Annotated in this window: 105 protein-coding genes and 1 tRNA gene (1 of these 106 cut by a window edge); 53 read left to right on the top strand and 53 right to left on the bottom strand. The window is 65.2% G+C overall.

The features are described 5' to 3' along the window. Positions 1-189, top strand: partial view of an acyl-CoA carboxylase subunit epsilon gene (locus ACSU1L_RS12600; RefSeq protein ID WP_438255130.1) — the 3' portion only. 30 nt of this gene lie to the left of the window's left edge; 189 of the gene's 219 nt are visible here — the last part of the coding sequence; the start codon falls outside the window, past its left edge; its stop codon occupies positions 187-189. Between the two features lie 91 nt (positions 190-280). Here the strand turns inward: ACSU1L_RS12600 and ACSU1L_RS12595 are convergent, their stop codons facing one another. The 6 genes from ACSU1L_RS12595 to ACSU1L_RS12570 form a co-directional block, all read right to left on the bottom strand. Then, entirely contained in the window at positions 281-3283 is a 3003-nt protein-coding gene (locus ACSU1L_RS12595; RefSeq protein WP_439256021.1) for an alpha-mannosidase, read from the bottom strand. Between the two features lie 96 nt (positions 3284-3379). Continuing rightward, entirely contained in the window at positions 3380-4579 is a 1200-nt protein-coding gene (locus tag ACSU1L_RS12590; RefSeq protein WP_439256020.1) for an ROK family transcriptional regulator, read from the bottom strand. A gap of 337 nt (positions 4580-4916) precedes the next feature. Then, positions 4917-5921, bottom strand: coding sequence for a hypothetical protein (locus tag ACSU1L_RS12585; RefSeq protein ID WP_438255127.1), 1005 nt, complete (start codon positions 5919-5921; stop codon positions 4917-4919). Next, a complete protein-coding gene (locus ACSU1L_RS12580) occupies positions 5918-7147 on the bottom strand; it encodes an ATP-binding protein (RefSeq protein WP_439256018.1) in 1230 nt (409 codons plus the stop codon). Before ACSU1L_RS12580 ends, ACSU1L_RS12585 begins: the two co-directional genes overlap by 4 nt. Next, positions 7137-7799, bottom strand: a complete 663-nt coding sequence (locus ACSU1L_RS12575; protein ID WP_439256017.1) for a response regulator — start codon at positions 7797-7799, stop codon at positions 7137-7139. Before ACSU1L_RS12575 ends, ACSU1L_RS12580 begins: the two co-directional genes overlap by 11 nt. A 28-nt stretch (positions 7800-7827) precedes the next feature. Continuing rightward, positions 7828-9042, bottom strand: a complete 1215-nt coding sequence (locus ACSU1L_RS12570) for a class I SAM-dependent RNA methyltransferase (protein WP_439256016.1) — start codon at positions 9040-9042, stop codon at positions 7828-7830. A gap of 23 nt (positions 9043-9065) precedes the next feature. Between ACSU1L_RS12570 and ACSU1L_RS12565 the strand changes: the two genes are divergently transcribed. Then, a complete protein-coding gene (locus ACSU1L_RS12565) occupies positions 9066-9707 on the top strand; it encodes a Maf family protein (protein WP_439256080.1) in 642 nt (213 codons plus the stop codon). 78 nt (positions 9708-9785) lie between these two features. Further along, the gene (locus ACSU1L_RS12560) at positions 9786-11552 is read left to right on the top strand and encodes an acetyl/propionyl/methylcrotonyl-CoA carboxylase subunit alpha (protein WP_439256015.1); all 1767 of its coding nucleotides are present in this window, start codon (positions 9786-9788) and stop codon (positions 11550-11552) included. Between the two features lie 80 nt (positions 11553-11632). Here ACSU1L_RS12560 and ACSU1L_RS12555 read toward each other — a convergent pair whose 3' ends face one another. Beyond that, complete coding sequence (locus ACSU1L_RS12555) at positions 11633-13072, bottom strand: NAD(P)H-quinone dehydrogenase (RefSeq protein WP_438255122.1); 1440 nt, start codon at positions 13070-13072, stop codon at positions 11633-11635. A 58-nt stretch (positions 13073-13130) separates the two neighbouring features. Between ACSU1L_RS12555 and ACSU1L_RS12550 the strand changes: the two genes are divergently transcribed. The 3 genes from ACSU1L_RS12550 to ACSU1L_RS12540 all read left to right on the top strand — a co-directional run bounded on the left by ACSU1L_RS12550 (position 13131) and on the right by ACSU1L_RS12540 (position 16010). Further along, positions 13131-13964 (top strand): purine-nucleoside phosphorylase, encoded by an 834-nt coding sequence (locus tag ACSU1L_RS12550; protein WP_439256014.1) that lies wholly within the window; start codon positions 13131-13133, stop codon positions 13962-13964. After that, positions 13961-15658 (top strand): phospho-sugar mutase, encoded by a 1698-nt coding sequence (locus tag ACSU1L_RS12545; RefSeq protein WP_439256013.1) that lies wholly within the window; start codon positions 13961-13963, stop codon positions 15656-15658. The genes ACSU1L_RS12550 and ACSU1L_RS12545 overlap by 4 nt, the downstream gene beginning before the upstream one ends. A gap of 88 nt (positions 15659-15746) precedes the next feature. Continuing rightward, on the top strand, positions 15747-16010 hold the full coding sequence (locus tag ACSU1L_RS12540) for an HPr family phosphocarrier protein (RefSeq protein ID WP_438255118.1): 264 nt from the start codon (positions 15747-15749) through the stop codon (positions 16008-16010). Positions 16011-16026: 16 nt separating this feature from the next. Here the strand turns inward: ACSU1L_RS12540 and ACSU1L_RS12535 are convergent, their stop codons facing one another. Then, positions 16027-17949, bottom strand: a complete 1923-nt coding sequence (locus tag ACSU1L_RS12535) for a BglG family transcription antiterminator (RefSeq protein WP_438255117.1) — start codon at positions 17947-17949, stop codon at positions 16027-16029. Positions 17950-18100: 151 nt separating this feature from the next. Between ACSU1L_RS12535 and ACSU1L_RS12530 the strand changes: the two genes are divergently transcribed. The 10 genes from ACSU1L_RS12530 (at position 18101) to ACSU1L_RS12485 (ending at position 27664) form a co-directional block, all read left to right on the top strand. Then, positions 18101-18418: a PTS sugar transporter subunit IIB gene (locus tag ACSU1L_RS12530; protein ID WP_438255115.1), complete on the top strand. Its 318-nt coding sequence runs from the start codon at positions 18101-18103 to the stop codon at positions 18416-18418. Next, entirely contained in the window at positions 18415-18699 is a 285-nt protein-coding gene (locus tag ACSU1L_RS12525) for an HPr family phosphocarrier protein (RefSeq protein ID WP_438255114.1), read from the top strand. Before ACSU1L_RS12530 ends, ACSU1L_RS12525 begins: the two co-directional genes overlap by 4 nt. Beyond that, a complete protein-coding gene (gene ptsP / locus ACSU1L_RS12520) occupies positions 18696-20381 on the top strand; it encodes a phosphoenolpyruvate--protein phosphotransferase (protein WP_438255113.1) in 1686 nt (561 codons plus the stop codon). The genes ACSU1L_RS12525 and ptsP overlap by 4 nt, the downstream gene beginning before the upstream one ends. Next, positions 20378-21940: a PTS mannitol transporter subunit IICB gene (locus ACSU1L_RS12515; protein ID WP_438255112.1), complete on the top strand. Its 1563-nt coding sequence runs from the start codon at positions 20378-20380 to the stop codon at positions 21938-21940. The genes ptsP and ACSU1L_RS12515 overlap by 4 nt, the downstream gene beginning before the upstream one ends. A gap of 61 nt (positions 21941-22001) precedes the next feature. Next, a complete protein-coding gene (locus ACSU1L_RS12510; RefSeq protein ID WP_438255111.1) occupies positions 22002-22436 on the top strand; it encodes a PTS sugar transporter subunit IIA in 435 nt (144 codons plus the stop codon). Between the two features lie 14 nt (positions 22437-22450). Further along, a complete protein-coding gene (locus ACSU1L_RS12505; protein ID WP_439256079.1) occupies positions 22451-23608 on the top strand; it encodes a mannitol-1-phosphate 5-dehydrogenase in 1158 nt (385 codons plus the stop codon). 76 nt (positions 23609-23684) lie between these two features. Further along, positions 23685-24974: a flavin-containing monooxygenase gene (locus ACSU1L_RS12500; protein ID WP_439256012.1), complete on the top strand. Its 1290-nt coding sequence runs from the start codon at positions 23685-23687 to the stop codon at positions 24972-24974. Further along, a complete protein-coding gene (locus ACSU1L_RS12495) occupies positions 24971-25921 on the top strand; it encodes a bile acid:sodium symporter family protein (RefSeq protein WP_439256011.1) in 951 nt (316 codons plus the stop codon). Before ACSU1L_RS12500 ends, ACSU1L_RS12495 begins: the two co-directional genes overlap by 4 nt. Then, a complete protein-coding gene (locus ACSU1L_RS12490; RefSeq protein WP_439256010.1) occupies positions 25918-26889 on the top strand; it encodes an SDR family oxidoreductase in 972 nt (323 codons plus the stop codon). Before ACSU1L_RS12495 ends, ACSU1L_RS12490 begins: the two co-directional genes overlap by 4 nt. 40 nt (positions 26890-26929) lie before the next feature. After that, positions 26930-27664: an alpha/beta hydrolase gene (locus ACSU1L_RS12485; protein ID WP_439256009.1), complete on the top strand. Its 735-nt coding sequence runs from the start codon at positions 26930-26932 to the stop codon at positions 27662-27664. Here ACSU1L_RS12485 and ACSU1L_RS12480 read toward each other — a convergent pair whose 3' ends face one another. The 9 genes from ACSU1L_RS12480 to ACSU1L_RS12440 form a co-directional block, all read right to left on the bottom strand. Continuing rightward, positions 27665-28819: a polysaccharide deacetylase family protein gene (locus tag ACSU1L_RS12480; RefSeq protein WP_438255104.1), complete on the bottom strand. Its 1155-nt coding sequence runs from the start codon at positions 28817-28819 to the stop codon at positions 27665-27667. A gap of 24 nt (positions 28820-28843) precedes the next feature. Continuing rightward, the gene (locus tag ACSU1L_RS12475) at positions 28844-29962 is read right to left on the bottom strand and encodes an adenosine deaminase (protein ID WP_439256008.1); all 1119 of its coding nucleotides are present in this window, start codon (positions 29960-29962) and stop codon (positions 28844-28846) included. Between the two features lie 72 nt (positions 29963-30034). Beyond that, a complete protein-coding gene (locus ACSU1L_RS12470) occupies positions 30035-31330 on the bottom strand; it encodes a thymidine phosphorylase (protein ID WP_439256007.1) in 1296 nt (431 codons plus the stop codon). Next, positions 31327-31725 carry a cytidine deaminase gene (locus tag ACSU1L_RS12465; protein ID WP_438255100.1) on the bottom strand — a complete coding sequence of 133 codons (399 nt, stop codon included), beginning with the start codon at positions 31723-31725 and terminating at the stop codon, positions 31327-31329. Before ACSU1L_RS12465 ends, ACSU1L_RS12470 begins: the two co-directional genes overlap by 4 nt. A gap of 7 nt (positions 31726-31732) precedes the next feature. Further along, positions 31733-33013, bottom strand: coding sequence for an ABC transporter permease (locus ACSU1L_RS12460; protein WP_439256006.1), 1281 nt, complete (start codon positions 33011-33013; stop codon positions 31733-31735). Then, positions 33010-34290: an ABC transporter permease gene (locus ACSU1L_RS12455; RefSeq protein WP_439256005.1), complete on the bottom strand. Its 1281-nt coding sequence runs from the start codon at positions 34288-34290 to the stop codon at positions 33010-33012. The genes ACSU1L_RS12460 and ACSU1L_RS12455 overlap by 4 nt, the downstream gene beginning before the upstream one ends. Continuing rightward, on the bottom strand, positions 34287-35831 hold the full coding sequence (locus ACSU1L_RS12450; RefSeq protein WP_438255096.1) for an ABC transporter ATP-binding protein: 1545 nt from the start codon (positions 35829-35831) through the stop codon (positions 34287-34289). The genes ACSU1L_RS12455 and ACSU1L_RS12450 overlap by 4 nt, the downstream gene beginning before the upstream one ends. Positions 35832-35941: 110 nt before the next feature. Beyond that, positions 35942-37039, bottom strand: a complete 1098-nt coding sequence (locus ACSU1L_RS12445; RefSeq protein ID WP_439256004.1) for a BMP family lipoprotein — start codon at positions 37037-37039, stop codon at positions 35942-35944. A 127-nt stretch (positions 37040-37166) separates the two neighbouring features. Further along, positions 37167-38282 (bottom strand): mannose-1-phosphate guanylyltransferase, encoded by a 1116-nt coding sequence (locus ACSU1L_RS12440; protein ID WP_439256003.1) that lies wholly within the window; start codon positions 38280-38282, stop codon positions 37167-37169. A 166-nt stretch (positions 38283-38448) separates the two neighbouring features. On the opposite strand from ACSU1L_RS12440, the gene sdhC reads away from it, so the two are divergent. From sdhC to ACSU1L_RS12400, 8 genes are read left to right on the top strand one after another with little or no spacing between them, the layout of a single operon-like run. Beyond that, positions 38449-38883, top strand: coding sequence for a succinate dehydrogenase, cytochrome b556 subunit (gene sdhC / locus ACSU1L_RS12435; RefSeq protein WP_438255091.1), 435 nt, complete (start codon positions 38449-38451; stop codon positions 38881-38883). Then, positions 38883-39338, top strand: coding sequence for a succinate dehydrogenase hydrophobic membrane anchor subunit (locus ACSU1L_RS12430; RefSeq protein ID WP_438255090.1), 456 nt, complete (start codon positions 38883-38885; stop codon positions 39336-39338). Before sdhC ends, ACSU1L_RS12430 begins: the two co-directional genes overlap by 1 nt. A gap of 22 nt (positions 39339-39360) precedes the next feature. Continuing rightward, positions 39361-41166 carry a succinate dehydrogenase flavoprotein subunit gene (sdhA, locus tag ACSU1L_RS12425; RefSeq protein WP_438255089.1) on the top strand — a complete coding sequence of 602 codons (1806 nt, stop codon included), beginning with the start codon at positions 39361-39363 and terminating at the stop codon, positions 41164-41166. A gap of 2 nt (positions 41167-41168) precedes the next feature. Continuing rightward, positions 41169-41930 carry a succinate dehydrogenase iron-sulfur subunit gene (locus tag ACSU1L_RS12420; RefSeq protein WP_438255088.1) on the top strand — a complete coding sequence of 254 codons (762 nt, stop codon included), beginning with the start codon at positions 41169-41171 and terminating at the stop codon, positions 41928-41930. Positions 41931-41979: 49 nt separating this feature from the next. Then, positions 41980-43137: a YihY/virulence factor BrkB family protein gene (locus tag ACSU1L_RS12415; protein ID WP_439256002.1), complete on the top strand. Its 1158-nt coding sequence runs from the start codon at positions 41980-41982 to the stop codon at positions 43135-43137. A 9-nt stretch (positions 43138-43146) separates the two neighbouring features. Beyond that, positions 43147-43986: an exodeoxyribonuclease III gene (locus ACSU1L_RS12410; protein WP_438255085.1), complete on the top strand. Its 840-nt coding sequence runs from the start codon at positions 43147-43149 to the stop codon at positions 43984-43986. A gap of 31 nt (positions 43987-44017) precedes the next feature. Then, entirely contained in the window at positions 44018-45022 is a 1005-nt protein-coding gene (gene trpS, locus ACSU1L_RS12405) for a tryptophan--tRNA ligase (protein WP_439256001.1), read from the top strand. Positions 45023-45056: 34 nt separating this feature from the next. Continuing rightward, entirely contained in the window at positions 45057-45656 is a 600-nt protein-coding gene (locus tag ACSU1L_RS12400; RefSeq protein WP_438255082.1) for a hypothetical protein, read from the top strand. A gap of 8 nt (positions 45657-45664) precedes the next feature. Here ACSU1L_RS12400 and pth read toward each other — a convergent pair whose 3' ends face one another. Both pth and ACSU1L_RS12390 read right to left on the bottom strand, forming a co-directional pair. Then, on the bottom strand, positions 45665-46246 hold the full coding sequence (gene pth / locus ACSU1L_RS12395) for an aminoacyl-tRNA hydrolase (protein WP_438255081.1): 582 nt from the start codon (positions 46244-46246) through the stop codon (positions 45665-45667). 84 nt (positions 46247-46330) lie between these two features. Continuing rightward, on the bottom strand, positions 46331-46936 hold the full coding sequence (locus ACSU1L_RS12390; RefSeq protein ID WP_438255080.1) for a 50S ribosomal protein L25/general stress protein Ctc: 606 nt from the start codon (positions 46934-46936) through the stop codon (positions 46331-46333). A gap of 224 nt (positions 46937-47160) precedes the next feature. Between ACSU1L_RS12390 and ACSU1L_RS12385 the strand changes: the two genes are divergently transcribed. After that, complete coding sequence (locus tag ACSU1L_RS12385) at positions 47161-47286, top strand: hypothetical protein (RefSeq protein ID WP_438255079.1); 126 nt, start codon at positions 47161-47163, stop codon at positions 47284-47286. 112 nt (positions 47287-47398) lie between these two features. After that, positions 47399-48850: an NADP-dependent phosphogluconate dehydrogenase gene (gndA, locus tag ACSU1L_RS12380; protein ID WP_439256000.1), complete on the top strand. Its 1452-nt coding sequence runs from the start codon at positions 47399-47401 to the stop codon at positions 48848-48850. Positions 48851-48927: 77 nt separating this feature from the next. Here gndA and manD read toward each other — a convergent pair whose 3' ends face one another. The 7 genes from manD to ACSU1L_RS12345 all read right to left on the bottom strand — a co-directional run bounded on the left by manD (position 48928) and on the right by ACSU1L_RS12345 (position 55732). Then, on the bottom strand, positions 48928-50166 hold the full coding sequence (gene manD / locus ACSU1L_RS12375) for a D-mannonate dehydratase ManD (RefSeq protein WP_439255999.1): 1239 nt from the start codon (positions 50164-50166) through the stop codon (positions 48928-48930). Further along, on the bottom strand, positions 50163-50834 hold the full coding sequence (locus tag ACSU1L_RS12370) for a bifunctional 4-hydroxy-2-oxoglutarate aldolase/2-dehydro-3-deoxy-phosphogluconate aldolase (protein WP_439255998.1): 672 nt from the start codon (positions 50832-50834) through the stop codon (positions 50163-50165). The genes manD and ACSU1L_RS12370 overlap by 4 nt, the downstream gene beginning before the upstream one ends. A 21-nt stretch (positions 50835-50855) precedes the next feature. After that, positions 50856-52007 carry a galactonate dehydratase gene (gene dgoD / locus ACSU1L_RS12365; RefSeq protein ID WP_438255074.1) on the bottom strand — a complete coding sequence of 384 codons (1152 nt, stop codon included), beginning with the start codon at positions 52005-52007 and terminating at the stop codon, positions 50856-50858. After that, on the bottom strand, positions 52004-52531 hold the full coding sequence (locus ACSU1L_RS12360) for a gluconokinase (RefSeq protein WP_438255073.1): 528 nt from the start codon (positions 52529-52531) through the stop codon (positions 52004-52006). The genes dgoD and ACSU1L_RS12360 overlap by 4 nt, the downstream gene beginning before the upstream one ends. A gap of 2 nt (positions 52532-52533) precedes the next feature. Continuing rightward, entirely contained in the window at positions 52534-53418 is an 885-nt protein-coding gene (locus tag ACSU1L_RS12355) for a carbohydrate ABC transporter permease (RefSeq protein ID WP_438255072.1), read from the bottom strand. After that, complete coding sequence (locus ACSU1L_RS12350; RefSeq protein WP_438255070.1) at positions 53415-54341, bottom strand: carbohydrate ABC transporter permease; 927 nt, start codon at positions 54339-54341, stop codon at positions 53415-53417. The genes ACSU1L_RS12355 and ACSU1L_RS12350 overlap by 4 nt, the downstream gene beginning before the upstream one ends. Positions 54342-54415: 74 nt before the next feature. Beyond that, entirely contained in the window at positions 54416-55732 is a 1317-nt protein-coding gene (locus tag ACSU1L_RS12345; RefSeq protein WP_438255069.1) for an ABC transporter substrate-binding protein, read from the bottom strand. A gap of 137 nt (positions 55733-55869) precedes the next feature. Here ACSU1L_RS12345 and ACSU1L_RS12340 point away from each other — a divergent pair, with 137 nt between their 5' ends. From ACSU1L_RS12340 to ACSU1L_RS12330, 3 genes are read left to right on the top strand one after another with little or no spacing between them, the layout of a single operon-like run. Beyond that, positions 55870-56628, top strand: coding sequence for a FadR/GntR family transcriptional regulator (locus ACSU1L_RS12340; RefSeq protein WP_438255067.1), 759 nt, complete (start codon positions 55870-55872; stop codon positions 56626-56628). A 44-nt stretch (positions 56629-56672) separates the two neighbouring features. Next, positions 56673-57401 (top strand): response regulator transcription factor, encoded by a 729-nt coding sequence (locus ACSU1L_RS12335; protein WP_438255065.1) that lies wholly within the window; start codon positions 56673-56675, stop codon positions 57399-57401. Beyond that, on the top strand, positions 57398-58903 hold the full coding sequence (locus tag ACSU1L_RS12330; RefSeq protein ID WP_439255996.1) for a sensor histidine kinase: 1506 nt from the start codon (positions 57398-57400) through the stop codon (positions 58901-58903). Before ACSU1L_RS12335 ends, ACSU1L_RS12330 begins: the two co-directional genes overlap by 4 nt. A gap of 176 nt (positions 58904-59079) precedes the next feature. Here the strand turns inward: ACSU1L_RS12330 and ACSU1L_RS12325 are convergent, their stop codons facing one another. From ACSU1L_RS12325 to ACSU1L_RS12305, 5 genes are all read right to left on the bottom strand, one after another. Further along, entirely contained in the window at positions 59080-59907 is an 828-nt protein-coding gene (locus ACSU1L_RS12325) for a DUF559 domain-containing protein (protein ID WP_439255995.1), read from the bottom strand. Between the two features lie 246 nt (positions 59908-60153). Next, positions 60154-61725, bottom strand: coding sequence for a flavodoxin reductase (locus ACSU1L_RS12320; RefSeq protein WP_439255994.1), 1572 nt, complete (start codon positions 61723-61725; stop codon positions 60154-60156). A 31-nt stretch (positions 61726-61756) separates the two neighbouring features. Next, the gene (locus ACSU1L_RS12315; RefSeq protein ID WP_439255993.1) at positions 61757-62791 is read right to left on the bottom strand and encodes a ribose-phosphate diphosphokinase; all 1035 of its coding nucleotides are present in this window, start codon (positions 62789-62791) and stop codon (positions 61757-61759) included. Positions 62792-62799: 8 nt separating this feature from the next. Continuing rightward, complete coding sequence (gene glmU / locus ACSU1L_RS12310; RefSeq protein ID WP_439255992.1) at positions 62800-64230, bottom strand: bifunctional UDP-N-acetylglucosamine diphosphorylase/glucosamine-1-phosphate N-acetyltransferase GlmU; 1431 nt, start codon at positions 64228-64230, stop codon at positions 62800-62802. Position 64231: 1 nt separating this feature from the next. After that, positions 64232-64303, bottom strand: a tRNA-Gln gene (locus ACSU1L_RS12305). Between the two features lie 79 nt (positions 64304-64382). On the opposite strand from ACSU1L_RS12305, the gene ACSU1L_RS12300 reads away from it, so the two are divergent. Together ACSU1L_RS12300 and ACSU1L_RS12295 are read left to right on the top strand one after the other, a co-directional pair. After that, on the top strand, positions 64383-64877 hold the full coding sequence (locus tag ACSU1L_RS12300; RefSeq protein ID WP_438255056.1) for a MarR family winged helix-turn-helix transcriptional regulator: 495 nt from the start codon (positions 64383-64385) through the stop codon (positions 64875-64877). Between the two features lie 19 nt (positions 64878-64896). Further along, positions 64897-65856, top strand: coding sequence for a pseudouridine synthase (locus ACSU1L_RS12295; RefSeq protein WP_439256078.1), 960 nt, complete (start codon positions 64897-64899; stop codon positions 65854-65856). Here the strand turns inward: ACSU1L_RS12295 and ACSU1L_RS12290 are convergent. From ACSU1L_RS12290 to ACSU1L_RS12235, 12 genes are all read right to left on the bottom strand, one after another. Continuing rightward, on the bottom strand, positions 65849-67657 hold the full coding sequence (locus ACSU1L_RS12290; protein ID WP_438255054.1) for an ABC-F family ATP-binding cassette domain-containing protein: 1809 nt from the start codon (positions 67655-67657) through the stop codon (positions 65849-65851). The two genes, ACSU1L_RS12295 and ACSU1L_RS12290, sit on opposite strands and share 8 nt — an antisense overlap. An 85-nt stretch (positions 67658-67742) precedes the next feature. Beyond that, positions 67743-68867: a substrate-binding domain-containing protein gene (locus ACSU1L_RS12285; RefSeq protein WP_438255046.1), complete on the bottom strand. Its 1125-nt coding sequence runs from the start codon at positions 68865-68867 to the stop codon at positions 67743-67745. Between the two features lie 39 nt (positions 68868-68906). Then, positions 68907-70262 (bottom strand): multiple monosaccharide ABC transporter permease, encoded by a 1356-nt coding sequence (gene mmsB / locus ACSU1L_RS12280; protein ID WP_438255044.1) that lies wholly within the window; start codon positions 70260-70262, stop codon positions 68907-68909. After that, positions 70259-71809, bottom strand: coding sequence for a multiple monosaccharide ABC transporter ATP-binding protein (gene mmsA / locus ACSU1L_RS12275; RefSeq protein WP_438255233.1), 1551 nt, complete (start codon positions 71807-71809; stop codon positions 70259-70261). Before mmsA ends, mmsB begins: the two co-directional genes overlap by 4 nt. A 141-nt stretch (positions 71810-71950) precedes the next feature. After that, entirely contained in the window at positions 71951-72964 is a 1014-nt protein-coding gene (locus tag ACSU1L_RS12270) for a LacI family DNA-binding transcriptional regulator (RefSeq protein WP_438255042.1), read from the bottom strand. Positions 72965-73107: 143 nt separating this feature from the next. Beyond that, complete coding sequence (locus ACSU1L_RS12265) at positions 73108-74043, bottom strand: 4-(cytidine 5'-diphospho)-2-C-methyl-D-erythritol kinase (protein ID WP_438255041.1); 936 nt, start codon at positions 74041-74043, stop codon at positions 73108-73110. A gap of 7 nt (positions 74044-74050) precedes the next feature. Then, positions 74051-75118 (bottom strand): L-glyceraldehyde 3-phosphate reductase, encoded by a 1068-nt coding sequence (gene mgrA, locus ACSU1L_RS12260; RefSeq protein WP_438255039.1) that lies wholly within the window; start codon positions 75116-75118, stop codon positions 74051-74053. A 9-nt stretch (positions 75119-75127) separates the two neighbouring features. Beyond that, positions 75128-75976, bottom strand: coding sequence for a 16S rRNA (adenine(1518)-N(6)/adenine(1519)-N(6))-dimethyltransferase RsmA (rsmA, locus tag ACSU1L_RS12255; RefSeq protein ID WP_439255991.1), 849 nt, complete (start codon positions 75974-75976; stop codon positions 75128-75130). 142 nt (positions 75977-76118) lie between these two features. Continuing rightward, positions 76119-77015 carry a TatD family hydrolase gene (locus ACSU1L_RS12250; RefSeq protein ID WP_439255990.1) on the bottom strand — a complete coding sequence of 299 codons (897 nt, stop codon included), beginning with the start codon at positions 77013-77015 and terminating at the stop codon, positions 76119-76121. 21 nt (positions 77016-77036) lie between these two features. After that, positions 77037-78629: a methionine--tRNA ligase gene (metG, locus tag ACSU1L_RS12245; protein ID WP_439255989.1), complete on the bottom strand. Its 1593-nt coding sequence runs from the start codon at positions 78627-78629 to the stop codon at positions 77037-77039. A gap of 32 nt (positions 78630-78661) precedes the next feature. Next, positions 78662-79306, bottom strand: a complete 645-nt coding sequence (locus tag ACSU1L_RS12240) for a response regulator (RefSeq protein WP_439255988.1) — start codon at positions 79304-79306, stop codon at positions 78662-78664. Further along, on the bottom strand, positions 79299-80501 hold the full coding sequence (locus ACSU1L_RS12235) for a sensor histidine kinase (RefSeq protein ID WP_439255987.1): 1203 nt from the start codon (positions 80499-80501) through the stop codon (positions 79299-79301). Before ACSU1L_RS12235 ends, ACSU1L_RS12240 begins: the two co-directional genes overlap by 8 nt. A gap of 107 nt (positions 80502-80608) precedes the next feature. Here ACSU1L_RS12235 and ACSU1L_RS12230 point away from each other — a divergent pair, with 107 nt between their 5' ends. Continuing rightward, complete coding sequence (locus tag ACSU1L_RS12230) at positions 80609-81190, top strand: hypothetical protein (RefSeq protein WP_439255986.1); 582 nt, start codon at positions 80609-80611, stop codon at positions 81188-81190. Here ACSU1L_RS12230 and rsmI read toward each other — a convergent pair. Then, positions 81182-82003, bottom strand: a complete 822-nt coding sequence (gene rsmI, locus ACSU1L_RS12225) for a 16S rRNA (cytidine(1402)-2'-O)-methyltransferase (protein WP_439255985.1) — start codon at positions 82001-82003, stop codon at positions 81182-81184. The two genes, ACSU1L_RS12230 and rsmI, sit on opposite strands and share 9 nt — an antisense overlap. Before the next feature lie 36 nt (positions 82004-82039). On the opposite strand from rsmI, the gene ACSU1L_RS12220 reads away from it, so the two are divergent. Continuing rightward, positions 82040-83593, top strand: coding sequence for a dolichyl-phosphate-mannose--protein mannosyltransferase (locus tag ACSU1L_RS12220; protein ID WP_438255027.1), 1554 nt, complete (start codon positions 82040-82042; stop codon positions 83591-83593). Between the two features lie 43 nt (positions 83594-83636). On the opposite strand, the gene ACSU1L_RS12215 is transcribed toward ACSU1L_RS12220, so the two are convergent. Beyond that, positions 83637-85112 carry a DUF222 domain-containing protein gene (locus ACSU1L_RS12215; RefSeq protein ID WP_439255984.1) on the bottom strand — a complete coding sequence of 492 codons (1476 nt, stop codon included), beginning with the start codon at positions 85110-85112 and terminating at the stop codon, positions 83637-83639. A gap of 99 nt (positions 85113-85211) precedes the next feature. Between ACSU1L_RS12215 and ACSU1L_RS12210 the strand changes: the two genes are divergently transcribed. After that, positions 85212-85805, top strand: coding sequence for an HAD family hydrolase (locus ACSU1L_RS12210; RefSeq protein WP_439255983.1), 594 nt, complete (start codon positions 85212-85214; stop codon positions 85803-85805). Positions 85806-85847: 42 nt separating this feature from the next. On the opposite strand, the gene ACSU1L_RS12205 is transcribed toward ACSU1L_RS12210, so the two are convergent. Continuing rightward, the gene (locus ACSU1L_RS12205) at positions 85848-86813 is read right to left on the bottom strand and encodes a zinc-binding dehydrogenase (protein WP_438255023.1); all 966 of its coding nucleotides are present in this window, start codon (positions 86811-86813) and stop codon (positions 85848-85850) included. A gap of 81 nt (positions 86814-86894) precedes the next feature. Here ACSU1L_RS12205 and ACSU1L_RS12200 point away from each other — a divergent pair, with 81 nt between their 5' ends. After that, on the top strand, positions 86895-87848 hold the full coding sequence (locus ACSU1L_RS12200; RefSeq protein ID WP_438255022.1) for a LacI family DNA-binding transcriptional regulator: 954 nt from the start codon (positions 86895-86897) through the stop codon (positions 87846-87848). A 10-nt stretch (positions 87849-87858) separates the two neighbouring features. Here the strand turns inward: ACSU1L_RS12200 and ACSU1L_RS12195 are convergent, their stop codons facing one another. From ACSU1L_RS12195 to ACSU1L_RS12175, 5 genes are all read right to left on the bottom strand, one after another. Continuing rightward, the gene (locus ACSU1L_RS12195; RefSeq protein ID WP_439255982.1) at positions 87859-89658 is read right to left on the bottom strand and encodes a thioredoxin domain-containing protein; all 1800 of its coding nucleotides are present in this window, start codon (positions 89656-89658) and stop codon (positions 87859-87861) included. 37 nt (positions 89659-89695) lie between these two features. Further along, entirely contained in the window at positions 89696-90265 is a 570-nt protein-coding gene (gene msuE, locus ACSU1L_RS12190) for an FMN reductase (RefSeq protein ID WP_439255981.1), read from the bottom strand. A 76-nt stretch (positions 90266-90341) separates the two neighbouring features. After that, positions 90342-91178, bottom strand: coding sequence for an aldo/keto reductase (locus ACSU1L_RS12185; protein ID WP_439255980.1), 837 nt, complete (start codon positions 91176-91178; stop codon positions 90342-90344). A gap of 58 nt (positions 91179-91236) precedes the next feature. Further along, positions 91237-91530 (bottom strand): transcriptional regulator, encoded by a 294-nt coding sequence (locus ACSU1L_RS12180; protein ID WP_439255979.1) that lies wholly within the window; start codon positions 91528-91530, stop codon positions 91237-91239. Next, the gene (locus tag ACSU1L_RS12175) at positions 91527-92189 is read right to left on the bottom strand and encodes a hypothetical protein (protein WP_439255978.1); all 663 of its coding nucleotides are present in this window, start codon (positions 92187-92189) and stop codon (positions 91527-91529) included. Before ACSU1L_RS12175 ends, ACSU1L_RS12180 begins: the two co-directional genes overlap by 4 nt. A 114-nt stretch (positions 92190-92303) precedes the next feature. Between ACSU1L_RS12175 and hrpA the strand changes: the two genes are divergently transcribed. The 18 genes from hrpA (at position 92304) to ACSU1L_RS12085 (ending at position 113269) form a co-directional block, all read left to right on the top strand. Further along, the gene (hrpA, locus tag ACSU1L_RS12170; RefSeq protein WP_439255977.1) at positions 92304-96347 is read left to right on the top strand and encodes an ATP-dependent RNA helicase HrpA; all 4044 of its coding nucleotides are present in this window, start codon (positions 92304-92306) and stop codon (positions 96345-96347) included. 30 nt (positions 96348-96377) lie between these two features. Further along, positions 96378-97205, top strand: coding sequence for an alpha/beta fold hydrolase (locus ACSU1L_RS12165; RefSeq protein WP_439255976.1), 828 nt, complete (start codon positions 96378-96380; stop codon positions 97203-97205). Positions 97206-97345: 140 nt separating this feature from the next. Further along, a complete protein-coding gene (locus tag ACSU1L_RS12160; protein WP_439255975.1) occupies positions 97346-98323 on the top strand; it encodes a methionine ABC transporter ATP-binding protein in 978 nt (325 codons plus the stop codon). Further along, on the top strand, positions 98320-99063 hold the full coding sequence (locus ACSU1L_RS12155) for a methionine ABC transporter permease (RefSeq protein WP_438255006.1): 744 nt from the start codon (positions 98320-98322) through the stop codon (positions 99061-99063). Before ACSU1L_RS12160 ends, ACSU1L_RS12155 begins: the two co-directional genes overlap by 4 nt. A gap of 34 nt (positions 99064-99097) precedes the next feature. After that, complete coding sequence (locus ACSU1L_RS12150; protein ID WP_439255974.1) at positions 99098-99925, top strand: MetQ/NlpA family ABC transporter substrate-binding protein; 828 nt, start codon at positions 99098-99100, stop codon at positions 99923-99925. A gap of 71 nt (positions 99926-99996) precedes the next feature. After that, complete coding sequence (locus ACSU1L_RS12145) at positions 99997-100941, top strand: quinone oxidoreductase family protein (protein WP_438255002.1); 945 nt, start codon at positions 99997-99999, stop codon at positions 100939-100941. An 82-nt stretch (positions 100942-101023) separates the two neighbouring features. Further along, positions 101024-101287, top strand: coding sequence for a hypothetical protein (locus ACSU1L_RS12140; RefSeq protein ID WP_438255001.1), 264 nt, complete (start codon positions 101024-101026; stop codon positions 101285-101287). A gap of 332 nt (positions 101288-101619) precedes the next feature. After that, a complete protein-coding gene (locus ACSU1L_RS12135; RefSeq protein ID WP_439255973.1) occupies positions 101620-103011 on the top strand; it encodes an LLM class flavin-dependent oxidoreductase in 1392 nt (463 codons plus the stop codon). Positions 103012-103064: 53 nt separating this feature from the next. Beyond that, entirely contained in the window at positions 103065-104606 is a 1542-nt protein-coding gene (locus tag ACSU1L_RS12130) for an ABC transporter substrate-binding protein (protein WP_439255972.1), read from the top strand. A gap of 18 nt (positions 104607-104624) precedes the next feature. Then, positions 104625-105584 carry an ABC transporter permease gene (locus tag ACSU1L_RS12125; protein ID WP_439255971.1) on the top strand — a complete coding sequence of 320 codons (960 nt, stop codon included), beginning with the start codon at positions 104625-104627 and terminating at the stop codon, positions 105582-105584. Then, positions 105581-106441, top strand: coding sequence for an ABC transporter permease (locus ACSU1L_RS12120; RefSeq protein ID WP_439255970.1), 861 nt, complete (start codon positions 105581-105583; stop codon positions 106439-106441). The genes ACSU1L_RS12125 and ACSU1L_RS12120 overlap by 4 nt, the downstream gene beginning before the upstream one ends. Further along, positions 106438-107250 (top strand): ABC transporter ATP-binding protein, encoded by an 813-nt coding sequence (locus ACSU1L_RS12115; RefSeq protein WP_439255969.1) that lies wholly within the window; start codon positions 106438-106440, stop codon positions 107248-107250. The genes ACSU1L_RS12120 and ACSU1L_RS12115 overlap by 4 nt, the downstream gene beginning before the upstream one ends. Then, on the top strand, positions 107243-108079 hold the full coding sequence (locus ACSU1L_RS12110; RefSeq protein WP_439255968.1) for an ABC transporter ATP-binding protein: 837 nt from the start codon (positions 107243-107245) through the stop codon (positions 108077-108079). The genes ACSU1L_RS12115 and ACSU1L_RS12110 overlap by 8 nt, the downstream gene beginning before the upstream one ends. Before the next feature lie 64 nt (positions 108080-108143). Further along, positions 108144-108863: an alpha/beta hydrolase gene (locus ACSU1L_RS12105; RefSeq protein WP_439255967.1), complete on the top strand. Its 720-nt coding sequence runs from the start codon at positions 108144-108146 to the stop codon at positions 108861-108863. Further along, positions 108860-110152 carry an O-acetylhomoserine aminocarboxypropyltransferase/cysteine synthase family protein gene (locus ACSU1L_RS12100; protein WP_439255966.1) on the top strand — a complete coding sequence of 431 codons (1293 nt, stop codon included), beginning with the start codon at positions 108860-108862 and terminating at the stop codon, positions 110150-110152. Before ACSU1L_RS12105 ends, ACSU1L_RS12100 begins: the two co-directional genes overlap by 4 nt. Positions 110153-110165: 13 nt before the next feature. Continuing rightward, positions 110166-111224 carry an LLM class flavin-dependent oxidoreductase gene (locus ACSU1L_RS12095; RefSeq protein WP_439255965.1) on the top strand — a complete coding sequence of 353 codons (1059 nt, stop codon included), beginning with the start codon at positions 110166-110168 and terminating at the stop codon, positions 111222-111224. Positions 111225-111228: 4 nt separating this feature from the next. Then, a complete protein-coding gene (locus ACSU1L_RS12090; RefSeq protein ID WP_439255964.1) occupies positions 111229-112230 on the top strand; it encodes a Gfo/Idh/MocA family protein in 1002 nt (333 codons plus the stop codon). Further along, the gene (locus ACSU1L_RS12085; protein WP_439255963.1) at positions 112223-113269 is read left to right on the top strand and encodes an NYN domain-containing protein; all 1047 of its coding nucleotides are present in this window, start codon (positions 112223-112225) and stop codon (positions 113267-113269) included. Before ACSU1L_RS12090 ends, ACSU1L_RS12085 begins: the two co-directional genes overlap by 8 nt. Before the next feature lie 55 nt (positions 113270-113324). Here ACSU1L_RS12085 and ctlX read toward each other — a convergent pair whose 3' ends face one another. Together ctlX and ACSU1L_RS12075 are read right to left on the bottom strand one after the other, a co-directional pair. Beyond that, positions 113325-114224, bottom strand: a complete 900-nt coding sequence (gene ctlX, locus ACSU1L_RS12080) for a citrulline utilization hydrolase CtlX (RefSeq protein WP_439255962.1) — start codon at positions 114222-114224, stop codon at positions 113325-113327. 31 nt (positions 114225-114255) lie between these two features. Next, positions 114256-115284: an ornithine cyclodeaminase gene (locus ACSU1L_RS12075; protein ID WP_439255961.1), complete on the bottom strand. Its 1029-nt coding sequence runs from the start codon at positions 115282-115284 to the stop codon at positions 114256-114258. Positions 115285-115343 lie beyond the last annotated feature (59 nt).

Genomic DNA, 115343 nt, shown 5'->3' with positions numbered 1-115343 from the left:
CGAATCATCCGCGGCAACGCGAATGAGGAAGAACTCGCCGCCCTCATGGCGGTCGTCACTGACGCGTATGAGCGCGAAGCAGCGGATGCCGTCGCCGAAGAGCCGAGCGTGTCCGCATGGCAACGAACCCAACGCCCGCTGCGCAAGCCGCTGCGGCGTGACATCCCGTGGGGACGATTCTCGGGCTGATTCCGCCCTTCGACAGGCTCAGGGATCGGTGCCAGGCTCAGGAATCGGCGACAAGCTCAGGCTGATTCCGACGCACCTGGAGCTGGCCGGTTCAGCCGACGAGGCGTGGCGCGGCGAAACGCAGCGTGACGAGCTGGAACGGGCGCAGCGTGAGATCGTCGCCATCAAGCGCCACAGCATCCACTTCGCGCTCCAGCAGATCCGTCTCGCACACCCGGTCGAACTCGAACGACGTCGACAACTTGGCCGATGCACGACCGCCGTGCGCCTCGTAGAGTCGAACGATCACATCTCCGCTGCGATCCTCGGCGAGCTTCACCGCTTCCACCACCACCGCATCCGACGACACTGAAACCAGCGGGGCGAAGCCATCCGCCCCGACGAGCGTGCGCGTCGGCAGATTCAGCCGATACCCCTCGTGCACGGCATCCGCAATTGAAGAATCCGGGCGAATACTGACCCGGAAGGTGTGCTCACCTTGATCGGCGTCCGGATCGGGATACATCGCCGCCCGAACGAGCGAGAGTCGCACATTCGTCATCGTGCCACCTCCGGCACGAGGCGCGCGGGTGATGTCGTGACCGTACGTCGCGTCGTTCGCGATTGCAACGCCAAAACCTGACTCGCCGACATGCACCCACCGGTGCGCGACCGTTTCAAAGCGCGCCATGTCCCATGAGGTGTTCGCATGCGTCGGACGCCGCACGTGCCCGAACTGGATCTCCGAGCTGGAGTGATCGGCATGCACATCCAGCGGAAAAGTCAGCTTGAGCAGCTTCTGCCGCTCGTGCCAGTCCACCGTCGTCTCAATATCAAGCGCCTGCGCGTCTGCGGCCAGGGTCAGGGTCTGCGTGATTCGCGTGGCCCCCCGGCCGCGAACCACGCAGACGACTGCCGCAGTGGGATGCGCGCTGTGCTCGATCGAGACCACATCGGTCAGGTCGATGACATGACGGCGATAGTGCTCATCGATGTCCCAGGCATCCCATTGCGTTGGCGTGTCACGGTGCAGTTGCAGGAGGTTGCCCTTCTCCCCCGGTGCGATCGCGTCACGTCCGGTCGCACGGACGATGAGCGAACCGAGCAGCCCCTCCCCGTCGATGTAAACCGTCAGGTGTTCATTCGACAGCTCGAATCCGCCATCTCTGCGCACGACTGTCGCGGGCTTTGCCTCACGCCGCTCGGCGGCGGCGATCCCCATCGCGGACGCGCCGTCCTGCGCGTAGGGCCCGGCGTTCACAATCAACGCGGTCTCACCCTGACCGACGACTTTCTCCAGCGCCGTCGCGATAATCCGCTCTGTCGCCGCCAGCACTTCGGCGTAACGGCGCTCGGCCTCCCGATGCACCCACCCGATCGATGTGCCCGGCAGAATGTCGTGAAACTGCTGCAGCAGCACGGTCTCCCAGATCCCATCCAGCTCGTCATAGGGATACGTCCCGCCGCGCAATGCCGCCGCCGTCGCCCACAGCTCCGCCTCGCGCAGCGCATGTTCGCTGCGCCGATTGCCACGCTTCGTGCGCGCTTGCGAGGTGTAGGTGCCGCGGTGGAATTCGAGGTACATCTCCCCCGACCACACCGGCGGATTCGGATACTCCGCCTCCGCCGCGGTGAAGAACTCCGCGGGACTGGACAGCGTAACCGTCGGCGATCCCTCCAGATCACGCAGGCGCGTCGCCGCGGCCAGCATCTCACGGTTGGGGCCGCCACCGCCGTCGCCGTATCCGAACGGCACGAGCGACGTGTTCGCCATGCCCTTCTCGGCATATTGACGCTCGGCCCTGGCAAGCTCCGCCGCTGTCAGCTGCGCGCTGTAAGTGTCGACGGGCGGGAAGTGCGTGAAGATACGTGATCCATCGATGCCCTCCCAGAAGAAAGTGTGGTGCGGCATCGTGTTCGTTTCGTTCCACGACATCTTCTGCGTCAGCATCCACCGCGAACCCGCCGCGCGCGCGATCTGCGGCAGCGCCGCCGAGTAACCGAAGGAATCGGGTAACCAGACATCCAACGGCTCGACACCGAACTCCTCGATGAAGAATCGCTTGCCGCGCACGAATTGACGCGCCAGCGCCTCGCCACCCGGGAGATTCGTGTCGGACTCGACCCACATTCCGCCGGTCGGCACGAAACGGCCGGATGCCACCGCCTCGCGCACCCGCGAGAACAGCTCCGGCTGATACCGCTTCAGCCAGGCGTACTGCTGCGCCGACGAAGCGGCGAACACGAAGTCCGTCTCCCGTTGCAACGACAGCACGTTCGAGAAGGTCCGCGCGATCTTCCGCTGCGTCTCGCGCACCGGCCACAGCCAGGCCGAGTCGATATGCGCGTGCCCGACCGCATGTACGCGATGCGCAGAAGCGGATGCCGGTGATGAGAGCACGCCGACGAGCTCTGCCCGTGCATCCGCAGCCGAACCCGAGACATCGTCGGGGTCAGCGGCGTCGACCATTCGCTCCAGCGCGCGCAGGATCTCAGCGCGCCGCGGCGATCCCGTGGGCAGCTCAGCCATCAGCTGCACCAGCACACGCGCATCCTGCAACAGCTCCCACACGACGATGTCGCGCACGGCGATGTCTGCGCAGGCGAAGGTGTACAGCGGGTCGGTGCCGGCCGTCTCCAACTCTCCCAGCGGCGTCGGGAGGAAGTCGCGGAAGCCGTCGGCGACATCCGGGTTGGCTGCCGCCTCGAGATACAGCTCGAAGGACTCCCCCGGAGCCGCGTCCAGCGGTACGTGGGCGTTGCGCGGCTCCACCGCCTTGACGATCGTGCCGTCCAGCCGGTAGACAGTGCCCTCTGCTTGAAATCCGGGCTCGGCCGCGTTGAAGCCGAGGTCGAAGAGCAACTCGGCACCGGGTGCCTCCGGTACCGTTCCTGTCACTCGTAGCCACGTCGTCCCCCACGGACGGCCCCAGCGCATCCCTACGACGAACGGTTCAAAGACCTGACCTACAGCATCAGCGAACGGTACCGGCTCCCCCGGCACATCCCAGCTCGCTAAAGTCAGCGGCACCCGATCCAGGTACACATTCGGTAACAGACGCTCTTTGATGAAACGACGTACACGAGCTTCGATCAACACGGATGTGTCATGCATTCGGCAGCGAACTCCAAAGCGAAGGGATACCTAATAGTAAATCGATTAGATTTACTCCTGTCAAGAGCTTCGCAATACTCTGTCGTGCAGCTCGGCTCAGTGATCGAGAAAAAGAGCGGATGCCCGAGGCGACAGCACCTCGTCAAGCACCACACACCCTGCCCCCACCGCCGCCACATCGTCGCCGACGACAGTGCCGAACACCGGGAGATCACGGACCGCGCTCGTGGCGCTCTGCCGTTCCAGCAGCTTCGGCAACTCGTTCAGGTACTGCGCCTCAACGCGCGCCCAGAAAGGTCCGCCCAGCACGACGCGATCGACATCCAGCATGTTCGTCAGGCTCGAGATGAGCACCGACAGGTGCCCGACTGCTTCAAGGAGCACGGCCATGGCATCGGCATCCTTCGCCGCTGCGCGCGCACACAACTCCGTGAATCGGTCATCGACAAAGCCCGCATCGCTGCTGAAACGATCATCGGCGAAGACACCGGCCCGCTCGGCACGTTCGACGATCGCCTGCGGGGTGCAGACGACCTCGACGCATCCTCGCCTGCCGCATCCGCACTCCGGACCATCGGCATCGACCATGAGGTGGCCGACCTCGCCGACGTTGCGGGATGCACCGTGAACGACCTCGCCGTCCAGCACGAGTCCGGTGCCGATGCCGGTGCCCAGATATACGAACAGGAACGAGGCGTCAGCGGGACCTGCCCCGGTCCACAGCTCGGCAACCGACGCTGCGGTGGTGTCCTTCTCCAGAGTGACGCGGAATCCCGTCGCCTCGGCCAGGGCATCCCGCAGCGGCACTCGATGCCAGTCTCGAAGCTTCGGCGGGTCGATGACTGTGCCTCGAGCGGCATCCAGCGGTCCCGGCGTTGCAACGCCGATCCCGGAGATCCGCTCCCTCTCCACCCCGGAGCGCTTGATGAGGTCGTCGACCGATGCCGCCATCGTCTTGATGATCTGGCGCGGATCATTGGTCGGAGTGCGCCGCGTACTGCGCTGGATCACTGCGCCGGCAAGGTCCAGCAGCACGAACGTCATGACGGCCGGATCCAGATGCACACCGATCGACATCCGACTCGATGCGTTCAAACGCAACGTCGTGCGCGGCTTGCCCGGCCCCGCGATGACGCGACCGGCCTCTTCGATCAGGCCGTCATCCAGCAGCCGTCGGGTGATGTTCGTCACCGTCTGCGCGGAGAGCCCCGTCGCATCCGCCAGTTCGGTCCGGCTCAACCCCTCGACGGATCGACGGATCACCTCCAAGATCACGGACTGATTGAAGTCGCCCATCTTGGGAAGGTTCGTTCCACGGCGCCGCACACTCACCGCTCCATCATGACGCATGACCCGGAATTCTTGTCCCCCAAAATACCTACAGACAATTTGCTTGCGCTTCGACAGACTTGATTCAACGCTTCGCGTTCGGTCGGTCTCTCTGCCCCAGGGTAGGCAGACGCGGATCGACCATCCGCGGTCAGTTTTCGGGTAACTGCACCGCACACGGCGAGGGGCAGGCTGAACAGCCGCCCCTCGCCCATCTTTTTGCCTCAGCCGCGCTGCAGCCCAGCCACGCTGCAGCCCAGCCACGCTGCAGCCCAGCCACGCTGCAGCTCAGTCCAACAGCAGCTCAGTCGCGCTCGCGAGGAATCTCATGCCAAAGCCCGACGGTGTCCTCGTCGGAGGAATCGCCGGCACCCGATCGCCCCACCACGGTGACTGCGGTGCGCGCATCCTGCGCGGCACGAATGATCACGCGTCCGGCGTCGGCGCGCGAAATTACCTCCGCCAGTTCATCGCGGATCTCGGCGCGACGCAGCTCATCGAGTTCGTTCAGCCCGCCCTCATCGAACACGGTCACTGCCGAACCCCGAAGTCGAGCCTGTTGAATCGCGGTACGAACGGCGTCGTTGAGCAGACTCGCACCGCGAAGCTCGTCGCGCAGACGCCCCTCGGCAAGGCGGGCCGCAAGCTGTTCCTCCGGGGTGAGTCGGCCGTGCGAAGCCACCGTGCGCGCCAGGACCGGACCCGCTGTCGCCAGTGCGTACTGCACCCGAACGCGACGCTCCCGCTGGCGCACCAGCTGAGTTGCATGCCAGGCCGACACCGCCTGCTGAATATCTGCCAGGCGTTCGGTGTCACGCACCGCACGGTCCCAGAACAGCACCAGAAGCTGCGCGACCAGCGTCCACATGATCGAGCCGACCAGACCCAACTCCAGCGCGACGACGAATCCGAGATGCACTGCGGACGCCACCGTCAGCACCAGCAGTACCAGCCAGCCGGCAATCGGACGCCGCCGGACGATGCACACCACGGCCAACAGCCCCAGCGCACCGATGTACCAGGTTGCGAAGGGTTCGGTGCGATGCGTCGGCTGCAGCGAAGCACTCACCATCGTCGGAATCACGCTGCTGGCGACCACGGCGACCACGCCCCACCACAGCGGCATCCGGATCCCGCCCGAGGTCTCCATCAGCACGGTGGCCAGCATCACGATCAGGTAGAGCAGAATCGCTGCGACCATGACCAGCGGGGCCGTCGGCTGCACGATCCACCACACGGCACGAGCAGCGAAATAGACGGCGAATCCGACCGCGAGCGCGGTGGCGATGCTGCGCACAGAGCGGTTCATGGGCGCTCCCATCCGAGCGTGACGGTGGTTCCCACCGAGCTTGAGACGATGGTCGCGGTGCCGGCGACACCCGCCATTCGCGCGATGATGGACCCTCGAATGCCGAGGCGATCCTCGCCAATGTCATCCACATCGAAACCAGGCCCCGTGTCGGACACCGTCACCGAGAGCCCCCGCGCTCCGTAACCATTGACGATCAGATGCAGCCCGCGCCCCCGCGCGTGATCGACGGAGTTTCCGATGGCCTGACGTGCAGCCAGCACGACCGCTCGTGCGACCCGCCCCGGAATGGGACCGGCCGTCCCCTGCTCTTCGACGATCGCGTCGGCGCCGCGCTCGGACAGGGCCCGGCGCAGCTCGACGACGACCTGCGCGGTTCCGACCGGTTCGTCACTGCCTTCCTGGGCGACGCCGGCATCCGTGTTCGCGAGCCTCGTCAGCGCTTCTCTGGCCATCGAGACGGCGAGATCCCGACCCCGATCGGTGGCAGCGCGTTCGGCGGCGATGAGCGCGGCCAGCACGCTGTCGTGCATGAGCGCGGCGATCGCGACCCGCTCTTCTTCTGCCGCGGCAGCGGCCGCCGCCGCAGCGTATGAGGCCACGGCGCGGCCACGAGCATCATCGACGCCGGCTGCGACCGAGCGGAACATCCACCCGAGCGACAGTATGACGATGCCGAGGATGATCGTGAACGATACGTCGAACGCGGTCATCGTCCAGAACCGGCTCGTGAATTCGCCCTCGACCAGCCGCACATAGCCGTAGACCAGTGGCACCCCGAACGCCCAGACCAGCTGCAGCTTCATCGGAAAGGCGAGCATCGCCGCAGCGACCCCGACGTTGACCAGGAAGAAGATCCACGGCTGTCCGTCGCCGGCGCCAGCATCGATCACCAATGGCCACGCGGCAAGTGCGATCACGTAGACGATCGCAAACACCCCGGCCGAGACTCTGACCGCACGCCCCAGCACGCAGGCGGTGAGCATCGCGATCAGCGGCACGTAGACGATCGCGACGAGCGTCGTGTACCCGGGCGTCGCCCCCCGCGAAATACCCGCAGCGGCGGCAACCAGCGCTTGAACGCCGAGCAGAGCCGAACCGATCGCGACGACCGTGGCCAGGATGCGCTCCATCCGCTTACCGGTGAAACGCTCGAACTCCGTCTCGGCCGTGCCCGGTGAAGGGATGCGGCTCCACGCATCGCTGAGGGCGGTGTCAGCCGACACCCGTGAGCCCCTCGCCGGTGACGATGCCGTCTTCCATCGCGCGATGCAGCAGATCGATCTTGGTCCGCGCGGGGCGCCCGACCTCGACGTACTTCACACGCACCCGGTTGATGTTCTCCTTCGCCGTGGAGTATGCGACCCCGAGCCGCTCGGCGACGACCTTCAGCGGCAACCCGGTGGCGTACAGCCGGAGCACCTCGCGCTCACGGGCGGCCAGCTGCGCATCCGCGAACTCGCGGTCGCCCTCAACAGCGCTCGCCCACTCGACGTTATTCAGTGCGTCACCTCGGGCGACCGTGCTGATCGCGTCGAGGACGTCGTCCAGCGACGAAGATTTGCTCACGACACCGGCGGCACCGGCGGCCAGCGCCTCGCGCACGGCGGCCGGCCGATCGGCCACGCTGTGGATCACGACACTCGCCCCGTCCGAGACCAGCGCGGTCACGTTCTCGGTAACCGTCGTGCCATCACCGAGAGTCAGATCGAGCACGACGACATCGGCCGATGCCGCGCGCGCGGACTTTCGCCATTCGAGATACGACCCGACCGTGCTGCCGGAGAAGACCACGGATTGCGCCCCGCCCCGCTCGCACGCAAGCTCGAGTCCGAGGCGGACGGACTCGTGATCATCGATGAGTGCGACCCTGCTCATGAGTCCAGCCTATCGATCTGCTGAGTATTCATCGGGTGAGCAGTGCGACGACCTCGAAATGATGCGAGTGCGGGAACAGATCGAAGGCCTCCAGAGAACCGGTCTGCCAGCCGAGTGTACGGAAGGTGCCGAGATCACGAGCGAGCGCGACCGGATCGCAGGCGACATAGACGATCGCTTCGGGACTCAGCGCATGGATGCCCTCGACAACGGCGCGACCGGCACCGGCGCGCGGCGGATCGAGCACCACGGTGCCGATCTGGGCTCCGCCTGCCGCACCGGCGAGGTATTGGTCGACCCGTGCCGTGACGGCGCTGACGCCGAAGTCTTCGAGATTTCGGGCAGCATGCTGGGTTGCCCGGCTGCTGGATTCCACGGTGACGATCTCCGTCGCGCCGAGATCGGCGAGCGAGGCGGAGAACAGACCGACACCGCCATACAGGTCAAGATGCGCCGAGCCGGCTTCAACGCGTCCGGTGAGGGCGCGCTTCACGGCGGAATCCAACGTGGCTGCCGCTGCCGGATGCACCTGCCAGAAGCCATCGGCATCCACCTGGAATGTGCGCTCGCCGACCTTCTCCCGAATGACGGGAGCGACCGGCCGCTTGCCCTTCTGCGGGCGGCGAAGCACGTGCACGCTGCCATCGGCCGATTCGACGAGATCGATGCGCCCAGGCTTGGCGTTCTTGATCGACAGCGCTTCGGCGCGCACACGGCGCCGCGCCAGGGGGTAGGAGGAGACCGGAATGACCCGGTGACTGCGAGCGGCGTACGGACCGACCACACCGTCATCGTCGACGTGCAGCGAAATGCGCGTACGCCAGCCGGTGCCGTCGCCATCGTCTACCGGCGTTACGGCCGGTGCCTCAAGGCCGGGGCCGGCGAACTTGTCCAGCGCCTCCTGCAGCACCTGGCGCTTCAGCGTGCGCTGGTGATCGAGATTAATATGGCCGAGATCGGCGCCGCCGGCGCGGTCGGCAGGGTCACGAGTCATGTCGGCCTCAGCCCACACGTGCGAACGTCGGTGCGGCGACGCGTCCAGCACCTCGACGGTCTCGCCGCGCCAGAACTTCCGCGTGTCGGCCGCCGATCCACCCGCCGGGTCAGTGATGCGCACGCGCACCCGCTCTCCCGGAATCGCATCGGAGACGAATACCACTCGACCCTCGTGACGGGCTATGAAAGTGCCACCGTGCGCAATGCCGGTGATATCGAGGTCGAGGTCGCGTGCAGAAGAGGGCATCCTACGAGGATACGGTGGTGAACATGCAGGTTTGCCTCGCTTCGACCTCCCCCGCCCGCCTCATGCTGCTGCGCCAGGCAGGCATCGAGCCGATCACCCGCTCTCCGAAGACGGACGAGGATGCCGTGGCCGCCGCTGCGGCGGCCGAACGCGGGCGCGATCTGGCGCCGGACGAGCTCGTGCTGCTGCTGGCTCGAGCGAAGGCTGCTGATGTTGCACACCGGCTCGCAGCCCAGGACGCTTCCTTCGACGGCCTGGTGATCGGCGGCGACTCGATGTTCGCCCTGGACGGGCGGGTCTACGGCAAGCCTTACACCGCGCAGGAGGCGACCCTGCGGTGGAAGCTGATGCGCGGCAGCACCGGCGTGCTGCACTCCGGACATTCGGTATTCCGGGTTCGGCCGGGCGCTGAGCCGCAGGAGGCGACCGCTGTCGCCGAGGCCGCCGTATCGTTCGCGGCCGACATCACTGACGAGGAGATCGCGGCATACGTCGCCACCGGAGAGCCGCTGCACGTCGCAGGCGCCTTCACCGTCGACAGCCTCGGCGGGGCGTTCATCACCCGTGTCGATGGCGACCCATCGACGGTCGTCGGAATGTCGCTATCGACGATCCGTCGGTTGTGCGCAGAACTCGGCATCACGTGGACGGATCTGTGGTCGTAGACATCGCGCTACGTTTTCGACAATTTCTTGTGGGGGGTCGTCAAAAGTATCGGGCGTGATCTCGCTAGGCTGACATTCATGCCCGCTATCGCCAAGGTCCTCATCGCTAACCGCGGCGAGATTGCCGTACGCATCATCCGCGCCGCTCGTGATTCCGGGATCTCCTCGGTAGCCATCTACGCAGACCAGGACCGAGACGCGATGCACTCGCGTCTGGCGGACGAGGCTTACGCCCTCGACGGGGAGACGAGCGCAGACACGTACCTGCAGGTCGACAAGATCCTCTCGATCGCCCGCCGTGCGGGAGCGGATGCTGTGCACCCGGGCTACGGGTTCCTCGCTGAGAACGCCGACTTCGCCCGCGCCGTCATCGGCGCCGGCATGATCTGGATCGGCCCGTCACCGGAAGCCATCGAGTCGCTCGGCGACAAGGTGACCGCACGTCACGTCGCCGAGAGGGTGGGCGCTCCCCTGGCCCCCGGAACCCCTGGCCCGGTCGAAACCGCAGACGAGGTCATCGCCTTCGCGAAAGAGTTCGGACTGCCGATCGCGATCAAAGCCGCTTATGGCGGAGGCGGACGCGGACTCAAGGTTGCCCGTGAACTGGACGAGATCGCCGAGCTGTTCGAGTCCGCGACCCGCGAGGCCGTTGCCGCGTTCGGACGCGGCGAATGTTTCGTGGAGAAGTATCTCGACAAGCCCCGCCACGTCGAGACCCAGTGCCTGGCGGATGCCGCGGGAAACGTCGTCGTCATCTCCACGCGCGATTGCTCACTGCAGCGCCGTCACCAGAAGCTGGTCGAAGAAGCACCCGCTCCCTTCCTCACCGATGAGCAGAACGAGCTGCTGTACTCGGCATCCAAGGCGATCCTCAAAGAGGTCGGCTACGTCGGCGCCGGCACCTGCGAGTTCCTCATCGGCGCTGATGGCACGGTGTCGTTCCTCGAGGTGAACACCCGCCTGCAGGTCGAGCACCCGGTCTCCGAAGAGGTCACCGGCATCGACCTGGTGCGCGAGCAGTTCCGCATCGCCGCTGGCGGCACAATCGACTACGACGATCCGACGCCGGTGGGCCACTCCTTCGAGTTCCGCATCAACGGCGAAGACCCCGGCCGCGGCTTCCTGCCGCAGCCGGGCCCGATCCACGTCTTCAAGACGTTCGGTGGCCCGGGCATCCGTCTGGACTCGGGCGTTACTGCGGGCGACGCTGTATCGGGCGCCTTCGACTCCCTGCTGGCGAAGATCATCGTCACCGGACGCACCCGCGATGAAGCGCTTGAGCGTGCGCGTCGTGCGCTCGATGAGTTCGAGGTCTCCGGACTCCCCACCGTGCTGCCGTTTCACCGCAAGGTCGTCCGTGACCCAGCATTCACCGCAGAAGGCGGCTCGTTCGGCATCTACACCCGCTGGATCGAAACCGAGTTCGACAATGACATCCCGGCCTGGGACGGCGAGCTGGAAGCCCCAGCCGCAGCCCCGGCACGCCACACGGTCGTCGTCGAGGTCGCCGGAAAGCGGCTCGAGGTCAGCCTGCCCGAGCGCGTCACCGTCGCCGCCGGAACCGCAGGGCGCCCCGCTGCTGTGCCGCCGTCGCGCCGCAGCCACGCCACGTCTGTCTCAGCCGGGGCATCCGGAAACGCGGTCAAGTCGCCCATGCAGGCCACCATCGTGAAGATCGCCGTTGAAGAGGGCCAGGAGGTCGTCAAGGGCGACCTGGTCGTCGTGCTCGAAGCGATGAAGATGGAGCAGCCGCTGCAGGCGCACAAGGACGGCGTCATCGCCAACATCAATGCGACCGCCGGCGCCACAGTCTCGGCCGGGCACCAGCTGCTCACAATCGACTGACCCCGAGTCGAGCGCCTCGCCTCGCCTCGCCTCGCCTCGCCTCGAGGCGATCGTCTCACCTCGAGGCGAGCGAAACGCGCCTAGCTGATATTGACGAGGTGCATCGCGCGCGAAGCATCCGTGATGCTCGAGGACAGCGACGGGTACGCGGCGAAAACGCGCGAAACCTGATCGACCGTCAAACGACGCTCCACAGCCACTGCGATCGGGTAGATCAGCTCCGAGGCCTTCGGCGCCACGATCACTCCGCCGATGACGGTGCCCGAGCCCTTGCGCGCGATGATCTTGACGAAGCCGTCCTTGATCCCCATCATCTTCGCGCGCGGGTTGGCAGCCAGCGGCAGCTTGTAGACGAGGCCGTCGGCCGCGCCATTCTCGACATCCTTCTCGCCGTACCCGACCGTTGCGATCTCGGGGGCGGTGAAGATGTTCGAGGTGACCTTGATCTTGTCGAGCGGGATGACGATGTCACCGAGCGCATGGAACACCGCGGTGCGCCCCTGCATCGATGCGACAGATGCCAGCGGCATGAAGTTCGTGCAGTCGCCGACCGCGTAGACGTTCGGCACCGAAGCGCGCGCGACCCGGTTCACCCGGACATGCCCAGACTCGGTGAGCTCGATGCCGGACTCCTCCAGGCCGATGCCTGCGGTGTTCGGCACCGACCCGACGGCCATCAGACAGTGACTGCCCTCAACCGTGCGTCCGTCGGAAAGCGTGACGAGCACGCCGTTCTCGGTGCGCTCGACGCTGTCGGCCCGCGACTTGGAGAGCACCGTCATGCCACCGCGTTTGAAGACCTTCTCAAGCACGTGCGCGGCATCCGGGTCTTCGCCGGGGAGAACCTGATCACGGCTCGAAACGAGGGTGACCTGTGCACCGAGGTTCATATATGCCGAGGCGAACTCCGCACCGGTGACACCCGAACCGACCACGATCAGATGCTCCGGGAGCGCCTTCATGTCGTACAGCTGCGTCCAGGTGAGGATGCGCTCACCGTCGGGCTTGGCGCTATCGAGCTCACGCGGCGATGCACCAACGGAGACGATGATGGTGTCGGCCTCGACACGATCGAAGTCCGTGCCGCCGGGCCCCGTCGACACGGTGATCGCGTTCGGCCCCTCGAGACGGCCGTGGCCGGAGAGGATCCGCACCCCGGATTCAAGCAGCGTGTTGCGCATGTCTTCGGACTGCTGTCCGGCGAGCGCCAACAGACGCTTGTTGACGGCGGCGAGGTTGATCGCGATCTCGGGCTTCAACGGCTTGCCGTTCCCGCCCTTGGCATAGAACTGCACTCCGAGGTCGCTGGCCTCCGCGATCGCCACGGCGGCATCCGCGGTGGCGATGAGGCTCTTCGAAGGCACCACGTCGGTGAGGACGGCAGATCCGCCCACTCCCACGCGTTCGATGAGGGTGACCTCGGCGCCGAGTTGGGCAGCAGCGAGTGCCGCTTCATAACCGCCGGGGCCGCCGCCGAGAACGGCAACGCGCTGAGTGCGCTCGAAAGGAGTGGAAGACATACCCTCTATTCTTCCCCACTCCTCCCCCTCTTGCCGTCACCTTGCTTAGAGTGGATCCATGACCGACATTCACGACAATCCTCTCGACGCTCCGAACGCTGATCCGTTCGAGGTCGCAGCCCGCGCCGCCGCTGACATCGCACGGCTGAGCGGCATCGAGAAGCACGACATCGCCCTCACCCTCGGCAGCGGTTGGGGAAAAGCCGCCGAGCTCATCGGCGAGACCGTCGCCACCATCGCCGCCACCGACGTCGCCGGCTTCTCGAAGCCTGCTTTGGAGGGCCACGTCGGCACTCTGCGCAGCATCCGCACCCCGAACGGCAAGCACGTTCTCGTGATCGGCGCACGCACCCACTACTACGAGGGCCACGGCGTTCGCCGCGTCGTCCACAGCGTCCGCACCGCTGCGGCCGCGGGGGCCAAGATCATGGTGCTCACCAACGGCGCCGGCGGCATCCGTGAGACGTGGAAGCCGGGCCAGCCCGTTCTCATCAGCGACCACATCAACCTCACCGCCGATTCGCCACTCGAGGGTGCGAACTTCGTCGACCTCACCGACCTGTATTCGTCGCGTCTTCGCGAGATCGCGCACACGGTCGACTCTTCGCTCGATGAAGGCGTCTACACGCAGTTCCGCGGACCCCACTACGAAACTCCGGCCGAGGTGCAGATGGCGAAGGCCATCGGCGGCGACATCGTCGGCATGTCGACGGCGCTGGAGGCGATCGCCGCTCGCGAAGCAGGCATGGAGGTGCTCGGCTTCTCGCTGATCACGAACCTCGCCGCCGGCATCCAGAAGACACCGCTGAGCCACACCGAAGTGATCGAGGCCGGCAAGGAAGCGGAACCGGTGATCTCGGATCTGCTGGCACGTGTGGTGGCGGCGCTGTGAGCGAGTACACCGAGACCGCCGAGCACATCACCGAACGACTGTCCCAGGCGCGCGCCTGGTTGCGCCAGGACCCGGATGCGGAAACCCGCGACGAGCTGGCCGGAATCATCACCCGGGCCGCTGCCGGAGACGTCACGGCCGTCGCCGATCTCGACGACCGTTTCGGAACCCGCCTCGCCTTCGGCACCGCCGGCTTGCGCGGTGCCCTGGGCGCCGGCAGCAACCGGATGAACCGCGTGCTGATCGCGCAGGCTGCCAGCGGCTTCGCCTCGTATCTGCTCGCACGCGCAGGCGGCAGCACCCCCACCGTCGTGATCGGTTATGACGGTCGCCGCAACTCGCGCCGGTTCGCGCTGGATTCTGCTGAACTGTTCGCCGGCGCCGGGCTGCGCACGATTCTGCTGCCGCGTCTGCTACCCACCCCCGTGCTCGCCTTCGCGGTGCGGCACCTCGGTGCCGATGCCGGTGTCATGGTGACGGCCAGCCACAACCCGCCGGCCGACAACGGATACAAGGTGTACCTCGGCGGCGCGGACGACGGAGCACAGATCGTGTCGCCCGCTGACGCTGAGATCGCAGCTCACATCCAACGCGTGGCGGACGCCGGAAGCATCACGACGTTGCCGCGCTCGGCCACGTACGAGGTCGCCGGTGAAGATCTGGTTCAGGCGTACATCACCGACACTGCCGCCGTCGCCCCGGCGCCGGCAGCCGCACAGGAGCTGACCTGGGTGTACACCGCGATGCACGGTGTTGGTTGGGAGACGTTCTCGAAGATCATCCGCGAGGCCGGCTATTCGCACCCGAAGACTGTCGGCGAGCAGCTTCGCCCCGACCCGACCTTCCGTACGGTCGCGTTCCCGAACCCGGAAGAGCCCGGCGCCATGGATCTCGCGTTCGCCGCGGCTCGGCGCACCCGCGCCGACTTCATCATCGCCAACGATCCCGATGCGGATCGCCTGGGCGTTGCGATCCCGGACCCCGACGTCGCCGGCGGCTGGCGTCGCCTCAGCGGCAATGAGATCGGTCTGCTGCTCGGTGCCAGAGCCGCCCGCGCGGCGGAGGGCCAGGCCGGCGCATCCCTGGCATGCTCACTGGTCTCCTCTCCCGGTCTCGGCGTGATCGCCGCGCACCATGGGCTGGACTTCCACGAAACGCTGACCGGCTTCAAGTGGATCTCCCGCGCACCCGGGGCTGTGTTCGGGTTTGAAGAAGCGCTGGGATACCTGGTGAACCCGGAGACGGTACGCGACAAGGACGGCATTTCTGCCGCGATCGCTGTGCTCGGGCTCGCCGCCGAGGCGCACGAGCGCGGCGAGACGATCGGCTCCCTGCTGGCTGACCTCGGTGAGACCTACGGCCACTTCGCCAGCGGCCAGGTGGCGGTGCGCGTCGAGGACCTGTCGATCATCAGCAAGGTCATGCTTTCGCTGCGCACGCTGCCGCCCACGCGCATCGGCAGCACGGTGATCGACTCTGCCGAGGACCTCATGCAGGCAGCCTCCGGCGAGCCTTCCGGTGATGTGCTCCGATACCGGCTCGCCGACGGTTCGCGGGTGATCGTTCGCCCCAGTGGCACCGAACCCAAGCTCAAGGTCTACCTGGATGCTCAGGCGCCCTCGGCAGCGGAGGCGAAAGCCATCGTCGCCGAACTGGAATCCGGCGCGCAGGCACTGTTGGAGGATCGCTCCTGACACTGGTCCTCGTCGGCAGGACCGTCACGGCCTGAGCACAGCTACCATCGCTGGAAGAGCCAGGTAACACTCGAACAGGAGGCATCCGATGCGGATGAGACAGGTGGTGATCAACTCCGACAACGGCCTGCATGCGCGGCCTGTCGCGGAGTTGGCCCGTCTCGCTCTGGCGTATTCGGAACCGGTGACCCTGACCACGTCTGCGGGCGTCGTGGTCGACGTCTCAAGCGTCCTGGCCGTGATGGACCTGGCACTGGATGATGGCGAGCTGATCACGCTGCGCACCGCCCGGGCACCTGCTGCGGATGCGGTGCTCGACGCGATGGCGGCTGTGCTGGATCCGCAGGCCTGAACTGGGTCGGTGCGAATCAGCCGTCGATGACAGCGACCAGCTCGTCGAGCAGCCCTTCGAAGGTCGTACCGCGCCGCACGATCCGTTGCACGCTATCGCGCTCGCTGAACACCTCGACCAGCTGTTCGAACACCGTCTGGAACGCCGTGCGATCGCTCTCGCTGAAGGCGGCCAGCGCGACGACCTGCACGCGCCCCTCGCCCCAGGCGACAGAACCGTCCGCCACGCCAATCGCGATGGCGGTGCGCTGAGCGGTCATCTGCAGGGCGTGCGGCACCGCCAGCGCATCTGTGAACGCGGTCGACGACATCCGCTCACGCACGATCGTGTTCTCAACGTAGTCATCACCGATGAGGCCGGCATCCACCAGCAGTCCGCCGAGCCGGCGGATGACGGCTTCCTCACCCTCATCGGGCAGTGGGTGCACATAGGCGCCAGCGGAGAAGTATCGCGAGAGCTCCTCCCGCAGGTGCGTGAGTCGTCGCCCGCGCCTGATGCGCGCGGCAGTCTGCGAGACCCGCTCGACATCGGCGTCGGTGAGGAACGGCTGAATCCGCACGAAGCGGTCGCCGCTGGCTCCGGGGTCAATCGTGGTGAGAACGAGATCGGTGTCGATGCTCGCCCAGTCCGGGTCGACGGTGGTCACGACGCTCATGACCTCGACCGAGGAGCCCAGCGAGCGATCGACGCTAGAGCGCAGCAACTCGTGCAGTTCGTAATAGCCCGGGCACACGATTGTGGCTGTGAGGATCGTCTCGGCCTTGCGGCTTCGCTCGAGCCGACCGCCGATGTGCATAGCGATGTAAGCGATCTCGTCGTCGTGAATGGGCGCGCCCAGTCGGTCGTGCAGCCCGCTGGCGATAGAGACGGCGACCTCGAAGATCATCGGATATGACGACTTCAGAGAACGCGTCAGCGGATTGCGCGTCCAGGCCTGCTCCTCGGCGCGGCGCAGGAGATTCTGCACGTGCAGCGCGAGACGCAGGATGAAAGCCTCGTCGACAAGATCGACCTGGTAGTCCGCCGCCGCCTGCACGATCTCGGCGCGCACGGCGGCTTCAACGGCCGGGTCGACCCCGCTGCGCACCGCATCGGATGCCGTGCCCTGCCCCGGCGCGATGGCCCGGGTCAGCACCAGCGTCGCCAGATGGGCGCTGTCGCCGTCACCGAGGGCCACACCGAAGTGCTCGCCCGCGAGCCGGCTGATGACGCCGCCGAGCTTGGGAATCTCTTCCCACGTGCCGGCAAGCGGTGTCTCCAATGCGCGCCCGGCAGAGACGCGATCGGCGGCGATCGCGATGTGCAGGAGCACATCCGAGATCGCCAGTTCGTTGACGAAGTAGCCGAGCTCACCGAGCTCGCGCACCAGTGCCGTCTTGAACGGAGCCACGGCGTGGGCGGCGACCGTCGTGCCGGTCAGTGCGCGACGAATGCTCTCCGGATGGAACGACCCGGTATCCATCTCGTCGTGCGCCAGCCTGCTCAATAGCCGCCGTTGGGCGACTTCAGTTCCGCGCAGACGAACGACTTCGCGGTCGCGCTCCAGCCGGAGCTCGCCGGTTCCCAGCAGGCCCCGCACGCGGGTGAGGTCGGACTCCACCGTCGCCTCGCTCACATGCATCCGCTCAGCGGTCTGATAGATGTCGATGCCGTCAGCCGCGTCCAACAGCATCCGCACCAGTGCGTGCAGGCGGTCGCGTGGCGCTGATTCTCCGGCGACGCGAATGCGCAGTGCGTCGTGCGCACCGATGCCGGCGCGGTACCCGGCGGGCCCGGATTCGACTGCGTCGGCGGCAGGAGTACGCGCGTTGAGGGATGCGACATAGGAGCGGATGCTGCGCGGCGTGACCCCGAGCACATCGGCGAGGCTGGCTGCCGTCGCCCAGTCGTCCTGACGCAGCAATGCCTGCAGGAGCTGGTCCTGACGCTGGCGCGACATCGTCCTCCTCCGCTGAGTGCGTTGGTTTCCCATGATGCCAGTCCGGGGAGCATCCGGGGGCGACGCCCGGTGTTCCGCAGGGGCGGAAAGGAACCTGGTGGCATCCCTCACAGGAATTTCCCAGAATGGAGAACAGGAAGAGGTGGCATCAATGAGGATTCTGGTGGTGTGCGGCGCGGGCGCATCGAGCACGTTCGTCGCACAGCGACTCCGACGAGCGGCATCCGACGCAGGCTTCGACTGGGACACGTCCGCCGGGACGGAAAGCACCGTCGCCACAGCCTTCGCCGATCTCGTCCTCATCGGCCCGCACCTCTCCGGACGCCTCGATGCAATCGGTGCCGCAGCCAGCGGAACCGTCGCCGTACTTCCGGCTGATGTGTTCGCCGATCGTGACGGCTCCCGTACTCTCGCGATCGCTCAGACCGCGATCTCCGCCTCCTCATCCGCTGCGAAAGGAACATCATGACTGCTGTCTCACGAACCGTCCGAATCGGCTCATCCCACGGCTTGCACGCCCGCCCGGCGAAGATCTTCGCCCAGGCAGCTAAAGAGTCCGGCATCCCGGTGACCATCGCCAAGGATTCCGGCAAACCGGTCAACGCCGCCAGCATCCTCGGCATCATCGCCCTCGCCCTCGAGTACGGCGACTATGTGACGCTGTCGGCTGAGGGAGACGGAGCGGACGGTGTGCTCGACGCGCTGACCGAGCTGATCACCACCGATCACGATCAGGAGTCAGCGGGATGACTGAGCTCAGAGGAGTCGGCATCGGCTCAGGCGTCGCTCAAGGGCCGGTCGTCCGCATGGCTGAGGCGTTGCCAGACCCGGAGAGCACTCCCAGCGCTCTCGGCGTGGAAGCGGAGCGCACGCGTGCGCGTGAAGCGGTCGCGGCGGTTGCCGCAGAGCTGCAGAAGCGCGCTGACGCCGCCGGCGGATCCGCTCAGGAAGTGCTCGAAGCCCAGGCAATGATCGCCGAAGATCCGACGCTGCAAGACGAGGTCGACACGCGAATCGACGACGGCAGCACCGCCGAGTGGGCCGTGCACGACGCCTTCGCCGGATTCCGCGCGACGTTGGAAGCCGTCGGAGGCTATCTCGGCGAGCGCGCCGCAGACCTCGACGACATCGCCCAGCGCGTGCTCGCCGAACTGCGCGGCGTCGCCGCTCCCGGTGTGCCCGATCCCGGGCATCCCTTCGTGCTCGTCGCACGCGATCTCGCCCCTGCCGACACAGCCCTACTGAACCTCGACCAGGTGCTCGCCCTCGTCACCAGCGACGGCGGCCCGACCTCCCACACCGCGATCCTCGCTCGGGAGAAGGGCATCGTCGCGATCGTGGGGGCGGCGGATGCTCCGTCGCTGCAGAACGGGACGATGGTGATCGTCGATGCCGGTGCGAACACCGTCACCACCGACCCCAGCGTCGAACAGCTCGGACGCGCAGCGCAGCGGGCAGCCGCACGCAACGCCGCCGAGAGCGCACCGCCGACACCGGGCGCACTCGCCGATGGCACGGCGATCGCTCTGCTGGCGAACCTGGGAAAGCCGGCTGACGCCGAAGACGCGGTGGCCCGTGGCGCTGAGGGCGTCGGACTGTTCCGCACCGAGTTCCTCTTCCTCTCCTCCGCGCAGGCGCCGACCGTCGCCGAACAGCGCCAGTCCTACCAGGAGTTACTGGCCGCATTCAGCGGCAAGAAGGTCGTGGTGCGGATGCTGGATGCCGGCGCCGACAAGCCCCTGGCCTTCCTCAACGACGCCCATGAGGAGAACCCGGCGCTGGGGCTTCGCGGGTTGCGCTCCCTGCGCGCCAGCGAAGACATCCTGCGCGAACAGCTCACCGCGCTCGCCGAGGCGGATGCGGCTACCGATGCTGATCTGTGGGTGATGGCGCCGATGGTGACCACCGTCGAGGAGACGGAGTACTTCACCTCTCTCGCCCGTGAGTACGGCATCAAAACGGCCGGGGTCATGGTCGAGGTTCCCGCCAGCGCGCTGCTCGCCGACCGGGTGCTCGCGCACGCGGATTTCGCTTCGATCGGGACGAACGACCTCACCCAGTACACGATGGCCGCTGACCGCATGCTCGGTTCGGTCGCAGGCTTCCAGGATCCCTGGCATCCGGCCGTGCTGCGTCTGGTCGGTGAGGTCGGCGCCGCCGGCGTCCGCACCGGAAAGCCGGTCGGAATCTGCGGTGAAGCCGCTGCCGACCCGCTGCTGGCCGTCGTGCTGGTGGGCCTGGGCGCCACCAGTTTGTCGATGGCACCCGCCGCGCTCGCAGATGTTCGACTGGCGCTCTCAGAGCGCACCCTCGATGAGGCCAAGCGCCTTGCCGAAGTGGCACTGGCTGCGGATGACGCCACCGGTGCACGCAATGCCGTGGCAGATGCTGCCGCGGTCCTCCCTTCACACCAGAAAGAGACGACATCATGACGACGACGTCAACAGAGGCGCCGAAGAAGGGCGGCCTCAGAGTACGCGTGCAGAAGTTCGGCACGTTCCTGTCCGGCATGGTGATGCCGAACATCGCAGCATTCATCGCCTGGGGCTTCATCACCGCGCTATTCATCCCCGACGGCTGGCTCGGCAGCAACAGCCCGGTCGAGTCCTGGCAGTGGGCCGACTCCGCCATTCTCGGTGGCGGCACGATCGGCGATGTCAACTACCCCGGCCTCGTCGGCCCGATCATCACGTACCTGCTGCCGCTGCTGATCGCGTTCACGGGCGGCCGGATGGTGCACGGGCACCGCGGTGGTGTCGTGGGCGCCGTCGCGGCGATGGGCGTCATCAGCGGTGCCGATGGCACCGTGATGTTCCTCGGTGCCATGATCGTCGGCCCGCTGACCGCGCTCGTACTGAAGTGGGTTGAGAAGCCGTGGGAGGGCAAAGTCAAGCCCGGCTTCGAGATGCTCGTCGATAACTTCTCGGCTGGCTTCGTGGCCTTCTTCATGGCACTGGGATCGTTCTTCTGGCTCGCGCCCGTCATGCGCTGGATCACCGACATCCTCGGTAGCGCTGTGGGCTGGCTCGTGGAGACCGGACTGCTGCCGCTGGCGAGCATCATCGTCGAGCCCGCCAAGGTGCTGTTCCTGAACAACGCCATCAACCACGGTGTGTTCACTCCGCTCGGAACCGAGCAGGTTCAGGAGACCGGACGCAGCCTGTTGTTCCTCATCGAGGCCAACCCCGGGCCCGGCGCGGGCATGCTGCTCGCGCTGACCGTGTTCGGTGTGGGCGTCGCCCGGGCGACAGCGCCTGGCGCGTTCATCATCCAGTTCCTCGGCGGCATCCACGAGGTGTACTTCCCGTACGTGCTCGCAAAGCCCATGCTGATCCTCGGTCTGATCGCCGGTGGTATGACCGGCGTGGCCACCAACATGATTTTCCAGGCGGGTCTCGTCGCTCCGGCGGCCCCGGGATCGATCTTCGCGGTACTCATCCAGACTGCCCCCGGCAGCCACCTCGGTGTGATCTGCTCGGTGGTGTTCTCCGCAGCGGTGACGTTTGCCATCTGTGCGCCGATCCTGCTCGCCTCCCGCAAGCGCGACATCGCAGCCGAAGCCGCCAGCGGCGACCCGCTGGCCGCAGCGATCGCGAAGACCGAGGCGAACAAGGGCAAGTCCTCCAGCACACTGTCCGGCATGGCCGCAGCAGCATCCGCGACCACGGCATCGGCCACCGCCGTCGCCACCGCTCCGATCCGCAACATCGTGTTCGCCTGCGACGCGGGAATGGGCTCGTCCGCCATGGGCGCAAGTGTGCTCCGCAACAAGCTGAAGAAGGCCGGAGTCGAAGGCGTCACCGTCGTCAACCAGGCCATCGCGAACCTCGACGGCACAGCCGACCTGGTGATCACCCAGCAGCAGCTGACCGATCGCGCGAAGGGGCAGTCCCCGAACTCGCTGCATGTTTCCGTCGACAACTTCATGAATGCCCCGCAGTATGAAGAGGTCGTCGAGATGGTGCGCGAGCAGAAGGAATCCGACGAGTAATCGATCTGGTGGGGGCGGATGCGAGCTGCATCCGCCCCCACCTCACAATGAAGGAGAAATCATGGGCATTCTGACAATCGGCCAGGTTCGTATCCACGCCGGATCCGCCACCCAGGATGACGCGCTGCAGGAGGCGACCGATATCCTCGTCGCGGCTGGCGCCGTCACTCCCGCTTACGTCGATGCGATGCGTCTGCGCGAAGAGACGGTGTCGACCTTCATGGGCAATGGCCTGGCCATCCCGCACGGCACCAACGAGACCAAGTCCGCGATCCTCGATTCTGGACTGTCCGTCGTCCGTTACGACGGCGGCGTGGACTGGGCCGGCGACCAAGCCACCTTCGTGATCGGCATCGCCGGTCGAGGCGACGAGCACCTCGAGATTCTCTCCCAGATCGCGATCCTGTTCTCCGAAGAGGACGACGTCGCGAAACTCAACGCCGCACAGACTCCCGATGAGCTGTTCGCCCTGCTCTCTGCTGTCAATGAATCATGAGCGGTGAACGCGGGATGAAAGCCGTTCACTTCGGCGCCGGCAACATCGGACGCGGCTTCGTCGGTCTGCTGCTGCACGAGGGCGGCTACGAACTCGTCTTCTCCGATGTCGCTGACGCCCTGGTGGATGCCATCAACGCCGCCGACTCGTACACCGTCCACGAGGCGGGCCCCGGCGGCGTCGATCACGTCGTCACTGGCTTTCGCGCGGTGAACAGCAAGACCGATCCGGATGCCGTGGCAGATGAAGTCGCGACCGCAGACGTAGTCACCTGCGCTGTCGGGCCGACCGTGCTGCGCTTCATCGCACCGGCCATCGTTGCAGGACTTAGCCGCCGCTCCGACGATCGCGCGCCGGTGAAGGTCATGGCCTGCGAGAACGCCATCGGTGCGACCGATCAGCTGCGTGTCGAGATCGAGAAGGCTGCGGGCGTTGACGCGGTCGAGATCCTCGGCCGCGCAGTCTTCGCGAACACCGCGGTCGATCGGATCGTGCCCGCACAGCCGGAAGGCGGCGGCGTCAACGTCACCGTGGAGCCGTACTTCGAATGGGCGATCGAAGCGGGCCCCTTCAACGGCGACCTGCCGAACATTCCCGGCGCACATTTCGTGGACGACCTCGGTCCATACATCGAGCGCAAGCTCTTCACGGTGAACACCGGACACGCGGCGACGGCATACTTCGGCGCGCTGGCAGGGATCGAGCGGATCTCGGACGCCCTCGCCGATCCGAGCATCGCCGCCCGCGTCAGCGCTGCACTGGAGGAGACCTCAGCGATGCTCACCGCCGTGCACGGCCTGGATCCGGCTGAGCTCGCCGAGTACCGCGGCACGATCCTGGATCGGTTCCGCAACCCCGCTCTCGTTGACACCGTGGCGCGCGTGGGGCGCCAGCCCTTGCGTAAGCTCTCCCGCCATGAACGCTTCATCGGCCCGGCTGTCCAGGCCGCTGAACGCGACCTGTCGACGCGGGCACTCGTGGATGCTGTCGCCGCCGCCGTCGCATTCGACGACCCTGCCGATGAGCAATCCGTTGAGCTGAAGCGGATGCTGCTCTCCGAGGACGCCGATGTACTCACCTCGACCGTCACCGGGCTCGAGCCGGAGCATCCGCTCTTCGCCGCCGTGCACGAGGTGTTCGTCGCGCGGCAGCGCGACTTGCGTATGGACTGAACTCCGCGGCTACGATCAAGGGGTATCCGCTCTACCCGAAGGGGCGGATCGTGCACACCGTCGTGCGGGGAGAAGAATGAGCAGTTTTGCCATCATCGGTGCCGGCCCCTCGGGCCTGGCCGCAGCCCGAGCGCTGCAGAAACGTGGCATCAAGGTCGACGGCTACGAGTCCTCGCACCGGGTGGGCGGGCTCTGGGACATCGACAATCCGCGCAGCACGATGTATGCCTCGGCGCACCTGATCTCATCACGAACGACCACCGAGTTCGCCGAATTCCCGATGCGCAGCAAGGTCGACTATCCCGATCACCGGGTGCTGCGGCAGTACTTCCAGGATTACGCCGATCACTTTGGCCTCGCCGCCCTGTTCCGCTTCGACACCCGGGTGATGCGCCTTCAGCCGCGTGACGGTGGTTGGGATCTCACCTCGACCGGGCCCGACGGCGAGAGCACCCGCTGGTACGCGGGCGTCATCCTCGCCAATGGCACGCTCGCCGAGCCGAGTGTGCCGACGTTTCGCGGGTCGTTCGCCGGTCAGATCATGCACACCAGCGCATACAAGAACGCCAGCGAACTCGATGGCAAGCGGGTGCTGATCATCGGTGCGGGAAACTCCGGATGCGATATCGCCGTCGACGCCGTTCACCATGCGACATCGGTGGATATGAGCGTGCGGCGCGGGTACTACTTCGTGCCGCGCTACCTGTTCGGTCGCCCCTCCGACACGCTCAACCAGGGCCGCCCGCTGCCCGCCCGGATCAAGCAGGCCATCGACACCCGTGTACTGAAAGCGTTCACCGGGGATCCGGTGCGATTCGGGTTCCCGAAGCCGAACTACCGCCTCTACGAATCGCACCCGATCGTGAACACGATGGTGCTGAATCATCTGGGGCAGGGCGATCTGCGCATCCGCGCCGACATCGACCGGTTCGACGGCAACACGGTGCACTTCGCCGACGGCACGAGCGGTGACTACGACCTCGTGCTCCTCGCGACCGGCTACTCGCTGAATTATCCGTTCGTCGATCGTGAGCACCTGTCCTGGCACGGCGCGGCTCCTCGGCTGTTCTTGAACATGTTCCCGGCCTCGTTCAACGGGCTGTACATGATGGGGATGATCGAGGCATCCGGCATCGGCTGGCAGGGCCGGTTCGAGCAGGCCGAGTTGCTTGCCGCGTTCCTCGCCGCGGCCGAGCGCGACCCCGCCCGCGCGGAGCGCTTCCGCGCTCGGGTCACCGGTGCGCCCTGGCCGGACGTCACCGGCGGCTATCACTACCTCGGTCTTGACCGCATGGCGTACTACGTGAACAACTATGCGTACCGTGCGGCCGTGCGTGCCGAGCGCACCGCGATGGATGCCGCGTGAACGTCGACGATGTCACCCTGAGTTTCACCCCCGGGTCCCTCACGATCTTGAACGTTGTGCTGGGTCTGATCATGCTCGGCATCGCTCTGGACACCGCCCCGAGCGACTTCCGGGTCGTGGCCAAGCATCCGAAGCCGTTCATCATCGCGATCCTCGCGCAACTGCTGCTGTTACCCCTCGTCACCTTCGCTCTGACGCTGGTGCTGCCGGTGACAGCATCCATGGCGATGGGGATGATCCTGGTGGCATGCTGCCCACCGGGAAACATCTCGCAGGTGCTCACGCACCGCTCCGGCGGCAACGTGGCACTATCGGTGTCGATGACCGCCGTCGGCAACCTGCTCTACATCATCGCGATGCCGCTGAGCATCGCCTTCTGGGGTTCGCTGCACCCCACCGCAAGCACGGTGCTGAAGCAGGTGGCACTGGAACCGATGAAGATGCTGCTGGAGATCGTACTCATCATCGGTGTGCCCTTCGCCGTCGGGCTTCTGGTGCGCGCGAAGCTGCCTGTCGTTGCCGCGAAGGCGCACCCGTTCGTGAAGTGGTTCAGCCTGATCGCTCTGGTCGGCTTCATCGTCGTGGCTCTCGTGGGCAACTGGTCGGTCTTCATCCAGGTGCTCGGGGTCATCCTGCTCGTGGTGACGGTGCACGATGCGGTCGCGCTCGCTCTCGGATACGGCACAGCCGTCGCGGGAGGCCTGGGCACCCGCGAACGCAAAGCGATCACCTTCGAGGTCGGCATCCGCAATGCTGGGCTCGGCCTGGGACTCGTGTTCGCGTTCTTCGATGGTCTCGGCGGCATGGCGATCGTTGCCGGGTGGTGGGGCATCTGGGACATCATCGCGGGACTCGTGGTCGCCAGCCTCTGGGCACGTCATACGCGCAAGCGCACCGGATCAGCGTCCGGTGATGCGAGCGCCCGCCGCACGGCGGCCGGCACATGAGGCGCGTTTTCATCACCGGCGGGAGCGGTTTTCTCGGCACGCATGTCGCCTCGATGCTCGCGGTGCGTGAGGATGTGGAGATCGTGGTCGCGGCGGATCTGCGCGCCAGCGTTGCACAACGTGGCCACGCGCATGCCGACGTCACGCACGTCGTGCTGGATGTGACGGATGCCGCGAGCATCGCTCCCGTGTTGCGGGAACACCGCATCGACACGGTCGTGCACCTCGCCGCCATCGTCAACCCCGGCGCTGATGTCGATCTCGAGTACCGCGTCGATGTGACCGGTTCCGCAAATGTGCTGGCGGCATGCGTGGAGGCGGGTGTGTCGCGCATTGTGGTGTCCAGTTCCGGGGCCGCCTACGGCTATCACCCCGACACCCCGGAGTGGATCAACGAGTCCCAGCCGCTACGCGGCAATGACGCTTTTCCCTATTCGAAGCACAAGCGGATGGTCGAGGAGATGCTCGCGGAGTACCGCGACACGCATCCGGACTTGGAACAGGTGATATTCCGCATCGGCACGATCCTCGGTCCCGACGTGCACAACCAGATCACGGGGCTCTGGGATGGGCGGCGGATCCTGCGCATTGCCGGTTCCGATTCCCCCTTCGTTTTCATCTGGGTCGATGATGTCGCCGCGGCGATGGTGCGTGCCGCAACCGACGGCCCGGCCGGGATCTACAACGTGGCAGGCGACGGACGCCTCACCGTGTCGGAGATCTCAGCACGGCTGGGTAAACCGCTGCTGACGATCCCGGCGTGGGTGCTGGTCGCTGCGCTCGGGATCGGACGGATGCTGCGGCTGACACCCCACGGCCCGGAGAAGGTGCCGTTTCTGCGTTACCGCCCGGTTCTGGCGAATGACCGGCTGAAGGCTGATTTCGGATTCACACCGACCCGAACCAGTCGCGAAGCGTTCGAGGAGTATCTGGCGACGCATCCGCACGTCGTCGCTTCCCGGACCTGACCGCCCGTCCGAGCGGAGCAGCCCAGATACTCTGGACGTTGTGCACGAGAAGCGACGCCGCCGGATCATGGCCAGAGTTGGATGGGGCATCCTCATCCTCATTGTTCTGCTGCTCGGCGGCGTGCTCGCATGGACTCAGATCGGCGTGATGGCAGCGGAGAAGACCCCGCTCACGAGCGCGCTGGACAACCCACACATCACGATCGAGGATGCCCCGGAGGGCATCGTGCTCTCCCCCACAGACGGCGATTCCGAGATCGGGCTGGTGTTCATTCCCGGGGCCAAGGTTGATCCGTGGGCGTACGTCGCCATCCTGCAGGGTGTGGCCGAAGAGGGCACCACGGTCGTGATCACCCGGCCCTGGCTGAATCTGGCGTTTTTCGATCTTCGCGGATTGGATGCCTTCACCTCCGCTGCGCCGGAGATCGATTCCTGGGGCGTCGGCGGACACTCTCTGGGCGGCGTGCGCGCCTGCCAGCTGGCGGCGGATGCCGATGCTCTCGTGCTGTTCGGATCGTATTGTGCCACCGACCTCTCGGCCACAGATCTCGACGTGCTGAGCCTCGCCGGCAGCGAGGACGGGCTATCGACGCCCGCCAAGATCGCGGATGCGCGGCATCTGCTCCCAGAAAGTGCTGAGCTGATCGAGATTGATGGCGCATCCCACGCGTCCTTCGGTGACTACGGGTCGCAGGCAGGTGACGGCACCCCGACGATCTCTGAAGACGAGATGCACGCGATCGTCACCGACCTGGTCAGCTCATTCCTGAACTGATCACCCGATGCGTGAGATCAGCGAGTCCAACCCCATCCCGTAGTCGATCCGCACCACCGGCAAGGCGTATTTATCGGTGCCGATGACGACCTTCCCCGGTTCAATGGTGCGCGCCATCTCGTAACCAGCATCTGCGACGCCCTGCTTCGCGGTGTCGTTGAAGTGCCCATAGGGATAGGCGATCACCTCTCGCGCGCCGAGGATGTCTCCCGAGGTGTTGAGATCGGCGGCGATCTCCGCGGCCGTCCAATTCACCATCAGGCCATCGCCGTTGGCGCCAGCCTGGTGCATGTCGTGCGTGTGCGAGCGGCGCAGCACATACGGCGACGGCGCCGGGTCGGAGCGGTAGGCGGTCACCATGAACGACGTGGCGAGAACCTGCTGCTGCGCCACGATTGGTACAGCCAGATCGAACCAGGTCTGATCGGCGTCGTCATCGGTCACGATCACCGAACGCTGAGGCAGGTGGAGCCGTCCGTCGATGAAGGCGCTCAGCTCATCCCAGGTCGGCAGGTAGAACCCGGTCGAGGCGATATGCGTCATGTGTGCTTCGAAATCACCGATGTAGGCGTAGTTGCCGCGCAGCCAACCATCCTCGCCCTCCGGGCGGGTGGTGAACTGGTGATACATCAGGATCGGCACCTCGGTACCGGCCGCCGCGTTCTGCTCGGCGGGCATCCATGATCCGAACAGCTCGATCTGCTGATCCTCGCACACGACAGCATCCGAACCGTTGATGCGCGCTTCCGGTTGGAACGCGGCCGCAGCCTCCGCAGTGGTGTACCAGCCTCCGAAGGCCATCCCGTCGCGGGCCGGAATCGGAAGCGCCGCGTACAGAGCGTCCTGCCGCTGGAGCAGAGGATCGTCGGCGATGCCGTCACCGGTGAAGCTCACCACGCACGCCAGCGGATCATCGGCATCGGCCAGCAGCTTTTCCACGGGCGTCAGCACGGTCTGCTCTGGCGTGGGCGCCGGCGACGTGGTCGCAGGCGACACCTCGGCCTCAGCGGGGGCGCGCAGGCTCGACAGCACGACGGTCAGGCTCACGCCCAGCACGACGACCACAGCAATCGCACTGATCAGCCAGATCCGCCGATTGCGCCGAATCCGCGCTCGTCGCTCGGTGCGCTGACTTCGACTGCTCTCGGTGCCCATAGTGAGAATCCTATGGGCTGAGCGTCATACGCCCCGGAATCCCTCAGCAATCATCTCGACGAGTTCTTCGCGCTCTTCCACCGGCAGGAACGCTGCCGAAGCGGCATTGAACTGAAAAGTCTCGAGGTCGTCGAGATCGTAGCCGAACGCTTCGACGAGAAGAGCCAGCTCACGGGTAAGCGATGTTCCGCTCATCGTGCGGTTGTCGACGTTCACCGTGACGGAGAATCCGAGCTGGTAGAGCAGATCGAAGGGGTGATCGGCAATGTCACTCCCCCACGCTTCGATGGCGCCGGTGTGCACGTTCGACGACGGCGACAACTCGAGCGGGATCTCCCGGTCGCGCACCCAGCGCGCCAGGTCGCCGAACTTCACCTGCACCTCATCACCCTCGCGGGTGATGACATCCAGGTCAGAGACCAGACGCACACCGTGGCCCAGACGCAGCGCGCGTCCATCCAACAGAGCGCTGCGAATGGATGCGAGCCCTGCCGCTTCCCCGGCGTGCACGGTGACCGGCATGAAGTTCTCGGCCAGCAGATCGAAAGCCGCACGGTGATCGGATGCCGGGAAACCATCTTCGGGACCAGCGATATCGAAACCGACCACACCGCTATCGCGGTGCTTGAGGGCTAGCTCGGCAATCTCCAGCGAGCGATCGCCGTGACGCATCGCGCTGAGAATCTGACCGATCCGGATGCTGTGCCCGTCGCGGTCAGCGAGATCCTCGCCCTGTTCGAGCCCCTGCTGCACCGCCTCGACAGCCTCATCGAGCGACAGCCCGCCTGCCAGATGCTGCTCGGGAGCCCAGCGGACTTCGCCGTAGATCACGCCGTCGGCGACCAGGTCCTGGACGAACTCACGCGCGACGCGAGTCAGGGCGGGAGCGGTCTGCATGACGCCGACGGTGTACTCGAACGCCGTGAGGTACGCCTCCAGCGAGTCGGTGTCACTCTGCTTCGCGAACCAGTTGCGGAGTCCTTGTTCGTCACTGGCGGGCAGTTCAAGACCGGCCTCGGCGGCGAGTTCGATGATCGTAGCCGGGCGCACGGCGCCGTCGAGATGATCGTGCAACGAGATCTTCGGCAGGGCGCGCAGCGAGACGCCGTCGATCTTGATGTCACCGTCGGAGGCGATCGCCATGGGTTTTCCTCTCAGAGACCGGCGCCTGATCCCGGATCCTGTCCCAGGTGAACGCGCGGCGGATATTCCAGCCTACGCGGTGATGCGCTCGCGAACGAGCGGTCCGACAGTCGGGGCCGCATCGCCGATCGCCCAGGCACCCTCGAGCGCGTCCAGTGCACGCGGGAAGCGGGACTCATCTTCGGCAGACAGCGTGAACAGCGGCTGCCCAGCAGTGACCCGATCGCCCGGTTTAGCGTGCAGATCGATGCCGGCAGCATGCACGACCTGGTCTTCAGCGCGTGCGCGGCCGGCGCCGAGACGCCATGCCGAGATACCGAATGGCAGCGCATCGAGTTGTGTGACGATGCCATCGGCAGGAGCCGTAACGACATGGGTCTCGCGTGCCACTGGCAGCGCAGCATCCGGGTCACCGTCCTGCGCGCGGATCATCGCCTTCCAGGTGTCCATCGCCCGCCCATCGTCCAACGCCGCTTCGACGTCAGCATCCGGGAGTCCGGCCAGTGCGAGCATCTCGCGGGCCAGGGCGATGGTGAGCTCGCGCACGTCGGCGGGTCCGGCGCCGGCGAGAATCTCAACGGATTCGCGCACCTCATTGGCGTTGCCGATAGCCAAGCCCAGCGGCACGTTCATGTCAGTCAGCAGCGCGGTGGTCGCCACTCCCGAGTCGGTACCGAGCGCGACCATCGTGCGCGCGAGCTCGCGGGCACGGTCGATATCCTGCATGAATGCGCCGGAGCCGAACTTCACGTCCAGCACCAGGGCGTCGGTGCCCTCGGCGATCTTCTTCGACATGATGCTCGAGGCGATCAGCGGGATCGCCTCGACGGTTCCGGTGACATCGCGCAGGGAGTACAACTTCTTGTCGGCCGGGGCCAGGCCCGAGCCGGCAGCGCAGATCACGCTGCCGACGTCGCCCTGCATCTGGGCGAACATCTCCTCATTGCTGAGCGCCGCACGCCAGCCGGGAATCGATTCGAGCTTGTCGAGCGTTCCGCCAGTGTGGCCGAGGCCTCGGCCACTCAGCTGCGGCACGGCGACGCCGAAAGATGCCACCAGCGGAGCCAGCGGCAGGGTGATCTTGTCGCCGACGCCACCTGTGGAGTGCTTGTCGACGGTCTTCTTGCCGAGGCCCTCGAAGTTCATCCGCTCACCGGAAGCGATCATCGCGTCCGTGAGCACGCGGATCTCATCGCGCTGCATGCCGCGCTGGTAGATCGCCATCGCGAATGAGGCCATCTGAGCGTCTGAGACGTATCCGCGGGTATAGGCGTCGATCATCCAGCGCAGCTCGGATTCAGGAACGATGCCGCCGTCACGCTTCGCGCGAATGACGTCAATGGCGTCGTAGGGTTCGGGGGTGCTCATCGGATCGTCTCCAGATCTCGCGGGCCGAATGCATCCGGCAGGACTTCGTCAATGGTGCGGATGCCGGACACTGTCTCCAGCAGCATCTCCGGCATCGCGTGTTCATAGAGCAGCTGACGGCAGCGTCCGCACGGCATGATCGTCTGCCCGTCGCCGTTCACGCAGACGAACGCGACCAGCTGCCCACCGCCGGACATATGCAGGTCACCGACCAGTGCGCATTCCGCGCACAGTCCGACACCGTAGGAGGCGTTCTCGACGTTGCATCCCGAGACGATCCGCCCATCGGCGACGAGGGCGGCCGCCCCCACCTTGTAGCGCGAATATGGCGCGTATGCCCGGTGCATGGCTTCGGTTGCGACGTGACGCAACTCGTCCCAGTCGATGTCAGTCATATTTCCTCTAGCTCTTGATGTACGGTTCGCCGGATGCCGCTGGCGGACGAGAGCGTCCAACCAGACCCGCCACGGCGAAGATCGTCACGACATACGGCAGCATCAGCATGAATTGGCTGGGCACCGGAGACCCGATGACGCTGAGCACACCCTGCAGGTTCGTGGCGAAGCCGAACAGCAACGCTGCCAGGGTCGCTCGGATCGGATCCCACTTACCGAAGATCACCGCGGCCAGCGCGATATACCCCGCGCCCGCGGTCATCTCGCGACCGAACTGCGGGTTCGTGACCAGCGTGTAGAACGCGCCGCCCATACCGGCAATGGCTCCGGCGAGCATCACGTTCCAATACCGGGTCGGAATCACCTTGATACCGACCGTGTCCGCGGCCTGCGGGTGCTCGCCGACCGCACGCAGGCGCAGTCCCCAGCGCGTGCGGTACAGCCCGAACCAGACGAGGAACACCGTGATGTACATCAGGTACACGATGATCGTCTGACGAAACAGCACCGGCCCCAACACCGGGATCTCACTCAGTAGCGGTATCGGAATCACCGGGAACAGCGTGGGCGAGTTCAACGTGGCGTCATTGGGGTTCAGCACCTGGCGGTAGAGGAACGTCGTGAGGCCGGCGACCAGCACGTTGAGCACGACACCCACGATGACCTGGTTGACGTAGTACGTGATCGTGAAGACGGCCAGCACCAGAGCCACCAGTACTCCGGCAAACATCGCAGCGACCAGGCCGGCCCACGGACTTCCCGTTGCGGATCCGACGACCGCGGCCATGAAGGCACCGGCAAGCAGCTGCGCCTCGATGGCGATGTTGACAACGCCGACGCGTTCGCCGATCACACCGCCCAGCGCACCGAAGATCAGCGGCGTCGCCAGCGCGAGCGCTCCGCCCAGCAGACCGATCATCGGCAGCGTTCCACCCGCAGCAGCCCAGGCCAGGAAGCCGATCATCAGGATGATGACGTAGATGACGGTGAGCCACAGCGGCAATTTCCGCTTCGCACGCGTCCAGACCACAGCCAGCACGGTCACGGCGGCAAGCAGCACCACGGCGATCCAGGCGGTGAGGTTCGCCGGCAGGACGATCTCAGGGAGTTGAATGGCCGCTTCGGCTGAGCGGACAAGTCGGAAGGTGCTGGCGCCCTCACGCGGAACGAGCAGCGGCAGCAGCGCGAACAGCACAGTGAACAGTCCGAAGATGATCGGCGTCTTCCATGAGGTGACAGTGACGTGGCGCTGCTCGTCGCTGACGACCGTTTCGACGGTGGCGGTCATGCGGACACCTCCTCGGCGATCTGCGCGGCATTCTTCCGCTTCTTCTTTGGCTTCTTTCTTCGTGCGCCGGGCTGCGGCAGACCGAAGATCGCACGCACCAGCGGCGGGGCTGCGATGAACAGCACGATCAGCGACTGCACCACGAGCACGATCTCAATCGGCACGTTCTCCGACGCCTGCATAGCGAAGCCACCGGCCTTGAACGCGCCGAACAGGATGCCGGCGGCAAGAATACCCAGCGGCGTGGAGCGGCCCAGCAGCGCGACGGTGATTGCGTCAAAGCCGATACCGGCGTCGATGTCGCCGCCGAATCCGCTGGTGACGGTTCCGAGCATCTGGCTGACACCGGCGATGCCGACCAGACCACCGGCGATCATCATCACGAGGAAGTACATCTTTCCGACGCTGATGCCAGCAACACGGGCGGCTGCCGGGTTCTCCCCCACCGCACGGAATCGGAATCCGAGGCTGGAGCGCTCAAGCAGCCACCAGGTGAACGCCACCGCGATCAGCGCCAGGATGAAGCCAGCGTGCAGCTTGTACTGCGGCCCGAGGATGCCGGGAAGGATGGCCGATTCGGCCATCGCCGCGGTCTTCGGGTTCTTGGACCCCGGAGCTTGCAGGATGCCCTGCGTTGCCAGCATCCAGGCGAGCAGATAGACCGCGATGTGGTTGAGCATGATCGTGACGATCACCTCGTGCGCGCCTGTGCGCGCCTTCAGGATGCCGGCGATACCAGCCCACAGCGCACCGGCGACGATGCCGGCGAGGATCGCGACCAGCATGTGCATCGGCCACGGCAGGTTCATGCTTGTGCCCACCCAACCAGCGGCGGCTGCAGCCATCAGCATCTGGCCTTGGCCGCCGATGTTGAACAGGCCGGCGCGGAACGCCAGACCGACACCCAGACCAGCCGCAATCAGTGGAGTCGCGAACTTCAGGGTCTCGGTGAACGGCTTGATGCCCGCCGCGAAGCCGTCGACGCGGAAGTTGTAGATCGCACCTTGAAAGAGCGCCGTGTATGCACCGGAGATGGACGCCCAAACCGCGGCGAGCATGTCCTGCGGGCGAGAGAAGAAGTAGCCGGCTGTCCGCTGCACGTCAGGGTCCGTGAACGCGATCATGATCGCCCCGGCGATCAGGGCCAGGATCACGGAGAGCACCGAGATCATGCCGTTGCCTGTGGTGATCCGGCGGAAAGCACCCTGCCAGCGGGAGGGTTCAGTTCCGAAGTCTCCCGGCGGGGAGACGATCGGCTTCATGTCGGTGCTGCTCATGCGCCAGCCTCCTCGGTCGATTCGCTCACTGAGCCTGTCGAAGTGCTGGCCATACCGGCCATCATCAGACCGATCTTCGCGCGGCTGATGTCGCCGGGGACGATGCCGACGACCTTGCCGCGATACATCACCATGATGCGATCGGCGAGGGCTGCGGCCTCATCGAGTTCGGTAGAGATGACGACCACGGGGATTCCCGAGTCACGCGTTTCGATGATGCGCTTGTGGATGAACTCGATCGAGCCGACGTCCACTCCGCGGGTGGGCTGCGCGGCCACGAACAGAGAAAGTTCTCGGCTCAGCTCACGCGCAAGTACGACCTTTTGCTGGTTGCCGCCCGACAGGTTGCCGGCCTGCTGCCAGGGCCCCTGCGTGCGGATGTCGAACTCTTCGATCTTCTCGTGGGCGAAGGTGTCAAGAGCTTTCAGCTGCAGGGTGCCGGCGGTGACGAAGGGGGCGCCCACTGAGCGGTCCAGCATCAGGTTCTCGGCGATCGAGAACTCCTTCACGAGTCCGTCAACGCTGCGATCCTCCGGAACGAACCCGACCCCGTCATCGAGAATCTGGCGCACCGACTGGCCGAGCATTTCCTTGCCATTGAGCTTGATGCTTCCTTCAACCCGCGGCTGCAATCCGACGATCGCCTCGGTGAGTTCGGTCTGTCCGTTGCCCTGTACACCGGCGATGACGAGCACCTCACCGGCGCGCACCGAGAACGAGACATCATCGACAAGCACGGTGCCGAACGGATCGGTGACGGTCAGCCCCTGCACGACGAGGGATTCCTCCCCCAGCTTCGGAGCTTCCTTGTGCACGGTCAGTTCAACCGCGCGCCCCACCATGAGCGAGGCAAGCTCTTCATTGCTGGCAGTCGGAACAGCTTCGCCGACGACCTTGCCGAGGCGGATCACCGTGATGCGGTCAGCGACCTCGCGCACCTCGCGCAGCTTGTGCGTGATGAAGACGATGGATGTGCCGGATTCCTTGAGCTGGCGCATCGTCGCCATCAGCTCATCGGTTTCCTGCGGTGTCAGCACGGCGGTGGGCTCATCGAACACGAGCACCTTCGCGTCGCGCGACAGCGCCTTGATGATCTCTACCCGTTGCTGCACGCCGACAGGCAACTCCTCGACGATCGCATCCGGGTCGACATGAAACCCAAACCGGTCGGAGATCTCGCGCACCATCGCGCGAGCCGCTGCAAGATCAAGTCGCCCGCCGAAGCGGGTCTTCTCGTGCCCGAGCATGACGTTCTCGGCCACCGTGAATACCGGGATCAGCATGAAGTGCTGGTGCACCATTCCGATGCCGGCTTCCATCGCATCGCCAGGGCCGGCGAAGTGCTGTTCGACGTCGTCGAGCAGGATTTCACCGTCGTCGGCCTGATACAGGCCGTAAAGAACGTTCATCAGCGTTGACTTGCCCGCACCGTTCTCACCGAGGAGACAGTGGATTTCTCCCGGCTCGATCGTGAGATCGATGTGATCGTTGGCAGTCAGCGCGCCGAACCTCTTCGTTATGCCGCGCAGTTCAAGCTTCATGTGTCAGATCCTAACCAGCAAAGGTGCTTCATCCCAGGCGCCTGTAGACACCCGAACATCGGCAAGGGGAGACCGGCTGTTGGCCGGCCTCCCCTTGGTGATCGTCTCGATCAGTCGAGGTACGAGGTGACGGTGACGTCACCGTCGATGATCTGCTGCTGCAGGTCCTGGACAGCGGTCCACAGCGCAGGGTCTACCTTGTCTTCGAAGTTGTGCAGTTCGGCGATGCCGACGCCGTCGTTCTCGAGGGTTCCGATGTAAGCCTCGGAGTCGAACTCGTCGTTCGCGCTGCTCATGGTTGCCTCATACACCGAGAGCTTCATGTCCTTGAGGATGGAGGTCAGGACGAAGTCCTCAGTGCTCGGGTCCGTGACGAACAGGTCAGCGTCAGCGCCGATCAGGGCGATGTCGCGGTTCGACTCCTTGATCGCCTGCAGACCCGACTGGTAGATCGGTCCGCCGACGGGCAGCAGCACATCGACGCCCTGGTCGATGATGTTCTGCGCGACGGTCTTCGCCTCGGGGCCAGCTTCGAAGCCACCGGTGAAGGAACCGGTCGATCCGTCCCAGCCGACGACCTCGACGGCGGTGCCGTTCTGCTCGTTGTAGTAGTTGACGCCCTGGTAGAAGCCGTCCATGAAGATCGTCACGGTCGGGAATTCCATGCCGCCGTAGGTGCCGACCTTGCCGGCCTCCGAGTAACCAGCCGACAGGTAACCGGCGAGGAATGCGGCCTCAGCCGTGTTGTACAGCAGCGGCTTGACGTTGTCGGCATCCTTCTCGCCGTCGAAGTCGTTGTCGGCAGCGTCGTCGACGAGGATGTAATCGATGCCCTCGTTGGCCAGTGCGCTCTCGACGGTGGCTGCCGAGAGGGCGAAGCCGACCGAGATGACCGCGTTGCAGCCCTGGGAGACCAGGCTCTCCAGGTTCGGGGCGAAGTCGGTCTCGCTGTTGGATTCGACGTTCTTGTACTCGACGTCGAGCTCGTCGGCCGCCTGCACCATGCCCTCGTAGGAGAGCTGGTTGAACGACTTGTCATCGAAGCCACCGGCGTCCGAGACGATGCAGGGCAGGAAATCGATGGCCTCGCCGCCGCCGGCGGTCCCGCCGTCGGTCTCTTCCGGAGCTGCTCCACAGCCGGCCAATGCGACGGCCACGCCGGTCGCCACGAGCGCTGCGAGTGCGCGCTTCTTGGTGGTAATAGTCACGTTAGCCTCCACGAGTACTGGCCTGCGCCAATCGCAAGGCCCCACTGTACAAGTTACCCAGTGTTACGCATCCATTGAGAACACTTGCGGTTAATGGTTATAAACCCGAAACAGACCGCGAGCTTCTTTAGAGAACATCTCCACGACCGGTCAGTTTGAGCGACTCGACGACGCCCTTCACCCGCTGAGCGTGCTCGGTCGTGGTGACCAGCAGTGCGTCTGGAGTGTCGACGACCACGATGTCCTTCACCCCGACGAGGCTGATAACGCGTTCGGTCTGGCTGACGAGGATCCCGGTGGCGGCATCCGACAGCACCCGGGCCTTCGGACCCAGGACGGCAAGATCGTTCTTGCGGCCATTGCTGATGAGCTTCGTAAGCGAGGCGAAGTCTCCCACGTCATCCCAGTCGAAGTGCCCCGGGATCACGGCGAGGCGCCCCTTGTCTGCCGCGGGCTCTGCGACCGCATAGTCGATGGCGATCTTCTTGATGTTCGGCCAGATGCGGTCAACGGCGGGCCCGCGCCGCTCGCGGTCGTCCCAGGCCTCGGCGAGCTCGAGCAGGCCGGCGTGCAGTTCCGGTTCGTTCGCTGCGAGCTCATCCAGCAACACGCTCGCCTGGGAGATGAACATGCCCGCGTTCCACAGGAACGAGCGGTCGGCGAAATAGGTCTTGGCCGTCTCCAGGTCGGGCTTCTCCACGAAGCGCACCACCGTCGCGGCCTCCGGCGCACCGTCGACGACGAGCTCGTCACCCTTCTCGATGTAACCGAATCCGACGGAGGGCTCCGAAGGCTGGATGCCGATCGTGCAGATGTAACCGGCGCGTGCGACCGCGACTGCCTGCTGCACGGCGAACTCGAAAGTGCGGGTTCCGCGGATGACGTGGTCTGCCGCGAACGCCCCGATGATCACATCGGGATCGCGGCGGTGCAGGATCGCGGCGGCGAGGCCGATCGCTGCTGCCGAGTCGCGGGGTTCGGACTCCAGGAACACGTTCATGTCGGCGATGCCGGGAAGCTCCGCTTCGACCGCTGCCCGATGCGCGCGTCCGGTGACGACCGCGATGCGGTCGGGTCCGGTCATCGGCTCCAGACGATCCCAGGTGTCGCGCAGCAGCGAATTGCCTGACCCGGTGAGGTCGTGCAGGAATTTTGGCGCATCTGCTCTCGAGAGCGGCCACAGCCTGCTGCCGATGCCACCGGCGGGGATCACTGCATAGAAGTCGTCGAACGCCTCGGTCATGACACCAGCGTATCCCTCCAAAACAATCTTGATATCGAGATACTTAGGTGAGCCTTCCTCGTCCCGACCCAGGAACGGGAATAGGATAGGACTCGATCGGGCACCCCTGCGCTCAGTTCGGACTCAGGATGCGGTGCCGACAACGCATCGACCAGGGAGGACGACCGTGTCCGCAGGCACTCGCTTGACACCGTCGATTTCGGAAACCACGTCCAAAGCCCCACGCGGAACCCTCTATCGAGGACGCGAAGGCATGTGGTCGTGGGTGCTTCATCGCATCACCGGAGTCGCAATCTTCTTCTTCCTGTTAGTGCATGTGCTCGACACGGCGCTGATCCGGGTCTCCCCTGAGGCGTACAACGCCGTGATCGGCACCTACAAGAACGAGATCATGGCACTGGGTGAAGTCGTCCTGGTCGCTGCGATCATCTTCCACGCGATGAATGGCCTGCGCATCATCCTGATCGACTTCTGGTCGCAGGGCGCACGTTTCCAGCGGCAGATGTTCTGGGGCGTCATCGCCGTCTGGCTGATCCTCCTCGGTGGGTTCGCCGGCCGTCACCTCGCGCTCGCATTCGCCGGATTCGGAGGAGGCCACTGATGTCTGCACAGACCACTGTCGCACCGGCGCGCCGCAGCCGCGGAATCAACCTCGAGAAGTGGGGCTGGGTGTTCATGCGAGCATCCGGTGTCGTACTGATCGTGCTGATCTTCGGCCACCTGTTCGTCAACCTGATGACCGGTGACGGCATCCACGCCCTGGACTTCGCGTTCATCGCCGGCAAGTTCGCCACGCCGTTCTGGCAGTGGTGGGATGTGCTGATGCTGTGGCTGGCTCTCATCCACGGTGGCAACGGCATGCGCACCATCGTCAATGACTATGTGATCAACCCGAAGATCCGTAAAGCCCTGGTCTGGGCGATCGGCCTCGCGGCTGCACTGCTGATCGTGCTGGGCACCCTGGTCGTCTTCACCTTCGACCCCTGCCTCGGCCTCACCGAGGGCAGCGCACTCGTGGCCGAATGCGCCGCTATGGGCGTATTCCCCGCCAACTGAGCTGAGAAGAGAGCAACGAGAAGTGACTACTGAGACTCAGGATTCCGTCATCCGCGACGGCATTCACTACCACCAGTTCGACGTCGTCATCGTCGGTGCCGGTGGAGCCGGAATGCGGGCGGCCATCGAAGCTGGCCCCGGCGCGAACACCGCGGTGATCTCCAAGCTGTACCCGACCCGCTCGCACACCGGTGCGGCGCAGGGCGGCATGGCTGCCGCCCTCGCGAACGTCGAGGAAGACAGCTGGGAGTGGCACACTTTCGACACCGTCAAGGGCGGCGACTACCTCGTCGATCAGGATGCTGCCGAGATCCTGGCCAAGGAAGCCATCGACGCGGTCATCGACCTCGAGAACATGGGCCTGCCCTTCAACCGCACCCCCGAAGGCAAGATCGACCAGCGCCGCTTCGGTGGTCACACCGCTGAGCATGGCAAGACCCCCGTGCGCCGCGCCTGCTACGCCGCTGACCGTACCGGTCACATGATTCTGCAGACGCTGTTCCAGAACTGTGTCCGCCTCGGCATCAACTTCTTCAACGAGTTCTACGTGCTCGATCTGGTCACGGTCCAGGATGCCGACGGCAACACGCAGGTCGCGGGCGTCGTCGCGTACGACCTGGCCACGGGCGAGTTGCACGTGTTCCAGGCCAAGGCCGTGATCTTCGCCACCGGCGGCTTCGGCAAGATCTACAAGACGACCTCCAACGCGCACACCCTCACCGGTGACGGCGTCGGAATCATCTGGCGCAAGAACCTGCCACTGGAGGACATGGAATTCTTCCAGTTCCATCCCACCGGCCTCGCCGGTCTCGGCATCCTTCTCACCGAGGGCGCACGAGGCGAAGGTGCCATTCTGCGCAACGCATCAGGTGAACGATTCATGGAGCGCTACGCCCCCACCATCAAGGACCTCGCACCCCGCGACATCGTTGCGCGCTCCATGGTGCAGGAAGTCCTCGACGGTCGTGGTGCCGGCCCCAACAAGGACTACGTCTACCTCGACTGCACGCACTTGGGTGCCGAGGTTCTCGAGACCAAGCTCCCCGACATCACCGAGTTCGCCCGCACGTACCTGGGCGTGGACCCGGTCACCGATCCCGTGCCCGTGATGCCGACGGCTCACTACGCCATGGGTGGCATCCCGACGAACAACGACGCCGAGGTACTCTCCGACAACAACACCGTCGTGCCGGGGCTGTACGCCGCCGGTGAGTGCGCGTGCGTGTCGGTGCACGGCTCGAACCGTCTGGGCACGAACTCGCTGCTCGACATCAACGTTTTCGGAAAGCGCGCCGGCCGCAACGCCGTCGCGTACTCGAAGACGGCGGAGTTCGTCCCGCTGCCGGAAAACCCGGCCGCCTTCGTGTCCGGCATGATCGAACACCTCCGAAACAGCAACGGCACCGAGCGTGTCGCCGTACTGCGTAAGAAGCTGCAGGACGAGATGGACCGCGGCGCCCAGGTGTTCCGCACCCACGAGTCGCTTGAGCACGTGCTCGGCGTCATCGCGGAACTGCGCGAACGATACAAGAACGTCTACGTCGATGACAAGGGCCACAGGTTCAACACCGACCTGCTCGAGGCCGTCGAGCTGGGCTTCCTGCTCGACATCGCCGAGGTCGTCGTCTACGCCGCTCAGAACCGCGAGGAGAGCCGTGGCGGTCACATGCGCGACGACTTCCCCAAGCGTGACGACGAGAACTACATGAAGCACACCATGGCCTATCTGACGGGTGACCCGCACTCCTCGACGCCGGCCGATCACATCAAACTCGACTGGAAGCCGGTTGTCATCACCAACTACCAGCCGATGGAGAGGAAGTACTGACCATGTCGAACGCCGTCGCAGAATCTCCTGCCGCCGCAGAGCCGGCAATTCAGTCGTTCCTGGTCACGTTCATCGTGCGCCGCTTCGATCCTGAAAAGGACGCGGAGCCGCGCTGGGTCGATTATGACGTCGAGCTCTACGCGACCGACCGTGTGCTGGATGCCCTGCACAAGATCAAGTGGGAGGTCGATGGTTCGCTGTCATTCCGCCGCTCGTGCGCACACGGAATCTGCGGTTCGGATGCTATGCGCATCAACGGTCGCAACCGTCTCGCTTGCAAGACGCTGATCAAGGACCTCGACATCTCGAAGCCGATCTACGTCGAGGCCATCAAGGGCCTGCCCCTGGAGAAGGACCTCATCGTCGACATGGAGCCGTTCTTCGCCTCCTACCGCGAGGTTCAGCCGTTCCTGGTAGCAAGCTCGACGCCGGAGAAGGGCAAGGAGCGCGTGCAGTCGATCGCCGACCGCGCGATCTTCGACGACACCACCAAGTGCATCCTGTGCGCTGCGTGCACCTCGTCCTGCCCCGTGTTCTGGACCGACGGGCAGTACTTCGGCCCCGCCGCCATCGTGAACGCACACCGCTTCATCTTCGACTCGCGTGACGACAATGCCGAGGTCCGCCTGGACATCCTCAACGACAAGGAGGGCGTCTGGCGTTGCCGCACGACCTTCAACTGCTCCGAGGCGTGCCCACGTGGCATCGAGGTCACCAAGGCCATCGCCGAGGTCAAGCAGGCCGTGCTCCGCGGTCGCCGCTGACCGCTGGTCGCAGACATCGACACGCCCCCGCCCTGGATAGGGTGGGGGCGTGTCTGATTCCCCCGCCGGTGCATCCGGAACCGATACCTCCGAGGCCCGGCGCCTCGATGCCGCCGTGGAACGTGCAACGGCACTGACCAAACGCACCCTGGAGCTCTTCCCGGTACGCGTGTGGCGGCACTTCCTGCAGAACAACGGTTTTCTCCTGGCCGCTGGAGTGAGCTATCAGGCGCTGTTCGCGATCTTCGCGGCCATCTATGTGACATTCGCCACCGCCGGGCTGTGGCTGGGCGGGAGCAAAGAGGCCGTCGACGCTCTGATCCGTGTCATCAACAGCTACATCCCCAGTCTCATCAGCAAAGATCACGGGCTGATCACCCCGGAGCAGGCGCACCACATCGCGCAGACCACGACCGGGGTGCTCACCATCACCGGTCTCATCGCCCTGATAGCGCTGATCTGGACCGCGATCGGATGGGTGACATTCTCGCGACGGGCTGTCCGCGACATTTTCGGCCTGCGTCCGGATCGCCGTAACTACCTGCTGCTGAAAGCGCGCGACCTGTTAGCCGCGGTCATCCTCGGCGTCGCGCTGATTCTGGGCTCGGCCCTGGCGTACGCGAGCGCGGCGGTGTTGAGCTGGGCGTTGCAGTTGCTCGGCTGGGATGCCGGATCGACCACGGTGAACGTGCTGATCCGGATCGGCACGATCGTCGTCTCGTTCGCGCTGATGTCATCGGCGCTGGCAGCGATGGTGCGGTTCCTGACTGGCACTTCCCTCCGCTGGCGCACGATCTGGCCCGGTGCCGTCCTCGGCGGCGGCGCCATGACAGTGCTGCAGTTCGGCGCGGGGTTCCTGCTGAGCTACACCCCGACCAACCCGCTGCTGGCCACGTTCGCGATCTTCATCGGACTGCTGCTGTGGTTCCGGATCAACGGCGTGGTCATGCTCGTCGCCTCGGCGTGGATCGCGGTGACCGCGACCGACCGCGATGTGCCGTTCTTGGCGCAGACCGAACAGGAGCGGCGTCATGCGGCGCACGAGATGCTGCTGGAGGCAGCACGCATGCGTCTGCGCGATGCCGTCCGCGACCGTGAACAGGCGCCCTGGTATCAACGCTGGCTCAAGAATCGCGCGGTCAGAGCAGCCGCGACCGAACTCGCCAGCGTCAAGGCCGCGGCGCCGGACGTCGGAGGCTCTGGTTAGGCTTGAGATATGCCTCATCTGCGTATCGCATCGGTCAATGTCAACGGGATTCGGGCCGCCGCTCGCAACGGAATGAGCACCTGGCTCGACAGCGCAGAAGTTGACATTCTGACGCTGCAAGAGGTGCGCGGTCAGGACGAACACATCGAGTCGGCTCTGCCCGGCTGGCACTTCGTTCACGATGCCGCCACGGCCAAGGGCCGCGCGGGGGTCGCGATCGCCAGCCGCACGCCGGTGATCGCCAGCCGCACTGAATTCGGTCCGGACGAGTTCGATTCGAAGGGGCGCTGGATCGAAGGCGATTTCCTCCTCGGCGACCGCCCGCTGACCGTTGTGAGCGCCTATGTGCACTCCGGCGAGGCGGACTCCCCCAAGCAGGATGAGAAGTGGAAGTTTCTCGACGCCTTCGGCCCGCGTCTGCAGCAGCTTGGTGACAATGATGCCCTCGCCGTCGTCACCGGTGACCTCAACGTCGGTCACCGCGAGTTCGACATCAAGAACTGGCGCGGCAACCGCAAGAAATCCGGCTTCCTGCCCCGCGAGCGCGCCTACTTCGACCGTTTTCTCGGCGCAGCGGGCATCGACGTGACCGGCGTCGACGGCACCGTCGGCCCGGGCCTGGGCTGGATCGATGTCGGCCGGCGTTTCCATGGCGAGATCGATGGTCCCTACACCTGGTGGTCTGCGCGCGGTCAGGCTTTCGACAACGACACCGGGTGGCGCATCGACTATCACCTCACAACACCCGGGCTCGCGGAGCGGGTGCAGGCGTACAGCGTTGCGCGCGCGGCATCCTATGCCGAACGCTGGAGCGACCACGCCCCGGTCATCGTCGATTACTCGTACTGATCCCCACGCCCACTCCCCGTAGGATTGATACGTGACCAAACCTCGCCTTTACTCCGGAATGCAGCCATCAGCCGACTCTCTTCAGATCGGTAACTACATCGGCGCGCTCCTGCAGTGGCGGGATCTGCAGAACTCCTATGACGCGTATTTCTCCGTCGTCGACCTGCATGCCCTGACCGTCGCACAGAACCCGGCCGAGCTGCGTGAGAAGACCCGTCGCACGGCCGCGCAGTACATCGCCGCGGGCATCGAGCCGTCGCAGTCGACGCTGTACGTGCAGTCGCACGTGCGCGCTCACGCTGAGCTCGCGTGGATCCTGTCGACCTTCACCGGTTTCGGTGAGGCCGGGCGCATGACGCAGTTCAAGGACAAGTCCAGCCGCTACGGTGCTGACGCCACCAGCGTCGGCCTGTTCACCTACCCCGTGCTCATGGCCGCCGACATCCTGCTGTATCAGAGCGATGTCGTACCGGTCGGCGACGACCAGAAGCAGCATGTCGAACTCACGCGCGACCTCGCCGAGCGCTTCAACTCGCGTTTCGGTGAGACGTTCGTCGTTCCCCTGCCGGTGATTCAGAAGGACACCGCGCGCATCTACGACCTGCAGAACCCGACATCGAAGATGTCGAAATCTGCCGAGAGCGATGCCGGCGTGCTGTGGATGCTGGACGACCCGGCCAAATCGGCGAAGAAGATCATGCGCGCCGTCACCGACAACGAGGGCAGCGTGCGCTTCGATCGGGAGAACAAGCCGGGTGTCTCGAACCTGCTCACCATCTACGCAGCCCTCTCCGGGCGACAGGTCCCGGCAATCGAGGATGAGTATGCTGGCCGCGGCTACGGCGATTTCAAGAAGGGCCTGGCCGAGGTCGTCGTCGCAGAGTTCGAGCCGGTACGCGCTCGCGCTCTCGAGCTGCTCGATGACCCCGCCGAGCTCGACCGCATCCTCGCGGCGAACGCCGCCCGCGCCGACGAGGTCGCGGACGCGACCCTGACTGACGTCTACGACAAGGTCGGGCTGCTGCGTCGAGTCTGACGATCGGGTCGGTCACGCCCAATAGGATGGGGGCGTGACCGATCCGCAGTTTCCGCCGCCCGTCCCCCACGGCTCTGTGCCGCCGGTGCCGCCCGCACCGGGCTACCCGGCAGCGCCAGCGCCCGGATACGCGGCACCTGCGTACCAGCAGCCGTACGCCACACCTCCTGGCGCCTTTGCTGCTCCTGTCGGCGGCTACAGCGCACCTTCCAGTGGTTATCAGGCACCGCAGCCCACGCCACCGCAGTCCCCTCTCCTCGGCGTGATCGCTGTCGTGCTCTCATCCATCGCCGCGGTGGTCGCGCCGATCCTGGCCGGCACCGCCGGGTACCAGATCGGGGCCGGCCTACCTTCGATCATGATCGATATCGACAGCGCCGATGAGGATCTCTCCTTCCTGTCCCCCGTGCGCGATCAGGTGCTGTGGGGCGAGATCGGATTCTGGATCGGCACGCTTGCCGGCATCGCGGCGATCGTGCTCGGCATCATCGCGATCATCCAGCAGAAGGGACGAGGTTGGGGCATCGCAGCCGTAATCGTGAGCGTCATCGCTCCCGTGATCTTCTTCATCGTGCTCTTCATCGCACTCAGCGCCGGGGCTGCTGCCGGAGCAGTCTCGCTCTACGGCACCTAGGGACGCACCTAGCGCGGAGCGTGATGCTTCTGCTGCGCGGCAAGCAATCCCTCGGCGACGAGCAGCTCAACAGCATCCGCCGCATCCGAGACGAGAATGCCGAGCGTCTCGCGCTCCACCTTCCCGAAGGGTGAAAGCACCCAGTCAGCCGCGTCTTGGCGTCCGGGAGGACGCCCTATTCCGACGCGCACACGCGGGAAGTCTGCCGTGCTGATCGCCCGAGCGACATCGCGCACCCCGTTGTGGCCGCCGTGGCCGCCACCGACTTTGAGCTTGACTGTATCGAAGGGAATGTCGAGCTCGTCGTGCACGACGACCGTGCGCTCCGGCGGAACGGAGTAGAAGCGCGCCAGAGCCGCCACCGGAGTTCCGGAAACGTTCATGAACGAATTGGGCTTGGCCAGTACCAGTTTGTCGGCACCGGGACGCAGCCACGTCTCCACGACTCGTGCTCCGGCTTTGTGCTCACGGAAGCTCTCGTTGCGTCGCCCCGCCAACTCATCCGTGACGAGCTGGCCGATGTTGTGCCGCGTGGTCTCATAGCGGGGTCCGGGGTTACCGAGACCCACGATCAGCCAGGTATCAGCCATTTCCCTCTCGTTCCTCAACGGGCGTCAGCATACGACAGAGGGGACGCGATGTGCTCGCGTCCCCTCTGTGCACAGCGCTGGTGATTACTCGGCAGCAGGCGCTTCGGCGGGAGCTGCTGCCGCAGCTTCCTCGTCCTCAGCGGAAACTTCAGCAGCCGGGACCGAGACGGCGAGCAGCAGCAGCTCGGGCTCGTCAATCAGAGTCGCTCCCTTGGGCAGCACGACGTCGCCGGCCGTGATGTGAGCGCCCTCTTCGAGACCCTCAACCGAGACCTCGAGGCTCTGCGGAATGTGGGTGGCCTCGACCTCGAGCTTGATCGTGTTGAGCTCAACGGTCACGATCGTGCCCGAGAAGGACTCGCCGACGGTGTGCACCGGAACCTCAACCTGAACCTTCTCGCCCTTCTTCACGACGAGGAGGTCAATGTGCTCGATGATCTGGCGCACCGGGTCACGCTGCACGTCCTTGACCAGCGTGAGCTGGCCCGTGCCGTCGATGTCGAGATCGAGCAACGCGTTCGCGCGGCGGATGATGAGCGAGACCTGGTGGCCGGGCAGTGCCACGTGCACCGGCTCGGTGCCGTGACCGTAGATGACGGCGGGGATCTTGCCGGCAGCGCGCAGACGACGGGCGAAGCCCTTGCCGAACTGCTCGCGAACCTCTGCGTGGACCTTGGTGTCCTGAGACATGAATTCTCCTTCGGGGCACGCGACGAATTGCTCGTCGCGTGGTGGTCTAATGGTCAGATTCTCGGACGTCGACACACGAAAAAGCCGCGGAGCTCGATTCGCCGCGTCGATAACGGATGCGACGCACGCGAAGCATCCCTCGCCGAGGAACTCCTTTATCGTACCGGATGACCGGGTAGGCTGAAAGCCAGGCCCTCTTCCCCTCGCAGAATTTGGAGTCCGGCATGCTTGACGCCGCTTTTATCTCACACGCCATCTTCTGGCTCATCGGCGCGATGACGCTCGGCGCAACCGTTCTCACCATCGGGGCGCTGTTCGCGATGGGCCGTACCGGCTACCGCAAGGACTGACTGCTCGTAACCGGTAATGCGGGCCGGAGCTGCCCACACGCGGGACTAACCTGGAAGCGACCCGCACGCTTCTTTCACCTGCCGCGGGCTCTCCCTCACGGAAGGTGCATCAATGTCCTCTGCCGCTACGGCAAACATCGGAGTCGTCGGACTCGCAGTCATGGGTTCGAATCTCGCCCGCAACCTCGCCAGCCGCGAGGGCAACAGCGTGGCGATCTTCAACCGCAGCTACGAGAAGACACAGACCGTCCTGGATGAACACCCGGAGGCCGGTTTCGTTCCGGCATCCACCTATCAGGAATTCGCCGACTCCCTGCAGAAGCCGCGCACAGCGATCATCATGGTCAAAGCCGGCGGTCCGACCGATGCGGTCATCAACTCGCTTGTTGAGGTGTTCGAGCCCGGCGACATCATCGTCGATGGCGGCAATGCTTACTTCCCCGACACGATCCGCCGGGAGAAAGCGGTCCGTGAAACGGGTATCAACTTCGTCGGCGCCGGGATCTCCGGCGGCGAAGAGGGTGCGCTCCTCGGCCCGAGCATCATGCCCGGTGGCTCGGACGAGTCCTGGGTCACGCTCGGCCCGATCCTGCGCTCGATCGCCGCGGTAGCCGAGGGCGAGCCGTGCGTCACGCACGTCGGCCACGACGGCGCCGGGCACTTCGTGAAGATGGTGCACAACGGCATCGAGTACGCCGATATGCAGCTGATCGCCGAGGCCTACGACCTCATCCGCCGCGGCACCGGCAAGACGCCCGCTGAGATCGCCGAGATCTTCGCGGAGTGGAACACGGGCGAGCTCGAGTCGTACCTGATCGAAATCACCGCCGAGGTACTGCGCCAGGTGGATGCTGAAACCGGCAAGCCGCTGGTGGATGTCATCCTCGACCAGGCCGGAGCCAAGGGCACCGGCGCATGGACGGTGCAGACCGCGCTCGCGCTGGGCGTTCCAGTCTCCGGTATCGCCGAGGCCACCTTCGCCCGCTCGCTCTCCTCTCACCCCGAGCAGCGCGCGGCCGCTGCGAACCTGCCCGGCCCGGAGACAGAGTTCGCGGTCACCGACCACGATGCGTTCATTGAAGACGTGCGTCTGGCCCTGTACGCATCGAAGATCGTCGCCTACTCGCAGGGGTTCGACGAGATCCGCGCCGGCGCCGAAGAGTACAACTGGAACATCGACCTCGGTGCGATCTCGAAGATCTGGCGCGGCGGCTGCATCATCCGCGCCCAGTTCCTCAACCGCATCGCCGACGCTTACGACGCAGCACCGGAGCTTCCCGCTCTGCTGACCGCGCCGTACTTCGCTGAGGCGCTCGGACGCGGCCAGGCCGCATGGCGCCGTGTCGTCATCGCCGCAGCACAGGCTGGGATCCCCGCTCCCGCGTTCTCGTCGTCGCTGTCGTACTACGACGGCATCCGGGCCGATCGCCTGCCCGCAGCCCTCGTGCAGGGTCAGCGCGACTTCTTCGGTGCGCACACTTACAAGCGCATCGACAAGGACGGCACCTTCCACACGCAGTGGTCGGGCGACCGCACCGAGATCGAAGCGGTCGACACGCACTGATCTGAACGACGAAGTCCCGGCCCCTGCGGCCGGGACTTCGTCGTTTCACATCAGCACGCATGAGCTCGGTCATCTCGTCACCAGTCGTGAACGGTGCCGTCGGCGAGTCGGTTATAAGGAAGGTAGGCGCGTTCGTACGGGTACTTGCCGGCCTCGTCGAGGTCGAGGCTCACGCCGAGTCCCGGCTCGTCGCCAGGATGGAGCATTCCATCCGACCACGTGTAGGACTGCTGGAACACCGAGTCGGTCTGCGACGAGTGCTGCATGTACTCCTGGATGCCGAAGTTGTGGATGCTGAGTCCCAGATGCATCGCGGCAGCCATGCCGACCGGCGAGATGTCGGTCGGTCCATGCACGCCCGATTTGATCTGGTACTGCGCGGCGTAGTCGAGCGTCTTCTTCAATGCCGTGATGCCGCCCATGTGGGTTACGGCGCCACGGACGTAGTCGATCAGCTGCTCGCGGACGAGATCCTTGAAGTCCCACACCGTGTTGAAGATCTCACCGATGGCCAGCGGCGTCGTGGTGTGCTGACGCACGAGCCGCAGCGCCTCCTGGTTCTCGGCCGGGGTGCAGTCCTCCAGCCAGAACAGGTCGTAGGGCTCCAGCGATTTACCCAGCTTCGCCGCCTGGATCGGCGTCATCCGGTGGTGTCCATCATGCAGGAGCGGCAGTGCGGGGCCGAACTCGTGGCGCACAGCCTCGAAGACGCCGGGCAAGTGCCGCAGATACGCGCGCGTGTCCCAGTCCTCCTGAACCGGCTGCGCGCCGCGCCGAGCCGGCTCGTGGTCGTAGCGGACGTCGCCGCCACCGGCATCCACCGCCTGCGATGCGATCCCGTAGATCGACTTGAGACCCGGCACGCCGGTCTGCACGCGAATCGCTTTGAAGCCCTCCTGGAGATGCGCATGCACGCTGTCGAACAGCTCCGGCAGTTCCTTGCCCGACGCGTGCCCGTAGGCGAGCAGTCCGCTGCGCGAAGCGCCGCCCAGGAGCTGATATACCGGCATCCCCGCGGCCTTGCCCTTGATGTCCCACAGCGCCATGTCGACGGCGGCGATCGCGGCCATCGTCACGGGGCCACGGCGCCAATATGCCGAGCGGTACAGGAATTGCCAGGTGTCTTCGATGCGGTGTGCATCACGCCCCAGCAGCAGCGGCACCACGTGGTCCTTCAGATACGACACCACCGAGAGTTCGCGGCCGTTCAGCGTCGCATCGCCGAGGCCGACATGCCCGTCGCTGGTCGTCAGGCGCAGGGTGACGAAGTTGCGGCTGGGGCTGGTAACGATGACCTCTGCCTTGTCGATGATCACAGCGAGTGCTTCCTTTCGTGCGGTGAATGCTCGTCGATGACGGCGCGATAAGCGCCGGCGCGTGTGGCGAGCGCGGCCAGGTCGCCGCCGGGCCCTGCGGCGTCGCCCACCAGCGTGCCTCCGATGCCGAAGCCGAAGGCTCCCGCCGCGAGAAACGTCGGGATGGATTCCAGCGAGACTCCGCCGACCGGGATGATGCGTACGTCGGGGAGCGGGTCTCGAACGGCTTGGATGAATCCCGCGCCAAGAACGGATGCCGGAAACAGCTTCACTGCGGCAGAGCCGAGGTCCATCCCGCGTTGGATCTCGGTGGGAGTGAACACGCCCGGCAGAACTCCGATCCCCTGCGCGATCGCGTAGTCGACGGATGCCGTCAGCGTGGGGGTAACCATGAACTGCGCCCCGGCGGCGACGGCGCGGTCGACATCGCGCTCGGTGAGGACGGTTCCGGCGCCGACCAGCGCTTCATCCGGAGCATCCGACACGATCTGGGCGATCGCCTCTTCGGCGTCTGCCAGCGTGAGGGTGACCTCGAGCGTCGTGATGCCAGCGGCGATCAGGGTGCGCGCAGCGGCCACGGTGGCATCCACGTCCGTTCCGCGCAGAATCGCGATCAGGCGATCGGACGCGATCCGGTCACGGAGCTGTGCGTTGTCTACGGTGCTCATAATCTCCTCGTCACCACTGCGTCACCACTCCGCCATCGAACCATCGGCGTGCCGCCAGATGGGGTTCTGCCACGTCCGCCAGCGACCGGCGGCGGCACGCACGGCCTGCTCATCGATCTCGATACCCAAACCAGCCCCGGCCGGTCGCGCGAAACCGCCATCGACGAACTGCAGCGGGGTCGTGTCGAGAACGTAATCGAGCACCTCGGCGCCCTGGTTGTAGTGGATGCCGATCGACTGCTCCTGAATGAGATAGTTCGGCGTCGCAAATCCCACCTGCAGGCACGCGGCGAGCGCGAGCGGCCCCAGCGGGCAGTGCGGCGCAAGAGTGACATCGAAGGTTTCGGCGAGCGCGGCGATCCGGCGCACTTCAGAGATTCCGCCGGCGTGCGACAGATCAGGTTGCGCGATCGCGATCCCCGCTTGCAGCACCGGCAGGAACTCCTGTCTGCTGTAGAGTCGCTCCCCCGTCGCGATCGGAATGGTCGTGGCATCCACCATCCGCCCGATCACGTGCGAGTTCTCCGGGACGACCGGCTCCTCGATGAAGAAGGGATGCAGCGGCTCCAGCAGCGGCGCGAGCCGACGTGCGGTGGCCAGTGTGAACCGGCCGTGCAGATCGACGGCGACGTCCCGGTCTGGACCGAGCACTTCCCGCGCACTGGCGACGCGGTCCACCACGCCCTGCAGCTCGGCGACCGAGCCGTTGCGGCCCATCCGTCCCGAAGCGTTCATCTTCACCGCGGTCAATCCGACATCGAGCTGCGCGGCGATGTGGTCGGCCACCTCCAGCGGGTCGTCGCCGCCCACCCAGCCGTACGCACGGATGCTATCGCGAACGGCGCCGCCGAGCAGGTCGTGCACTGGCACCCCGAGGCGCTTGCCCTTGAGATCCCACAGCGCCTGATCGACGCCGGCCACGGCGCTGGCGAGCACCGCGCCGCCCCGGTAGAACTGCGATTTGGTGAGCACCTGCCAGTGGTCTTCGATGAGCCCTGGGTCGCGGCCGAGCAGGTACTGCGCGAACTGATCCACGGCTGCCCGCACGACATCGCCGTACCCTTCCAGAGAGGCCTCTCCCCAGCCGACCAAACCGTCGTCGGTCTCGATGCGCACGAACAGCCAACGCGGCGCTACCGGGAACGATTCGACCCTGCTGATGGTGGCGGTCACTGCATGGCCCCAATGCTCACGAGGTAGTCGGCGCAGATCTCGGCAACGATCTCGTCGGGTGCCGGAACCACGCTGACCCGGATCCCCTGCTCGTCATCTGCCAGCGGCTCGAGTGTCGCGTACTGCGACTCCAGCAGCTCCGGTGGCATGTACTCGTGGGATCGGGCCTGCACGCGCTCACGGATCAGTTCGATCGGCGCCCACGGGTCCACGAAGTAGGTCTGCGGTGCATGGGTGCGGATGAGATCGCGATAGCTGCGGCGCAGAGCTGAGCAGGCCACGACGACACCGCCGGATGCGGCGTGCTCGATGAGGGTCTCCCCCACCTCGTGCAACCAGGGCTCGCGATCGGCGTCCGTGAGCGGTGTGCCGGATGCCATCAGGCTGATGTTGTCCGCGGAGTGCAGAGTATCCCCGTCGATGAACGGCACGTCCAGCCGTTCGGCCAGCAGACGTCCGATGGTGGATTTTCCGATTCCCTGCACGCCCATCACGATGATGGCAACGCTCGCAGTCACACGCATACTCAGCCTTTCGTGGCGCCGGCGGTCAGCCCGCTGACAATGTATCGCTGTGTGAACAGTGCGATCAGCATGATCGGTGTGGTCACGACGACGGATGCCGCCATGAGGGCTCCCCAGTCGATCGAGGCATACCCGATGAAGTCGAAGATCGCCACCGGCAGCGTCTTAGTGGAGTTGCCGGAGAGCACCAGAGCGAACATGAAGTTGTTCCACGAGAAGATGAACGACAGGATCGTCGCCGTGGCGATGCCGGGCACCGACAGCGGCAGGGTGATCCGGAAGAATGCCCCGATCGCGGTGAGGCCGTCCACCTGCGCGGACTCTTCGAGTTCCTCCGGCATCTGATCGAAGAACGACATCATGATGTAGAGGATCAGCGGCAACGACACGAACATGTGCGACAGGATCAGCGGCAAGTACCCGCCGGTCAGCTTCAACTGGGCGAAGATGAAGTACCAGGGCACCAGCAGGCTGACGCCGGGAATGATGCGCGCCAGCAGCACGGCCATCGCGGATTTGTTCATCAGGAATCGGCTCATCGCGTATGCCGCCGGAAGGGCGAGCACCATGGACAGTGCGGTCGCCATGAATGCGACGAAGAACGAGTTCCAGATGTAGACGAGGTAGTTGCCGCGTCGCGGATCGAATACGGTGCCGTAATTGTCGAGCGTGGGATCGAAGATGAACGCCTTGCTCGCGTCGTAGATCTGCACGTTGTACTTGAAGCTGGCCAGCACCATCCAGACGATGGGCCCGAGGAAAGCCAGCACGATCACCACCAGGCCGATGATTCGTCCGACCGTGCCGATGCGGACCTTCTTGCGCCGGGTTCGCCCCGGCTTCTGGCCGTTCATGACGAGGGTGCGGGTGTCGGTCGTGGTGGTCATGAGTCCTTGACCTTTCGCTGCATCTGGATGACCCAGATCACGCCGAGGATGATGAGGAAGAACAGGATCAGGACGGCCGAGGCCAGGCCGTACTCGTTGTAGTCGAAGCTCAGACCGTAGGCGTAGATGTTGAGCGTCTCCACGTCGTGGAAGGCTCCACCGCCCTTACCCTTGGTGGCATAGAGCAGGTCGAAGGTCTTCAGCGCGTCGATACCGCGCAGGAGGACAGCCGCGACGATGACGCTGCGCATGAGCGGCACGATGACGTACCAGAACCGCTGCCAGCCGTTCGCCCCGTCGACCTTGGCCGCTTCCTGCGGCTCCTCGGAGAGGCTGGTGAGACCGGCCAGCAGGATGAGCGTGACCATCGGCGTCCACTGCCAGATATCGACGAACACCAGAGTCGCAAGCGATGTGGCCGGATCTGCCAGCCACGGCTGCGGCGGAATTCCGACCCAGCCGAGCATCTCGTTGACGAAGCCGATGTTCGGCTCGAACAGCAGCCGCCACATCATGCCGACCGCGACCGGGGTAGCCACCAGCGGCAGGAGAATGATCGTTCGCACAGCGCCCTGGCCACGGAACGGCTTCCACAGCAGCAGTGCGATGATCATCCCGAGGATCAGCTCGAAGAAGAGGGCGCCGCCGGTGAAGGCGAAGGTGCGCCACACCGCCGGCCAGAAACGCTCGGTGTCGGTGAGTACCTCGGCGTAGTTCTCGAGGCCGTTGAAGTCGAACTTGCGGCGCACCGATCGCTGGGCATCGGTGAAGCTGAGAAACAGTGTCCAGCCGAGCGGGATGACCAGCAGCAGCGTCGTGAACGCGATCGCGGGACCGGCGAACAGCCACTTGCGGTGCCGGTTGGCCCAGCGGCTGAAGCGCTCCTGCGTCCCGACCTGCTCGGGGCTCTGTAGTGCAGTCATGAGAGTTTCCGTGTTGGTTGGCCGTGCCCCGAAGCGTCGTTGCGGATGCTCCGGGGCACGGCGGACGGGAATGGTTACTCGGAGTCCTCGAGAAGGAACTCGTCGAAAGCGGTGTTCGATGAGTCCACGGCAGCATCCACATCGCCGCCGGCGATCGCGACGACAATCGGCTCACCGACGATCTCGCGGGCCTCGGACACCTGGATCACGAGCGGACGGTCCTGACCGATGCCGTTCTCGCCGTTGATCTTGATCGCCTCGACGAGCTCTTCGGGGTAATCCGCGGTCGCCTCAGGGTTCTCCCACACCGAGGTGCGGGCGCCGGAGACGCCGAGCTTCGCCATTTCCAGGGTGATGTCTTTCGACGTCGCCCACTGCACGAACTGCCAGGCGGCCGACGGGTTCGAAGCGGTTTCGTTGACCGCGAGGGCCCACGCCGCCACGTTGTACGGCTTGGATCCGGCCTCGCCCTCGGGGAACGGAGCAAAACCTACCTGCTCCGAGACCGTGGACTGTGTCGGGTCGGTCATGTTCTTGTAGAGGCTGTCGGCATCGGCGATGAAGGCTGCCTGCCCCTGCTGGAACACCGCGAACGCCTCGGCCCAGCTCATCTCGGGGTTGATCGTGGCGTCGGTGTGGTTGCGGATGAGGTCGCCGTAGTACTGGTAAGCACCACGAGCCTCATCACTGCCAATGGCCGAGGTGCCGTCGTCATTGATCCACTGTCCGCCGGAGCTGAACAGGAATGCGCTGAACTGAGTGACGGCAGCTGACTTTCCGGTGCGGCCGATGTAGCCGGCGACGTCGGGGTGCAGTTCATGAATGGCGGCAGCTGCCGCATCGAGCTCTTCCAGTGTGGTCGGAACCTCGAGGCCGGCCTCTTCGAGCAGGTCCTTGCGGTAGTACAGCACGGTGCGCTCGGTGATAATCGGAACGCCGACGATCTGGTCATCGTAGGTGGTCAGGGATGCCGGACCCGGCTGGAAGTCGGACCAGTCCCAGTCGGCGTCGGCCTCGGCCAGTTCGGTGAGGTCGGCGAGGTATCCGTTGCTGGCGAACAGCTTGTTCTCCTGCAGCGGTCGATACATCAGCACGTCGATCTCATCGGTGCCGGCGTTGAGCTTGACGTTGTACTGGTCGGAGAGCTGATCTTCGGCGAGCTGACTGATCTCGACCGTCGCGCCAGTCTCCTCCTCGAACTGCGGAATGAGTTCCTTGATGGTCTCGGTCCACACATGGTTGGCGAGGGTGACCCGAATCGTCTCGCCCTCGATGCCTTCGGTCTCGTCGATCTCTGAACCGGTGCCGCCGCTGCAGCTGACCAGCGCTCCGGCGACCACTGCTGTTGTTGCCGCCGCGAAGAAGCGGGCGGTCTTGGATCCGTACTTCACTGTGACTCTCCATCCTGAGACTCGCATCATCGCGGGGCTCGTGGCGCAGGTGCCCTGTTACATCTGCTCAATGGCCAAGTTATCTTCAATAAGTCATACTTTTCAACCCGTCGTGATGAAAAAGATAAGATCTAACCATGACCGCAGAGAATGTACTTGATCCCGCCTCTCCCGCCGTGGTCGTGCGAGGCGATCTGCGAAACCTCGTCCTCGACACGCTGGGGCGCGAAATCTGCTCGGGCGTGATCGGGCCGGAGACCACCTTCACCACCGAGTCGATCGAGTCGCGTTTCGAAGTCTCCCGCTCGGTGGTGCGTGAAGCGCTGCGTGCACTCGAGGCGCTGGGACTGGTGGCGCCCAAGCGACGGGTAGGTATGCGCGTGCTCCCCCTCACCCGGTGGAACGTGTACGACTTACAGGTCATCCGCTGGCGCCTCGCCGGCCCCAGCCGCGTGGCGCAACTGCGTTCGCTGACGGAGTTGCGCGGTGCGATCGAACCCGCAGCAGCACGCCTGGCCGCGATGCGAGCACCACTGAATCAGGCCAGCGATCTCGTCGGCCTCGCCGGACGCCTGTGGGCCGCAGGAAAGGAGGGTGACACTGCTGGCTTCCTCGCGCTCGACAAGGAGTTCCACTCCCTCATCCTCACTATGAGCGGCAACGAGATGTTCGCGCAACTGCACCATCTGGTCGCCGAAGTGCTCACCGGACGGACCCAGTACAACCTGATGCCGAAGTTCCCAGCATCCGAGGCATTGCAGATGCACGTCGATATCGCCACGGCCATCCAGACCGGCAACGCGGACAAGGCCGCGTCGTCCATGATCGCGATCATGGACCGCACCCTCGACGAGATGAGTTCGATCTGGACGCAAGAACTCACAGGGAGCGCATAGCGGACTCCATAGATTCTTCATAGCTGATTCCACAGAATGGTCGTATGACCCACGATCTGCCTGAACTGCATCGCGCCGACGGCTCTGCACTGCGCATCCTGGCTGTCGACGACGAGCAGATGCTCACCGACCTGCTGGCGATGGCGCTGCGGATGGAGGGATGGGAGGTGCGAACGGCATCCTCCGGACTCGAAGCCCTCCAGGTCGCCCACGAGTTCGAACCCGACGCGCTGGTGCTCGACATCATGATGCCTGATCTGGATGGCATGAGCGTCCTGCGTCGCCTGCGTGAATCCGGCAACCTGGTTCCGGTGCTGTTCCTGACCGCGAAGGATGCCGTCGGCGACCGTATCGCCGGTCTCACGGCCGGTGGCGACGACTACGTCACCAAGCCCTTCAGTCTCGAAGAGGTGATCGCGCGCCTGCGTGCCATCATCCGCCGCACCGGCCTCGCCAGCAGCGACGAGGGGCAGTCGATCCTGCGCGTCGGTGACCTCACCCTGAACGAGGACAGCCACGAGGTCGAGCGCGCCGGCACCGAGATCGAACTGACCGCAACCGAGTTCGAACTGCTGCGCTATCTCATGCGCAATGAGCGCCGGGTGCTGTCGAAGGCGCAGATCCTCGACCGCGTGTGGAGCTACGACTTCGGCGGCAAGTCCTCGGTGGTCGAGCTGTACATCTCGTACCTGCGCAAGAAGATCGACGCCGGGCGCACTCCCCTGCTGCACACCGTGCGCGGCGTCGGATACATGATCAAGGCCCCGCAGTGACCTCACTGGGGCTGACGAGACCACTGACCCTGCAGACGCGCCTGCTGTGCGCCGTCATCGGGTTCGTGTCGCTCATCCTCATCATTGTCGCGGTCATCACGAGCGCGACGCTCGGGCGGGCGCTGGAGGGCAAGCTCCAGGAGCAGGTGAAAACGACCGCAGCCCAGACGACGTATCTGACGGCAGCACAGGCAGAGTCGTCCGCCGACTCTGGTGAACCGATCACCGCGCAAACGGTTCTGGCCGGCCAGCATTTCCCCTCGTCCGCCGTCCTGCTGGCCATAGCCTCAGCCGATGGAGCAAGCGGCGTCGTCGCCACAGCCGATGGCACGACTGTCCTCACCGACACACAGTTGATCGCGATCGACAGGGCCGTTCAATCCTCGGGCAGCGCATCGATCAGGCTGGGCGATCTGGGCGCTTTCCGGGTCACAGTCACTCAGGTCGCCGATGCCCGCGGCAACGAAATCGCCATCGTCACCGGACTGCCGCCGGATGATCGAACCCTGGCGCAGCTGCTCACCGTGATCACACTGGCGACGTTGGGCGGGCTCATCCTGCTCGCGCTGACGACGGCCGTGACGATCCGCTTCAGCCTGGCGCCGCTTCGCGCCGTCGCCCGCACAGCCACGCGCGTCGCGAACCAACCGTTGGACCGCGGAGCGGTGACGATCACCGAGCGCGTTCCCGCAACGGAAGCCGATCCGCGCACCGAGATCGGCATCGTCGGCGCCTCGCTGAACACGCTGCTCGATCACGTCAACGACTCACTCGCCTCTCGTCAGCAGAACGAAGAGCGGATGCGACGCTTCGTCGCGGATGCCAGCCACGAACTGCGCACGCCGCTGGCTTCCATCCGCGGATACTCGGAGCTCTCATTGCGAGCACTGCAGACCGAAACGCCGGGGGCTGCGCGCACCACCGAGGACACTCGGATGGCGCTGGAGCGCATTCAGGCGCAGTCGCTGCGAATGACCAGGCTGGTCGAAGATCTGCTGCTGCTGGCACGTCTAGATGAAGGGCAAGAGCTCGTCCACGGTACGGTCGATCTCACCCAGCTTGCGCTGGAGGGCCTCGCGGATGCGCGCCCCACCGGGCCGAATCACAGCTGGAGCATCGATGTTCCAGAAGAACCCGTCATCATGCCCGGTGATGCCGGACGCCTGCACCAGGTCGTTGCGAATCTGCTCGCGAACGCGCGCACCCACACTCCGGAGGGCACCGAGATCACCCTGGGCGTCGCGCGCGAGGGCGATGAAGCGCTCATCCGCGTGCACGATAACGGCCCCGGAATCGACCCGCATGTTCGTGAGGAGCTGTTCGCCCGATTCGCCCGGGGCGACGATTCCCGTACCCGTCAGACCGGGGGCACCGGTCTCGGGCTCGCCATAGCCAAGGCCATCGTGGAAGGCCACCGCGGCACGATCACGGTCGAAAGCGCTCCCGGCGATACGACGTTCACGGCACGGTTCCCCCTCCCCGCGAGGTCTGCGGCCGCCTAGCCCCGCACACTTGCAGGGCCAATGCCCAGTTGCAGGGGCATCCCACGGCGTTTCGCCCTGCATCTGTACGATCGCCCTGCATCCGGACCGGCACCAGGCACCAGGCACCAGGCACCAGGCACCAGGCACCAGTCACCAGTCACCAGTCACCAGTCACCAGTCACCAGGCCAGGGCATCAGACGAGTCTGGCGAGGGCGGCGAGGATCGCCGCTTCGACGATGGGCCAGTTGTACACGACCATCGCGTAGTCGAAGCGGAGCGTTTCGTACCCAACGGCGGATGCCGCGGCATCCCTCATGAGATCTCTGTGCCGTTCGGACTCGCCATCGTGATTCTCTTTCCCATCCGTCTCGAGAATCAGTCGGCCCGCGACGACGAAGTCCACCCGTCCGACAGTCGGTATCGAGACCTGACAGTCGAGCCGGATGCCGAGCAGCTCAAGACGCAGGCGCAGCAATGATTCCAGCCCGCTGTCAGCGTCGGAACGGGCAAGGTCGACCAACCATCGTGCGCCCACCGGGAGGCGCTGTCGGATTCGAGCTTTCGCAACGGCCTTGATCTTCCGCTGGCGCAGCGCCGATTCCAGCGCAGCGAAGAAGGCTTCATCGCCGTGGCAATGGTAGACATGCACCAGCACCACATCCAGCGGCGCCAGTCCGAGCTTCATCGGTCCGGCGAAGAAATGGCCGACACACGAACAGGTTGAGGGATGATGCACTCTCCCGGTGCCGCCCAACCAGACGTGCACGGCCTCATCCTCGTTCAGGGTCCAGACACCGTGCAGGCGCAGCGCGCGAGCGCAGGTGACGGCGCCGCCGTGGCGTGCAGCCTCCACAAGGTCGGGATTCGTGTCGGGTAAGGCGAACACACCCGGGCGTAGCCGCAGAATGTTTCCGCCGCGCACAGCGTGCGACAGCATCCGACGGGAAAATCCGAACTCCTGCAATCGGACTCCACGGGCGATGCCGCCCTCGGACGCAATGATCTGAGCTGGTTGAAGCATCTGCCGATGATCCCGCGTCCTCGGTGCCGGAATACGGTCCACACGACGAATGTGGAAGAATCCTGCATCCGTACGGAGTGTGCAGAACTAGTGAGGGCCGCACACTTGCAGGGCCGAAGCACGCCTGCAGTGGCATCCCACGGCGTTTCGCCCTGCATCTGTACGATCGCCCTGCATCCGGACCGAGGGCGGGTCTGGCGGGTCTGGCGGGCCTGGCGAGGCTGGGCGAGGCTGGGCGAGGACGAGTCAGTATCCGGCGAAGGCATCGGTCGTGAGTGACCGGGCCTTCTGCAGGGCCGGGGCGAGGTCGGCGAGCAGCCGCGGCGGCCCGGAGATGAACGCGTGCCGACTCGGCAGATCAGGCACGACTCGCTCAAGCCCAGCGGCATCCAGGCGCACGCCCTGTGCCCAGTGCCAGTGCTCCGGCAACGCCTGCGGGGCATCCCGAGTGAACACGATCGTGGGTACTCCGGTCGCTTCGAGTTCCGCGCGGAATGCCAGCTCCATCGCTTCGGCTGCGACATAGACGAGCACGACGTCGCGCTGCAGCCCGTCAGCCTGCAACTGCCGCAGCTGCGAGACGAACGGTGTCACGCCGATTCCGGCCGCCACCATCAGCACCGGCGCATCGCCGTGCGGCAGGACGAAGTCGCCCCAGGTTCCGGTCACAGCCAGCGTCGCTCCCGGTTGCGCGGCCGCAAGCGCCCGTTTGTACGACGAGGGATGCTTCTGATCACCGTTCTTGTACGCGATGCGCAGGGTCGGAAGATCTGCCGGCGCAGAGACGATGCTGAACTCGCGGCGGGTGCCTCGCGCATCCGGGCGGTGATGCGGCACATCGAGCTCGAGGTACTGACCGGGGATGAACTTCAACTTCCCCTGAGCTCGGAAGGTCAACTCCTGCGCGGTCGGGGTGATGAACTCACGTTTCTGCAGTGTCAGCCGCACCGACCCGCGCAGTGCGAAGGCGACCGCGAGCAGATTGCCGATCAGCAGCGCCCGCTCCTGTCCGAGGGTGAACAATCCCCCGATGAGAATCGGCCAACCAGCGAGCAGCCCCACCAGCGCTGCGACAGCGAACTGCTGCCAGCGCCGGGGCGGACTGGTCAGCGGCTCGGACACCATGAACACCCCGAGGAACAGGAACGGCGACTGCAGCACTGCGAACTGCACAGCCGCAGACAGGTCGAACTCGACGCCGAGCTGCTGGGCCTGCACGGCCTGGCGCACGACCGCGGTGCCGACCGCGATCAGCACGAACACCAGCACGACCCGAATCTTCTCGGTGCGCCACAGCACGAGCAGTCCGAACAGTGCAACGGGAAGCGCGAGCGCCGCGTTACCCACCCACCACGATGCCGACGTTCCCAGCCATTCGAATGCGCCGAAGGATCCGATCAGCGTGACCACGGCTGCACCAAATGCCGCCGGATTGAGGATATGGCGGCCACGCCAGGCGATGACGTACTTCGACAAGCTCGCCACAGCGCCCGTCAGAGCGAGCCCGATGAGGGCCGCAGGGTCTGTGCCGGGACGCATCACGAACAGCAGGATCAGCGCGGTAACGAGCGAGGATTCCACGCGCCACGGCAGATGCAGCACCCGCTGGGCCGCGGCATCGACAGCGGAGATCACCGCAGCCAGCACGACGAACGAGACCACGATCTCCACCGGGGTCGGCGACACGATCCCGCCGATCGCCGAAAGCAGTAGCGCGATGAGCGCGAGCGCCACGAGCGCGAAGAACACCAGCCGATACATCGACACGGCACCGAGGATCGAGAGCACCCGCTGCCGCACAGCGGTGAATGAAGACATCACAGAACCTCGGGCTTGCTGAGAGCGCGTGCTAGGCGTCGCCGCCGAACATGCTGGTGACCGATCCGTCCTGGAACACCTCATGGATCGCCCGGCCGAGCAGCGGAGCGATCGGCAGGATCGTGAGTCCATCCCACTGCCGCGAGGCGGACAGCGGGATCGTGTCGGTGACGACGACCTCATCGATCGACTCGTCCTGCAGACGCTCGGATGCCGGGTCGCTGAAGATCGCGTGCGTTGCTGCCACGATGACGCGGCGCGCACCAGCCGCCTTCAGTGCCTGCGCAGCCTTGACGATGGTGCCACCGGTATCGATCATGTCGTCGACCAGCAGACAGGTGCGCCCCTCGACCGCGCCGACGATCTCGTGCACGGAGACCTGGTTGGCAACCTTCGGGTCGCGACGCTTGTGGATGATCGCCAGCGGTGCATCCAGGCTGTCCGACCAGGTGTCGGCAACGCGCACACGGCCCATGTCCGGCGAGACGATCGTGAGCGTCTCACGGTCTTCAGCGGTCAGCGTCTCACGGAAATGCTCGAGCAGCACGGGCTTGGCGAACAGGTGGTCGACCGGTCCGTCGAAGAAGCCCTGGATCTGCGCGGCGTGCAGGTCGACGCTCATGACACGGTCAGCACCCGCGGTCTTGAGCAGATCAGCGACCAGACGGGCGCTGATGGGCTCGCGCCCGCGACCCTTCTTGTCTTGCCGCGAATACGGGTAGTAGGGGGCGACGACGGTGATGCGCTTGGCCGAGGCACGCTTAGCCGCGTCGATCATGATGAGCGTCTCCATGAGCCACTCGTTGACCGGTTCACCGAATGTCTGCACCAGGAACAGGTCGCAACCGCGGATCGACACCTCGAAGCGGGCGTAGATCTCCCCCGAAGCGAACGTGCGGTGCTCTACGGGCGCCGGCTGGATTCCGAGGCCGTTGGCCACCGCGGCTGTGAGCTCCGGGTGCGAACGGCCGCCGGCCACGACGAGCCGCTTCTTGTTCTTCGCGATGAGCCCGGGGGCCACGCCGTTGTCCCGATCCAGTTCAACGGTCTTTTTCTTGTGCCCCATGCCCTGCCTTACTCTGTGGCTGTGTTGGCCCGGGAGGCCGCTTGTGCAGCGCCCGTCCCGGCTCGATTCTTCTCGACCCACCCCTCGACGTTTCGTTGAGGGGCGACGCTCAAGGCCAGTGCACCAGCGGGGACGTCCTTGCGGACTACCGCTCCCGCTCCGGTCTTCGCTCCAGCACCAATCCTAACCGGCGCGACGAAGACGTTATGCGATCCGGTGTGCACCTCGTCACCGATCTCGGTGCGGTGCTTGGCGATGTCGTCATAGTTCGCGGTGATTGCACCAGCGCCGAGGTTCACACGCTCACCGATCGTCGCATCGCCGACGTAGGAGAGATGCGGCACTTTGCTGCCCTCGCCGATCTGCGAGTTCTTCGTCTCGACGAAGGTGCCGATCTTGCCGTTCGCGCCGAGGACGGTGCCCGGGCGAACATACGCGAAGGGCCCGACGTTCGCTCCGGCGCCGATGACGGCGAGTGTCGCGTCGGCTCGGCGCACAACAGCATCCGCACCGATCTCGCAGTCGACCAATGAGGTGTCCGGGCCGATCACGGCTCCGGCTTCAATGACGGTCGCGCCGGCGATGATCGTGTTCGGGAGGACCGTCACGTCGGGCGCGATCTTCACTTCGTCGTCGATCCAGGTCGTCGCCGGGTCAATGATGGTGACGCCCTCGCGCTGCCAGCCACGGACGATCCGCTGGTTGAGGAGTCGGCCGACCTCGGCCAGCTGCACGCGGTCGTTGACACCGTAGGTCACCGTGACATCTGAGACGACGGATGCCGCCACTCGGTCCCCAGCACGACGCAGCAGCTGCGGCACATCTGTCAGATACTTCTCCCCCTGGGCATTGTCGACACCGACCGTCGGGAGGTGCTCGCGCAGCGCGGAGGCGCGGAAGACGTACATGCCGGCGTTGATCTCTCGGACAAGAACCTCGTCGGCAGAGGCATCCTTCTGCTCGACGATGCGATCGACGTCACCCTCGGCATTGCGGATGACGCGGCCGTAGCCAGTCGGATCGTCAAGGACCGCGGTCATGAGCGTTGCCGCAGCGTCGGCTGCACGATGCTCGGCGATGAACGACGTCAGCGTCGCAGCATCCGCCAGCGGGCAGTCGCCGGAGAGGATGAGAACATCGCCGTCGAAAGCGGGAATCGCCTCGAGCGCGACCTCTACAGCACGTCCGGTGCCCGGAATCTCATCCTGGTCGACGATGATCGCGTTCGGATGCGCGGATGCGAGCGCCTGGACGAGTTGCTCGCGTTCGTGTCTCACCACGACCTCGACGGACTCGGCGCCGAGGCTATCCGCGGCCTTCAGCACATGCCCGATGAGCGAGCGTCCACCGATCGTGTGCAGCACCTTGGGCAACCGGGACTTCATCCGAGTGCCCTGCCCTGCAGCGAGCACGATGATCGCGAGTCTGTTCTCCGTCATGCTCCGCCGCCAGGACTCGAACCTGGACTTAACAGCTCCAAAGGCTGTCGTGCTGCCATTACACCACGGCGGACCACAGCCCCGAGAGGCCGCGTGACAATTCTGCCATGCTCACGGCGGCTGGTCTGCCGAAGGCATCCGATAATGGAGATATGAACGAGACAGACGAGGTCGATCGGATCGTCCGCGCGTGGAACGCCCAGCGCCCCGACCTCGACTTCTCCCCTTTGGAGGTCCTCTCCCGGATGGACCGGCTGTCGAAGCATCTCGACCGCGCCCGGCGTGATGTCTTCCGCCGTAGCGACATCGACTCCTGGGAATGGGACGTACTCTCAGCGCTGCGCCGGGCCGGTGATCCCTTTCAGCTCTCGCCGAAGCAGCTCATGCAGCAGACGCTCGTCTCCAGCGGCACGATGACGAACCGCATCGATCGTCTGGTCGGGCGCCGTTTTGTTCGGCGGCAGGCTGATCCCGGTGACGGACGCAGCGTCCTGGTGACCCTGACGGACGACGGCCGCGTGCGCGTGGATGCCGCGATCACCCGCCTGGTCGATATCGAGGCCGAGCTGCTGCGGGCGCTTTCCCGAGCAGACCGCGACCGAATGGCCGCGCTCCTGCGCAAACTCAGCCTGAGTTACGACGCCTGATGGGTCGTTTCTGATGGCGATGGCATCGCCGCTGCCCATGCGAGACGGTGTGGGGGCGACGCGTCTGCACCTGCCACACACCGGGCCGTGGCCGACAATCAGTGCGTACATGGTGGAGCGCTTCTTCCACCTGGATGAGCAGTTCCTGCTGGAGCGGTTCGATCGCGGCGAGATCGTCATGGCCGACGGCTCAGCGGTGAGTCGGGATGCTCCGCTGGATGCTGCGGAGTTCATCTGGTACTACCGGGAGCCGCCGGTTGAGACCGAGATTCCGTTTCACGCCGAGATCCTGCATCAGGACGATGATCTCGTCGTGATCGACAAGCCGCACTTCCTGCCCACCACCCCTGCCGGAAGATATGTGCAGAATTCGGCGCTGGTGCGGCTGCGGCGACAGCTCGACAATCCCGATCTCGCACCGATTCACCGGCTGGATCGAGCCACTGCCGGGATTCTGATGTTCTCCGCCCGGGTGCAGACACGCGGCGCCTATCAGATGCTGTTTCAGCGCCGCGAGATCGAGAAGGTCTATGAAGCGGTGTCCGCCCGTCCTGAGCGCTGGGATCCTGACTCCCCCGCACTCGACGGGCAATCGTTCCCGCTGACGGTGCGCTGCCATATCGAAAAGCTTCGTGCGCAGGTGTGTGTCGAGGTCGATCACGTTCGTGAGCCGAACTCGGAAACCGTCGTCGAACTCATCGATTCCGACGACGACGTCATCCACACGCTGCTTCGTCCGCACACCGGAAAGATGCACCAGCTGCGGGTGCATCTCGCGTCGGTGGGCGCCGGCATCCTGCACGACAATCTCTATCCGGTACTCACCGACGAGAAGCCAGATGACCACCAGCGCCCGCTGCAGCTCCTCGCCAGAGAATTGCGCTTCATCGACCCACTGTCGGGAAACGAGCGCGAATTCATGACGCGGCGCACTCTGCAGTACGCGCCGACATCACAACTCTCTCAGGGCGTCAGCTGAGCTGTTCACTGAGCTCGAGCCAGCGCAGCTCGTGCTCTTCGATCTCCGCTTCCAGCGCGCTGATCTGCTTCATCTTCTCGCCCAGCCCCGCGTAATCGGACTGGTCGTGTTCGACGAGTGCGTGCTTGGCCTTGTCGACCTGCTGAGTGAGTTTCTGAATCTTGCGCTCGGCCGCGGCTACTTCTTTCTGCGCGGTGCGCAGGGCCGCACCATCGAGCTTGGGCGTCTTTGCGGTTGCCGTTGCGGTTGCCGCTGGCGCGCCGCTCTGCTCAGCAGTGCGCAGACGGAGATACTCGTCCACGCCTCCGGGCAGGTGACGCAGCCGCCCGCCCATCACGGCGTACTGCTGGTCGGTAACGCGTTCGAGGAAGTAGCGGTCGTGGCTGACAACGAGCAGGGTTCCCGGCCACGAGTCCAGCAGATCTTCGATCGCTGCCAGCATGTCGGTGTCCATGTCGTTGGTCGGTTCGTCAAGGATCAACACGTTGGGCTGGTCCAGCAGCACGAGCAGCAGCTGCAACCGGCGCTGTTGACCACCGGAGAGATCCTTCACCGGCGTCGAGAGCTGGGCGGAGGTGAAGCCGAGACGCTCCAGCAGCTGGCTGGGAGTGAGCGCCTGCGCCTTGGATCCGCTGCCGAAGGTGTACTCGGTGCGCAGATTCGCGATGACCGTGCGCACCGGATCGTTCCAGACGGCCCCGAGCTCATCGATGCGCTGGGTGAGCGTCTTCACCTTCACCGTAGTGCCGCGCTTGACCCGGCCACTGGTGGGTTCGATGGTTCCGGCCACCAGTCCCAGGAGTGTCGATTTCCCGGCGCCGTTGACACCGAGGATGCCGGTGCGCTCCCCCGGCGCGATGCGCCATTCCACATCGCGCAGTACCTCGCGCGGGCCACCGAATTCGCCGGCAGGGTAGGTGACCCCGGCATCCAGCAGATCGACGACGTCCTTGCCGAGGCGGGAAACGGCCAGCGACTGCAGCGACACCGTGTCGCGGATCTCCGGCACGTCCTCGATGAGAGCGTTCGCGGCATCGATGCGAAACTTCGGCTTGGCCGTGCGTGCCGGCGCTCCCCGGCGCAGCCAGGCGAGCTCCTTGCGAGCGAGGTTCTGTCGCTTGGCTTCGGTGGCCGCGGCCATCCGATCACGCTCAACGCGCTGCAGAATGTATGCGGCGTAGCCGCCTTCGAACGCTTCGACGACGCGGTCGTGCACCTCCCAGGTCTCCGTGCACACCTCATCGAGGAACCACCGGTCGTGTGTGACCACGAGGAATGCGCCGGAGTTCGTCGACCAACGCTTCTTCAGATGCCCCGCAAGCCAGGTGATCGCCTCGACGTCAAGGTGGTTGGTGGGCTCATCGAGCGCGATGATGTCCCACTCCGAGACCAAGAGAGTCGCGAGCGCCACGCGGCGCCGCTGCCCACCGCTGAGGCTTCGCACCGGGGCATCCCAGTCCAGATCAGCAAGCAGTCCCTGGATGACGTCGCGCACACGTGCGTCGCCGGCCCACTCGTACTCGGGCATGTCGCCGACGACCGACTGTGCAACCGTGAGGGAGTCGTCGAGGGTGTCGGCCTGGTCAAGCACGCCGACCGTCGTGCCGGCGCGCATCGTGACGCGCCCGCCATCGGGCTCCTTGCGCCCCGCGAGCATCGCGAGCAGGCTCGATTTTCCATCGCCGTTGCGTCCGACGATACCGATCCGATCGCCCTCCTCGATGCCGAGGGTGATGGAGTCGAAAACGACCTTGGTGGGGTATTCCAGGTGGAGGCCTTCGGCCCCGAGAAGATGTGCCATGTCTTTACCAGGGTAGCCGCGATCCTACGCAGCGAGCCGCCCGGGCGCCAGGCCCGGACGGCTCGCACGTCCCCAGCGGAAGTCGTTACTTGTACGACTCCACAATCTCCAGCAGGCTCGGCACGTTGGCGTACGCCTCAGCGGCGTTGTCCTTCGTGACGATCAGCGGCTCGAGCAGGTACGCCGGAACGATCTTCGCGCCGTTGTCGTACTGCTCGGTGTCGTTGACCTCGGCGTCTTCGCCCTTCTGGAGCTGGCCGACCATCTTGATGGCCTGCTCCACGAGAAGTGCCGTGTCCTTGTTGATCGTGGAGTACTGCACGCCCTCCATGATCGACTTCACCGATTCGACCTCGGAGTCCTGACCGGTGACGACCGGGACGTCCTTACCGGCCTGCTGCACCGCGGTGAGGATGGCGCGGGCGAGGGTGTCGTTCGGCGAGAGCACACCGTCGATCACGGTGTCGCCACCGTAGGTGGAGGTGATGAGCGTGTCCATGCGGTTCTGCGCGTTCTCCGCCAGCCAGCCCTCTGTGGCGGTCTGTCCGATATCGGTCTGACCGGATGCGACGACGAGAGTTCCATCATCGATCTTCGGCTGAAGCACGTCCATCGCCCCCTCGAAGAAGACCTTCGAGTTCGCATCGTCCGGCGAGCCGGAGAACAGCTCAATGTTGTACGGGGCTTCGTGGCCGGCGTTCGCGTCGAGGCCTTCCAGCAGGGCGTTGCCCTGGAGCTGGCCGACCTTGAAGTTATCGAAGGCGACGTAGTAGTCGACTGCTTCGGTGTTCTCGATCAGTCGGTCGTACGCGATCACCTTGACACCAGCGTCCTGGGCCGCCTGCACCTGGGTCGCCAGCTGCTTGCCGTCCTTCGCACCGATGATGATGACCTTCGCACCGCCGATGACCATCGCCTGGATCTGGTTCTGCTGCTCGGCGACGGTGTTGCTGGCCGGTGCGTACTGCACGTCCGCCGTGAAGCCGGCCTCTTCCAGCCCGTCCTTGAACAGCTGACCGGCCAGGACCCAGTTCTCACTGGTCTTGTCCGGAAGTGCGACGCCGATGGTCGCATCGGCTGCAAAACCGGTGGTCTCTTCGCCGCCGGTGTTCTCGTCCGTGCCGCCGCCGCGCTCGGCGCCGGCACAGCCGGTCAATGCCAGTGCACCTGTGACGACCAACGCTGTCGCCGCTACTGCGATTTTCTTCATGCGATCACTTTCTCTCAAGGGGTCGGGGAACGAACGCGCTCAGCGCGAGCTCGTCCCCTTCTTCCCGTTCGCGCCGTCGGCGACGGGGGTCTGCAGGGTCGAGGAGCCGAAATCATCTGTCCGGGCTCGACGACGGGTGAGGAATCCGATGATGGAGGGGCGTCCCTGCTGCTTGTTCCAGACATCGATTCCGACGGCGAGCAGCAGCACGAGTCCCTTGACCATCGAGACGACGTCGGCGGAGAGCCCGAGCAGCGCCATGCCGTTGTTGAGGAAGGCCATCACCAATCCACCGATGATCGATCCGATCACCGTGCCGATACCGCCGGATACGGCCGCACCGCCGATGAAGACCGCGGCGATCGCGTCGAGCTCCCACATGTTGCCGTCACCGGGACCGGAGGCCTGGGACCGGGCGACGAAGATCATTCCGGCGAGGGCTGCCAGCACCGACATGTTCATGATGACGAAGAAGTCGACCCAGCGGTCTTTCACGCCCGACAAGCGCGCCGCCTGACGGTTGCCGCCGACCGCGTAGATGTGGCGTCCGAAAATGGTGTTGCGGGTGATGAAGGTGTAGAGGATCACCAGTGCGAGCAGGATCAGCCCGGAGATCGGGAAGCTGGTGCCGGGGCGGCCGGTGGCGAACAGCCAGCCAGCGCCGAGGATGATCACCGAAAGAACGATGATCTTCGTCGCGATCACCCAGACCGGTGCTGTTTCCGAGCCCATTCGGCGCTGAATGCGACGGGTGCGCAACTCGTAAAAGATCACCCAGGCCACCGCGATCACCGCGAGAATCATGGTCGGAACGTTGAAATTCATGCCGGGGATCGGAATCTCCGGCATGTACCCGGCTCCGATGACGACGAACTCCTTCGGCACCGGCACGGTCGTGGACTGGCCGATGAACTGGTTCGCACCGCGGAAGAACAGCATGCCCGCCAGGGTCACGATGAACGCCGGCACCCCGACATAGGCCACCCAGAACCCTTGCCACGCTCCCACCAGAGCGCCCACGACCAGACCCAGCACGATCGCCAGCGGCCACGGGAGGTTCCAGTCGGTCATGGACTTGGCCACGATGATTCCGACGAACGCCGCGACCGACCCCACGGAGAGGTCGATGTGGCCCATGATGATCACCATCACCATTCCGATCGCGAGGATCAGGATGAAGGAATACTGGTTGATGACGTTGATGAGGTTGTTCGGCGAAAGCGTCGCCCCGTTGGGGTTGCGCATCATCGTGACGACCTGGAAGAACAGGACGATCGCCACCAGGCTCCCGAGGATGCCGAACTGGCGCAGCGACGAGGTGCCGTTACCTCCCAGCATCTTTCTGATGTCGCCGAAGTGGAAGCCGCGCTTCTCGGTCTCAGTCGTCGTGCTCATGCCGTTGCCTTCTGGTTCGTGGAGGTCATGCTGCGCATGAGCGCCTCCGGAGTTGCCTGGTCCGCGTCGATGCAGTCGGTGACGCGTCCCTCAAAAATCGTGTAGATGCGGTCGGAGATGCCCATCAGCTCTGGTAGCTCACTGGAGATGACGATGACGCCTTTCCCCGCTGCGGCCAGCTCGTTGATGATCGAGTAGATCTCGTACTTCGCGCCGACGTCGATGCCGCGGGTCGGCTCATCGAGGATGAGCAGGTCGGGGTCGGTGAACATCCACTTCGCCAGCACCACCTTCTGCTGGTTTCCGCCGGAGAGCTTTGAGACGCCCTCATCAACCGTGGGCGTCTTGATGCGCAGCGTCTTGCGATAGCGCTCCGAGACCGCATACTCCTCGCGGTCGTCGACAACCCCTCGACGCGCGATCTTCGACAGCTTCGCCGAGACGATGGCCCGCTTGATGGTGTCCAGCAGGTTCAGGCCCAGAGCCTTGCGGTCTTCGCTGACGTAGGCGAGGCCGTGGCGGATAGCGGATGCCACGTCCGGGAGGACGATCTCCTCGCCGTCTTTGACGAGTGTGCCGCCCAGATATGTGCCGTAGGAGCGGCCGAAGATGCTCATCGCGAATTCCGTGCGCCCGGCGCCCATGAGGCCGGCGATGCCGACCACTTCGCCGCGGCGGACATTGATGCTGGAGCCCTTGACGACCATGCGCTCGGAGACCGTCGGATGCTGCACGACCCAGTCCTTGACCTCGAAGAAGACTTCACCGAGCTCCGGAGTGCGATCCGGATAGCGGCTTTCGAGAGAACGACCGACCATGCCGCGGATGATGCGGTCCTCGTTGATCTCACCACGGCTGATGTCGAGCGTCTCGACTGTGCGACCGTCGCGGATGATGGTGATCTCGTCGGCGATCTGCTCGATCTCGTTGAGCTTGTGGCTGATCATGATCGAGGCGATGCCCTTGGCCTTCAGCCCGAGAATCAGATCCAGCAACTGCTGGGAGTCATTCTCGTTGAGCGCCGCGGTCGGCTCGTCGAGAATGAGCAGGCGGACGTCCTTGTTCAGCGCCTTTGCGATCTCGATCAGCTGCTGCTTGCCGACGCCGAGGTGCTTGACCGCGACGTCGGGGTCCTCGTCGAGTCCGACGCGTGCCAGCAGCTCGATCGCCCGTGTCTTGGCCGCACGCCAGTCGATCGTGCCGAAATGGGCGATCTCGTTGCCCAGGAAGATGTTCTCGGTGATCGATAGTTCGGGGATGAGCGCAAGCTCCTGGTGGATGATGGCGATGCCCGCCTGCTCACTGGCGGCGATGTCTTTGAAACGCTGCTCTTGCCCGTAGATCAGAATGTCGCCGTCATAGGTCCCGAACGGGTAGACCCCGCTCAACACCTTCATCAGGGTTGATTTGCCTGCGCCGTTCTCTCCGCAGATGGCGTGGATCTCGCCGGTCTTGACGGTGATCGAAACGTCGGACAGAGCCTTCACGCCCGGGAACTCCTTGGTGATGTTGCGCATCTCCAAGATCGGCCCGGCCACCGCTGGCATCGTTGCTGTGCTGCTCACGAATCATCCTCGATACTTGACGGCCCACCTCAATGTGACCGTTCACATGAGACACAATATTGCGCCTGCCGGACGCCGCTGTCAAGCAGAGAATGTTTCTGCCCGCCTATCGAGATGCGGTCGTTACCGAGAGATGCTGGAGGCGCGCACCCGAAGCTCCGGCACGATCGGCGAGAACTCCGGCACTGCCGTACCCCGGATCTCCGCCAGCAGCATGGCCACAGCTCGCTTCCCGAGCGCCGCAAAATCCTGATGCACGGTGGTCAAGGGCGGCCAGACGTGGGCTGCGACAGGGATGTCGTCGAAGCCGACCACACTGATCTGACCGGGCACATCGAAACCGGCATCCCGGAACCCGTGCATCAGCCCGATCGCCATGAGATCGTTGGCGGCGAACACCGCGGTGAAATCCGGCCGACGAGCGAGTTCGGTGCCGGCGAAGTAGCCGAAATCCGCCGTCCAGTCACCGCGGATGGGGGGAAATGTCGGCAGATCCGCCTCGCGCAGCGCTTCGAGATAGCCGCGCATGCGCGACTCCGCCTCGATCCAGTCCTGCGGACCTGCCAGATGCAGGATGTCGGTGTGTCCCAACGAAATCAAGTGCTCAGTGACCGCGCGCGCACCGGCGACCTGGTCCGCCGACAGTTCGAAGCCCGCGGCACCGGAGGCCGCCTGCAGACTCACGATCGGGACCCCGGCCGCCATCCCGCGCAGCACGTTGAACACCCGCACCTGTGGGGCCAGGGCGACAACACCGCTGACCTGCTCGCGAGCGAGTTGGCGAATTGCTTCACCGATGGCTTCCGGAGTCGTATCGGGAAGATTCACCGTGGTCACCGAATAGCCCTCCGCACGCGCAGCATCCTCGATGCCGGCGATCGACGCGGTGGGGCCGAATTCTCCGATGGTGGCCGACAGGACACCGATGGTTCGCGACTTGCTGGTGACCAGCGCGCGGGCGGCGAGGTTCGGCTTGTAGTCGAGCACCTCGATCGCGTCCTGCACGCGCTTCTTCGTCTCCGGCCGGATGCTGGGGTGCTCGTTCAGAACGCGCGAAACAGTCTGATGGGACACGCCTGCGAGGCGCGCGACGTCACGAATGCTCGGGATCCGTGCACGTTCGCCAGAGGCTGCCATCGCATCGCCTCCTTCAGCGTGTGCACGGTCACATACGTCACCCATTATGTCCCTTTGCACGCGAAGCGCGCATTTCTGCGACGGTTTGCGGGACGATCGCGGTGAGCGACGCGCCGGGAGCCGGGGACGATCCGAGGACGATCTCAGGAAGCGATGATGCGTGCCCCGGGCACCGGACCGTGCACATGCAGGGCTGTGTATCCCAGCCCCTGCAGCGAGTTCTGCACGTACTGGGCAGCCTCGGGAGTCTCGCACAGCAGGGCGACGGTCGGCCCTGAGCCGGAAACAATTCCGCTGAGCGCGCCGGCGTTCAATCCCGCTTTGATCGTGTCATCCAGCGCCGGACGCTCCAGCAGCGCCGGAACCTCCAGATCGTTATGCAGACACGCGGCGAGCTCCCGCGGATCTCCGGAGCGCAGCGCCTGCAGCACGAGGACCGGGACGTCGAGAGACAGGGGCGGGTCATCGGCGAGAGCACCCGTCTCCTCACGATGCTCGTCGAGCCGTGCGTAGATCGTCGGAGTCGACAGCCCCTCATCGCTGGTGACCAGCACCCAGTCGAAGCGCCCGCGCGCGAGCGCCGGATTCAGCTGATCGCCACGCCCGGTGCCGACTGCCGTTCCGCCATGCAACGCGAATGGCACGTCTGCCCCCAGCCGTGCTGCGAGCTCGTGCAGGCGCTGGGGCGATAGCCCCGTCTCCCACAGTGCGTCGCACGCGACGAGGGCGGCCGCGGCATCCGCTGAGCCTCCGCCCATGCCGCCGGCGACCGGTACGCTCTTTCGCAGCTCCAGGTGCACACCGCCGGCGTATCCGGTGGCGGCGGCCAGGACCTTGGCCGCGCGCATGGCAAGGTTGCGGTCATCCACCGGCACCGTGCTCGGGTCGTCCAGCCCCGATACGCTCAACGAGAAGTCATCGGCCGGGTAGGCGATCACGTCTTCGTACAGCGATACCGCCTGAAAAACCGTGGCGAGGGCGTGGTAACCGTCATCGTGTCGGCCGCCGACCCCGAGGTACACGTTGATCTTGCCCGGGGCACGCACGTGCACCTGTGCGGGGACGGCGGCGAGTGTCATGATCGGCTCACAGTGTGGAGGACACAGCCCACAGATCGACGTCGATGCCGTCGGAGAGCGCATCGATGCGGGCGAGCTCGTCGGCAGTGAACGCCGGGCCCTTGACCGCGGCAATGTTCTCGTCGAGCTGCTCAGGGCGCGACGCGCCGATCAGCGCCGAGACGACCACCGGGTCGCGCAGGGTCCACTGCAGCGCCATCTGCGCCAGCGACTGGCCGCGCTCCTGGGCAATGCCATTGAGTCCGCGCAGAATCTCCAGGCCCTCGGGCGAGAGCGGCTTTTCCGAAATAGAACCGCGCTTCTGCGCACGATCTGCGGTGCCGTCACCGAGGTACTTGTCGGTGAGCAGTCCCTGGGCAAGCGGGGTGAAGGCGATGGCCCCCAGGCCCTCCGTACGCAGGGTGTCGTTGAGCTCGGCCTCGGTCCAGCGGTTGAGAATCGAGTACGAGGGCTGGTGGATCACCAGCGGAGTGCCGAGTTCACGGGCGGCCTCGACCGCACGAGCGGTGCGCTCAGCGCTGTACGAGGAGATTCCCACGTAGAGAGCCTTGCCCTGGCGCACGAGCGTGTCCAGCGCTCCGACGGTCTCTTCGATCGGGGTCACCGGGTCGACCCGGTGCGAGTAGAAGATGTCGACGTAGTCGAGGTTCATGCTCGTCAGCGACTGCTCGGCGCTCGCGATGAGGTACTTGCGGCTGCCGAAGTTGCCGTAGGGGCCGGGCCACATGTCCCAGCCGGCCTTCGACGAGATGATCAGCTCGTCGCGGTACGGGCGGAAGTCCTCGCTGAAGATCCGACCGAAGTTCTTCTCGGCGGAGCCGTACGGCGGGCCGTAGTTGTTGGCCAGGTCGAAGTGGGTGATGCCGCGGTCGAAGGCGTGGCGCAGCAGAGCGCGCTGGTTGTCCAGCGGGATGTTATCGCCGAAGTTCCACCACAAGCCCAGCGAGATCGGCGGCAGGTACAGGCCTGAAGTACCGACCTGACGGTACTCGAACTGCTCGTAGCGGTCGTCCTTCGCCACATAGGGGCGGTGGATCTCGGGAACGTTGGTGTGGAAGCGCGGAGATTCAGTCACGCCTCCAGATTAGCCGTGAAGCGCCTCAGCGATGCGCACGAAATCGTCGATGCTCAGTTGCTCTCCGCGCGCGGTGGGCGCGACACCGGCTTTTTCCAAAACTGCGGATGCCTCGGCCGCTGTGCCGCCCAGAACTGCCGCCAGTGCCTGTCGCAGCATTTTGCGACGCTGCTGGAAGGCGGCGTCGACAATACGGAAGGTGGCCCGGCGGAGATCTTCGTCACCGCGCACGTCGTCTGACCGCTCGAAGGCGACCAGGACGCTGTCGACGTTCGGAACCGGCCAGAACACCTGCCGTGACACGGTGCCGGCCAGACGCCATTTCCCGTACCAGGCAGCTTTGACGCTCGGGACGCCATAGATCTTGTTTCCGGGACCGGCAGCGACGCGTTCGCCGACCTCGGCCTGCACCATGACAACGCCGCGCTGGAGCTGCGGGAAAGTCTCCATGAAGTGCAGGAGCACCGGCACGGAGACGTTGTACGGCAGGTTCGCGACGAGCACTGTGGGGTCGCCAGGAAGCTCCGTCACGCTCAGGGCATCGGCGTCGACGACGGTGAGAGCATCCGCGGGTACGCCGTGTGCTGCCGCTGTTTCCGGGAGCCGCGCCGCCAGTCGGTGGTCGATTTCGACCGCGGTGACGGATGCTCCGGTCTCGAGAATCGCGAGCGTCAACGATCCGAGCCCCGGGCCGACTTCGACAACCCGCTCGCCCGCCTGCACGCCGCCCACCTGCACGATCTTGCGCACGGTGTTGGCATCGACGACGAAGTTCTGCCCCAGCTTCTTGGTCGGAGTGACATCGAGCTCAGCGGCGAGGCGGCGGATCTCGGTGGCGCCGAGCAGTGTGACAGTCATCCTGCCATTCTCCCCCATGCTGTGCGCCGACCCTGCGGGTACACCTGTCGGTCGAAAATTACGGGAGTCGATCGAATCGAGGGGTCTCTGCATACAGGTGTAGAAATCAACCGACATCTGTACCGAGTTTGAGCGCGAAAACTCAGTCGGTGAAGGAGCCGTAGACCGCGAGGGTGTTCGCGGCAATTCGAGTGGCCAGTTCGTCGACGTCGAGCGCGAGCTCGGATGCCATGAACCGCAGCGTGTGCGCGATCAGGTACGGGGCGTTCGGACGGCCGCGCAGCGGCACCGGGGTCAGGAACGGCGCATCCGTCTCGATCAGGATCCGATCGATCGGGGTGACCTTGAGCGCATCGCGCAGGTTCTGCGCGTTCTTGAAGGTGAGGTTGCCGGCGAAGGACAGGTAGTACCCGGCATCCGCGCAGATCTTCGCCATCGCGTCATCGCCGGAGAAGCAGTGAAACACGGTCGCCTGCGGGGCCCCGACTCGAGCCAGGGTTTCGAGCACCGCATCGTGGGCATCCCGGTCGTGGATCTGCATCGCGATGCCGTGCTTCTTCGCGAGCGCGATGTGGGCTTCGAAGCTCTCGAACTGGGGCGCGTGACGATCGGCTTCGGTGCGGAAGAAGTCCAGGCCGGTCTCGCCGATGGCCCGCACACGGGGATGTGCTGCCAGCTCATCGATCACGCTGATCGCATGGTCGAGCTGGCCGGCTTCGGCGTATACCGGCGCGTCGTTCGGGTGGATCGCGATGGCCGCGAGCACGCGCGGATCGGATGCCGCGGCATCCACCGCCCAGCGCGAAGACTCGATATCGCCGGATGCCTGAACTACGCCCATGACGCCGACGGCCTGTGCGCGATCAAGCTGCTCAGTCAGACTGAGCGGTTCGACCCCGTCCGTGATCTCCAAATGCGCATGGTTGTCGTACACACCCACGGTGAGCGCCTCCGGCGCCGCCGGGTACCTGAGATCCTTGCGCCCTCCAGGCTCGCGAGACTTCACGTATGTCACTACTTCGGGCACTTTTGCAGACATAGGTGAAGTTTCGCGGGGTGGTTATGGGGTGGACTCTACGCGGGGGAACAAGGGAGCCAAGGTCTCGACCTTGGTTCCGGGGGCGAGTTGGCCCCAGGTGCCGGCCTCTCGGACGGGCTGCTGCTGAAGAGCACCCAGGCGCTCAGCGGCGCCGAGCGCCGACCAGAGCTTCTCGGTCGATTGCGGCATCACCGGCGACAGCAGCACGCTGAGCGCTCGCAGGCCCTCGGCGCAGGTGTACAGCACCGTGCCCAGGCGTCCGCGCTGATCCTCATCGCGGGCGAGCGCCCACGGCTCGTTCTCGGTGATGTAGCCATTCAGGGCGTCGACGATCGTCCAGATGGAGTGGATCGCCTCGTCGATGCGGAACTGCTCGATAGCTGCGTCAGCTGCGGTCGCGGCGTCCGCCACGATCTTCTGGATCGCGAGGTCCTGCTCGGTGTACTCGGCGGCTTCGGGCACGATGCCCCCGAAGTACTTCTCGATCATCGCGACCGTGCGCGAGGCGAGGTTGCCGAAGCCGTTGGCGAGCTCTGCCTGATATCGAGCCGCGAGGTCTTCCCAGCTGAACGAGCCGTCCTGGCCGAACGCGATCGCGGAGAGGAAGTAGTAGCGGTACGCGTCGGAGCCGAAGACGTCGGTGATCTCCGTCGGTGCGATGCCGGTGAGCTTCGACTTGGACATCTTCTCTCCGCCGACCAGCAGCCAGCCGTGCGCGAAGACGCCCTTGGGCACCTCGACGCCGGCCGCCATCAGCAGCGCTGGCCAGATCACAGCGTGGAAGCGCAGGATGTCCTTGCCGACCACGTGATAGGCAGGCCAGCGGCGCTCGAACAGCGCCTCGGCCTCAGTTCCAGAAGCAGAGCCGTACCCGACGGCGGTGGCGTAGTTCAGCAGCGCGTCTACCCACACGTAGATGACGTGCGACTCGTCCCAGGGCAGCGGGATGCCCCAGTCGAAGGTGGAGCGGGAGATGGAGAGATCCTTCAGCCCCTGACTGACGAACGAGATGACCTCGTTGCGAGCCGAATGCGGGCGGACGAAATCAGGTTCGGTCTTGTACAGCTCGAGCAGTCGATCCTGGAACTCGCTGAGCTTGAAGAAATAGTTCTTCTCCTGCAGCAGCTCCAGCGGCTTGGAGTGGATCGCACAGACCTTCAGCCCCTCGAAGGGACCGGTGCCGTCGACGATCTCACTGTCGGGCTTGAACTCCTCGCAGCCGACGCAGTAGAGCGCCTCATACTCGCCGGCGTAGATGTACCCCGAGTCGTAGAGCCGCTGGAAGAAAACCTGCACGTTGCGCTCATGCCGCTCCTGCGTGGTGCGGATGAAGTCGTCATTGGCGACGTCGAGCGTCTCCAGCAGCGGAAACCAGCTCTCCGTGACGAGTTTGTCGACCCACTGCTGAGGGGTGACGTTGTTCGCCGCGGCGGCACGAAGCATCTTCTGACCGTGCTCGTCGGTTCCGGTCAGCATCCAGGTGTCATCACCCGACTGGCGGTGCCAGCGCGCGAGCGTGTCGACCGCCACCGACGTGTACCCGTGGCCGATGTGGGGCACATCGGAGGGGTAGTAGATGGGCGTGGTGATATAGAAAGATTCGCCTGCGGGCATGCTCTCGATTCTAGGCCGGATCGACTGGGTGGTTACGTCGTATGGCGGCCGAGCTGCCCCAGCAGCACACGGGTGGATGCCCCGGTCTTGTCGTAGAGCGCGCCGACATGCGTCTTGACCGTGGTGATACCGATGTGCAGGCGGTCGGCGATCTGCTGATTCGTCAGCCCAACGGAGACCAGAGCGAGCACCTCGCTCTCGCGCGGGGTGAGATCGGGAAGCGGTGCTGCGGGCGCCGACTGCTGGTCGCTCCGCCGATTCAGCTGCGCGATGAGTCCGCCCGCGATCGCAGGATCGATGACATGACGGTCCGCGGCGACATGGCGCACGGACTGGATCAGCTCCGCGCCGCGGGTCGTCTTCAGCAAATAGCCGTGCGCGCCGGCTGCCAGCGCAGCGGCGATGAGGTCGTCGGAATCAAAGGTGGTGAGCATCAGCACTCGTGTTCGGGTCGCGGCGGTGATCCGCTCCGTCGCCCAGATACCGTCGGTCCCCGGCATCCGCAGGTCCACGAGTGCGACGTCGGGTTGCTCGCGCAGGCACAGGTCGACGGCGTCGAGGCCGTTCTCTGCCTCGCCGACGATCTCGATACCCGGGTCCACCTGCAAGATGGCCGCGACACCCCTGCGGACTGCTTCATGGTCGTCGACGATGACAACGCGGATGCCGTCAGCCATATTGCTCCTCCTTCAGGGCAAGGCCCGCCCTCCAGCATCCGTCCCCCGTCGGCGCGGATTCGACACTCGCACCGATGCCGCCCAGCAGCAGGGTCGCACCCGAGATGCCGATGCCGGATCCGGCGATGGCGGTGCGGGATGCACCCGGCGAGGCGATGCGGTTCTCGATCTGCACAGTGACCGGTCCGGACTCTCCCGCTCGCGTGCGCAGCACGATGTCGCCCTCGCCGTGTTTGACCGCGTTCACCACGAGTTCGTGGATGGCGCGCATCGCAACTCCGGCTGATCGCGGCGTTGCGGTCAGCGCGACGTCGAGGTCGGCGCCTTCGCGCACGAGAGTGCGGCCGATAGGCACAAGGTCGTCGATGTGCTGGATGCTGAGCGGCGCGGTCTCGTCGGCGAGGTCGTCGACCGTGGTGAGCACGGCGATGAGGCGACGCAGCTGGCGGTGCGCCTCGTCGGTGCCGTGGGCTGCCTGTGTGAGGCTCTCCTCCGCCTCAACACATATCTCGGTCATCTGTCCCAAACGCAGCCGCGCAGCTTCGATATTGAGCCCTGCGACGGCGATCTGGTTGGCGACGAGGTCGTGCAGATCGTGGGCGATCTTCTGCCGCAGCTGCTGCGTCGCCTGCCGATGCTCCGCGCTCATCACCGTGCGGGTGCGTTGTCGTTCGCTGCGCACGTTCCAGCCCCACAGCGCACCGATCAGCACAATGAGCGCCCATTGGAGGACGACCGTGACGACCTGCACCGAGACCCCGGGCCAGAACAGGAGGGTCAGCGCCGTCGCCGCGATCGTCCCGACGATGGTCGCCAGCAGGGTCCGCACGCCACGATCGCCGCCGTAGCGGAAGGCGCAGTAGACGAAATCGGCGAACAGCAGCACGACCCCGAGACTGCCGCCGAGGAAGAAGTCGAACGCAGCGAGTGGCGTGCCGAGCACCAGGACGAGGAACGGGCGGGATGAGCGCAGGACCGCCAGCGCCGACATGAGGATCAACAGCAGCAGAAAGCCACTCCCTGTGCTCCACGGCCCCATCGCCGGGAAAGAGAGAAGAGCCGCCCAGATACCGTAACCGCCGAACTGCAGCAGCAGGAGACCCAGCACCAGGTACGCGACGGCGACAATCGTGTCGCGGGTACGAGGCCGGGCATTCACCTGATGAATGCCCCAGGCAAGGCGCGACCACAGCATATGTTCATCCTGCCCGATCTCCAGGCCTCCGACCTCCTTCGAACGGAGGAGACGATCCCGGCCGGTCGCAGGATCCGTGCCCGCGACATTTCGATCAGCGTGGAAGCATGAACATCTTCGCCGCCATCCTCGCCTGTGAGATCGGCTTCTGGGTCGTGCTCTTCGGCGGCCTCGCCGCCCGCTATCTGTTACGGATGAAACGGCTCTCCACGCTGCTGCTGCTCTGCGTTCCGCTGCTCGACATCGCCCTGCTGAGCCTCATCGCATGGGATCTCACTGTCGCCGGCGCTACCGCCGACTTCGCACATGGTCTCGGCGCCGTCTACCTCGGCTTCACCGTCGCGTTCGGGCATCGCGTCATTCACAGCGTCGACGTCTGGTTCGCGCACCGTTTCGCGAATGGTCCAGCACCGACGAAACTGCCAGCGCGCGGCCGCGCTCGAGTCCTGCACGAGTGGAAGGACTGGGGCCGAATGGTGCTGTGCGCGGTGATCGCCACCGTTGTACTCGGCGGCATCTCGTGGATTGTCGCAGACCCCACACGCACCGCTGAACTCACCAGTTGGATCTGGCGGGTGTGGCTCGTGACGGGTGTGTGGTTCATCGGCTGGCCGGTCTGGGTCAGCGCCGCTTCCCTCGTGCAGCCCGCGGGCCAGGAGGACGAGACTGCATCGGAGCGGTCATTGTGAGCGCGCGGCGAGCGCCTGCTGGTAGAGGTCGCGCGAAGACAGGCCCGTCGCCGCAGCGACTTCTGCGCAGGCGTCTTTCAATCGGATGCCGGAGGCCACGAGCTGCTGCACCTGGGCGACAGCATCCTCCGGCGAAGTCTCGACCCGTGCCCCGCCCTCAACGACGACGACGATCTCGCCCTTGACTCCGGCTTCGGCCCACTTGGCCAGCTCGGGGGCCGTGCCGCGCCGAACCTCTTCGTAGAACTTCGTCAGTTCACGGCAGACGGCGATGCGGCGATCCTCTCCGAAGGCCGCACCCATGTCGGTGAGCGCTGAGGCAAGGCGTGCGGGAGATTCGAAGAAGACCATGGTGCGAGGTTCTGCGGCAAGAGCACGCAGCGTCGAGCGTCGCTCCCCCGGCTTTCGCGGCAGGAACCCTTCGAATGTGAAGCGATCAGTCGGCAGGCCAGAGATCGCCAGAGCCATGAGAACAGCGCTGGGTCCGGGGATCGCGGTGACGGTGACCCCCTGTGCGACGGCTTCGGCCACCAGAGCGTAACCGGGATCGCTGACCGCGGGCATCCCGGCATCGCTGACGACGACGATGTCCTGCTCCGCTGCGAGCGCGACCAGTTCGGCGGCCTTGTGCTTCTCGTTGTGATCGTGCAGGGCTATCAGCCGCGGACGGTTCTCGATCTCGAGCGCCCGCAGCAGCCGCTGGGTGGTGCGCGTGTCTTCGGCCGCGACGATCTCGGCGTTCTCGAGCACCTCGATGAGTCGACGGGAAGCGTCTCCGAGGTTGCCGATCGGTGTCGCAGCAAGGATGATCACACGTTCAGCCTATGTGCGACGACTTAGGCTTATCCCGTGACCGCGCCTGTGCCCCTGCCTCCAGCATCGAGCGAGCGCCTGACGCGATGGGGCCGGGTGCGTGATCGTCTCCTGCTCGATCCGGAGTGGAACCGCGTCATCCGCTGGCTCGCCCCGCTGGTGATCACGGCACTGGCCGCGGCGCTGCGCCTATCGAACCTGGCGCATCCCTACGCTCTGGCATTCGACGAGACGTACTACGCCAAGGATGCCTGGTCGTTGTGGGCCCTCGGTTACGAAGGCACGTGGGGTGACGGCGCGAACGAGGCGTTCGTCACCGGAGACACGGGGACCCTCAGCGAGACCGGCAGCTATGTCGTGCACCCGCCTCTGGGCAAATGGCTCATCGCCCTGGGAATGGGGCTGTTCGGAGCGGGAAACAGCGCGGCATGGCGCCTGAGCACCGCAGTGATCGGCACCCTGACCGTGTTGCTCGTGTACCTGGTTGCCAAAGAACTGACCCGGTCGATCGTCGTTGCGAGCGTCGCCGGCCTCCTGCTCGCGATCGATGGCCTCAGCATCGTGATGAGTCGCATCGCACTGCTCGACGGTCCGCTGACGTTCTTCATCCTGCTGGGCTTCTTGTTCATCCTCTACGACCGCAGGCGAAACATACCCCCAGAGCTGCCATCCGATCACCACGATGACCGCGAGCGCCTGTGGGGCCGGATTCTCTGGCGCCGCCCCTGGGTGGTGGCTGCCGGTGTGGCGCTCGGCGCTGCGTCCGCGGTGAAGTGGTCGGGCCTGTACGCTCTGGCCGGCTTCGGGCTGTATCTCGTGATCTCCGATGCGCTCGCTCGCCGCCGCGCGGGGATCGTCTTCTGGCCGATGGATGCCGTTGGCCGGCAGGGTCCGGTCTCGTTCCTGTTGCTGGTGCCGGCGGCTCTGGTCACGTATCTGATCACCTGGTCCGGGTGGCTCGTGACGGCAGGGGGCTACGACCGGAGCAGTTCAGACAACCCACTGGTCGCCCTGTGGAACTATCACCAGTCGATCTATGGATTCCACGTCGGGCTCAGCACCGGGCATCCCTATGCCAGCGCTGCTTGGCAGTGGCCATTCCTGATTCGGCCGACAGCGGTGTGGGTAGGAGATGACCAGTCCTGTGGCACGGACCATTGCATCTCGGTCGTTTCAACTCTCCCCAATCCACTGATCTGGTGGGCCGGCGTCGCGGCGGCGGTGTTCCTGCTGTACCGGATCGTGCGCGGTCTCATCGTGCGCGAACCGGCGCCGTGGACATTCGCGATGCCGCTGGTGGGGCTGGCCGTCACGTATCTGCCGTGGCTGCTGTATCCGACCCGGACGATTTTCCAGTTCTACACCGTGGTGATGATGCCGTTCCTCGTGCTTGCGCTGGTGCTCGCACTGCGCGAAATCGCTGGAGGTCGAGATGACCGATTGCATCGCCGCCAGGCCGGCGAGCGCACCGTCATCGTCTTCCTCGTTGCCGCGGTGCTCGTCTCGGCGTTCTTCTATCCGGTGTGGACGGGAATGAACGTGCCATACGACTTCTGGTTGATCCACAACTGGATCCCCACCTGGATCTGACCCGGCTGGTCAGCGTCACTGGTCACTGGTCACTGGTCACTGGTCACTGGTCACTGGCCACTGGCCAGACGGGTTGCCGCGCTTTCGGCCGACTTTTTCTGGCCGGCCACCAGCGCCTTTCGCGATCCCACCATTCCGGACCCCGAATCTCAGGCAGCCCGTCTCGCATTCGAACCTGCCAATGCGAAAGATGCAGTGTGCGATGGTGGAACCAACACAGCAGTACCCCGTTATCCGTGTGGGTCGGGCCGCCGGCCGCGTGTTCCTGAACGTGGTGCACTTCGCACCAGGTCGCCGGGATCATGCATCCGGGAACCACGCATCCGCCATCGCGAATCACGATCGCCCGTCGCTGCAGGGCGTTGAAGATCCGGGCGGAGGTTCCCAGCGACACGATGCGGCCATTCTCATCGAAGAGAACCCGCTGAATACCGCCAGCGCACGCGGTCTGGGCGGCGACGCTCATCGGCACGAGGTCTCCGGTGTTGACGACCGTTCCCCAACCGGTTCCGGTGGCGTAGTCTTCGGCGTTCGCTGTGACGATGAGTGTTGGCGCGGCTCCACCGAGATCGGAGACGTCTCCGGCCCGAGCAGCAACATTCACCATGCTCGCGAAGGCATCGTGCTGCTTCTGCGTGCGAGTGCGCGTGTCGACGTAGGTCGTGTCGGGGCATGAGCCGTCATCACCGAGCGCTTCGTCTTCAGAGGGAACAAAGTGCACGCCCAGATCTTGCGGGCCGTCAACCTGAGGATTCAACGAGCTGTCCATCAGCAGTTTCAGTTGAGCGGCGACCTCGGGCAGCAGGTTGCCGGCCACGCGAGCGGTGCCGTTGCGAACCCGCCCGATGGTGAAGCTGCGCTCGCGCTGTGCCACGTCGTCGGAGGGTTCGGCACCATCGGGGTCAAGGTAGGCAACGAGCACCGTCGCGAGCGCTCTGAGTTCTTCGGGGGTCGGCAAGGGGCCCTGCACAGCATCCGAACCGGAATCAAGATCGCTGTAGATCCCCCGAGCGAATGCCCCCAGCTGGCGGTCGGCCTCGATTCGCGCGCTGGCGGTGATCCGCGTACCAGCGGCCTCGAGCGGTTCGGTCGCAGCGAGGAAGCCCTCCAGACCCAGGTCGCCCGAAATCATCGCGTCCCGCAGCATCGGGTAACGCGGCGGAAGAAAAACCCCATCGGTGATGCCGCGTACTCGCTGCACGAAGCCGGCTGCCTTCATCCGCTTGTTGGCGGAACGTGAATCGCTGAGCGTCAGCATCCGCACCATCTCGGTCGGACGCGCGCAGCCGTACGCCGTGGTGAGTCGCTCATCGCGAATGCCCTGGGAGCGTTCGCTCACCTGCACTGCTGCCTCTACCTGTAGTCCCTCGAGCCGTCGCTGCAGCTTTCCGGTCGCCACCAAAAGCGCCGCGATGTCTTCGCCCGCAAGATCGGGAATCGTCTCGGTTGCGAACATTTCGCGCACCGCGCTGGCGAGAGTCTCGTCGAGACTCTCGATCTGGGCGACAACGCTGTTCATACCTTCCATTTAATCGACCACCACCGACATTCGAACAAAGATTCGCCGCAAACCCTCAACCACGAGTTGAACCGAGTTTTTGCGGGCAGAATGGCGACCATGATCCGCGCCGTCCTCTTCGACCTCGACGGGGTTGTTCGACACTTCGATTCAGCCGCTGTCGCCGACATCGAACAGCGCGCCGGGGTCGACCCCGGCGCGCTCACCCGCGCAGCACTCTCGACCGCAGCCCTCGATCAGGTCACGACGGGCAGAATCAGTCGCCAGGAATGGATCGGGCAGATTGCCGTCGACGTCGCCAATGAGGCCGCTGCCGAAGAGTGGGGCCGCCAGCGCCCCACCGTGGACCAGGCCGTCGTGACGCTCGCGAACGAACTCGCGCACCTCGGGCTCACCACCGCAATCCTCACGAATGGCACCGACACGATCCCCGAAGAGATGGTGGCGGCCGGGCTCACCGCGCACTTCGACCCGATCTTCAATTCCGCCGCCATCGGCCACGCGAAACCTGACCAACGCGCATTCCAACACGCTCTCGACGTCCTCGGGCTCCCCGCCGGCCAGGTCTTCTTCACCGACGACTCGCCCGCAAAACCCACCGGGGCAGAAGCCCTCGGCATCCGCACCCACCATTTCGTCGGAATCGCAGAGCTGCGAGGCGCGCTCCGCGCCCACGGCATTGCCGTGGGCTGAAGCGCTCAGCGCTCGAGCAGCAGCTCGCCAGCATCCGGAAGATCAGTCACCGAACCGGGCGACCAGGCGACCCGTCACCTCGCCGTTCTTCAGGTTCTGAAGCCCCGTTCCGATCTCCTCGAACGAGATCTCCTCATAGACCGGCGTGATCTCTCCAGAGAGCATGAGATCGAAGACCTCCTCGATGTCCTGCACCGTTCCCCCCAGAGAGCCGATGAGCTTCTTGCCGAGGAGCGTCGAGGTGACGACCGTGAAGGTCTGCTTGCCGAGTCCGACCTGCACGACGGTGCCACCACGCTTGACCGCGTTGATCGCCTTCTGAGTCGTCTCGAAACCGGCGTAGTCAACAATGAGGTCGAAACCGGATGCTGAATTGAGCGGGTCTCCGCCGGGCTCGACTGCCCATTCATCCGCATCCTTGACGCAACTGACGACACCGGCCGCGAGCGCAACCGGCCACACGTCCTTCTTACTCTCAGCGACGTGGACCTCGGCGCCGGCGAGTACCGCGGCGCGAGCACCGATCTGTCCGAGGCCGCCAAAGCCGATGACCCCGACCTTCATTCCTGCCTTCGCGCCGCCCTCCTTGATCATCGCGTGGTACGACGTCATGCCCGCATCCGTGGCGAGTGCGGCCAGTGAAACATCCAGGCCCGCGGGTACCCGTGCAAGATCGCGATAGTCCGCCGCGAGCTTGTCGGCGAAGCCACCGGGCGTGAACATTCCCAGAGGCGGCTGCACGCCGGAGGAGTTGACGCCGACGACATCGCCGATCCGGAACCCGACGACCTCGGAACCGATCGCGGAGATCACACCGGCGTTCTCGTGGCCCTGCGTCATAGGAAGAAAGGGCATCATCCCATCGCCCAGTGCCATGTAAAGCAGGTCAGAGTGGCAGAGCCCAGATGCTTTCACATCGATGATCACCTGCGTCGGTGACGGTTCCGGTGCTGCAACTTCATTCATCTGGATCGGCGCGCCGTCTCCCAGATACTGCCAAGCCCTCATGAATTGCTCCTTCTCGCCGTGCTCCGTACGTTGATTCCGTTCAGCGTAGTTACTTAATCGATTAAGTGGTAGCGTGCCCAGATGATTTCATCTCCCCGTAAGCCAACGATCCGGAATGTTGCGGATGCTGCCGGGGTCTCAGCTGCAACCGTGAGTTACGTGCTGAACGAGACTCGGGGACAAACCATCACCGAGCAGACCCGCAATCGCGTGCGAAGCGCAGCCTCCGAACTCGGCTATGTCCCGCACAGCGCAGCCCGAGCGCTCCGCGAAGGGATGTCCCGCATCGTGCTCCTGAAGGTCGGGGCCATGCTCGGCGGGCACAGCCTCGATCGATTCATCGTCGGCATGAATGAGGAGTTGCGTGCACATGAGCACGCGCTGCTCGTCACCGCTGGCCCCGACACCATCGATGGCGGCGCGCCGGCCGAAGCACTCGGAGCTCTGATGCCGCGTGCGGTGCTTGATCTGCCCGCCCTCCTCGCCGACGCTGATGCCAGCCATCCTCTGTTCGCCATCGTGGATGGATATCGGACGGGGCTCGCTTTTCACACGCTCACTCAACTCCGCCATCTCGCAGAAGGGGGACACCGCGAGATCGCGTTCGCCCTCCCGTTCACTCTCGGCAGAGCCCCAGCGATCTCCGTGGAAGAAGCCTCCCGAATCGCTGCGGATCTCAGAATCGAGCGAATTCATCCACTGCGCATCGCGCTGGGTGAGGACCCGCATCAACGCATCGCCGCGGTCCGCACCATCACCGAGAGCACATCGGTCACCGCAGTCGCTGCGAGCAGTGACGACGTGGCATTCGGGGTACTGAACGCAATGGAGAGTTTGGGGCTTCATGCGCCGAAGGATCTTGCGGTGATCGGTTTCGATGACGGGATGCACGGACAGCTCTGGCGGCCCGCGCTGACCACAGTGTCCATCGATGCCGAGTCCTTCGGCCGCCGCGCTGCGCTGCTCATGCTGGGCCGTGACCCCGGAGCGTGGGTACAGGCTCCATCACGGGTCATCGTGCGAGAAACGACGTGAGCGTGTGGCCTCAGCGCTCGAGCAGCAGCTCGCCAGCATCCGCCGTCGGTAACCGGCAGACGAACGCCCGGCAGTCGTACGCGAGCTCTACGGCCGCGTCCTTCCCCGCGAACAGCTCGAACCCGGCATCCGCGAAAGCGCCTGCCTGCGCGGGCGTCACGATGGCGATCACGTCCGCGTCGAGGCGACGGGATGCCGCGGCGAGCGCACCCGCGCGATCCTCCGTCACCACGACCATCTGACGGGGCGGCTCGATGAGCGCTGCCGCGATTCCGAGCAGCGAGCCGTGCGCGAAGGGGTTCTGCAGAGCGGATGCCGCCTGTGCTCGTACCTGTTCTTCGGCGGCTGCCCGGTACTTCTCACCCGCGCCCAGTCGCCAGGCCGCCAGCGAGGCACCCGCGACCGCTGCTGTTCCGGACGGCAGATCCCCGTCCGTCTGGTCCGGTGCCGCCGCCACATTCTGCGCTGCGAGCACGGGGTCGCCGTCCACGCCACCGTCGAGCACGTCATCCAGCAGCTCGCGCGCCGCCAACGCCCACCGCACTTCTCCGGTCGCCACCGCGAGCGCAAACAGCCCCTCCGCGAACAGGCCCACATCGGCGAGTGTCGCCACCGCCGTCGATGCCACCCCGTCCAGTGAGGCGCGCACGAGTCGACCATCCGGCGAACGGTTCGCCGACGATACGAATGATGCGGCGGCTGCCGCGGCATCCACCCATGTCCGCTCGTCCAACGCCGCGCCCGCCCGGGCGAGGGCTGCGATCGCGAGCCCGTTCCATCCGGTGATCACCTTGCCATCCACCGCTGGCGGCTCGAGTCCTTCACGAGAAGCGGCACGATAATAACCGCCTTCGCTGCGCTGCCCCTCGATCCACGACTCCGAGTCCTGCGCAGCGCCGAACGCCCCACCATCCCGGCGCAGCACGTCAAGGAGGAACGCGACGACCCCGCGAGCCGTCGCGTCGTCGCCGGCTCGCACGGCGACATCCAGCAGTTGGGCGTTATCGGTCAGCATTCGCTCGTAGTGCGGCACGGTCCAATCGCGTTGGGTGGCGTACCGGAAGAAACCGCCCTCGAGATTGTCGCGAAGATCGGATGCCGCCATCGCAGCCAACGAACGTTCCGCCGAGGCCGCCGCATCCGGGGCCTCACGCCGAAGCAACGGCCGCTGCAGAAACCCGAGTGTCGTCGCCACGGGAAACTTCGGCGCACCGCCGAACCCGCCGAACATCGCGTCTTCCCGTGCGGCGATAGCCTCGGCAGCCACGGCCAGCGCCACCGTCGACGGCAGGTCGGATGGAGTAACGACCGCCGCCTGCGCCAGTGCTTCTGCCACGGCATCCGCCGACTCGATCGCCTGCTCACGGCGCAGCATCCATGCCTCGTGCACCGCGGCGAGCACGTCACGAAACCCGGGCATCTGCGCACGCGCTTCTGGCGGCCAGTAGGTCCCCGCGTAGAACGTGCGCCCCTGCGGCGTCGTGAAAACAGTCAGCGGCCACCCCAGATTCTGCGTGAACGCAGATGCCGCGGCCATATAGGCCGCGTCGACATCCGGATGCTCCTCGCGGTCGACCTTCACCGCCACGAAGTCCCGGTTGATGAGCCCTGCGATCTCGGGAGAGGAGAACGATTCCCGAGCCATCACATGGCACCAGTGGCACGTGGAGTAGCCGATCGAGATGAGCATCGGAACATTCCGCCGCCGCGCCTCGGCGAACGCTTCCGGACCCCAGGCGAACCAGTCGACGGGGTTATCGGCGTGCGCCCGCAGGTAGGGGCTGAGCGTGTCGGCGAGGCGATTGACCATGCCCTCACGGTACGCTCCGGCCGGCGAGCCGAACAGCTCAGCTGACCAGCGACTCCACCGACCGTGACGCGGCATACCTGACCAGTGGCAGTGCTCGTTCGGCGGCGAGCGCGATGCGCCCCGCCAACACCTCGGAGTTGACTCGATACCCGTCGAAATCAGTGTTGCTCGCATACACCCCCAGCGGCAGCGTGAGCGCCTGGAAGAACGAGAACAGCGGTCGCAGTTGATGCTCGATCATCAGCGCGTGCCGCTCTCCCCCACCGGTCGCCGCCAGCAGCACGGGCGTTCCGACGAGCGCATACTGCCCGACAAAGTCGAACAGATGCTTGAACAGGCCGGTGAAGGATGCCCGGTACACCGGACTGCCTACGATCAGCAGGTCAGCCTGCTCAATCGCGACCAACTGCTCCTCGATGTGCAACGGCAGATCATCGCGACGCAGGGCTCCGGCCAGCGCCGGCCCGACCGTGGTCAGTTCGATCAGCAGCACCTCGCAGTCCGCGCGCTCGGCGATGGCTGCGGAGATGGCGCGCAGCAGCGCGGTCGTCTTGCTGGGCTCGTGCAGTGAGCCGGAGACGGCGACGATGCGGAATGGCGTGGTCATGGCGACGACGCTAGCGACGACGACGCCCTGTGGCGCACGAAGCGACACAGGGCGTCATGCAACGCAATTATGCGTCTCAGTTGAACTCGTTCGGGTGGCTGCCGACGCGGCCGGATCCGTCGAGCGGGTCGAGTGCGTCGATCGCTGCGATCTCTGCATCCGTCAGTGTGAAATCGAACACGTCGAGGTTCTCGCGCAGGCGCTCGATGCGCACCGACTTCGGGAACACGATGTTCCCCTTCTGCAGGTGCCAGCCCAGCACGACCTGCGCAGGGCTCTTGCCGTGCGCGGTGGCGGCTTCGGCGACAGCGGGGGTGCCGAACAGGTCGTACTTGCCCTGGCCGAGCGGACCCCAGGCCTCGATGCGGATGCCGTGGTCAGCAGCCCACGCGACGACCTCGCGCTGCTGGTACGCCGGGTGCAGCTCGATCTGGTTCACCGCGGGGGTGACGCCGGTCTCCTTGACCACGCGCTCGAGGTGCGGGACGAGGAAGTTCGAGACGCCGATGCTGCGGGTCAGGCCCTGCTCGCGCAACTCGACGAGCTTGGCGAATGCGTGCACGAAGTTGTCCTTCGCAGGCGTCGGCCAGTGCACGAGGTACAGGTCGACCTGATCGATGCCGAGCTTCTCCAGGCTCTCGGCGATCGCTTTGTTCGGCTCGTCGCCATCGTGGCGGTCGTTCCACAGCTTCGTGGTGATGAAGAGTTCTTCGCGGGCGATACCGCTCTTTGCGATAGCGGCGCCGACGCCCTCTTCGTTGCCGTAGATCGCGGCGGTGTCGATGTGGCGGTAGCCGACCTCGAGCGCTTCGCTGACAGCTTTCTCGGTCTCCTCCTGCGGAACCAGGAAGACGCCGTAGCCGAGCTGCGGAATCGTGAAGCCGTCATTGAGAGTGATGGTGGGAATCGTCATGCGTTCAGCCTACGACCTGTGATGACAGGTACCGGCCCGAGATGACTCCGAATGTCGATCATCGTTGTCCGAGCACCGCATGAAGGGCCTCGGTGTAATCCTCGAAAGCGCGTCGACCGGTGCGGGTGAGCCCGATGTAGGTCACCGGAGTCCGCCCCTGGTGGGTTTTTTCCACGGCGATGTAATCAGCATCCTCAAGCTTGCGCAGGTGCGTGGAGAGGTTGCCTGCCGTCATGTCCAGCAGCTCCTGTAGACGCGGAAAGGCGATGCTCCCCTCGTCTGCCAGCGTCGCAAGTGCCGCCGTGATCCGCAGTCGCGCTGCCGCATGGATGACCGGATCGAGTTCGGTCATGATCGCGCACCCGGGGCCATGCGGCTGCGTGCTCGCCGCATCCATATCCACGTCCACAGCGCGACGATCAGCAATCCCCCACCGCCGGCCAGCGCGTAGACGAGGTACTGACCGGGATAGCCGACGAACGGGGCCACAGCACTGACGATGATCGACCAGCCCCCCAGAATCAGCATCGGAACAGCACGCCAGATCGCCGCGGCCGAGACGAACATGACGCCGACGAAGAAGATGTACGCCGACGGGTAGAAGACCCTCAGCAGATCCGGATGCATGCCCTGAAGCACGAGCGCCTGGCCGAGCGCGAAGATCGCCAGGCAGCCGACCCACCAGGACTGTCCGTAGATGATTCCGACGAAGGCGGAGTCCTTGCCGCCGCGCAGGCCCGTGCTCGAACGGATCCCCAGAACGGTCGACAGGACTCCTGCCCCGCCCAGAAGCACGACGAATGCGCCGATCGCCACCCCGATCGGCAGCGAGAACGCGGCACCGGGGCCATCGATCAGCCACAGCGCGCCGAACCCGAACAGCCAGGCGATGCCCCACGACAGCAGGATCAACGGCACGAACGCGCCCTTTTGCCCTGCGACGCTGCGCTGCTGATCCTTCATCAGCGCCAGCATCTCGGCCGGGTCAAGAGGCTCTTCATCGAGTGACATGGTCGTACTCCGTTCTCGGGTCTGTCTGGTCATGGTTAACTTTGTACTGCAAACTACTTTGCATGTCAATGCCCGCGCGCACATCAGGGCGGCCTCGTCATACGATGGAGGGCTATGTCTACTGCCGATTTCGTCATCACCTATCCCTCGGAACTGCCCGTCAGCGCCGCGCGGGATGAGATCGCTGATGCCATCCGCAATCACCAGGTCGTGGTCGTGGCAGGAGCCACCGGGTCGGGTAAGACGACGCAGCTGCCCAAAATCTGCCTCGAACTCGGGCGAGAGAACATCGCGCATACGCAGCCGCGTCGCCTCGCCGCACGAACGATCGCCGAGCGCATCGCGGAAGAGCTGCAGGTGGAGCTGGGAGCCACCGTCGGATACAAAGTGCGCTTCACCGACAAAGTGTCGGCCACAACCAAGATCGCTCTGATGACCGATGGGATCCTGCTCAACGAGATCCACCGGGACCGGCTCCTGCGCCGATACGACACGATCATCATCGATGAGGCCCACGAGCGATCCCTCAACGTCGACTTTCTGCTCGGCTACCTCACTCGCATCCTGCCGGAGCGCCCGGATCTCAAGGTCATCATCACCTCGGCGACGATCGATCCGGTGAGCTTCGCGAAGCACTTCGCGTCCCCTGCCGGCATCCCGGCTCCTGTCATCGAGGTGTCTGGCCGCACCTATCCGGTCGAGATCCGGTACCGAGCTCCGGCCGACGCGAGCACAACTCCTGAAGAAACCGCGGCCGGGGCCTCTCCGGGGCCGACTTCAGCACGTTCTGGCAAAAAGTTCAGGAGTTATGCATCGGGAGCGGCGGCGACAGCGGCCGGAGAAGCCGAGGACGAGGTCTCCGCGATCGTTGCGGCGCTGCGCGAGCTCGATCGTGAAGCGCCCGGTGACGTGCTCGTGTTCCTGCCCGGCGAGGCCGAGATCCGGGATGCCGCGGATGCTGTGCGCGCCGCGTACACGTCAGCATCGGCGCCGGTGGAGGTTCTCCCCCTGTACGGGCGCCTGTCCGCCGCTGAACAGCACCGCGTCTTCGAAAAGAGCCGCGTTGCGGGTGTCCGCCGCCGCGTCGTTCTGGCTACGAACGTCGCCGAGACGAGCCTGACCGTCCCCGGCATCAAATACGTCATCGACACGGGAACGGCACGCGTCTCCCGCTACAGCAACCGCTCGAAGGTGCAGCGACTGCCGATCGAAGCGATCTCGCAGGCGTCGGCGAACCAGCGCTCGGGACGCGCGGGACGAACCAGCGACGGCATCGCGATCCGCCTCTACAGCGAAGACGACTTCGATAAGCGCCCGGAGTTCACCGAACCCGAAGTGCTGCGCACATCCCTCGCTGCGGTCGTACTGCAGATGCTGTCACTCGGCTTCGGCGACATCACGGCTTTCCCGTTCCTCACCCCGCCCGATTCCCGCGGAATCCGCGCGGCCTTCGACCTGCTCACCGAGCTCGGTGCAGTGACCCTTCAACAGGCTCAGGGAGCGAATCCTGAGAGCCCGCGGCTGACGAAGATCGGCCGTGAGATCTCGCGGATGCCGATCGACCCCCGCTTCGCACGAATGTTGCTCGAGGCGCAGACCCCTTCGACGGGATCAGGGGCCGACGTCACCGCTGCTGTCCTCGCGATCGTCTCCGGTCTCACGATCCAAGACGTACGCGAACGGCCGTCCCAGGATGCACCGCAGAATGTGCGCGACTCCGCCGACAAGATGCACGCGCGATTCACGGATCCGACGAGTGACTTCCTCGCGATCCTGAACCTGTGGAACCATCTGCGCGAGCAGCAGCGCGAGCTCGGCTCCAGCGCTTTTCGGCGGATGTGCCGTTCCGAGCACCTGAACTATGTGCGCGTGCGGGAGTGGTTCGACGTGCACCGCCAGCTGCGCTCGCTCGTGAAAACGGGGACGTCATCGAAGGAGGATGCGGCGGCTGACCCCGACGCGATCCATCGCGCGCTGCTGTCCGGGCTGCTGTCTCAGATCGGCACGCTCGATGAGCGCAACACCAAGACACCCCCCAAGGGGCAGGCGAAGAGCCAGAAAGATCCGAAGCGTCGCATCGCCGAATATCGCGGAGCACGCGGCATCCGCTTCTCGATCTTCCCCGGATCGGGCCTGCGCAAGAAGGCGCCGCAGGCGGTCATGGCCGCCGAGATCGTCGAGACCTCCCGAACCTTTGCCCGCACCGTCGCCGCGATCGACCCGGCGTGGGCTGAGTCTCTGGCCGGTGACCTCGCGAAGCGGTCAATCTCGGAACCGCACTGGTCCAAGGATGCCGGATCGGCCATCGCCTACGAGAAGGTCACGCTCTTCGGCGTCGAGATCGTTCCGCGTCGGAGCATTCAGTTCGCCCGCGTCGACCGGGCCGCATCACGGGAGATGTTCCTGCGTCATGCGCTGGTCGAGGGAGAGTGGGATCCGAGCCGACTCGACAAGCGCGTCAGCGCGTTCTGGCGCAGCAACCACGAATTGCGCAAGCGACTCGAGAAGCTCGAGGAGCGCGAGCGCCGCCGCGACATCCTCGCCGGCGATGAAGAGGTGTTCCGCTTCTACGATGAGCGCGTCCCCGCCGATGTGTTCGACGTGCGCTCGTTCGAGAAGTGGTGGCGCGAATCGCTGCAACAGACCCCGAAGCTGCTGGTCATGCGCGAGAGCGATCTAATCGAAGACGACGAGCGCGCCGATCAGAATGAGTTCCCGACCCGCTGGACGCAGGGCGATCAGGTTCTCGGGCTCGCGTACCGTTTCGAGCCCGGTGCTGCGGACGACGGCGTCAGCGTCGTCGTGCCGTTGGCGCTGCTGGCACAGATCGAGGATCGCGGCTTCGACTGGCAGGTGCCAGGCCTGCGTGCAGAACTCGTCACGGCCCTTCTTCGAGCACTACCCAAGACGATCCGCCGACATGTGGTCCCAGCCGCGGACTGGGCTGACAAGTTCGGCGAAGTGCTTGCGGAAGAGGGGCCGGAGCGGCACGGCGGACGGCCGCAACGCTCCATGAAAGAAGCACTCGCCCGCCTGATCCAGCCACTGGCGAATCAGCCGGTGAACGCCTCCGACTTCGACGACGAGCGCGTGCCCGGGCACCTGCGGATGAACTTCCGTGCGGTCGATGAACGCGGCCGGGTGGCAGGTTCCGCACGAGATCTCAGCGACCTTCAGTCGCAGCTGTCAGATCGCGCCCGCGCGAGTGTCGCCCGGTCGATCGCACGGCCGGAGCAGAATCGTCGAGGACCCCGGCCCGACGCAAACGCTGTTGCCGCAGCATCCGCACGGGGGCCGATCGAGCAGGACGGCCTCACCTCGTGGACCTTCGGAGATCTTCCCGAGGTGCTCGACACGAAGGTCGCCGGCGGTGTCGTCCGCGGCTATCCTGCGATCGTTGACCAGGGTAAAACCGTGTCGATCCGCGTCGAGTCGACAGCGGATGCCGCAAACGCCGCGACCAGCGACGGCGTGGTGCGCCTGATCCTGCTGAGCGTTCCCTCTCCCGCCTCGTACGTGCAGGGACATCTCACCTCGCAGGAGAAGCTCGCGCTGGCAGCATCGCCGTACTCGTCGGTCGCTGCTCTGATCGAAGATGCCAGAGTCGCGGTCGTACGCGCCGCGCTGCGATCGGATGCGATCATCCGCACCGAGTCGGAGTTCGTGGCCGCACGGGATGCTGTGAGCGCGACGCACGTCGATCAGCTGTTCACGACCGTCTCCCTCGTCGCGAAGATTCTCACGAAGTCGCGCGAGGTCGAGCGCGGCATCAAGTCGCAAAACTCGCTTGCTCTGCTCGGTCCGCTGAACGATATCCGCACGCAGCTCAGTGGCCTGTTGCATCCGGGATTCATCTCGGCGGCAGGCACCGAGCGATTGGCGCACTTCCCGCGTTATCTTGACGGCATGCTCGACCGGTTAAAGACGCTCGAGAGCGAACCGGGCAAGGATCGCACCCGCATGACCGAGTACGAACGTATGGCGAAGGCGTTTGAGGATGCTGGGGGGACGGTGCCGCTCCCCCGAGATGCAGCCCCCGCGCTTGAGGAGGCGCGCTGGCTGCTGGAAGAGTTCCGCATCAGCGTCTTCGCACAGCGGCTCGGTACCGCACAGCCGGTCTCGCCGCAGCGCATCCAGAAAGTGCTCGCGGCACGCTGAGCGAAACGTCGCGCGAGATACCCTGGCGAGATGAATCGGCAAACGGTCCCGTCAGGAGCTGCCCAGTTGTCCGCAGAAGCGAGCGGCAATACTGACGGCGCCGCGGTACTGCTGATCCATGCGGGCGTCACCGATCTGCGTTCCTGGGATCATCTGGTCGAGCACCTCGGCGCGGGCGTGCGTAGCATCCGGTACGACGCGCGTGGCTACGGCGAGACCACGTACGACGCAGACGACGGGTGGTCGCCCGTCACCGATACCCTCGCTGTTCTGGATGCCTCGAACGTGAACAGAGCGATCGTCGTGGGCTGCTCGATGGGCGGGCGCACAGCGATCGATCTTGCGCTCGCGCATCCGGAGCGAGTCTCAGCGTTGGTGCTGATCGCACCCGCCATCAGCGGCGCTCCGGAACCAGCACTCGAGCCTGTGGTCGCCGAACTTGATCTTGCGATCGATGCGGCCGACTCGCGTGGGGATCTCGATGAGATCAATCGGCTCGAGGCCCACGTCTGGCTGGACGGGCCCGGTCACGAAGGTCGCGTCACAGGGCCCGCGCGCACACGCTTCCTGGAGATGAACGGTCGTGCGCTCGCTGCTGCTGATCCCGGAGACCCCACAGCCACGCCCGATGCTTTCTCCGAACTCGGTCGGATCTCCGTACCGACCCTCCTCCTCGTCGGCGACCTCGATCTGAAGCACGTCCGCGAGAACGCGCGGCATGCCGCGGCTTCCATCCCGCAGTCACAACTGATCGAGCTCCGCGGCGTCGCTCATCTCCCGCATCTGGAAAGCCATCAGCCGACGCTGGATGCCATCGTCGAGTTTGTCGCCTCGACACCGCACAGCCGCAGCGCATAGCCGCAGCGCATAACAAAGGTGTTGCGCGAGGCCTGAGCGCCCGTCACACGGCGTCATCTCGATTAGCGCCAACCGGGCGATCGGGTGAGAATTGATTTCTCACCTCCTCTTCTTCCCCGAAAGGGGCCCTTGGCATTCCTATGATCACCATCGAGCACGTCAGCCGGTCGTTCGGCGGCACCCGCGCACTCGACGATGTCTCGCTCGAGATACCCCGCGGTCAGATCTTTGGCGTCGTCGGCCAGTCCGGTGCCGGCAAATCGACGCTGCTGCGCACCGTCAATGCACTCGAGCGCCCGGACTCCGGACGCGTCGTCGTCGACGGCGTGCAGATCTCGCATCTGGCCGGCAACGAACTGCGCGCGGCCCGGCACGGCATCGGCATGGTGTTCCAGCACTTCAATCTGGTGGGAAACCGTACGATCGCACAGAACGTGGAGTTCGCGTTGGAAGCGGTCGGTCGTGCACGTGGCGACCGCACGAAGGATGCCCTCGAGATGCTCGACCTGGTCGGTCTCGCGTCCCGCGCCGGCTCCTACCCCGCGCAGCTCTCCGGCGGACAGCGTCAGCGCGTCGGCATCGCCCGCGCCCTGGCATCCCGCCCCAGCGTCCTGCTCTCGGACGAGGCGACCAGCGCACTCGACCCCGACACCACCCGCCAGATCCTCGCTCTGATGAAGCGGCTGTCGGGCGAGCTGGGACTGACGATCATGCTCATCACACATGAGATGGCTGTTGTGAAGCAGATCTGTGATGCCGCAGCGCTCCTCGAGCACGGCCGCGTGGTCGAGCAGGGTGCCCTGATCGATCTCATCCGCACGCCGGGCAGCCGTCTGGCGCGAGACCTGTTTCCACTCGGCGATGTCCCCGAGATGCCTGGCTCCGCGGTCATCGACCTCACCTTTGCTGGCGAAGAGGCTGAGCGGCCGACCATCACACTCCTCGCACGCGCTCTGGATCTGGATGTTTCGATCCTCGGCGCCACGATCGAGAACATCGCCGGATCACAGGCCGGCCGTACTCGGCTGGCGCTTCCGGCTGACCCCGCAGTTCTCGCTCGCGCTCAGGCATTCCTCGCCGAGCACGACGTAGCCGTCGAAGTGGTGAAAGCAGCATGATCGACTACACATCCCCGGACTTCTGGCCCGATCTGTTCGACGTCATGCTCAAGGGCACGCTCGAAACGCTCTGGATGACCGCTGTCGCCATCCTCATCACGATCGTCGTCGGTCTCCCGCTAGGCATCGTGCTCGTCGGCACTGAGAAGGGTCGTTTCCTGGCGACTCCGTTCGGCTCCGCCACGGCCGGTGTGATCATCAACCGGCTGCTGGGGTTCATCGTGAACCTGGGTCGATCGGTGCCGTTCATCGTTCTGATGATCGCGCTCATTCCGCTGACCCGACTCCTGCTCGGCTCGTTCATCGGCACGGGGCCTGCGATCTTCCCGCTCACGCTCATCGCGATTCCGTTCTTCGCGCGCGTTGTGGAGATCGCCGTCAAGGAGGTCGATTCGGGTCTGCTCGAGGCGGCCGATTCGCTCGGGGCCACCCGCTGGCAGCTCGTGCGGCGCGTCATCCTCCCCGAGACCGGACCGGCAATCGTGCTCGGCATCGCAACGACCATCACCTCAATCATCAACTTCTCCGCCATGGTCGGCGTGGTCGGCGGCGGCGGGCTCGGAAACGTCGCGCTCACCTACGGCTTCCAGCGCTACAGCTGGGTTCACATCGTCGCCGTCGTGATCGTGCTGTTCGTGATCGTGCTGCTGGTGCAGTGGGCATGCAACGTGCTTGCGCGCCGTCTCGATCACGCCAATCGTGCCTCGCACTCCGCCGACGTCATCGCCGTCGGCGCCTGATTTCCTTTCACCCCTGACACCCCGGAGCATCATCATGTCTTTCTCCTCTCTCACTCGCGGCATCGCCATCGCCGCCGCAGGCGCCCTTGCACTCGGCCTCACCGCCTGTGCCGGATCGGACTCCGCTCCGGCCGCCGACGGCTCTGAGGGCCTCGGCACGCTGAAGGTCGGCGCTCTGCCGGTCCCGGCCGGCGACATCCTGAAGTGGGTCTCCGAGAACCTCGCCGAGGAGAAGGGGCTCACGATCGAGTGGCAGGAGTTCACCGACTACAACACGCCGAACCCGGCACTGTCGGACGGCTCGATCGATGCCAACCTGTTCCAGAACTCGACGTTCCTGGACACCTACAACACGCAGGCCGGTGACGAGTTGATCTCGCTCGGCGACATCTACCTGCCGGCCGCGGCCTTCTACAGCGAGAAGATCGACAGCCTTGACGAGCTCAAAAAGGGCGCCACGGTTGCGATCCCGAACGACCCGACGAACGAGGGTCGTGCGCTCGAGCTGCTCGCCGCCGAAGGCATCATCGAGATCAAGGACAACGCGACCACGATCACCGACATCACCGACAACCCCAAGGATCTGAAGTTTGTCGAGATCGAGAACGCTTCGCTCGCACTCGCTCTGCCCGACAACGACGCTGCCTTCGTGACCGCGTCGTTCGCTATCCCCGCCGGTCTCTCCGACGAGCAGGCGATCCTCCTCGAGGGCACCGACAGCAAGTACTACAACGTGCTGGCCACTCGTCCCGAGCTCAAGGATGACCCGCGCATCGTGGCTCTCATCGAACTTCTCAACGATGACCGCACCAAGGAGTACATCCTGGAGACGTGGAAGGGACTCATCGTCCCCGTCGGCTGATCTCAGCGCCGTTGTGAAGCCCTCACATCTTCGGATGTGAGGGCTTTGCTCGTTGCCGGTAGCCTGGCGTCATGGCTCACGCGATCGTGTACACAGAACTCGGCACCCCTGATGTCCTTCAGCTCGTAGAGATCCCCGATCCTGTCGCCGGCCCCGGTGAGGTCGTGGTGCGGATCGAGGCAGCGGGCGTCAACCCGCTGGATGCGAAGCTGCGCCGCGGCGCACGCCCCGGCGCTCCGATCACCCAGCCGCGCCGCGTCGGTTTCGACGGCGCAGGAGTGATCGAGTCACTCGGCGAGGGCGTGAGCGAATTCGCTGTCGGCGACCGTGTGGCAATCGGCGGCACTGTGGGCACGTACGCCACTCACCTCGTCGTGAAGGTGGAGAATCTCGATCTGCTTCCGGATGCTGTGACCGCTGCCGAGGGCGCCGGTCTCAGCATCCCGATCGGAACCGCCTATCAGTGCCTGCGTTCGCTCAATGTCGGAGACGGCGATGTCTTGCTCGTGCACGCCGGTTCTGGCGCTGTGGGACAGGCCATGATTCAGTTTGCTGTCGCCTGGGGCGCAACCGTTGTCGCCACTGCAAGCCCGGCTCGCCACGAGCATCTGCGCGAACTCGGCGCGATCCCTGTTGCTTACGGCGATGGTCTCGCGGACCGTGTGCGGGCAGCTGTGGATGGCGACGTCACCGTCGCGCTCGACTGCATCGGCACCGATGAGGCGATTGAGACCTCCCTTGAACTCATTACTGACCGCGATCGCATTGCGACGATCGTTCGCGGCCCGGATGCTGCCAGCTTCGGCATCCGTGCTTTCAGCGGCGGCTCTCCCGAGCCGCTCACGGCGCAGGAGCTCGCCTGGCGCGCAGAGGCCGTCGGTGTAGCGATCGAACTTATCGCAGCCGGAGACTTCCAAATCGAGCTCGGCGCCACGCTGCCGCTCGCCGAAGCCGCCGTGGCCCACCGCATGGTCGAGGAGCACTCCGCCCGCGGCAAGATCACACTGGTTCCGTGATCGTCCGCGCCCGTCACCTCCGGCAGTGCCGAGTTTGAGCGATCCCAGCGACTCATCAGTCCCCCCGGAACCATTCACGTTCATGAATGCTCCCGGACGCAGCGGTGTCCCCCGACTCCAGCAGCCGGTCGTCGAGATCCTATTTTTCGGCGCATTCTGCGTTGCGGGGATTCTGCTGTCGGTGTTCCTGTTCACCAGGCACGGAGGCGGGGCAGCCCCTGCCGTCTCCGGCGTAATTGTGCTGATCTTCTGGGTCGTTCCCGGCGCTGTCGGAATGTACATCGGCTTCGCCCGACAGGTCTGGAAGCGGCGCTACAAGAAGGCCTACGGCACCCCACCGTTCTGATCGCGGGCTATGGGTACTGCCGGCCACGACGAAAGCGATCTCGGGCACGCCCAGACGCACACGCAGAGCTGTCGAACAGTACGCGGCCCGTAGCAAGAACAACTGGCGCCGGCGGGCGGCACGCTCTCAGGCGGCCGCACGAGCCTCGTCTCGCCGGCGAGCACCTTCGCGGAGCAGCGGCACCAGTCGCCGCGAACGGCCACACAGCATCTCCCTGATGTCAGCAACGTTGTGGCGTCACGCGACGTCATGAAGCCACACAGTGTGACACGAACCCCTCTTGTGCCCACCGCACACCTCAGAATCGTCAAAAGCGATGAGAGGAACAGGGCATGGCATACGAGAACACCACCCAGCGTCAGATCAAGTTCGGAGCGATTCTGACCGGAACCGGTGGCCCCGGTGATCAACTGCGCTGGCTGGATCCGGAGATCCCCGGAGACGCCAGCGTCGACATCGACTGGTACATCGAGTACGCACAGCTCGCTGAGCAGGCGAAGTTCGACCTGGTGTTCATCGTCGACAGTCAGTTCATCACCCCGCACTCCCCGCCGCACTACCTGAACCGGCTTGAGCCGCTGACGCTGCTTTCTGCCCTCGCGGTCGCCACCGAGCGCATCGGACTCGTCGGCACCGCAACCACGTCCTACAACACGCCGTACAACCTTGCCCGCCGCTTCGCCTCACTCGACTTGATCAGTCGCGGCCGCGCCGGATGGAACGTGGTGACCACCGGAGATGCCGGCACCGCCACCAACTACGGCCTCGATGAGCACTTCGACTACCCCACGCGGTACCGCAGGGCTGCCGAACACATCGAAGTCTCGCAGGCGCTGTGGGACAGCTACGAAGACGACGCCTTCCCGCGTGATCGTGAAAGCCGCGTGTTCCTCGACCCCACGAAAGTTCACGAGCTCCACCATGACGGCGAGTTCTTCCGCGTAGCCGGTCCCCTCAATATCCAGCGTTCCCCGCAGGGCCAGCCGGTCATCTTCCAGGCTGGCGACAGCAATGACGGTCGTGATCTCGGCGCACGCTTCGCCGATGGAATTTTCACACACGCCTCGAATATCCCTGACGACATCGCCTTCGCAGAAAACGTCAAAGGGCGCGCGGCAGCGGCCGGCCGCAACCCTGATCACGTGCTGATCCTCCCGGGCACGCGCATCGTCGTCGGTGACACCGACAATGACGCCCGAGCGATCGAGCGTGCGCAGCACGAATTGAGCAACTCTTTCGACATCACGCTGGCCGAGCTGGGACGACCGTTCGGCTGGCATGACTTCACGCAGTATGACCTGGATGCCCCGTTCCCTGATGTGTTGCATCTCGCCCAGCGCAGCTTCCGAACAAACGCAGAATCGATCGTCCGATTCGCCGAAAAGGACTCGTTGACGCTGCGCCAGGTAGTCGAGCGTCTGTCTGCGCTGCGCCCATCGCCGTTCGTCGGCTCGGCCGCCACCGTTGCCGATCGACTACAGGAGTGGTTCGAAGCTGGCGCCGTCGACGGCTTCAACGTCTACGTCTCGCATCCGTCTCAGTTCCGCAGGTTCGTCAACGAAGTGATCCCGATCCTGCAGGAGCGTGGCCTTCACCGCGCGGACTACACCGGGACGACCCTGCGCGAGCATCTCGGGCTGCCCTTCCTCGAGAATCGGCATGCCACAACGCCATCCGCTCAGTCAGAAATCACCCGGGCCGACGCGCTCAGCGTCATCGCCTGAGCATCCCGCCATCATCCGCACTCCGCACGCCCCCCACAGAAAGAAGATCGACCGTGACCAGATCCTGGCACTCCCTCGCCGCAGCAGCTATCGCAGTGACACTCACCGTGGGTATGTCGGCGTGCGCTTCGGCAGGCGACGATGGTCCTGCCTCGGGTGAAGATAATTCGGTGCTGCGGTGGTCGTTTGGCCTGCCGACCTCCTGGGATCCGGTGGCAAGTCGCACTGGCAACGACATCAACACCATCTCGCTCCCCTACGCCTCGCTCACCCGGTTGGATGAGGACGGAAACGTCGAACCGAGCCTCGCCGAGTCCTGGGCATATGACGACACCGGGACCGCGATCACGTTCACGCTGCGAGACGATCTGACCTTCAGTGACGGCACCGCGTTGGATGCCGAAGCGGTAAAGGCCCATTTCGAGCGAGGCAAGGAGCAGTCAGGCTCGCATCTGCGTGACCAGCTGGCAGATCTTGAGAGCGTCACCGCTGATTCAGAGACCGAGGTCACTCTGCACCTCGCCACGGTCGACTATCAGATCCCGTATCTGGTCGCCGGCCGCACCGGCGCCATCGCGAGTCCAACCGCTGCAAAAGACCCGAAGAAGCTCGCCGCCGCTCCGGTCGGTGCTGGCCCCTTCGTGCTCACCGATTTCGTCGCGGAATCGCACGCGTCATTCGTGAAGAACGACGATTACTGGGACGCCGACAACATCCACATCGATCGATTCGAGCTCACGACAGCATTGGACGCCGCCACCGTCGTATCCGCAGTGCAGTCCGGGTCGGTAGATGTCGCACGACTGCCCGCCACTCAGATCGAGCAGGCCGAGAAGGCGGGGCTCACCGTGACCATCGCGGGCACACTCGCGGCCAGCGACGCTTCACTCAACCTCAACCAGGATCCGCTTGATGACCCGGCCGTCGTCGCGGCTCTCCGCTACGCGTTCGATCGCCAGGCCTTCGTTGACGCCGTCACCGCCGGCACCGGCACGATCACGCATCAGCCGTTCCCGGAGGGGTACATCGCCTTCAACCCGGAGATTGAGAAAATCTGGGGCTACGACCCCGACAAGGCACGCCAGATCCTCAGCGACGCGGGCTACGAAGACGGTGACCTCTCGATCGAGATCACCGCGCACGCTGGCAGCGAGTTGGATGCACAGCTCACACAGTCACAGCTCGCCGATATCGGCATCGACTCCACCATCAGTCTGGTGCCCACCGGCTCCACGACATGGCAGGACGAGGTTTACGTCGCTAAGTCGCCGCAACTCGCTCTGGACGGGACGATTGGGCGCGAGTCACCCGTCGCGAACCTGCTCGCGACATACGGCCCTGACGGCATCATGAACCTGAGCGGTCCGCATTCCTCAGACGAGTTCCTCGCGGCTTTGGATGCTGTGCGCGCGACGCCGATCGACTCCCCGGATTACCAGGAGGTCCTGTGGAACGCCGTGCGTGTGGGCGTCGAGCAGTCTCCGACGAACTACTTGTACAGCAATCCCTGGGTATTCGTCTCTCGCTCCAGCGTGAGTGAACTCAATCTGCTTCCCTCACAGGTGCGCTGGGAAGGAGTGCAGGTCAGCGGTTGAACCCGCAGACCTGACGTCATGATGAAGTTCGCGCACCTACTGGGCAGCACAGCACTCATAGTCGTGCCGGTGTTCATCTTCGCGACGCTCATCACCTTCGTCCTCGGCGCAGCGAGCGGTCTGAGCCCTGCCGCATCGCTGTCGGGGGATGAGGCGACACCCGAGCGCATCGCGCAAATCAACGCGGAACTGGGCCTCGATCAGCCGGTGCTGCTGCGCTACTTCACGTGGATGGGGTCGATGCTGAGCGGAGACCTCGGCGCCAGCTGGTACAACGGATTCAGCGTCTCGGAGCTGATCGGACAGCGTCTGGCCATCACCGCCTCGATCGTCTCGGTCGCCCTCGTCTTGGGGATCGTATCGGGCGTAGTGCTGGGCGGTATCGCCGCGGTGAACCAGGGGCGCCCGATTGACCGTGCGATCACAGCCGTCACCTCAGTGGTGTCGACGCTGCCTCCGTTCGTGGTCTCGATCGGCCTGATCGTCGTATTCAGCGTATGGCTGCACCTGCTGCCATCTTCGGGGTACGTTCCGTTCGGCCAGAACCCGGGCCTGTGGTTTCAGCTGATCATCATGCCCGCAGTGGCGCTGAGCCTGGATCCGGCAGCGGACATTGCCCGTCAGCTTCGCACCGGACTCGTACATTCGCTGGATCAGCCATACATCATCGGTGCGACTGTGCGGGGTCTTCATCCGCGGCGCATCCTGCTCAACCACGCACTTCGCAACGGGGCCGGTCCCGCGGTCGCCGTGCTGGGAATGAAGATTCCTGCGCTTCTGGGAGGTGCAGTCGTCACCGAGACGATCTTCAATATGCCGGGCTTCGGTCTACTCTCGGCCGATTCCGCACTGCGTGGCGACGTTCCTGTGGTGCAGGGCACTCTGGTCGTCGCGATCGTTCTGGTGCTGTTGTTCAACGTCCTCGTGAACATTACGCTGACGGCTCTCCAGCCTGCTTCGCGAAGGAGTGCGATATGAAGTTCATCGCTGTCATCCGCCCGACGAGCGCGAAGCTGGCGTTGGCGATTCTCTTGCTTATCGCGGTGCTCACCGTGTTCGGCCCGCTGCTGGCACCGCAGGATCCGTACGCGCAGGACACATCCGTGATGTTGCAGGGGCCCAGCCTGGCTCATCTGCTGGGCACCGACGAATTGGGGCGTGATGTTCTGAGCCGACTTCTCACTGGCTCGCCGCTCTCGGTCCTGTCTGCGCTGATGGCCGTCGTGATCGGACTTGTCCTCGGCGTCGTTCCGGCGCTGCTGTCAGTTCACCTCTCTCGCACATTCGAATGGTTCGCGCTCCGGCTGACGGACGCACTCATGACGTTGCCTTTTCTCGTGTTCGCGATCGCGATGACGGCTTTGTTGGGCAACGGAGTACCCCAGGCGATGTGCGCCGTCGGCATTCTCATCTCCCCCGCGTTCTTCCGGGTGACGCGCGCGGCCGCGTTGACCGCATCGCACTCGCAGTATGTCGAGGCCGCAGAGTTGATGGGCGCGTCCACGTTCTGGATTCTGCGCAGGCACGTCTGGCGTCATGTCTTGCCCGCCATCACCGTCACGGCCGCAGGGCTCACCGGAGCTGCGCTCGTCATCGTCGCCTCGCTGACCTTCCTCGGGATCGGCGTCGTCCCGCCCGAACCGACGTGGGGTGGCCTGCTTGCGAGCGACCTGAAGTATCTGTATCAGCGTCCCCTCGGTCCCCTCGCCCCGGCTGCATTAATCGTCGCTACCGTCTGGGCATTCAACGCTCTGGCCGATGCGCTGCGCGACGCCCAGAGTCACCGCGCTTCTACACCAGCTGAATCGTCGACACCCCAGGAGGTATCCGCATGACACTGCTCGAGGTCTCGCATCTGACGATCACAACCGATGACGCTCTGGCGCTCGTCGATGATGTGTCCTTCCGTCTCGAGCGAGGCGAGGCCCTGGGCATCGTCGGTGAGTCAGGCAGCGGCAAGTCGCTGTCCTGCCGCGCCGTGCTCGGAATCGTGCCGGAGTCGCTGAACGTCACTGCTGTCGGAATAGTCTTCGATGACGTCGACCTCGCGTCCGCAACGCCATCGCAGTGGCGCCGAATCCGTGGCACGCGCATCGGCGCAGTGTTCCAGGATCCAGGCTCCTATCTGAATCCCTCGATCAGTGTCGGACGACAGCTCGCAGAGGTACACCGGCTCAAAAATGGCAGCGGTCGGCGCGATGCTTGGTCCAGCGCAGTCACGGCTCTCGGAGACCTCGGCCTGTCCACGCCCGAGCTAACAGCTCACCGACTCCCCCACGAACTCAGCGGCGGCATGCTGCAGCGCGTGCTTCTGGCGATTGCGATCGCAGAGTCTCCGGAACTACTCATCGCCGACGAACCCACCACCGCGCTCGATGTCACGGTGCAGGCCGAAGTGCTCGATGTAATCGCTGACCTGCGCGCTACGACTGGGCTCGCCGTGCTGTTTGTATCGCACGATCTTCCTGTCGTCGCCCACCTGTGCGAACGCATTCACGTCATGCAGCACGGTCGGATCATCGAATCCGGAACCTCTGCCGATGTTCTGCAGTCACCCGCGCACCCGTATACGCGCTCTCTCCTCACAGCTCACGCGGAATACGGGCTGGATCGCTTCCTGAATCGCGAAGTCGCGCATGTCTGATCTTGTGCGCATTGAGAACGCCACGCTCGGCTATGGCGGCCGCACGCGAGGCCGCGCCGTACTGCGTGACATCTCACTCACCATTGGCGCCGAGGAGCGAGTCGGCCTGATCGGCGAAACCGGATCAGGAAAGTCCACTCTTGCTCGCAGCCTGCTCGGCCTCACCACTGTGTTCTCCGGCACGGTGTCCGTGGACGGTAACGACCTCGCTGGCCTGCGGGGACGGCCGCTACGCGCATTTCGGCGATCCGGAACGGTGCAGTACGTCTATCAGGATCCTTTGCGCAGCCTCGACCCCGACGTGAGCGTGGATCACTCTGTCGCAGAGGGACTCGCAATTCGTGGTGGGATCTCGGTCGCGCAATCACGCGAACGCGTCGCAGAAGCAATCCGACTCGTCGGACTTGACCCGGCGCTCGGAGCCCGACTTCCGAGCGAACTCTCCGGCGGACAACGTCAGCGGATCGTGCTCGCTCGGGCACTCGTGCTGGCGCCGCACCTGCTCATTCTTGACGAGCCGGTCAGCGCGCTCGATGCCTCCAGCCGGGTCCAGGTGCTCGATCTGCTCAGGCTCGCCGGTACTGAACGGCAGTTGGCGCAGCTGTTCATCTCACACGACCTCGGCTCCATCGCGGGCGTTACCGATCGGCTGATCGTGCTGTACCAGGGCGAGATCGTGGAGGATGCACCCACCATCGATGTCCTCGCAAATCCGCAGCATCCCTACACAAAGTTGCTCATCGAATCCGCTCCGACGCTGACGGTAGCTGGCGCGAATCGAGAACGTCGGAAAGAGCTGCGAACCGCACTTCAGAGCTTCACACTATGACCGGGGCCGCAACAGTTCGACACATCCCGCGCGCCGCGGGGTCCCAGACCCAAGGATGGATCGCATGAGCACGAACATCTCTCCCTCCGCCGTCTGGCCTGCCGTCCGCGTGCGCGGCACACTCGCCGTTATCACCGGCCGCGGCGAGCGCGCCGCCGTGTACGAGCGATTCGGACGCCGGCTCAGCGCCGACGGATACACCGTCGGCGTTTTCGAAGCGGATGCTGATGCCGCAGGCGCGTGGCTCGACACCGTGGATGCACCGCGCGTGCTCGTCGGTTCTGATTCCGGCGCTGCATCCGTTCTCCGCGTGCTCGCGCAGGGCGCCACAGCCGATGCCGCCATCATCGCCGGGACCCCGATCGATGCCGAGGGCGACGCCGTCACCGCCCAGCCGACCGACGCGGAACGCACGGCTTGCCCGCTGCACCTCGGCGTGCTCGGCACGGATGAGGCGCGCACCGCGCCGGTCGCCGTCGAGCCTGTCCCCGCATCCGCTGACCTGGCCGCCGTTGCCGTTCCGGTGCTCGCCTTCCACGGTTCGGCAGATCGGGTTTCCCCGATCACCGAAACTGCCTCCCTGCTGAGCGCGGTGCCCGATCTGGAGCTGGTCGAGACCATCGACGGGTTGCACGACGCACTGAACGACGTCTCGCACCGTAGCGTCGCAGCATCCATCGTGCTGTGGCTCGAGCGCTTGCGCGGCGGAGACGTGCACACACCCGTGCTTCGCGCCCTTCGACAGGTTCAGGGAGCAGACCGACACGAACCCGCCGACGCATGACCGCGTTCGCGACCCAGCAGGTACAGGCCGGATACGTCACCGGCGTGCCGCAGAACAGTGCCGTCGCTCCCATCTATCAAACCGCCGCCTACGAGTTCGCCTCGCTCGCGGATGCCGCAGACCTGTTCGCCCTGCGCACCCCGGGCAATCTGTACAGCCGCAACGCGAGCCCCACCCAGCAGGTTCTGGAGGAGCGCGTGGCGACGCTGGAGGGCGGCGCATCAGCCGTCGCCGTCGCCTCCGGGCAGGCCGCCGTCGCCGTCACCCTGCTCGCTCTCGCTGCGCGCGGTGGGCATATCGTCGCCGCCAGCCAGTTGTACGGCGGCACGGTCGATCTGCTCCAGGACACGCTCGACGATTTCGGCATCACGGTGTCGTTCGTCGACCAGGATGATCCGGATGCCTGGCGCACCGCGATCCGACCGGAGACCCGTGTTCTGTTCGCCGAGTCCGTCGCAAATCCCATCGCACAGGTGCTCGACATCCACCTCATCGCAGATATCGCCCACGATGCCGGCATCCCCCTCGTCATCGACAACACTGTCGGCACGCCGTATCTGATCCGTCCCGGTGAGCATGGCGCCGACTTCGTTGTGCACTCGGCGACGAAGTTCCTCTGCGGGCACGGCACTTCGCTCGGCGGTGTCGTCGTTGACCAGGGCACCTTCGATTTCGGCGCAGAGCCCGAGCGCTGGCCGCAGTTCACCGCGCCGTACAAGCGGTTCGGAGACCTCATCCTGTGGGAGCGCTTCGGCATCGGACTGGCCTTCGCGGCGCTCGTGAAGTCGAAGTATGTGCACGACCTCGGCCCGTCGCTGTCGCCGTTCAATGCCTGGCAGATCCTGCAGGGCATCGAGACGCTCGATCTGCGGGTGTCCCGTCAGAGCACGACGGCGCTCACGATCGCGCGGCATCTGCAGAAGCATCCGAAGGTCGCGGCCGTCCATCACCCCGGCCTTGCTGACAACCGCTGGCATCCACTCGCCGAACGCTACCTGCCGCGGGGTGTTCCCTCCGTGTTCTCCTTCGATCTCGCAGGCCCCGAGAACGACGCGGCACAGGCCCGCGCCGGCCGGGTGATCGATGCCCTCGAGACCGTGCGGCTGGTCGCGAACATCGGCGATGCTCGCAGCCTCGTCGCGCATCCGGCATCCATGACGCACTCGCACCTGGATCCGCAGCAGCGGGCCGCCGCCGGCATCTCACTGAACACCATCCGCCTCAGCGCCGGTCTGGAAGATCCTGCCGACATCATCGCCGACCTCGACCGCGCACTCACGTACGCCTGACGACTGGAGCACCATGGGCATCAACCTCGGATACTGGACACCCGTCTACGGAGGCTTCCTGCGCAACGTCACCGACGAGGGGCGGATGGCTGCGACCTGGGACTACATCCGCGAAGTGTCGGTGAAAGCAGATCGGCTCGGCTTCCACACCACCCTCGTTCCCGAGCTGTACCTGAACGACCGCAAGGGAATCGACGCACCCAGCCTGGAGGCTTGGTCGCTGTCGGCGGCGATCCTCGCCGTCACCGATCATCTGCGCGTCATGACCGCCGTCCGTCCCGGCTTCCATCTCCCCGCCGTGCTCGCCAAGACCGTCAGCACCCTCGACACGGTAGCTCCCGGCCGCATCGCTCTCAATGTCGTCGCGGCCTGGTGGGCTGAAGAGGCACGGCAGTTCGGCGGCAACTTCCCCGCCCACGATGCGCGCTACACCCAGGCGAAAGAGTTCGTCGAGGTGCTCAACGGGCTGTGGGAGCGGACGCCGTTCAGCTTCGCCGGCGACCACTATGAGTTCGAGGACACCATCGTCGAGCCGAAGCCGTCCACGCATCCGGTGGTCTTCGCCGGCGGCGAGAGCGAGGCCGGCCGGGAGGCGATCGCCGACTTCGCCGATGCCTACGTCATGCACGGCGGCACACTCGACGAAGTGCGTGACAACGTCGCCGATATGAATGCCCGCTCCGATCGTCTGCATGGCCGCCCGGTATCAGAATTCGGGATGCCGGCATACGTCATCGTCCGCGACACCGAGGCCGAGGCGCGGCGAGAGCTCGACCGGATCACTACGGTCGATCCGGCCTCCCCCGGATACGCCTCGTTCGAGCAGTTCCGTGAGAATTCACAGCTCTCCCTGGAGGTCAGCAGGCGCGAGTATTCCGTCGGCACCCGCGGTCTGCGACCCGATCTGGTCGGCACCGCCGAGCAGGTCGCCGAGCGCATCAACGCATATGCCGAGGCCGGTATCACGCTGCTGCTGATCCAGGCTTCCCCGCTGGATGAGGAGCTCGAGCGGATCGCCGAACAGGTATTTCCGCTGGTCCCGCAGGATGCCCTCACATCTGCTCTACGCTGAAAGCATGACTGGTCTTCGCTGGGGAATCCTCGCCACGGGCGGCATCGCCCATTCGTTCGCTTCTGATCTGCGCACCGCCGGACTCGATCTGGTCGCTGTCGGCTCGCGTTCGCAGGCTTCGGCCGATAAGTTCGCGGCAGAGTTCTCGATCCCGCGTGCGCACGCCTCTTACGAGGCTCTCGTCGCCGATCCGGATGTTGACATCATCTACGTCTCCACCCCGCACCCGATGCACCATGCCGGCGCGAAGCTCGCTCTGGAAGCCGGCAAGCACGTGCTCGTGGAGAAGTCGTTCACACTGAACCGCGCCGAAGCAGAGGATCTGCAGCGCATCGCCACCGAACGCGGGCTGCTGGCGATGGAAGCGATGTGGACGCGGTATCTGCCACACATGGTGCGCATCCGCGAGATCATCGCCGAGGGCACGCTGGGAGAGATCCGAGCTGTCACCGCCGATCACACGCAGCTGCTCCCCTCCGACCCGACTCACCGCCTCAACGCGCTGGAGCTCGGCGGTGGCGCACTGCTGGATCTCGGCATCTACCCGGTCTCGTTCATCTGGGACATCCTCGGTGCCCCGACCTCCATCAAGGCCGTCGCACGTCTGGTGGAGACCGGCGCCGACGCCGAAGTCGCAACGCTCATGACGCACGAGGGCGGCGCCGTATCAACCAGCATCTCCTCCTCGCGGGCAGCCGGTGCCAACGTCGCCACGATCGTCGGAACCCAGGCGCGCATCGAGATCGACCGTGTCTGGTACTGCCCGACCTCGTTCCGTGTGATCGGCCCGGACGGCTCGGTTCTCGAGAGCTACGAGTCGGAGATCGACGGCCGCGGCATGCAGTACCAGGCCTTCGCCGCCGAAGGCGCAGTAGCCGCTGGAGACACCGCGGGTGCCCTGCTGCCACTCCCCCTCGCGGAGTCCGTCGCGATCATGGGAACGCTCGATGAGATCCGCGCCCAAATCGGCGTCCGCTACCCGAGCGAGGGGAACGCAAATGTCTGATCCCCAGGACCCTCGCGTCGCGGTCTACCTCGACTTCGACAACATCGTCATCTCTTGGTACGACCGCGTGCACGGGCGAAACGCCTACGGCAAGGACCGGCAGCGCATCACCGAGAACCCGAATGATCCTGACGTCATCGAGCGGCTCCGGGGCGCGATGATCGAGGTCGGTGCGATCATCGACTACGCCGCATCCTTCGGCACGCTGGTGCTCACTCGCGCCTACGCCGACTGGTCATCCCACGTGAACGCTGAGTACCGCTCGCAGCTCGTCGCTCGTGCGGTCGACCTTGTGCAGCTGTTCCCCGCCGCCGCGTACGCGAAGAACGGTGCCGACATTCGTCTGGCCGTGGATGCTGTGGAAGACATGTTCCGCCTCCCCGACCTCACCCACGTGGTCATCGTCGCTGGCGACAGCGACTACGTGCCCCTCGCACAGCGCTGCAAGCGCCTCGGACGCTACGTGATCGGCGTGGGCGTCGCAGGATCCACCGCCAAGTCGCTGGCCGCCGCGTGCGATGAGTTCGAGTCCTACGATTCGCTGCCGGGTGTCGTACGTCCCGTGCCCAAGCAGGCGGCCCCACCTGCTGAGCCTGTGACACCGCAGGTCACCGAGCCGGTTGCGTCGCGGAAAACTGCGGATGCCGAGCCGGCTGCGCCGCGTGCCACCCCGGATGCCGCGCCCGAAGCCCCCGCGACGAAGCCCAAGGCCGCGTCCAAGGGCCGCACGAAGAAGGCGACCAAGCCTGCCGAGCCCGCAGCGCCCGCCGAAGAGACTGAGCCGACTCCGACCACCGAGCAGGAAGAAGCCACCCTGCTGCTTGAGCGCGCGCTTCGCCTCGGGCACGACAAAGCCGGTGCGGATGAGTGGCTGCACAGCTCCGCGGTGAAGACGCACATGCGCCGCATGGATCCGTCGTTCAGTGAGAAGGCGCTCGGCTACCGGTCGTTCTCGGACTTCCTCAAGTCTCGCGACGACATCACCGAGCTTGAAGAGACCGGCCACGAGCGGGTGGTCCGCCTGCGCGAGGGCGCTTAGGCAGCGGGGAGGCTGCCGAGCTGACGGCGGATCCCCAAGCTCTCCCCCTCTAGGGTCAGCGGACCAGCTCCCGCGCGTCGAGGTGCAGACCGGCGATCATGCAGCGCACTGATCCGCCGGCGAGCTCGATCGTCGGCACCGGCAGGGCGATGATCTCGCAACTGCGCTCGATGACAGCGCGCTGATCGTCCCGCAACGCTGCGAGCGCGCGGGTCGAGAGCGCGAGGATGCGACGACCGTCCGCCTGCAGCTCAATCGCATTCCCGGCGAATGATGCGATCTGCGAGGCGGTCAGGTCGATGATCTCCCGCCGCCCGCGTGCGCCCAGGCGCATGACGACCTCTTCACGACGAGCATGATCGGCAATGAGTCCGAGGCCCACCATCACGAAGTCCGTGGCAATCGTCATCATCACGTTGGTGTGATAAATCGGTGCGCCGGTCTGGTCGACGGCATCCATCACCATCGGCTCATAACCGAACATGGAGCAGAATCTCTCCAGCAGTACGGGATCGGCGCGCCGGGAGCGGGCCACGTACACGATGCGCAACTCATGATCGATGACCATCGCGCCGGTGCCCTCCAGGAAGAGGCCGTCAGGCTCCATCCCGGAGTAGTCGATCACCTGCTGCACCCGGTACTGCCTCTTCAGCATCTCGACGATGTCGGCCCGACGCTCCGTGCGCCGGTTCGGCGCATACATCGGGAAGAGTGCGACGTGGCCGCCGGGATGCGTGGAAAACCAGTTGTTCGGAAACACGCTGTCCGGTCGCTGCGGATCGGTGTCGTCAAAGAGGTGAACTCTCACGCCCGCCTCGGTGAGTGTCTGCGCGGCACGCGTGACCTCGTCGTGCGCCAGTCGGGCGACCTCATCGCGGGCAACTTCCGGCAGCGCCTGAAACACGTTGTCGGCCGCTGTCTCCGGGTTGGGGAGGAATCGCTGCGGCCGCACCATGACGACCGCACTGGGCGCCTGGACCGACACCTCAGCCGACCGGAGAGAACGCGCCGAGCATGCCGAACAGATCCTTGGGGTCCTCCGGTGCTGCGACGAGATCGATCTCGCTCTCGTAGTCCGTACCGGCGACCTGGTCACGCACGTAGCGCAGCGCCGAGAAGTCTTCGATGGCGAAGCCGACTGAGTCGAACAGGGTGATATCTGCCGGGGAGGTGCGCCCTTCCTTACGGCCGAGCAGCACTTCCCACAGCTCGGTGACGGGGAAGTCGTCGCTCTGGTGCTGGATCTCACCCTCGATGCGGGTCTGCGGCGTGTACTCGACGAACACGCGTGCACGGTCGAGGATCGCCGGGTCAAGCTCAGTCTTTCCGGGGCAGTCTCCGCCAATGGCGTTCACGTGCATCCCCGCTGCGACATCGGCATCGTGCAGCACTGTGGCGAGCTGCTTGTCGGCCGTGCATGTCGTGATGATGTCTGCACCGCGAGCCGCGTCAGCTGCCGATGAGGCGGCGTCGATGCTGAAGCCGAGCGGTGTCAGATTGCGAGCGAGCTTGGCGATGGCATCCGGATCCACGTCATAGACCCGTAGCGTGTCGATGCCGAGCGTCTGCCGGAAGGCGAGCGCCTGGAACTCCGCCTGGCTGCCGGTTCCAATCATCGCCATGACCTGCGAATCCGGGCGAGCCAGAGCGCGGGCGGCGAGGGCTGAGGTGGCGGCCGTGCGGAGAGCCGTGAGCAGGGTCATCTCGGCGAGGAAAGTCGGATAGCCGTTGTGGACGTCGGCGAGGACGCCGAAGGCGGTGACGGTCTGGAATCCGCGCTGCGGGTTGGAGGGATGCCCGTTGACGTATTTGAAGCCGTACGTTTCGTGATCGCTGGTGGGCATCAGCTCGATCACGCCGAAGGGGGTGTGGCTGGCAACACGGGGCGTCTTGTCGAACTGCTCCCAGCGACGGAAGTCCGCGTCGAGGTAATCGATCATTCCCGTGATGCAGCGTTGGGGACCATGATCTGCGATCCACCGGCTCATGTTACGGACATCGACCAAGCGCGTCATGATCTTCCCCTTCTTGTCGTTGTTCTGTCACCACGGTACGCGTTGGCGATATGCAAGAT

The sequence above is a fragment of the Microbacterium sp. A94 genome (genome assembly GCF_051842855.1).
Lineage (GTDB): Bacteria > Actinomycetota > Actinomycetes > Actinomycetales > Microbacteriaceae > Microbacterium.
The sequence above is the reverse complement of the archived record's forward strand: the minus strand, read 5'-3'. Positions and strand labels throughout refer to the sequence as shown.

Bases quoted from the DNA above. Each gene is read 5' to 3' on its own strand.
- ACSU1L_RS12595 (WP_439256021.1), bottom strand. From the start codon at position 3,283: ATGCATGACACATCCGTGTTGATCGAAGCTCGTGTACGTCGTTTCATC.
- ACSU1L_RS12590 (WP_439256020.1), bottom strand. From the start codon at position 4,579: ATGGGCGACTTCAATCAGTCCGTGATCTTGGAGGTGATCCGTCGATCC.
- ACSU1L_RS12585 (WP_438255127.1), bottom strand. From the start codon at position 5,921: ATGAACCGCTCTGTGCGCAGCATCGCCACCGCGCTCGCGGTCGGATTC.
- ACSU1L_RS12575 (WP_439256017.1), bottom strand. From the start codon at position 7,799: ATGAGCAGGGTCGCACTCATCGATGATCACGAGTCCGTCCGCCTCGGA.
- ACSU1L_RS12570 (WP_439256016.1), bottom strand. From the start codon at position 9,042: ATGCCCTCTTCTGCACGCGACCTCGACCTCGATATCACCGGCATTGCG.
- ACSU1L_RS12565 (WP_439256080.1), top strand. From the start codon at position 9,066: ATGCAGGTTTGCCTCGCTTCGACCTCCCCCGCCCGCCTCATGCTGCTG.
- ACSU1L_RS12560 (WP_439256015.1), top strand. From the start codon at position 9,786: ATGCCCGCTATCGCCAAGGTCCTCATCGCTAACCGCGGCGAGATTGCC.
- ACSU1L_RS12555 (WP_438255122.1), bottom strand. From the start codon at position 13,072: ATGTCTTCCACTCCTTTCGAGCGCACTCAGCGCGTTGCCGTTCTCGGC.
- ACSU1L_RS12550 (WP_439256014.1), top strand. From the start codon at position 13,131: ATGACCGACATTCACGACAATCCTCTCGACGCTCCGAACGCTGATCCG.
- ACSU1L_RS12540 (WP_438255118.1), top strand. From the start codon at position 15,747: ATGCGGATGAGACAGGTGGTGATCAACTCCGACAACGGCCTGCATGCG.
- ACSU1L_RS12535 (WP_438255117.1), bottom strand. From the start codon at position 17,949: ATGTCGCGCCAGCGTCAGGACCAGCTCCTGCAGGCATTGCTGCGTCAG.
- ACSU1L_RS12530 (WP_438255115.1), top strand. From the start codon at position 18,101: ATGAGGATTCTGGTGGTGTGCGGCGCGGGCGCATCGAGCACGTTCGTC.
- ACSU1L_RS12525 (WP_438255114.1), top strand. From the start codon at position 18,415: ATGACTGCTGTCTCACGAACCGTCCGAATCGGCTCATCCCACGGCTTG.
- ptsP (WP_438255113.1), top strand. From the start codon at position 18,696: ATGACTGAGCTCAGAGGAGTCGGCATCGGCTCAGGCGTCGCTCAAGGG.
- ACSU1L_RS12515 (WP_438255112.1), top strand. From the start codon at position 20,378: ATGACGACGACGTCAACAGAGGCGCCGAAGAAGGGCGGCCTCAGAGTA.
- ACSU1L_RS12510 (WP_438255111.1), top strand. From the start codon at position 22,002: ATGGGCATTCTGACAATCGGCCAGGTTCGTATCCACGCCGGATCCGCC.
- ACSU1L_RS12505 (WP_439256079.1), top strand. From the start codon at position 22,451: ATGAAAGCCGTTCACTTCGGCGCCGGCAACATCGGACGCGGCTTCGTC.
- ACSU1L_RS12500 (WP_439256012.1), top strand. From the start codon at position 23,685: ATGAGCAGTTTTGCCATCATCGGTGCCGGCCCCTCGGGCCTGGCCGCA.
- ACSU1L_RS12490 (WP_439256010.1), top strand. From the start codon at position 25,918: ATGAGGCGCGTTTTCATCACCGGCGGGAGCGGTTTTCTCGGCACGCAT.
- ACSU1L_RS12480 (WP_438255104.1), bottom strand. From the start codon at position 28,819: ATGGGCACCGAGAGCAGTCGAAGTCAGCGCACCGAGCGACGAGCGCGG.
- ACSU1L_RS12475 (WP_439256008.1), bottom strand. From the start codon at position 29,962: ATGGCGATCGCCTCCGACGGTGACATCAAGATCGACGGCGTCTCGCTG.
- ACSU1L_RS12470 (WP_439256007.1), bottom strand. From the start codon at position 31,330: ATGAGCACCCCCGAACCCTACGACGCCATTGACGTCATTCGCGCGAAG.
- ACSU1L_RS12465 (WP_438255100.1), bottom strand. From the start codon at position 31,725: ATGACTGACATCGACTGGGACGAGTTGCGTCACGTCGCAACCGAAGCC.
- ACSU1L_RS12460 (WP_439256006.1), bottom strand. From the start codon at position 33,013: ATGACCGCCACCGTCGAAACGGTCGTCAGCGACGAGCAGCGCCACGTC.
- ACSU1L_RS12455 (WP_439256005.1), bottom strand. From the start codon at position 34,290: ATGAGCAGCACCGACATGAAGCCGATCGTCTCCCCGCCGGGAGACTTC.
- ACSU1L_RS12450 (WP_438255096.1), bottom strand. From the start codon at position 35,831: ATGAAGCTTGAACTGCGCGGCATAACGAAGAGGTTCGGCGCGCTGACT.
- ACSU1L_RS12440 (WP_439256003.1), bottom strand. From the start codon at position 38,282: ATGACCGAGGCGTTCGACGACTTCTATGCAGTGATCCCCGCCGGTGGC.
- ACSU1L_RS12430 (WP_438255090.1), top strand. From the start codon at position 38,883: ATGTCTGCACAGACCACTGTCGCACCGGCGCGCCGCAGCCGCGGAATC.
- ACSU1L_RS12420 (WP_438255088.1), top strand. From the start codon at position 41,169: ATGTCGAACGCCGTCGCAGAATCTCCTGCCGCCGCAGAGCCGGCAATT.
- ACSU1L_RS12410 (WP_438255085.1), top strand. From the start codon at position 43,147: ATGCCTCATCTGCGTATCGCATCGGTCAATGTCAACGGGATTCGGGCC.
- pth (WP_438255081.1), bottom strand. From the start codon at position 46,246: ATGGCTGATACCTGGCTGATCGTGGGTCTCGGTAACCCCGGACCCCGC.
- ACSU1L_RS12390 (WP_438255080.1), bottom strand. From the start codon at position 46,936: ATGTCTCAGGACACCAAGGTCCACGCAGAGGTTCGCGAGCAGTTCGGC.
- ACSU1L_RS12385 (WP_438255079.1), top strand. From the start codon at position 47,161: ATGCTTGACGCCGCTTTTATCTCACACGCCATCTTCTGGCTCATCGGC.
- gndA (WP_439256000.1), top strand. From the start codon at position 47,399: ATGTCCTCTGCCGCTACGGCAAACATCGGAGTCGTCGGACTCGCAGTC.
- ACSU1L_RS12370 (WP_439255998.1), bottom strand. From the start codon at position 50,834: ATGAGCACCGTAGACAACGCACAGCTCCGTGACCGGATCGCGTCCGAT.
- ACSU1L_RS12360 (WP_438255073.1), bottom strand. From the start codon at position 52,531: ATGCGTGTGACTGCGAGCGTTGCCATCATCGTGATGGGCGTGCAGGGA.
- ACSU1L_RS12355 (WP_438255072.1), bottom strand. From the start codon at position 53,418: ATGACCACCACGACCGACACCCGCACCCTCGTCATGAACGGCCAGAAG.
- ACSU1L_RS12350 (WP_438255070.1), bottom strand. From the start codon at position 54,341: ATGACTGCACTACAGAGCCCCGAGCAGGTCGGGACGCAGGAGCGCTTC.
- ACSU1L_RS12340 (WP_438255067.1), top strand. From the start codon at position 55,870: ATGACCGCAGAGAATGTACTTGATCCCGCCTCTCCCGCCGTGGTCGTG.
- ACSU1L_RS12335 (WP_438255065.1), top strand. From the start codon at position 56,673: ATGACCCACGATCTGCCTGAACTGCATCGCGCCGACGGCTCTGCACTG.
- ACSU1L_RS12325 (WP_439255995.1), bottom strand. From the start codon at position 59,907: ATGCTTCAACCAGCTCAGATCATTGCGTCCGAGGGCGGCATCGCCCGT.
- ACSU1L_RS12320 (WP_439255994.1), bottom strand. From the start codon at position 61,725: ATGTCTTCATTCACCGCTGTGCGGCAGCGGGTGCTCTCGATCCTCGGT.
- ACSU1L_RS12315 (WP_439255993.1), bottom strand. From the start codon at position 62,791: ATGGGGCACAAGAAAAAGACCGTTGAACTGGATCGGGACAACGGCGTG.
- glmU (WP_439255992.1), bottom strand. From the start codon at position 64,230: ATGACGGAGAACAGACTCGCGATCATCGTGCTCGCTGCAGGGCAGGGC.
- ACSU1L_RS12300 (WP_438255056.1), top strand. From the start codon at position 64,383: ATGAACGAGACAGACGAGGTCGATCGGATCGTCCGCGCGTGGAACGCC.
- ACSU1L_RS12295 (WP_439256078.1), top strand. From the start codon at position 64,897: ATGGCATCGCCGCTGCCCATGCGAGACGGTGTGGGGGCGACGCGTCTG.
- ACSU1L_RS12290 (WP_438255054.1), bottom strand. From the start codon at position 67,657: ATGGCACATCTTCTCGGGGCCGAAGGCCTCCACCTGGAATACCCCACC.
- ACSU1L_RS12285 (WP_438255046.1), bottom strand. From the start codon at position 68,867: ATGAAGAAAATCGCAGTAGCGGCGACAGCGTTGGTCGTCACAGGTGCA.
- mmsB (WP_438255044.1), bottom strand. From the start codon at position 70,262: ATGAGCACGACGACTGAGACCGAGAAGCGCGGCTTCCACTTCGGCGAC.
- mmsA (WP_438255233.1), bottom strand. From the start codon at position 71,809: ATGCCAGCGGTGGCCGGGCCGATCTTGGAGATGCGCAACATCACCAAG.
- ACSU1L_RS12270 (WP_438255042.1), bottom strand. From the start codon at position 72,964: ATGGCAGCCTCTGGCGAACGTGCACGGATCCCGAGCATTCGTGACGTC.
- ACSU1L_RS12265 (WP_438255041.1), bottom strand. From the start codon at position 74,043: ATGACACTCGCCGCCGTCCCCGCACAGGTGCACGTGCGTGCCCCGGGC.
- rsmA (WP_439255991.1), bottom strand. From the start codon at position 75,976: ATGACTGTCACACTGCTCGGCGCCACCGAGATCCGCCGCCTCGCCGCT.
- ACSU1L_RS12250 (WP_439255990.1), bottom strand. From the start codon at position 77,015: ATGTCTGCAAAAGTGCCCGAAGTAGTGACATACGTGAAGTCTCGCGAG.
- metG (WP_439255989.1), bottom strand. From the start codon at position 78,629: ATGCCCGCAGGCGAATCTTTCTATATCACCACGCCCATCTACTACCCC.
- ACSU1L_RS12240 (WP_439255988.1), bottom strand. From the start codon at position 79,306: ATGGCTGACGGCATCCGCGTTGTCATCGTCGACGACCATGAAGCAGTC.
- ACSU1L_RS12235 (WP_439255987.1), bottom strand. From the start codon at position 80,501: ATGCTGTGGTCGCGCCTTGCCTGGGGCATTCATCAGGTGAATGCCCGG.
- ACSU1L_RS12230 (WP_439255986.1), top strand. From the start codon at position 80,609: ATGAACATCTTCGCCGCCATCCTCGCCTGTGAGATCGGCTTCTGGGTC.
- ACSU1L_RS12215 (WP_439255984.1), bottom strand. From the start codon at position 85,112: ATGAACAGCGTTGTCGCCCAGATCGAGAGTCTCGACGAGACTCTCGCC.
- ACSU1L_RS12210 (WP_439255983.1), top strand. From the start codon at position 85,212: ATGATCCGCGCCGTCCTCTTCGACCTCGACGGGGTTGTTCGACACTTC.
- ACSU1L_RS12205 (WP_438255023.1), bottom strand. From the start codon at position 86,813: ATGAGGGCTTGGCAGTATCTGGGAGACGGCGCGCCGATCCAGATGAAT.
- ACSU1L_RS12200 (WP_438255022.1), top strand. From the start codon at position 86,895: ATGATTTCATCTCCCCGTAAGCCAACGATCCGGAATGTTGCGGATGCT.
- ACSU1L_RS12195 (WP_439255982.1), bottom strand. From the start codon at position 89,658: ATGGTCAATCGCCTCGCCGACACGCTCAGCCCCTACCTGCGGGCGCAC.
- msuE (WP_439255981.1), bottom strand. From the start codon at position 90,265: ATGACCACGCCATTCCGCATCGTCGCCGTCTCCGGCTCACTGCACGAG.
- ACSU1L_RS12185 (WP_439255980.1), bottom strand. From the start codon at position 91,178: ATGACGATTCCCACCATCACTCTCAATGACGGCTTCACGATTCCGCAG.
- ACSU1L_RS12180 (WP_439255979.1), bottom strand. From the start codon at position 91,530: ATGACCGAACTCGATCCGGTCATCCATGCGGCAGCGCGACTGCGGATC.
- ACSU1L_RS12175 (WP_439255978.1), bottom strand. From the start codon at position 92,189: ATGTCACTCGATGAAGAGCCTCTTGACCCGGCCGAGATGCTGGCGCTG.
- hrpA (WP_439255977.1), top strand. From the start codon at position 92,304: ATGTCTACTGCCGATTTCGTCATCACCTATCCCTCGGAACTGCCCGTC.
- ACSU1L_RS12165 (WP_439255976.1), top strand. From the start codon at position 96,378: ATGAATCGGCAAACGGTCCCGTCAGGAGCTGCCCAGTTGTCCGCAGAA.
- ACSU1L_RS12160 (WP_439255975.1), top strand. From the start codon at position 97,346: ATGATCACCATCGAGCACGTCAGCCGGTCGTTCGGCGGCACCCGCGCA.
- ACSU1L_RS12155 (WP_438255006.1), top strand. From the start codon at position 98,320: ATGATCGACTACACATCCCCGGACTTCTGGCCCGATCTGTTCGACGTC.
- ACSU1L_RS12150 (WP_439255974.1), top strand. From the start codon at position 99,098: ATGTCTTTCTCCTCTCTCACTCGCGGCATCGCCATCGCCGCCGCAGGC.
- ACSU1L_RS12145 (WP_438255002.1), top strand. From the start codon at position 99,997: ATGGCTCACGCGATCGTGTACACAGAACTCGGCACCCCTGATGTCCTT.
- ACSU1L_RS12140 (WP_438255001.1), top strand. From the start codon at position 101,024: ATGAATGCTCCCGGACGCAGCGGTGTCCCCCGACTCCAGCAGCCGGTC.
- ACSU1L_RS12135 (WP_439255973.1), top strand. From the start codon at position 101,620: ATGGCATACGAGAACACCACCCAGCGTCAGATCAAGTTCGGAGCGATT.
- ACSU1L_RS12125 (WP_439255971.1), top strand. From the start codon at position 104,625: ATGATGAAGTTCGCGCACCTACTGGGCAGCACAGCACTCATAGTCGTG.
- ACSU1L_RS12120 (WP_439255970.1), top strand. From the start codon at position 105,581: ATGAAGTTCATCGCTGTCATCCGCCCGACGAGCGCGAAGCTGGCGTTG.
- ACSU1L_RS12115 (WP_439255969.1), top strand. From the start codon at position 106,438: ATGACACTGCTCGAGGTCTCGCATCTGACGATCACAACCGATGACGCT.
- ACSU1L_RS12110 (WP_439255968.1), top strand. From the start codon at position 107,243: ATGTCTGATCTTGTGCGCATTGAGAACGCCACGCTCGGCTATGGCGGC.
- ACSU1L_RS12105 (WP_439255967.1), top strand. From the start codon at position 108,144: ATGAGCACGAACATCTCTCCCTCCGCCGTCTGGCCTGCCGTCCGCGTG.
- ACSU1L_RS12100 (WP_439255966.1), top strand. From the start codon at position 108,860: ATGACCGCGTTCGCGACCCAGCAGGTACAGGCCGGATACGTCACCGGC.
- ACSU1L_RS12095 (WP_439255965.1), top strand. From the start codon at position 110,166: ATGGGCATCAACCTCGGATACTGGACACCCGTCTACGGAGGCTTCCTG.
- ACSU1L_RS12090 (WP_439255964.1), top strand. From the start codon at position 111,229: ATGACTGGTCTTCGCTGGGGAATCCTCGCCACGGGCGGCATCGCCCAT.
- ACSU1L_RS12085 (WP_439255963.1), top strand. From the start codon at position 112,223: ATGTCTGATCCCCAGGACCCTCGCGTCGCGGTCTACCTCGACTTCGAC.
- ctlX (WP_439255962.1), bottom strand. From the start codon at position 114,224: ATGGTGCGGCCGCAGCGATTCCTCCCCAACCCGGAGACAGCGGCCGAC.
- ACSU1L_RS12075 (WP_439255961.1), bottom strand. From the start codon at position 115,284: ATGACGCGCTTGGTCGATGTCCGTAACATGAGCCGGTGGATCGCAGAT.